The organism is Homoserinimonas sp. A520 (assembly GCF_054489245.1).
Window position 1 is genome coordinate 1 of the sequence record NZ_JBTMWX010000007.1, and the last position, 115343, is coordinate 115343.

General features: G+C 65.2%; 111 protein-coding genes and 1 tRNA gene (1 of these 112 running past the window's edge). 85 read left to right on the forward strand and 27 right to left on the reverse strand.

The window, feature by feature from the left end:
* Window positions 1–229: 229 nt before the first annotated feature.
* The 36 genes from ACX3PH_RS14195 to pyk all read left to right on the forward strand — a co-directional run bounded on the left by ACX3PH_RS14195 (window position 230) and on the right by pyk (window position 38991).
* Window positions 230–664 (forward strand): type II 3-dehydroquinate dehydratase, encoded by a 435-nt coding sequence (locus ACX3PH_RS14195; RefSeq protein WP_459093341.1) that lies wholly within the window; start codon window positions 230–232, stop codon window positions 662–664.
* A gap of 65 nt (window positions 665–729) precedes the next feature.
* On the forward strand, window positions 730–1293 hold the full coding sequence (gene efp / locus ACX3PH_RS14200) for an elongation factor P (RefSeq protein WP_459093342.1): 564 nt from the start codon (window positions 730–732) through the stop codon (window positions 1291–1293).
* Window positions 1293–1706: a transcription antitermination factor NusB gene (nusB, locus tag ACX3PH_RS14205; protein WP_459093343.1), complete on the forward strand. Its 414-nt coding sequence runs from the start codon at window positions 1293–1295 to the stop codon at window positions 1704–1706. Before efp ends, nusB begins: the two co-directional genes overlap by 1 nt.
* 88 nt (window positions 1707–1794) lie before the next feature.
* Complete coding sequence (locus ACX3PH_RS14210) at window positions 1795–2613, forward strand: ABC transporter ATP-binding protein (protein WP_459093344.1); 819 nt, start codon at window positions 1795–1797, stop codon at window positions 2611–2613.
* A gap of 11 nt (window positions 2614–2624) precedes the next feature.
* Complete coding sequence (locus ACX3PH_RS14215) at window positions 2625–3650, forward strand: aliphatic sulfonate ABC transporter substrate-binding protein (RefSeq protein ID WP_459093345.1); 1026 nt, start codon at window positions 2625–2627, stop codon at window positions 3648–3650.
* 3 nt (window positions 3651–3653) lie between these two features.
* Entirely contained in the window at window positions 3654–4541 is an 888-nt protein-coding gene (locus tag ACX3PH_RS14220) for an ABC transporter permease (RefSeq protein ID WP_459093346.1), read from the forward strand.
* A gap of 74 nt (window positions 4542–4615) precedes the next feature.
* Entirely contained in the window at window positions 4616–5161 is a 546-nt protein-coding gene (pyrR, locus tag ACX3PH_RS14225) for a bifunctional pyr operon transcriptional regulator/uracil phosphoribosyltransferase PyrR (RefSeq protein ID WP_459093347.1), read from the forward strand.
* Window positions 5158–6105 (forward strand): aspartate carbamoyltransferase catalytic subunit, encoded by a 948-nt coding sequence (locus ACX3PH_RS14230; protein ID WP_459093348.1) that lies wholly within the window; start codon window positions 5158–5160, stop codon window positions 6103–6105. The genes pyrR and ACX3PH_RS14230 overlap by 4 nt, the downstream gene beginning before the upstream one ends.
* Before the next feature lies 1 nt (window position 6106).
* Window positions 6107–7441 (forward strand): dihydroorotase, encoded by a 1335-nt coding sequence (locus ACX3PH_RS14235; protein ID WP_459093349.1) that lies wholly within the window; start codon window positions 6107–6109, stop codon window positions 7439–7441.
* Complete coding sequence (locus ACX3PH_RS14240) at window positions 7434–7982, forward strand: PH-like domain-containing protein (RefSeq protein WP_459093350.1); 549 nt, start codon at window positions 7434–7436, stop codon at window positions 7980–7982. Before ACX3PH_RS14235 ends, ACX3PH_RS14240 begins: the two co-directional genes overlap by 8 nt.
* On the forward strand, window positions 7979–9130 hold the full coding sequence (carA, locus tag ACX3PH_RS14245) for a glutamine-hydrolyzing carbamoyl-phosphate synthase small subunit (protein ID WP_459093351.1): 1152 nt from the start codon (window positions 7979–7981) through the stop codon (window positions 9128–9130). Before ACX3PH_RS14240 ends, carA begins: the two co-directional genes overlap by 4 nt.
* Window positions 9130–12435 (forward strand): carbamoyl-phosphate synthase large subunit, encoded by a 3306-nt coding sequence (gene carB / locus ACX3PH_RS14250; RefSeq protein WP_459093352.1) that lies wholly within the window; start codon window positions 9130–9132, stop codon window positions 12433–12435. The genes carA and carB overlap by 1 nt, the downstream gene beginning before the upstream one ends.
* Window positions 12428–13267 carry an orotidine-5'-phosphate decarboxylase gene (gene pyrF / locus ACX3PH_RS14255; protein WP_459093353.1) on the forward strand — a complete coding sequence of 280 codons (840 nt, stop codon included), beginning with the start codon at window positions 12428–12430 and terminating at the stop codon, window positions 13265–13267. The genes carB and pyrF overlap by 8 nt, the downstream gene beginning before the upstream one ends.
* Window positions 13255–14205, forward strand: a complete 951-nt coding sequence (gmk, locus tag ACX3PH_RS14260) for a guanylate kinase (RefSeq protein WP_459093354.1) — start codon at window positions 13255–13257, stop codon at window positions 14203–14205. The genes pyrF and gmk overlap by 13 nt, the downstream gene beginning before the upstream one ends.
* 19 nt (window positions 14206–14224) lie before the next feature.
* Window positions 14225–14482, forward strand: coding sequence for a DNA-directed RNA polymerase subunit omega (gene rpoZ / locus ACX3PH_RS14265; protein ID WP_459093355.1), 258 nt, complete (start codon window positions 14225–14227; stop codon window positions 14480–14482).
* A gap of 63 nt (window positions 14483–14545) precedes the next feature.
* Window positions 14546–15724, forward strand: a complete 1179-nt coding sequence (gene coaBC, locus ACX3PH_RS14270) for a bifunctional phosphopantothenoylcysteine decarboxylase/phosphopantothenate--cysteine ligase CoaBC (protein WP_459093483.1) — start codon at window positions 14546–14548, stop codon at window positions 15722–15724.
* A gap of 55 nt (window positions 15725–15779) precedes the next feature.
* Complete coding sequence (metK, locus tag ACX3PH_RS14275; RefSeq protein WP_459093356.1) at window positions 15780–16976, forward strand: methionine adenosyltransferase; 1197 nt, start codon at window positions 15780–15782, stop codon at window positions 16974–16976.
* An 82-nt stretch (window positions 16977–17058) separates the two neighbouring features.
* Window positions 17059–19029: a primosomal protein N' family DNA-binding protein gene (locus tag ACX3PH_RS14280; RefSeq protein ID WP_459093357.1), complete on the forward strand. Its 1971-nt coding sequence runs from the start codon at window positions 17059–17061 to the stop codon at window positions 19027–19029.
* Window positions 19030–19048: 19 nt separating this feature from the next.
* A complete protein-coding gene (fmt, locus tag ACX3PH_RS14285; RefSeq protein WP_459093484.1) occupies window positions 19049–19984 on the forward strand; it encodes a methionyl-tRNA formyltransferase in 936 nt (311 codons plus the stop codon).
* Window positions 19981–21396: an RsmB/NOP family class I SAM-dependent RNA methyltransferase gene (locus ACX3PH_RS14290; RefSeq protein ID WP_459093358.1), complete on the forward strand. Its 1416-nt coding sequence runs from the start codon at window positions 19981–19983 to the stop codon at window positions 21394–21396. Before fmt ends, ACX3PH_RS14290 begins: the two co-directional genes overlap by 4 nt.
* Window positions 21397–21428: 32 nt before the next feature.
* The gene (gene rpe, locus ACX3PH_RS14295) at window positions 21429–22094 is read left to right on the forward strand and encodes a ribulose-phosphate 3-epimerase (RefSeq protein ID WP_459093359.1); all 666 of its coding nucleotides are present in this window, start codon (window positions 21429–21431) and stop codon (window positions 22092–22094) included.
* Between the two features lie 88 nt (window positions 22095–22182).
* Window positions 22183–22557, forward strand: a complete 375-nt coding sequence (locus tag ACX3PH_RS14300) for an FKBP-type peptidyl-prolyl cis-trans isomerase (RefSeq protein WP_459093360.1) — start codon at window positions 22183–22185, stop codon at window positions 22555–22557.
* Window positions 22558–22594: 37 nt separating this feature from the next.
* Window positions 22595–22858 carry a phosphoribosyl-ATP diphosphatase gene (locus tag ACX3PH_RS14305; protein ID WP_459093361.1) on the forward strand — a complete coding sequence of 88 codons (264 nt, stop codon included), beginning with the start codon at window positions 22595–22597 and terminating at the stop codon, window positions 22856–22858.
* A 72-nt stretch (window positions 22859–22930) separates the two neighbouring features.
* Window positions 22931–23770 carry an ATP phosphoribosyltransferase gene (hisG, locus tag ACX3PH_RS14310; RefSeq protein ID WP_459093362.1) on the forward strand — a complete coding sequence of 280 codons (840 nt, stop codon included), beginning with the start codon at window positions 22931–22933 and terminating at the stop codon, window positions 23768–23770.
* Window positions 23770–24543, forward strand: coding sequence for an imidazole glycerol phosphate synthase subunit HisF (hisF, locus tag ACX3PH_RS14315; protein WP_459093363.1), 774 nt, complete (start codon window positions 23770–23772; stop codon window positions 24541–24543). The genes hisG and hisF overlap by 1 nt, the downstream gene beginning before the upstream one ends.
* Window positions 24540–24920 (forward strand): phosphoribosyl-AMP cyclohydrolase, encoded by a 381-nt coding sequence (gene hisI, locus ACX3PH_RS14320; RefSeq protein ID WP_459093364.1) that lies wholly within the window; start codon window positions 24540–24542, stop codon window positions 24918–24920. The genes hisF and hisI overlap by 4 nt, the downstream gene beginning before the upstream one ends.
* Window positions 24917–26434 carry an anthranilate synthase component I gene (locus ACX3PH_RS14325; protein ID WP_459093365.1) on the forward strand — a complete coding sequence of 506 codons (1518 nt, stop codon included), beginning with the start codon at window positions 24917–24919 and terminating at the stop codon, window positions 26432–26434. Before hisI ends, ACX3PH_RS14325 begins: the two co-directional genes overlap by 4 nt.
* 1 nt (window position 26435) lies before the next feature.
* A complete protein-coding gene (locus ACX3PH_RS14330) occupies window positions 26436–27020 on the forward strand; it encodes a Trp biosynthesis-associated membrane protein (RefSeq protein ID WP_459093366.1) in 585 nt (194 codons plus the stop codon).
* 34 nt (window positions 27021–27054) lie between these two features.
* Window positions 27055–27285: a DUF6704 family protein gene (locus ACX3PH_RS14335; protein WP_459093367.1), complete on the forward strand. Its 231-nt coding sequence runs from the start codon at window positions 27055–27057 to the stop codon at window positions 27283–27285.
* A 54-nt stretch (window positions 27286–27339) separates the two neighbouring features.
* Entirely contained in the window at window positions 27340–28113 is a 774-nt protein-coding gene (gene trpC / locus ACX3PH_RS14340; RefSeq protein ID WP_459093485.1) for an indole-3-glycerol phosphate synthase TrpC, read from the forward strand.
* Complete coding sequence (gene trpB, locus ACX3PH_RS14345; RefSeq protein WP_459093368.1) at window positions 28113–29324, forward strand: tryptophan synthase subunit beta; 1212 nt, start codon at window positions 28113–28115, stop codon at window positions 29322–29324. Before trpC ends, trpB begins: the two co-directional genes overlap by 1 nt.
* A complete protein-coding gene (gene trpA / locus ACX3PH_RS14350) occupies window positions 29321–30112 on the forward strand; it encodes a tryptophan synthase subunit alpha (RefSeq protein ID WP_459093369.1) in 792 nt (263 codons plus the stop codon). Before trpB ends, trpA begins: the two co-directional genes overlap by 4 nt.
* 120 nt (window positions 30113–30232) lie before the next feature.
* Window positions 30233–31315 carry a prolipoprotein diacylglyceryl transferase gene (gene lgt, locus ACX3PH_RS14355; protein WP_459093486.1) on the forward strand — a complete coding sequence of 361 codons (1083 nt, stop codon included), beginning with the start codon at window positions 30233–30235 and terminating at the stop codon, window positions 31313–31315.
* Between the two features lie 123 nt (window positions 31316–31438).
* Complete coding sequence (gene gltB / locus ACX3PH_RS14360) at window positions 31439–36064, forward strand: glutamate synthase large subunit (protein ID WP_459093370.1); 4626 nt, start codon at window positions 31439–31441, stop codon at window positions 36062–36064.
* Window positions 36057–37511 (forward strand): glutamate synthase subunit beta, encoded by a 1455-nt coding sequence (locus ACX3PH_RS14365; protein ID WP_459093371.1) that lies wholly within the window; start codon window positions 36057–36059, stop codon window positions 37509–37511. Before gltB ends, ACX3PH_RS14365 begins: the two co-directional genes overlap by 8 nt.
* 34 nt (window positions 37512–37545) lie before the next feature.
* Entirely contained in the window at window positions 37546–38991 is a 1446-nt protein-coding gene (gene pyk, locus ACX3PH_RS14370) for a pyruvate kinase (protein WP_459093372.1), read from the forward strand.
* Window positions 38992–39055: 64 nt separating this feature from the next.
* On the opposite strand, the gene ACX3PH_RS14375 is transcribed toward pyk, so the two are convergent.
* Entirely contained in the window at window positions 39056–39715 is a 660-nt protein-coding gene (locus ACX3PH_RS14375) for a phosphatase PAP2 family protein (protein ID WP_459093373.1), read from the reverse strand.
* 71 nt (window positions 39716–39786) lie between these two features.
* Here ACX3PH_RS14375 and ACX3PH_RS14380 point away from each other — a divergent pair, with 71 nt between their 5' ends.
* The 3 genes from ACX3PH_RS14380 to ACX3PH_RS14390 are packed head-to-tail and all read left to right on the forward strand — an operon-like array spanning window position 39787 to window position 41640.
* Window positions 39787–40392 carry a DinB family protein gene (locus ACX3PH_RS14380; RefSeq protein WP_459093374.1) on the forward strand — a complete coding sequence of 202 codons (606 nt, stop codon included), beginning with the start codon at window positions 39787–39789 and terminating at the stop codon, window positions 40390–40392.
* A 17-nt stretch (window positions 40393–40409) separates the two neighbouring features.
* Entirely contained in the window at window positions 40410–40682 is a 273-nt protein-coding gene (locus tag ACX3PH_RS14385) for a DUF2277 domain-containing protein (RefSeq protein WP_459093375.1), read from the forward strand.
* Between the two features lie 40 nt (window positions 40683–40722).
* The gene (locus ACX3PH_RS14390) at window positions 40723–41640 is read left to right on the forward strand and encodes an SMI1/KNR4 family protein (protein WP_459093376.1); all 918 of its coding nucleotides are present in this window, start codon (window positions 40723–40725) and stop codon (window positions 41638–41640) included.
* A gap of 44 nt (window positions 41641–41684) precedes the next feature.
* Here the strand turns inward: ACX3PH_RS14390 and ACX3PH_RS14395 are convergent, their stop codons facing one another.
* Entirely contained in the window at window positions 41685–42620 is a 936-nt protein-coding gene (locus ACX3PH_RS14395) for a DMT family transporter (protein WP_459093377.1), read from the reverse strand.
* Here ACX3PH_RS14395 and ACX3PH_RS14400 point away from each other — a divergent pair.
* Both ACX3PH_RS14400 and ACX3PH_RS14405 read left to right on the forward strand, forming a co-directional pair.
* Entirely contained in the window at window positions 42619–44034 is a 1416-nt protein-coding gene (locus tag ACX3PH_RS14400; protein ID WP_459093378.1) for an aminotransferase-like domain-containing protein, read from the forward strand. The genes ACX3PH_RS14395 and ACX3PH_RS14400 overlap by 2 nt on opposite strands.
* On the forward strand, window positions 44031–44702 hold the full coding sequence (locus ACX3PH_RS14405) for a DUF4190 domain-containing protein (protein ID WP_459093379.1): 672 nt from the start codon (window positions 44031–44033) through the stop codon (window positions 44700–44702). The genes ACX3PH_RS14400 and ACX3PH_RS14405 overlap by 4 nt, the downstream gene beginning before the upstream one ends.
* Here ACX3PH_RS14405 and ACX3PH_RS14410 read toward each other — a convergent pair.
* From ACX3PH_RS14410 to ACX3PH_RS14420, 3 genes are all read right to left on the reverse strand, one after another.
* Window positions 44650–44955 carry a hypothetical protein gene (locus tag ACX3PH_RS14410; RefSeq protein ID WP_459093380.1) on the reverse strand — a complete coding sequence of 102 codons (306 nt, stop codon included), beginning with the start codon at window positions 44953–44955 and terminating at the stop codon, window positions 44650–44652. The two genes, ACX3PH_RS14405 and ACX3PH_RS14410, sit on opposite strands and share 53 nt — an antisense overlap.
* Window positions 44956–45042: 87 nt before the next feature.
* A complete protein-coding gene (locus ACX3PH_RS14415; protein WP_459093381.1) occupies window positions 45043–45810 on the reverse strand; it encodes an SDR family NAD(P)-dependent oxidoreductase in 768 nt (255 codons plus the stop codon).
* Between the two features lie 165 nt (window positions 45811–45975).
* A complete protein-coding gene (locus ACX3PH_RS14420; protein WP_459093382.1) occupies window positions 45976–46662 on the reverse strand; it encodes an NADPH-dependent F420 reductase in 687 nt (228 codons plus the stop codon).
* Window positions 46663–46870: 208 nt separating this feature from the next.
* Here ACX3PH_RS14420 and ACX3PH_RS14425 point away from each other — a divergent pair, with 208 nt between their 5' ends.
* The 4 genes from ACX3PH_RS14425 to ACX3PH_RS14440 all read left to right on the forward strand — a co-directional run bounded on the left by ACX3PH_RS14425 (window position 46871) and on the right by ACX3PH_RS14440 (window position 49605).
* Entirely contained in the window at window positions 46871–47212 is a 342-nt protein-coding gene (locus ACX3PH_RS14425; RefSeq protein WP_459093383.1) for an ArsR/SmtB family transcription factor, read from the forward strand.
* A 376-nt stretch (window positions 47213–47588) separates the two neighbouring features.
* Window positions 47589–48104, forward strand: coding sequence for a winged helix-turn-helix transcriptional regulator (locus tag ACX3PH_RS14430; protein WP_459093384.1), 516 nt, complete (start codon window positions 47589–47591; stop codon window positions 48102–48104).
* Window positions 48101–49093: an NADP-dependent oxidoreductase gene (locus ACX3PH_RS14435; protein ID WP_459093385.1), complete on the forward strand. Its 993-nt coding sequence runs from the start codon at window positions 48101–48103 to the stop codon at window positions 49091–49093. Before ACX3PH_RS14430 ends, ACX3PH_RS14435 begins: the two co-directional genes overlap by 4 nt.
* Window positions 49090–49605 carry a PaaI family thioesterase gene (locus ACX3PH_RS14440; RefSeq protein ID WP_459093386.1) on the forward strand — a complete coding sequence of 172 codons (516 nt, stop codon included), beginning with the start codon at window positions 49090–49092 and terminating at the stop codon, window positions 49603–49605. Before ACX3PH_RS14435 ends, ACX3PH_RS14440 begins: the two co-directional genes overlap by 4 nt.
* A gap of 121 nt (window positions 49606–49726) precedes the next feature.
* On the opposite strand, the gene ACX3PH_RS14445 is transcribed toward ACX3PH_RS14440, so the two are convergent.
* A tRNA-Leu gene (locus ACX3PH_RS14445) sits at window positions 49727–49809 on the reverse strand.
* Between the two features lie 39 nt (window positions 49810–49848).
* Between ACX3PH_RS14445 and ACX3PH_RS14450 the strand changes: the two genes are divergently transcribed.
* Complete coding sequence (locus ACX3PH_RS14450) at window positions 49849–50448, forward strand: ANTAR domain-containing response regulator (protein WP_459093387.1); 600 nt, start codon at window positions 49849–49851, stop codon at window positions 50446–50448.
* A gap of 100 nt (window positions 50449–50548) precedes the next feature.
* On the opposite strand, the gene ACX3PH_RS14455 is transcribed toward ACX3PH_RS14450, so the two are convergent.
* On the reverse strand, window positions 50549–50986 hold the full coding sequence (locus ACX3PH_RS14455) for a PaaI family thioesterase (protein ID WP_459093388.1): 438 nt from the start codon (window positions 50984–50986) through the stop codon (window positions 50549–50551).
* A 58-nt stretch (window positions 50987–51044) separates the two neighbouring features.
* Here ACX3PH_RS14455 and polA point away from each other — a divergent pair, with 58 nt between their 5' ends.
* The 5 genes from polA to rpsA all read left to right on the forward strand — a co-directional run bounded on the left by polA (window position 51045) and on the right by rpsA (window position 58662).
* On the forward strand, window positions 51045–53723 hold the full coding sequence (gene polA / locus ACX3PH_RS14460; protein ID WP_459093389.1) for a DNA polymerase I: 2679 nt from the start codon (window positions 51045–51047) through the stop codon (window positions 53721–53723).
* A 33-nt stretch (window positions 53724–53756) separates the two neighbouring features.
* Complete coding sequence (locus ACX3PH_RS14465) at window positions 53757–55418, forward strand: DUF885 domain-containing protein (protein WP_459093390.1); 1662 nt, start codon at window positions 53757–53759, stop codon at window positions 55416–55418.
* Window positions 55418–56074 carry a DUF4166 domain-containing protein gene (locus tag ACX3PH_RS14470; RefSeq protein WP_459093391.1) on the forward strand — a complete coding sequence of 219 codons (657 nt, stop codon included), beginning with the start codon at window positions 55418–55420 and terminating at the stop codon, window positions 56072–56074. Before ACX3PH_RS14465 ends, ACX3PH_RS14470 begins: the two co-directional genes overlap by 1 nt.
* Window positions 56071–57027 carry an epimerase gene (locus ACX3PH_RS14475; protein WP_459093392.1) on the forward strand — a complete coding sequence of 319 codons (957 nt, stop codon included), beginning with the start codon at window positions 56071–56073 and terminating at the stop codon, window positions 57025–57027. The genes ACX3PH_RS14470 and ACX3PH_RS14475 overlap by 4 nt, the downstream gene beginning before the upstream one ends.
* Window positions 57028–57210: 183 nt before the next feature.
* Window positions 57211–58662: a 30S ribosomal protein S1 gene (rpsA, locus tag ACX3PH_RS14480; RefSeq protein ID WP_459093393.1), complete on the forward strand. Its 1452-nt coding sequence runs from the start codon at window positions 57211–57213 to the stop codon at window positions 58660–58662.
* A gap of 57 nt (window positions 58663–58719) precedes the next feature.
* Here rpsA and ACX3PH_RS14485 read toward each other — a convergent pair whose 3' ends face one another.
* Window positions 58720–59307: a DUF4126 domain-containing protein gene (locus tag ACX3PH_RS14485; RefSeq protein WP_459093394.1), complete on the reverse strand. Its 588-nt coding sequence runs from the start codon at window positions 59305–59307 to the stop codon at window positions 58720–58722.
* A gap of 42 nt (window positions 59308–59349) precedes the next feature.
* On the opposite strand from ACX3PH_RS14485, the gene coaE reads away from it, so the two are divergent.
* From coaE to ACX3PH_RS14545, 12 genes are all read left to right on the forward strand, one after another.
* Window positions 59350–59967: a dephospho-CoA kinase gene (gene coaE / locus ACX3PH_RS14490; RefSeq protein ID WP_459093395.1), complete on the forward strand. Its 618-nt coding sequence runs from the start codon at window positions 59350–59352 to the stop codon at window positions 59965–59967.
* 55 nt (window positions 59968–60022) lie between these two features.
* Complete coding sequence (gene uvrB, locus ACX3PH_RS14495; protein ID WP_459093396.1) at window positions 60023–62086, forward strand: excinuclease ABC subunit UvrB; 2064 nt, start codon at window positions 60023–60025, stop codon at window positions 62084–62086.
* A 105-nt stretch (window positions 62087–62191) separates the two neighbouring features.
* A complete protein-coding gene (gene uvrA, locus ACX3PH_RS14500; RefSeq protein WP_459093397.1) occupies window positions 62192–65059 on the forward strand; it encodes an excinuclease ABC subunit UvrA in 2868 nt (955 codons plus the stop codon).
* 6 nt (window positions 65060–65065) lie between these two features.
* The gene (uvrC, locus tag ACX3PH_RS14505) at window positions 65066–66973 is read left to right on the forward strand and encodes an excinuclease ABC subunit UvrC (RefSeq protein WP_459093398.1); all 1908 of its coding nucleotides are present in this window, start codon (window positions 65066–65068) and stop codon (window positions 66971–66973) included.
* Window positions 66974–67062: 89 nt separating this feature from the next.
* Window positions 67063–67938, forward strand: a complete 876-nt coding sequence (gene rapZ / locus ACX3PH_RS14510; RefSeq protein WP_459093399.1) for an RNase adapter RapZ — start codon at window positions 67063–67065, stop codon at window positions 67936–67938.
* A 70-nt stretch (window positions 67939–68008) separates the two neighbouring features.
* Entirely contained in the window at window positions 68009–68989 is a 981-nt protein-coding gene (gene whiA / locus ACX3PH_RS14515; protein ID WP_459093400.1) for a DNA-binding protein WhiA, read from the forward strand.
* A 65-nt stretch (window positions 68990–69054) separates the two neighbouring features.
* Window positions 69055–69681 (forward strand): superoxide dismutase, encoded by a 627-nt coding sequence (locus tag ACX3PH_RS14520; RefSeq protein WP_459093401.1) that lies wholly within the window; start codon window positions 69055–69057, stop codon window positions 69679–69681.
* 62 nt (window positions 69682–69743) lie between these two features.
* Window positions 69744–70748 (forward strand): type I glyceraldehyde-3-phosphate dehydrogenase, encoded by a 1005-nt coding sequence (gap, locus tag ACX3PH_RS14525; protein ID WP_459093402.1) that lies wholly within the window; start codon window positions 69744–69746, stop codon window positions 70746–70748.
* A 19-nt stretch (window positions 70749–70767) separates the two neighbouring features.
* Entirely contained in the window at window positions 70768–71985 is a 1218-nt protein-coding gene (locus tag ACX3PH_RS14530) for a phosphoglycerate kinase (RefSeq protein ID WP_459093403.1), read from the forward strand.
* On the forward strand, window positions 71982–72779 hold the full coding sequence (gene tpiA, locus ACX3PH_RS14535; RefSeq protein ID WP_459093404.1) for a triose-phosphate isomerase: 798 nt from the start codon (window positions 71982–71984) through the stop codon (window positions 72777–72779). The genes ACX3PH_RS14530 and tpiA overlap by 4 nt, the downstream gene beginning before the upstream one ends.
* A gap of 81 nt (window positions 72780–72860) precedes the next feature.
* Window positions 72861–73112, forward strand: coding sequence for a preprotein translocase subunit SecG (gene secG / locus ACX3PH_RS14540; RefSeq protein ID WP_459093405.1), 252 nt, complete (start codon window positions 72861–72863; stop codon window positions 73110–73112).
* Window positions 73113–73120: 8 nt separating this feature from the next.
* Complete coding sequence (locus ACX3PH_RS14545; RefSeq protein ID WP_459093406.1) at window positions 73121–73486, forward strand: RNA polymerase-binding protein RbpA; 366 nt, start codon at window positions 73121–73123, stop codon at window positions 73484–73486.
* 29 nt (window positions 73487–73515) lie between these two features.
* Here the strand turns inward: ACX3PH_RS14545 and pgl are convergent, their stop codons facing one another.
* The 6 genes from pgl to tkt form a co-directional block, all read right to left on the reverse strand.
* On the reverse strand, window positions 73516–74277 hold the full coding sequence (gene pgl / locus ACX3PH_RS14550) for a 6-phosphogluconolactonase (RefSeq protein WP_459093407.1): 762 nt from the start codon (window positions 74275–74277) through the stop codon (window positions 73516–73518).
* Window positions 74274–75278 (reverse strand): glucose-6-phosphate dehydrogenase assembly protein OpcA, encoded by a 1005-nt coding sequence (locus ACX3PH_RS14555; protein WP_459093408.1) that lies wholly within the window; start codon window positions 75276–75278, stop codon window positions 74274–74276. The genes pgl and ACX3PH_RS14555 overlap by 4 nt, the downstream gene beginning before the upstream one ends.
* Window positions 75275–76816 (reverse strand): glucose-6-phosphate dehydrogenase, encoded by a 1542-nt coding sequence (zwf, locus tag ACX3PH_RS14560; RefSeq protein WP_459093487.1) that lies wholly within the window; start codon window positions 76814–76816, stop codon window positions 75275–75277. The genes ACX3PH_RS14555 and zwf overlap by 4 nt, the downstream gene beginning before the upstream one ends.
* Before the next feature lie 74 nt (window positions 76817–76890).
* Window positions 76891–78507, reverse strand: coding sequence for a glucose-6-phosphate isomerase (locus ACX3PH_RS14565; RefSeq protein WP_459093409.1), 1617 nt, complete (start codon window positions 78505–78507; stop codon window positions 76891–76893).
* The gene (tal, locus tag ACX3PH_RS14570) at window positions 78504–79631 is read right to left on the reverse strand and encodes a transaldolase (protein WP_459093410.1); all 1128 of its coding nucleotides are present in this window, start codon (window positions 79629–79631) and stop codon (window positions 78504–78506) included. Before tal ends, ACX3PH_RS14565 begins: the two co-directional genes overlap by 4 nt.
* A gap of 55 nt (window positions 79632–79686) precedes the next feature.
* A complete protein-coding gene (tkt, locus tag ACX3PH_RS14575) occupies window positions 79687–81780 on the reverse strand; it encodes a transketolase (RefSeq protein ID WP_459093411.1) in 2094 nt (697 codons plus the stop codon).
* A 314-nt stretch (window positions 81781–82094) separates the two neighbouring features.
* Between tkt and ACX3PH_RS14580 the strand changes: the two genes are divergently transcribed.
* A complete protein-coding gene (locus tag ACX3PH_RS14580) occupies window positions 82095–83015 on the forward strand; it encodes a heme o synthase (RefSeq protein WP_459093412.1) in 921 nt (306 codons plus the stop codon).
* Window positions 83016–83051: 36 nt separating this feature from the next.
* On the opposite strand, the gene ACX3PH_RS14585 is transcribed toward ACX3PH_RS14580, so the two are convergent.
* Window positions 83052–83987 carry a COX15/CtaA family protein gene (locus ACX3PH_RS14585; protein ID WP_459093413.1) on the reverse strand — a complete coding sequence of 312 codons (936 nt, stop codon included), beginning with the start codon at window positions 83985–83987 and terminating at the stop codon, window positions 83052–83054.
* A 270-nt stretch (window positions 83988–84257) separates the two neighbouring features.
* On the opposite strand from ACX3PH_RS14585, the gene sufB reads away from it, so the two are divergent.
* The 5 genes from sufB to ACX3PH_RS14610 are packed head-to-tail and all read left to right on the forward strand — an operon-like array spanning window position 84258 to window position 88333.
* A complete protein-coding gene (sufB, locus tag ACX3PH_RS14590) occupies window positions 84258–85676 on the forward strand; it encodes a Fe-S cluster assembly protein SufB (RefSeq protein WP_459093414.1) in 1419 nt (472 codons plus the stop codon).
* Window positions 85677–86894 carry a Fe-S cluster assembly protein SufD gene (gene sufD / locus ACX3PH_RS14595; protein WP_459093415.1) on the forward strand — a complete coding sequence of 406 codons (1218 nt, stop codon included), beginning with the start codon at window positions 85677–85679 and terminating at the stop codon, window positions 86892–86894.
* Window positions 86894–87220 (forward strand): non-heme iron oxygenase ferredoxin subunit, encoded by a 327-nt coding sequence (locus ACX3PH_RS14600; RefSeq protein WP_459093416.1) that lies wholly within the window; start codon window positions 86894–86896, stop codon window positions 87218–87220. The genes sufD and ACX3PH_RS14600 overlap by 1 nt, the downstream gene beginning before the upstream one ends.
* Before the next feature lie 14 nt (window positions 87221–87234).
* Window positions 87235–87999 carry a Fe-S cluster assembly ATPase SufC gene (gene sufC, locus ACX3PH_RS14605; RefSeq protein ID WP_459093417.1) on the forward strand — a complete coding sequence of 255 codons (765 nt, stop codon included), beginning with the start codon at window positions 87235–87237 and terminating at the stop codon, window positions 87997–87999.
* Between the two features lie 4 nt (window positions 88000–88003).
* Window positions 88004–88333, forward strand: coding sequence for a metal-sulfur cluster assembly factor (locus tag ACX3PH_RS14610; protein ID WP_459093418.1), 330 nt, complete (start codon window positions 88004–88006; stop codon window positions 88331–88333).
* Window positions 88334–88360: 27 nt separating this feature from the next.
* Here the strand turns inward: ACX3PH_RS14610 and ACX3PH_RS14615 are convergent, their stop codons facing one another.
* Complete coding sequence (locus ACX3PH_RS14615) at window positions 88361–88987, reverse strand: biotin transporter BioY (protein WP_459093419.1); 627 nt, start codon at window positions 88985–88987, stop codon at window positions 88361–88363.
* Window positions 88988–89088: 101 nt separating this feature from the next.
* Between ACX3PH_RS14615 and ACX3PH_RS14620 the strand changes: the two genes are divergently transcribed.
* Window positions 89089–90687: an ABC-F family ATP-binding cassette domain-containing protein gene (locus ACX3PH_RS14620; RefSeq protein WP_459093420.1), complete on the forward strand. Its 1599-nt coding sequence runs from the start codon at window positions 89089–89091 to the stop codon at window positions 90685–90687.
* 33 nt (window positions 90688–90720) lie between these two features.
* Here ACX3PH_RS14620 and ACX3PH_RS14625 read toward each other — a convergent pair whose 3' ends face one another.
* From ACX3PH_RS14625 to ACX3PH_RS14635, 3 genes are read right to left on the reverse strand one after another with little or no spacing between them, the layout of a single operon-like run.
* Window positions 90721–91584 (reverse strand): SURF1 family cytochrome oxidase biogenesis protein, encoded by an 864-nt coding sequence (locus ACX3PH_RS14625; protein ID WP_459093421.1) that lies wholly within the window; start codon window positions 91582–91584, stop codon window positions 90721–90723.
* On the reverse strand, window positions 91581–91880 hold the full coding sequence (locus ACX3PH_RS14630; protein ID WP_459093422.1) for a hypothetical protein: 300 nt from the start codon (window positions 91878–91880) through the stop codon (window positions 91581–91583). Before ACX3PH_RS14630 ends, ACX3PH_RS14625 begins: the two co-directional genes overlap by 4 nt.
* The gene (locus ACX3PH_RS14635) at window positions 91877–92158 is read right to left on the reverse strand and encodes a DUF3099 domain-containing protein (RefSeq protein WP_459093423.1); all 282 of its coding nucleotides are present in this window, start codon (window positions 92156–92158) and stop codon (window positions 91877–91879) included. The genes ACX3PH_RS14630 and ACX3PH_RS14635 overlap by 4 nt, the downstream gene beginning before the upstream one ends.
* A 74-nt stretch (window positions 92159–92232) precedes the next feature.
* Between ACX3PH_RS14635 and fabG the strand changes: the two genes are divergently transcribed.
* Window positions 92233–92943: a 3-oxoacyl-ACP reductase FabG gene (gene fabG / locus ACX3PH_RS14640; RefSeq protein WP_459093424.1), complete on the forward strand. Its 711-nt coding sequence runs from the start codon at window positions 92233–92235 to the stop codon at window positions 92941–92943.
* A 26-nt stretch (window positions 92944–92969) separates the two neighbouring features.
* Here the strand turns inward: fabG and serB are convergent, their stop codons facing one another.
* Both serB and glgC read right to left on the reverse strand, forming a co-directional pair.
* Window positions 92970–93608, reverse strand: coding sequence for a phosphoserine phosphatase SerB (serB, locus tag ACX3PH_RS14645; RefSeq protein ID WP_459093425.1), 639 nt, complete (start codon window positions 93606–93608; stop codon window positions 92970–92972).
* A gap of 47 nt (window positions 93609–93655) precedes the next feature.
* Entirely contained in the window at window positions 93656–94894 is a 1239-nt protein-coding gene (glgC, locus tag ACX3PH_RS14650; protein WP_459093426.1) for a glucose-1-phosphate adenylyltransferase, read from the reverse strand.
* Window positions 94895–94940: 46 nt separating this feature from the next.
* Here glgC and glgA point away from each other — a divergent pair, with 46 nt between their 5' ends.
* From glgA to ACX3PH_RS14665, 3 genes are all read left to right on the forward strand, one after another.
* The gene (gene glgA / locus ACX3PH_RS14655) at window positions 94941–96122 is read left to right on the forward strand and encodes a glycogen synthase (RefSeq protein WP_459093427.1); all 1182 of its coding nucleotides are present in this window, start codon (window positions 94941–94943) and stop codon (window positions 96120–96122) included.
* Between the two features lie 57 nt (window positions 96123–96179).
* Entirely contained in the window at window positions 96180–96962 is a 783-nt protein-coding gene (locus tag ACX3PH_RS14660) for an ABC transporter ATP-binding protein (protein ID WP_459093428.1), read from the forward strand.
* Window positions 96963–97074: 112 nt separating this feature from the next.
* Entirely contained in the window at window positions 97075–97329 is a 255-nt protein-coding gene (locus tag ACX3PH_RS14665) for a type B 50S ribosomal protein L31 (protein WP_459093429.1), read from the forward strand.
* A 61-nt stretch (window positions 97330–97390) separates the two neighbouring features.
* Here the strand turns inward: ACX3PH_RS14665 and ACX3PH_RS14670 are convergent, their stop codons facing one another.
* Both ACX3PH_RS14670 and treS read right to left on the reverse strand, forming a co-directional pair.
* A complete protein-coding gene (locus tag ACX3PH_RS14670; protein ID WP_459093430.1) occupies window positions 97391–98080 on the reverse strand; it encodes an exonuclease domain-containing protein in 690 nt (229 codons plus the stop codon).
* 9 nt (window positions 98081–98089) lie between these two features.
* Window positions 98090–99814, reverse strand: a complete 1725-nt coding sequence (treS, locus tag ACX3PH_RS14675) for a maltose alpha-D-glucosyltransferase (protein WP_459093431.1) — start codon at window positions 99812–99814, stop codon at window positions 98090–98092.
* A gap of 106 nt (window positions 99815–99920) precedes the next feature.
* Here treS and ACX3PH_RS14680 point away from each other — a divergent pair, with 106 nt between their 5' ends.
* Together ACX3PH_RS14680 and ACX3PH_RS14685 are read left to right on the forward strand one after the other, a co-directional pair.
* On the forward strand, window positions 99921–100820 hold the full coding sequence (locus ACX3PH_RS14680; RefSeq protein WP_459093432.1) for an alpha/beta fold hydrolase: 900 nt from the start codon (window positions 99921–99923) through the stop codon (window positions 100818–100820).
* A gap of 12 nt (window positions 100821–100832) precedes the next feature.
* A complete protein-coding gene (locus ACX3PH_RS14685) occupies window positions 100833–101942 on the forward strand; it encodes a glycosyltransferase family 4 protein (RefSeq protein WP_459093433.1) in 1110 nt (369 codons plus the stop codon).
* Here ACX3PH_RS14685 and ACX3PH_RS14690 read toward each other — a convergent pair.
* Window positions 101884–102519, reverse strand: a complete 636-nt coding sequence (locus tag ACX3PH_RS14690) for a histidine phosphatase family protein (RefSeq protein ID WP_459093434.1) — start codon at window positions 102517–102519, stop codon at window positions 101884–101886. The genes ACX3PH_RS14685 and ACX3PH_RS14690 overlap by 59 nt on opposite strands.
* Window positions 102516–103364 carry a Sir2 family NAD-dependent protein deacetylase gene (locus ACX3PH_RS14695; RefSeq protein WP_459093435.1) on the reverse strand — a complete coding sequence of 283 codons (849 nt, stop codon included), beginning with the start codon at window positions 103362–103364 and terminating at the stop codon, window positions 102516–102518. Before ACX3PH_RS14695 ends, ACX3PH_RS14690 begins: the two co-directional genes overlap by 4 nt.
* Before the next feature lie 75 nt (window positions 103365–103439).
* Between ACX3PH_RS14695 and ACX3PH_RS14700 the strand changes: the two genes are divergently transcribed.
* From ACX3PH_RS14700 to ACX3PH_RS14710, 3 genes are all read left to right on the forward strand, one after another.
* Complete coding sequence (locus tag ACX3PH_RS14700) at window positions 103440–104237, forward strand: TrmH family RNA methyltransferase (RefSeq protein WP_459093436.1); 798 nt, start codon at window positions 103440–103442, stop codon at window positions 104235–104237.
* Window positions 104238–104253: 16 nt separating this feature from the next.
* Complete coding sequence (locus ACX3PH_RS14705) at window positions 104254–105483, forward strand: D-alanyl-D-alanine carboxypeptidase family protein (RefSeq protein ID WP_459093437.1); 1230 nt, start codon at window positions 104254–104256, stop codon at window positions 105481–105483.
* A gap of 162 nt (window positions 105484–105645) precedes the next feature.
* Window positions 105646–106758 (forward strand): fatty acid desaturase family protein, encoded by a 1113-nt coding sequence (locus tag ACX3PH_RS14710; protein ID WP_459093438.1) that lies wholly within the window; start codon window positions 105646–105648, stop codon window positions 106756–106758.
* A gap of 28 nt (window positions 106759–106786) precedes the next feature.
* On the opposite strand, the gene ACX3PH_RS14715 is transcribed toward ACX3PH_RS14710, so the two are convergent.
* Window positions 106787–107548, reverse strand: a complete 762-nt coding sequence (locus ACX3PH_RS14715; protein WP_459093439.1) for an SGNH/GDSL hydrolase family protein — start codon at window positions 107546–107548, stop codon at window positions 106787–106789.
* Window positions 107549–107701: 153 nt separating this feature from the next.
* Between ACX3PH_RS14715 and ACX3PH_RS14720 the strand changes: the two genes are divergently transcribed.
* Window positions 107702–107971, forward strand: coding sequence for a GlsB/YeaQ/YmgE family stress response membrane protein (locus tag ACX3PH_RS14720; protein ID WP_459093440.1), 270 nt, complete (start codon window positions 107702–107704; stop codon window positions 107969–107971).
* Window positions 107972–108091: 120 nt separating this feature from the next.
* Entirely contained in the window at window positions 108092–109885 is a 1794-nt protein-coding gene (locus ACX3PH_RS14725; protein WP_459093441.1) for a DEAD/DEAH box helicase, read from the forward strand.
* Between the two features lie 27 nt (window positions 109886–109912).
* On the opposite strand, the gene ACX3PH_RS14730 is transcribed toward ACX3PH_RS14725, so the two are convergent.
* Window positions 109913–111184: a glutamyl-tRNA reductase gene (locus ACX3PH_RS14730; protein ID WP_459093442.1), complete on the reverse strand. Its 1272-nt coding sequence runs from the start codon at window positions 111182–111184 to the stop codon at window positions 109913–109915.
* A 39-nt stretch (window positions 111185–111223) separates the two neighbouring features.
* Between ACX3PH_RS14730 and hemE the strand changes: the two genes are divergently transcribed.
* The 4 genes in view from hemE to ACX3PH_RS14750 are tightly spaced (at most 4 nt apart) and all read left to right on the forward strand, a layout consistent with a single transcriptional unit that may run on beyond the window.
* A complete protein-coding gene (hemE, locus tag ACX3PH_RS14735) occupies window positions 111224–112294 on the forward strand; it encodes a uroporphyrinogen decarboxylase (RefSeq protein ID WP_459093443.1) in 1071 nt (356 codons plus the stop codon).
* Window positions 112287–113642, forward strand: coding sequence for a protoporphyrinogen/coproporphyrinogen oxidase (locus tag ACX3PH_RS14740; protein WP_459093444.1), 1356 nt, complete (start codon window positions 112287–112289; stop codon window positions 113640–113642). The genes hemE and ACX3PH_RS14740 overlap by 8 nt, the downstream gene beginning before the upstream one ends.
* A 4-nt stretch (window positions 113643–113646) precedes the next feature.
* A complete protein-coding gene (hemQ, locus tag ACX3PH_RS14745; RefSeq protein WP_459093445.1) occupies window positions 113647–114414 on the forward strand; it encodes a hydrogen peroxide-dependent heme synthase in 768 nt (255 codons plus the stop codon).
* A protein-coding gene (locus ACX3PH_RS14750) for a ferrochelatase (protein ID WP_459093446.1) crosses the window boundary here: on the forward strand, window positions 114411–115343 show its 5' portion. 213 nt of this gene lie beyond the right edge of the window; the window shows 933 of its 1146 coding nt (coding positions 1–933); it begins with the start codon at window positions 114411–114413; the stop codon falls past the right edge of the window. Before hemQ ends, ACX3PH_RS14750 begins: the two co-directional genes overlap by 4 nt.

A 115343-nucleotide genomic window follows, 5' to 3' on the forward strand; every position in this document is an offset into this window, starting at 1 on the left:
CAAGACCGAGACGGGCGAGAACAAGAACGCATCCCGCTCACCGGGTAGAACTCTGCCCCACAACGCGCGGGCCTCGACGGGCTCAACAGGTTTCGACGAGCTCAACCAGCGGGGCGCAGGTTTCGACACTTCGACGAGCTCAGTACACCGCAAGCTAGACCAGCGGGGGCGGAGCGCACGCTCACCAAACCGGAGAACCCGCCCACAGCATGCTCGATAGGCTTGCCCCATGACTAGAGTGCTGGTGCTGAACGGCCCGAACCTCAACAGGTTGGGCACCAGGGAGCCGGATGTCTACGGCACAGCCAACCTGGACGACCTGCGTGCCAGCCTGGCCGAAGTTACCGGCACGGAGATCGACCTGCGGCAGACCAACGATGAGGCCGAACTCATCGGCTGGCTGCACGAAGCCGTCGACACCCGCGCCGCAGTGATCCTGAATCCGGCAGCATTCACGCACTACTCCTACGCCCTGCGGGACGCCGCTGCGATGGTGACCGGTGCTGGACTCCTGCTGGTGGAGGTGCACATATCCAACCCGCACGCCCGTGAAGAGTTCCGCCACACCAGTGTCATCTCAGGTGTTGCAACCGGCGTCATCGCCGGCCTCGGCTTCGACTCCTACCTCCTCGCCCTCGACTACATTCGGCGCACGGCCGCCTAACCGGTAAACTTTCCCTTCGGCGCACTCGCCGCAGCTCATCCCCAATCGAACGGATCAATTGACGCATGGCTTCTACCGCTGACATCAAGAACGGTGTGGTTCTCAACATGGACGGCGGACTGTGGACCGTTATCGAGTTCCAGCACGTCAAGCCGGGCAAAGGCGGTGCGTTCGTTCGCACCAAGGTGAAGAACGTGCGCACCGGCAAGACCGTCGACCGCACCTTCAACGCCGGTGCGAAGATCGAGACCGAGACAGTTGACCGGAGCGACTTCCAGTACCTGTACAAGGACGGGGACAGCTTCGTCTTCATGAACACCGACAACTACGACCAGATCACGCTGAGCGACGTGCAGGTCGGCGATGCGCCCAACTTCATGCTCGAAAACCAGAACGTGACGATCGCGCTGCACAATGGCGACCCGCTCTATGTGGAGCTTCCGGCATCCGTCGTCCTGGAGATCACCTACACCGAGCCCGGCCTGCAGGGCGACCGTTCGACCGGCGGTACCAAGCCGGCCACCGTCGAGACCGGCTACCAGATCCAGGTGCCGCTCTTCCTCGACCAGGGCACCAAGGTCAAGGTCGACACCCGCACCGGTGACTACCTGGGACGCGTAAACGACTAGTGAGCGCCCGCACTAAAGCGCGCAAGCGCGCCGTCGACCTGCTCTACGGGGCAGACCTCCGCGAAATCTCACTGAACGAGGCAATCGCCGTCGAATCGGCCAGAGCCGAAGGGCAGCCTGACCGTGAAGCCTCCTGGCGTTACGCCAGAGAGATCGTGGTCGGAATCACCGAACACGGCGATGAGATCGATGAACTCATCGAGACCTACGCCCAAGGCTGGACGATCGACCGGATGCCCACCCTCGACCGGGCGATCGTGCGAATCGGCATCTGGGAGATTATGTTCAACGATGAGGTGCCGGACTCAGTCGCGGTCTCCGAAGCCGTGAAACTGGCGTCAGAGCTCAGCACCGACGACTCAGCCGGCTTCGTGAACGGTCTCCTGGGACGCATCACCCAGCTTCGCTCGTAGGGCCAGTGTTTCGTCGCGTTACGCGCCTGCGTTTCGCACTGTTACAACCGGCGTAGGCGGCCGGCCAGGCGGCTCATAGTCTCCTGCTGTGACCTCAACTACAGCGACCCCGGCACGTACCGCGGCCCGCGCTTCCGCCATCACCGTCCAGCGCGTCGGCAGGGTTTTCGACGGCGACCGATCGGTGCTCAGCGGCATCGACCTGACCATCGACGCCGGCGAGATCGTGGCGCTCCTCGGTGCCTCCGGCTGCGGAAAATCCACACTTCTGCGGCTCATCTCTGGGCTGGACGCGCCAACCGTCGGCCACGTCGCGATCGATGGCACGCCGGTCGACGGGATCGACCTGCGCTGCGCAGTCGGTTTTCAGGAGCCGCGGCTGCTGCCGTGGCGAACCATCGCCCATAACGTCGAACTCGGCCTCCCCAACGGAACGCGCCGCGCCGGCGGTGCACGAAGGGTCGCCGGGCTGCTCGAGCTCGTCGGGCTGGGCGCGGCGAGCGGCCTCCGCCCACGCCATGTCTCCGGCGGCATGGCCCAGCGGGTCTCCCTCGCCAGGGCGCTCGCGCGGGAACCCGGCGTGCTGGTTCTCGATGAACCGTTCGGGGCGCTGGATGCGCTGACCCGGCTCCAGATGCAGGACCTCCTTCTCGACATCCACGCAGCGGAGCCCACCACGATCGTGCTCGTCACCCACGACGTCGAAGAAGCGCTTTACCTGGCCGACCGGGTCGTGCTGCTCGGGGAGGATCCCCGCACACCGGGGTCTGGTTCCGGCATCCGCTCGATTATCGACGTGCCTGGCGCGCGCCCGCGAGACCGCGGGGATGCGCACCTTGCTCACCTCCGCGCCGAGCTGCTTGGCGGCCTCGGCGTACCCACCCATCGCAGCACCACATCGAGTTAAGGAAACGCAGCATGAGAACCAAGACACCCCTGGCCACAGCGGCCATTGCCGCCGCAACCATTCTGGCGCTCAGCGGATGCGTCGCAGGCGAAGGCTCAGCGGCTCTGGGAGACGAAGAAACCAGCGGGAAGTGGTCATCCGACACTCTCAATATCGACTTCGCCACCTACAACCCGCTCAGCCTGGTCATCAAGGAGCGGGGCTGGCTGGAGGAAGAGCTGGACGGCGTCACCGTTACCTGGCTGCAATCGGCCGGCTCGAACAAGGCGAACGAGGCGTTGCGGGCAGGCGCGGTCGATGTTGGGTCCACCGCTGGTTCTGCCGCACTACTGGCGCGGTCGAACGGCTCGCCCATCCAGGTGATCGACATCTACTCTCAACCGGAGTGGGCAGCGATCGTGGTGCCGGAAGGGTCACCGATCGAGTCTGTCGACGACCTGCGAGGCAAGAACATCGCTGCCACCAAGGGCACGGACCCGTACTTCTTCCTGCTCCAGACACTCGAAGAGGCGGGCATCGGGCTGGATGAGGTCACCATCCAGAACCTTCAGCACGCCGACGGGGGAGCAGCACTCCTCTCCGGCGCCGTTGATGCCTGGTCCGGACTGGATCCGATCATGGCGACCGCAGAAGTCGACTCCGGTGCCAAGCTCATCTACCGGAACATCGACTTCAACACCTACGGCTTCCTGAACGCCACGGAGAGCTTCCTGACTGCGTCGCCGGATATCGCCCAGGTGGTTGTCAACGCTTACGAGAAGGCGCGGGAGTGGGCAGCGCAGAATCCGGAGGAGACGGCACAGGTCCTTGCCGACTACTCGGGAGTCACGATCGAGGTCGCCAGGAAAGTGCTCCTGGAGCGCACGAACCTCGACGTCGGAGCGCCGGGTGAGAAGCAGCGCGACGTGCTCGAGATCGTTGGGCCGATCTTCGTGGAGTCCGGTGACGTCGCGAACCAGGCGTTGATCGACGACGCCCTGGACGCGTTGTTCAACGACGGCTTCTTCGCGAAGGCCGACCCGGCCAGGATCGGTTAGCCCATGAGTACCACGACGGATGAACGGCCGGTCCGACTCGAGGATCGAACCCTGCACCACTATGCGTCGGGCTACGGGTATTCGGCCGCTGGCACCGCAGCGGACCCGCTCCCGGCCAAGCAACCGGCGACCCGCCGTGGCGGCAGGGGCTGGGTGATCGGAGGAGGGCTGCTGCTTCCGCTGGCGCTGCTCGGTATCTGGTTCCTCATTGCCCATTACGCCTGGGTGCCGGCCTTCCGCCTTCCAGCACCGACCACAGTCTGGCTGGCAGCGACCGACCTTCTCGATCGGGGCCAGCTGGGCATCCACATCGCCATCTCCACCCAGCGCGTGCTGATCGGCTTTGTCCTCGGCGCGGTCGCCGGGCTCGTTCTCGGGTCGGTGGTGGGGCTGTCACGACGGGGCCGCATCCTGCTCGCGCCGACCATTGGCGCGTTCAGGGCGGTGCCATCCCTGGCCTGGGTCCCGTTACTCGTGCTCTACATCGGCATCAATGAAGACTCGAAAGTGACGCTGATCGCGATCGGCGCTCTCTTCCCGGTCTACACGACGGTTGCCGGCGCGCTCAGGCACGTCGATCCGCACCTGGTGGAACTCGGTCAGGCTTACGGGCTGGGGCGGGTCGAGCTGCTCCGCCAGGTGCAGCTCCCCGCTGTGGTGCCGAGCATCGTCTCCGGGCTTCGGCTCGCACTCGCGCAGGCGTGGTTGTTCCTGGTGGCTGCTGAGCTGATTGCGTCCTCGATGGGCCTCGGCTTCCTGCTGGTGGACTCGCAGAACAATGGACGGGTCGATCGCCTGTTCCTGACGATCATCCTGCTCGGGATTCTCGGAAAGACGACGGATGCCCTCATCGGGCTTCTCGAGAAGTACCTGCTGAAGCGCTGGGGGTAGGTTCCGACAGCGGTATGCTTGTCGAAACAGACATCCTTTAAGTTCCGTCCTGTGAGGCGGGGAAGGAGGTCAGGTTGCCCACGCGTATAGTGCTGCAGCAAGCTGATATCTCTCGAGCGTTGACTCGGATCTCCCACGAGATCCTGGAGTCCAATCGGGGCCCCTCCGGGTTGGTGCTGCTGGGTATTCCCACTCGCGGAGTGCACCTGGCCAGGCGCCTGGCCGACCAGTTGGCGCAGTTCTCCGAAGACGACGTGCCCGCCGGTTCGCTGGATGTCACCATGTACCGCGACGACCTCTCGCGCGGCAGGACCCGCACCCCAGCTCCTACCCAGCTCCCGCCCGGCGGCATCGACGGTGCGACGGTTGTTCTGGTCGATGACGTGCTCTACTCGGGCCGCACGATCAGGGCGGCACTGGACGCCCTCGGTGATGTCGGTCGGCCGAAGGCGGTCAGGCTCGCGGTGCTCATCGATCGTGGGCACCGAGAGCTCCCTATCCGCCCGGACTTCGTCGGCAAGAACCTGCCGTCGTCCCACGAGGAGCGGGTGAACGTGCGCCTGGTGGAGGTGGACGGTGAAGACTCGATCACCATCGACAACTTCGAGGGACGCGCATGAGGCACCTGCTGAGCACCAGGGACCTGAGCCGCGACGAGGCGATCGCCATCCTCGATGTCGCAGAGGACATGGCGGATGTCTCGGGCCGGGAGATCAAGAAACTCCCGGCGCTGCGCGGCAAGACCGTGGTCAACCTCTTCTTCGAGGATTCCACCCGTACCCGCATCTCCTTCGAGGCTGCGGCGAAGCGGCTCAGCGCTGACGTCATCAACTTCAGCGCGAAGGGTTCGAGCGTCTCCAAGGGGGAGAGCCTGAAGGACACGGCGCAGACCCTTGCGGCAATGGGCGCGGATGCCGTCGTGGTGCGGCACAACGCGTCCGGAGCCCCCCGGGTGCTGGCCGATGGCGGCTGGATCGATGCGGGCATCGTCAATGCGGGCGACGGAACCCACGAGCACCCGACCCAGGCCCTGCTTGACGCGTTCACCATCCGCCGCCGATTGCACGGAAGTGCTTCGCGAGGCAAGGGGCTGGACGGCACGACGGTCACCATCGTCGGCGACATCCTCCACTCGAGGGTGGCGCGCTCCAACGTCTGGCTGCTGTCAACCATGGGCGCGTCCGTTCGGCTGGTCGCTCCTCCGACTCTCCTGCCGGTCGGCGCCACCAACTGGCCGGTCGAGGTGGGCTACGACCTCGACAGTGCCCTGTCCAGCGCCCCCGACGTCGTCATGATGCTCCGCATCCAGTCCGAGCGGATGCACGCGGCCTTCTTCCCGAACCCGCGGGAGTACGTCAGGCGGTGGGGACTTGACGATGCGCGATTGGCCAGGCTCGGCTCGGATACGATTGTCATGCACCCGGGCCCGATGAACCGAGGTCTCGAAATTTCCTCCGGAGCGGCCGATTCCAGCCTCTCGACAGTGCGGGAACAGGTAACGAACGGGGTAGCGGTGAGGATGGCAGTGCTCTACCTCCTGCTCTCCGGATCGCTGGAGGACTGACATGCGCATCTTGATCACCGGAGCGGCCCTGGCCGACGGAACAACGACAGACATCCTGGTGGCCGACGGGGTCATCGCCGAGCTCGGCTCCAGCCTCAGTACCACCGGCGTCACTCGGATCGACGCTGACGGCCTGATCGCGCTGCCCGGCCTGGTCGACCTCCACACGCACCTGCGGGAACCTGGAGCAGAGCAGAGCGAAACCGTTCTCACCGGCTCACGGGCTGCAGCCATCGGCGGCTTCACTGCGGTACACGCCATGGCCAACACGTTCCCGGTCGCCGACACCGCCGGTGTGGTGGAACAGGTCAAGTCACTGGGCGATTCGGCAGGCTACGTCACGGTTCGCCCGGTCGGCGCTGTCACCGTCGGCCTGATGGGGGAGAGGCTCGCCGAGCTGGGGGCGATGGCGAGTAGCCGCGCGGCGGTTCGCGTGTTCTCCGACGACGGCACGTGCGTCTCAGACGCACTCATGATGCGCCGGGCGCTGGAGTACGTGAAGGCATTCGATGGCGTGATCGCCCAGCACGCCCAGGAGCCGAGGCTTACCGAGGGCGCCCAGATGAACGAGGGAACGCTCTCCGGTGAGCTCGGCCTGGCCGGCTGGCCGGCGGTTGCTGAAGAGGCGATCATCGCCAGGGACGTGCTGCTCGCCCAGCATGTCGGTTCTCGAGTGCACATCTGCCATCTGTCGACCGCGGGGTCGGTCGACGTCATCCGGTGGGCGAAGTCACGCGGGATTGCCGTCACCGCGGAGGTGACGCCACACCATCTGCTGCTTGACGAACAGCTCGTCCAGGGTTACGACGCGACCTACAAGGTGAACCCGCCGCTTCGCCGAGCCGAAGACGTGCAGGCTCTCCGCGAAGGGCTCGCCGACGGCACCATCGACATCATTGCGACCGACCACGCACCGCATCCGCTCGAGGCGAAGGAATGCGAGTGGAGCGCCGCAGCCTTCGGCATGGTGGGGCTCGAGTCTGCGCTGTCCGTGGTGCAGGCGGCGGTCGTCGACACCGGGCACCTGGACTGGACCGGTATCGCCCGGGTGTTCTCGGAAAAGCCGGCGGAAATCGGACGGGTCGCCGGCTACGCGGACGGGTTCACCATCGGTGCGCCGGCCAACCTGACGCTTTACGACCCCACTGTCGGTCGCGAGTTCTCGGCGGCCCTGCTGCGCGGCCGAAGTGTCAACACGCCATTTGCCGGACGCACCCTCCCGGGACGCGTCATGGCGACGATTCACAACGGATACGCCACGGTCCTTGACGGGGAACTCGTTGACGAGGAAACGGTGGCCTCAGCGGCCGTCGCGAACGGAGCTCAGCATGGATAGACCGCTACTCATGGCCATCGTCATCGCCTTCCTTCTGATCCTCCTCGCCTTGATGGTGCTCGGCTGGCGAAAGCGCCAGCGAAGCCAGGCCGCCTTCCCGGCACCGCTTGCACTCCCGGAGAACCCGGGTGCCGAGACGCTGGCCGCTGACGCGTTATATGTCGCCACCACTGTCGCCGGAGAGCCGCTGAACCGGATTGCCGTCGGAGGTCTCGGCTATCGCGCTCGCGCCACCGTAGGTGTGCTGGAGCACGGCCTTCGGCTGTCCATTCCGGGGCAGCCGGCCATCTACATCCCCGCCGAGAGCATCCGCACCGTCGAGCGGGCCACCTGGGCCATCGACCGGGCTGTGGAACAGGACGGCTTGATCCTGATCCGCTGGGCCCTCGGTGAGACGGCGGATGCTCGGCGCGAGGTCGACAGCTATCTGCGCATCATCGACCCGGCGAACGCCGCACAGTTCTTCAGTTCCGTGCAGCAGCTGCACTCCGGCACCGCCCAGACAGCCAGGACCGACCAGACAGGAGGTCGCGCCCAGTGACCACGCTCCACCCAGCAGTTCTCGTCCTCGAAGACGGCACCAGTTACCGCGGCCAGGCGTACGGGGCGATCGGCCAGACCTTCGGCGAGGCGGTATTCGCGACCGGCATGACCGGCTATCAGGAAACCCTCACCGACCCTTCCTACGCCGGCCAGATCGTCGTGATGACGGCTCCGCACATCGGCAACACCGGCGTGAACCAGGAAGACAACGAGTCCGACCGGGTCTGGGTGTCCGGTTTCGTGGTGCGTGACCCGGCGCGGATGGTCTCCAACTATCGGGCAACCGGCAGCCTCGATGACCGCCTGGTGGACGAATCGATCGTGGGCATCAGCGGCATCGACACGCGCGCCGTGGTTCGCAGGCTTCGCGATGCCGGCGTCATGCGCGCCGGCATCTTTTCCGGTGCTGATGCTGACGTGTCACTGGAGTCCCAACTCGAGGCCGTGCGGTCATCAGCCCAGATGACCGGGGCGAACCTGTCGTCGACCGTGTCCACTCGCGAACCGTACGTCGTACCGGCGGAGGGTGAGCGCATCGGAACCGTCGCCGTCCTCGACCTCGGGGTCAAGGCATCCACTCTTCGCTACCTGGCGGTGCGCGGTTTCGACGTGCACGTGGTGCCGCAGACCACGACGGTTGCCGAGTTGCTGGCGCTGAAGCCCACCGCGGTGTTCTACTCCAACGGCCCTGGCGACCCCGGGGCGTCGGACAACCACGTCGAGCTCCTGCAATCCGTGCTGCGCGAGGGGATTCCGTTCTTCGGCATCTGCTTCGGCAACCAGTTGCTCGGCCGTGCGCTCGGATTCGGAACCTACAAGCTCCCGTTCGGCCACCGCGGCATCAACCAGCCGGTGGTCGACCGGTCTACCGGTCGGGTCGAAGTGACCTCGCACAATCACGGCTTCGCGGTCGATGCGCCGATCGGCGAACCGGTCGACTCACCGGCCGGCTTCGGGCGAGTCGAGGTCAGCCACGTGAACCTCAACGACAACGTCGTCGAGGGCCTTCGCGCCCTCGACATACCGGCCTTCTCCGTGCAGTACCACCCGGAGGCGGCTGCAGGGCCGCACGATGCCAACTACCTATTCGATCGATTCAGGGAGATGGTCGTTTCGCACCAGCTCCGGGCCAGCGAGGAAAACTAATGCCGAAGCGCGATGACATTAAATCGGTGCTCGTCATCGGCTCAGGGCCGATCGTCATCGGCCAGGCCTGCGAGTTCGACTACTCCGGAACGCAGGCCTGCCGCGTGCTCCGCGAGGAGGGCGTGCGCGTCATCCTGATCAACTCGAATCCGGCCACCATCATGACCGACCCGGATTTTGCGGACGCCACCTACATCGAACCCATCACCTGGCAGGTGATCGAGTCGATCATCGCCAAGGAGCGGCCGGATGCGATCCTCCCCACCCTGGGCGGCCAGACCGCCCTGAACGCGGCGATCGAGCTTCACGAGAACGGCATCCTGGAGAAGTACGACGTCGAATTGATCGGCGCCAACTTCGAGGCGATCAACAAGGGTGAGGACCGCCAGATCTTCAAGGACCTGGTGCTGGCGTGCGGAGCGGATGTCGCCCGCTCCCACATCGCCCATACTGTCGAGGAGGCGATCGACTTCGCCGAGGACCTCGGCTATCCGTTGGTGATCCGGCCGTCGTTCACCATGGGCGGGCTGGGATCCGGCTTCGCGTACACCCGCGAAGAGCTCGTGCGGATGGTCACCGACGGCCTTCACCAGAGCCCGACCACCGAGGTGCTCCTGGAGGAGTCGATCCTCGGCTGGAAGGAGTACGAACTCGAGCTCATGCGCGACACTTCCGACAACACGGTCGTGGTCTGCTCGATCGAGAACGTCGACCCTGTCGGCGTGCACACCGGTGACTCGATCACCGTCGCGCCTGCCCTCACCCTGACCGACGTCGAATTCCAGAACCTGCGGAACATCGGCATCGACATCATCCGTGCCGTCGGGGTCGATACCGGCGGATGTAACATCCAGTTCGCCATCGACCCGGCGAACGGCCGGGTCATCGTGATTGAGATGAACCCGCGAGTCTCCCGCTCCAGCGCCCTGGCGTCCAAGGCGACCGGCTTCCCGATCGCGAAGATCGCCGCGAAGCTGGCCATCGGCTACCGGCTCGATGAGATCCCGAACGACATCACGCAGGTCACCCCCGCGAGCTTCGAGCCGACACTCGACTACGTGGTGGTGAAGGTGCCGCGCTTCGCCTTCGAAAAGTTCCCGGCGGCAGACCAGCGGCTGACCACCACCATGAAGTCGGTTGGTGAGGCGATGGCGATCGGCCGCAACTACGCATCCGCCCTCCAGAAGGCGCTGCGCTCTCTGGAGAAGCGGGGTTCGTCATTCCACTGGAACGGTGACTCCCGCACCAAGGCTGAGCTGCTGGAGGTCGCGTCGGTGCCGACCGACGGCCGGATCGTCACCGTGCAGCAGGCGTTGCTGGCCGGCGCGACTTCCCAGGAGGTTTTCGACGTCACCGGTATCGACCCCTGGTTCATCGACCAGGTCATCCTCATCAACGAGATCGCTGCGACGGTGGCGGATGCTGTCGAGCTCGACTTCGCGACTATGCGGCTTGCCAAGGACCACGGTTTCAGCGACCACCAGCTCGGCGAACTTCGCGGGCTCAGCGAGGCGGACATCCGCAGCATCCGTCACGGTCTGGGGCTTCGACCGGTGTTCAAGACGGTGGACACCTGCGCGGGGGAGTTCCCGGCGCTCACCCCGTACCACTACTCCAGCTACGACCAGGAGACCGAGGTCGTGCCGAGTGAGCGACGCAAGGTGGTCATTCTCGGCTCGGGTCCTAACCGCATCGGCCAGGGTGTCGAATTCGACTACTCCTGTGTGCACGCATCCTTTGCGCTCTCGGATGCCGGCTTCGAGACGGTCATGATCAACTGCAACCCGGAGACGGTCTCAACCGACTACGACACCTCCGATCGGCTCTACTTCGAACCGTTGACCCTGGAAGACGTTCTCGAGGTCATCCATGCCGAAAGCCAGAGCGGCGAATTGGTCGGTGTCGTCGTGCAGCTTGGCGGGCAGACGGCACTCGGCCTGGCCAAAGGGCTGAAGGCTGCCGGGGTGCCCATCCTGGGCACATCGCCTGAGGCCATCGACCTCGCCGAGGAGCGTGGGCTGTTCCAGGGACTCCTCGACGATGCCGGGCTGCTCTCGCCGCGCAACGGCACAGCCATCGACTATGCGGGCGCCGTCGCGGTCGCAGAAGAGATCGGCTACCCGGTGCTGGTGCGTCCGTCATACGTGTTGGGCGGGCGCGGGATGGAGATCGTCTACGACAGCCCGTCACTGGCCGGCTACTTCGAGCGGATGGCCGGACAGGGCATTATCGGGCCGACACATCCGCTGCTGGTCGACCGCTTCCTCGACGATGCGGTGGAGATCGACATCGACGCCCTCTACGACGGCGAGCAGCTGTACGTCGGAGGCGTGATGGAGCACATCGAGGAGGCCGGCATCCATTCCGGCGACTCGAGCTGCACCCTGCCACCGGTCACTCTCGGCCGCGAGGTCATCGACCGCGTCCGTGAGGCCACGCTGGCGATCGCCCAGGGGATCGGCGTGCGAGGCCTGCTGAACGTGCAGTTCGCGATCGGCGCAGGCGTGCTCTACGTGCTCGAGGCCAACCCACGGGCATCGCGCACCGTGCCATTCGTCGCCAAGGCCCTCGGCCTCCCCATTGCGAAGGCTGCTGCCCTGATCATGACGGGGACCAGCATCCGCGAACTGATCGACAGTGGGATGCTGCCGCTGCAGGACGGCTCGGTGGTCCCAATGGACTCACCCGTTGCCGTGAAGGAGGCGGTGTTGCCGTTCAAGCGGTTCCGCACCAAGGAAGGTCGCATCGTCGATTCGGTACTTGGCCCGGAGATGCGGTCGACGGGTGAGGTCATGGGCATTGATTCCGACTTCCCGCGGGCATTCGCGAAGAGCCAGGAGGCGGCGTACGTTCGGCTCCCGCAGTCGGGTGCCGTGTTCGTCTCTGTCGCCGATCGCGACAAGCGGGCGATCATCCTTCCGGTGCTTCGTCTTCAGCAACTCGGATTCCGCATCCTGGCGACGCTCGGAACGGCAGAGATCCTGAGCCGCAACGGCATCTCCGCCCAGGTGGTGCGCAAGTACGACCAGGGGGAGTCCGCGGTCGAGGGCGAACTGTCGATCGTCGAGTTGATCAACAGCGAACAGGTCGACATCGTGATCAACACGCCGAGCGGCCGGAGTGCGCGTGCCGACGGTTACGAGATCCGGGCGGCCGCAGTCGCTGCGGACCTGCCGTTGTACACGACGATCGCCCAGCTTGGCGCAGCCGTACACTCGATCGAGATCATGCGCGAGGGTTTCGATGTGCGATCGTTGCAGGATTACGCGATCGACCGGGCAGAGAGGCTGGCACTGATTGGCTAGCTTCGGTGACCGTCTGGCGGACAGCTTCGAAAGCTACGGCCAGTTGTGCGTCGGGATCGACCCGCATTCCTGGTTGCTTGAGGAGTGGCGCCTTCCCGATACCGCGATCGGCGCACGGGAGTTCGGGCTGCGCGTCGTAGAAGCAGCGGCCGGGCAGGTCGGTACAGTCAAGCCGCAGGTCGCGTTCTACGAGCGTTTCGGATCGGCCGGCTACAAAGCTCTCGAGGAAGTACTGGCCGCCGCCCGTTCAGCGGGACTGCTGGTCATCGCCGACGTCAAGCGCGGGGACGTCGGAACGAGTGTCGAGGCGTACGGCCAGGCCTGGCTCACTCCCGGCAGTCCGCTGGAGGCCGACGCCATCACGGTGAGCGCGTTCCAGGGAGTGGGTTCCCTCCGCGCTCCGCTGGAACTGGCTGCGCAGCACGGCAAGGGGCTCTTCGTGCTGAGCGCAACCTCGAATCCCGAGGCCGCAGCGCTGCAGCTCGCCAGAACCGCGTCCGGTGAGACTGTTGCCCAGGCGATCGTTCAGGAGGTCGCCGATTGGAACACGACCCATTCACTGGGCCGGCTCGGGTCGGTGGGCGTTGTCATCGGCGCCACCGTCCAGACATCCGATTACGGCATCGATTTCGACTCCGTCGATCCGCTGCCGATCCTCGCCCCCGGATTCGGTCACCAGGGTGCACGCATCGAACAACTGCCCGACCTGTTCGGCGCAGCCGCAGGCTCCGTGCTCGTCACGGTGTCCCGCAGCATCCTCAGCACCGGACCGCAGGGGATCCGTGCCGCCATCTCCCGTGAGGCAGCCGAGGTGGTCGCATGCCGCGGATAACGCCTCCAGATGTGGACCGTGCAGCGGCATCACGCGCCGCCGTTGCGGCGCGGCGCGCACGGGCAGCGGTCAAGCGGGACATTGCAACCCACCGTCGCACTCCGTTGGAGGTTGCCGAGACCGCCTGGCTGGGGGAGTCGTCGCAGCCCGAAGCGTCACTCCGGGTGCGCGAACTGCTGGGGAGTATTCCGGGGCTGGGTCCGATCCGGGTAGCGCGAGTCATGGAGCAGCTGGGCATCGCCGAGTCCAAGCGGGTCGGCGGGCTCGGCTCCAGGCAGCGCAAGTCCCTTCGCGACTGGCTTACCACCCGGGAGGCCCAGGAGGAGCGTCGTAAGCCATCGCGGCTGGTGGTGCTGGCCGGCCCGACAGCGGTCGGCAAGGGTTCCGTTTCCGGTTACATCCGCGAGAATTTCCCCGGCGTGCACCTGTCTGTCTCCGCGACCACCAGGCGACCGCGTCCCGGCGAGGTGGACGGGGTGAACTACTACTTCGTCTCCGACGAAGAGTTCGACAACCTGGAAACGACCGGGCGGATGCTCGAAACGGCGACGGTGCACAACGCCTACCGCTACGGCACTCCGCGTGCACCCATCGAGGAAGCACTCGCCGAGGGCCGGAGCGTGCTCCTGGAGATCGACATCCAGGGTGCACGCTCGGTCAAGCGGGCCATGCCGGAGGCGGTACTGGTCTTCCTGCTTCCGCCGACCTGGGAGGAACTCGTCCGCAGGCTCATCGGTCGAGGCACCGAAGAGGCCGCGGAGCAGGCCCGCCGGCTGGAGACAGCGAAGATCGAGCTCGCGGCGCAGGACGAGTTCGATTACAAGGTCATCAATCACACTGTCAGCGAAGCCGCCCAGGAAGTCGTAGACTTGATGTCCGTGCCCGCACCGGCAGCGTCCGCGCGCCCGGCAACACTCCGCGGCACCGAATCCCACTAGTTTTCAAGGAGCATCCACCATGGTCGAACGTTCACAGGGCATCATCGACCCGCCCATCGACGAACTGCTTTCGAAGGTCGACTCCAAGTACGCGCTGGTCATCTTCGCCTCGAAGCGTGCCCGCCAGATCAACGACTACTACGCCGACCTGCATGAGGGAAGCCTGTTCGACAACGTCGGCCCGCTGGTCGACTCGACCATCGACGACAAGCCCCTGTCGGTCGCGATGCACGAGATCAATGAAGACAAGCTGGTTCTCAAGCCCCTCGCTGAGTAGCGAGCCCAAGTTTCACTCCCATTGTCCGCGATCAGGGACAATGGCTCTGTGAGCACACCAGTCTTGAATATCGTCGTCGGCGTGACCGGCGGGATCGCCGCCTATAAGGCGATCGGCGTCGTCCGTTCGCTGGTGCTCGCCGGGCATGATGTCCACGTCGTTGCCACGGATGCCGCGCTTCGCTTCGTGGGGCGGCCCACCCTTGAGGCCATCAGCCGGAATCCGGTGCACAGCGACCTCTACGAAGGGGTCGCAGAAGTGCGCCACGTGGCCATCGGCCAGGCTGCTGACCTGATCGTCGTTGCGCCGGCGACCGCCAACACGATCGCCAGGATTGCGCACGGACTGGCCGACGACCTTCTCGGGAACACGATCCTCGCCAGCACTGCACCGCTCGTGATCGCGCCGGCGATGCACACCGAGATGTGGGCCAACCCGGCCACAGTGGCGAACATGGCAACGCTTCGCAGCCGGGGAGTCGTGGTGGTCGGGCCGGCCATCGGGCAGCTCACCGGGCGGGACTCCGGCCCTGGTCGGATGTCGGAGCCGGACGACGTGGTGTCCGCAGCCCTCGCCGCGGTCCGGGCACAGGACCTGGCCGGCACGCACATCCTGGTCACCGCAGGGGGCACCCGAGAGCCATTGGACCCGGTGCGCTTCATCGGCAACCGCTCCAGCGGCAGGCAAGGCGTTGCGATTGCCGTCGCTGCGGCCGCCAGGGGAGCCGAGGTGACGCTGATCGGAGCGAACCTCGAAGTAGCCGTGCCGGCATCCGTACGCCTGCTACCGGTCAGCTCCACCCGCGAACTCGAGACGGCGGTGGACGGCGTCGCGCCGAGCGCCGACGTGGTGATCATGGCTGCAGCAGTGGCCGACTATCGGCCGGAGGCCGTTGCCGAGGGCAAGATCAGGAAAGAAGTGACCGGCGACCGCCTGTCGATCAATCTGGTGAAGAACCCGGACATTCTCGCCGGGCTGGTCGCCTCGCGGCAGCCCGGTCAGACCATCATCGGCTTCGGTGCGGAAACCGAGACGGATCCGGAGCGGCTGCTGGAGCTCGGCCGCCAGAAGATCGCCAGGAAGGGCTGTGACTACCTCGTCCTCAACACCGTGGGATGGTCGCAGGGGTTTGCCACAGAAGGCAACACGGTCGTCGTGCTCGATGCGGCCGGCGTTATAGTGAGCGAGGCCACCGGGAGCAAGGCGTCGGTGGCTGATCGTATTCTCGACCTGCTCGCGTGAGCGTGCTCCCTCGAACCGCACGACGACCAGGCTCGAACTGACTGAAGGGCCCCCGATGACCTCCCCGCTTCGCCTGTTCACCTCGGAATCCGTGACCGAGGGGCACCCGGACAAGATCTGCGACCAGATCTCGGACCACATCCTGGATGCCCTGCTCGAACAGGACCCGCGGAGCCGGGTTGCGGTCGAGACCCTGGTGACGACCGGACTGGTGCACGTGGCCGGCGAGGTCACCACCGACGGGTACGTCGAGATTCCCCGCATCGTGCGCGAAGTCATCACGGGCATCGGCTACAACTCGTCCGAGGTGGGCTTCGATGGGAGTAATTGCGGTGTGACGGTTTCCATCGGCGCCCAGTCGCCCGACATCGCGCAGGGCGTCGACAGCGCGTTGGAAGAACGCGAAGGGCACGGAGCAGACCCGCTCGACCACCAGGGCGCCGGCGACCAGGGCATCATGTACGGCTTCGCAACCACGGAGACTCCGTCGTACATGCCGCTTCCGATCTGGCTGGCGCACCGACTTTCCGAGCGGCTTGCGGAGGCTCGCAAGAGCCAGGTACTCGACTACCTGAGGCCGGATGGCAAGACCCAGGTGACCATCGGTTACGAGGGCCTGGTTCCGCGCACAATCGACACCGTGGTGCTGTCCACCCAGCACGCGCCGGGTATAGCGATGTCGGCCCTTGCCGCCGACATGGCGGAGTTCGTGATCAATCCGGTGCTCGAGGCCTCCGGCCTGGACGCCTCAGGGGCCACCTTGCTGATCAACCCGACGGGCAAGTTCGAGATCGGCGGCCCGAAGGGCGACGCCGGTCTCACCGGGCGGAAGATCATCGTCGACACCTACGGCGGTGCTGCCAGGCACGGCGGTGGCGCGTTCAGTGGGAAAGACCCCTCGAAGGTCGACCGGTCCGCCGCCTACGCGTTGCGCTGGGTTGCCAAGAATGCGGTAGCCGCCGGGCTCGCGGAGCGGCTCGAAGTGCAGGTTGCCTACGCGATCGGCAAGTCGGCACCGGTCGGCCTGTACGTGGAGAGCTTCGGAACCGGCGTTGTCGACGACGACGTGATCATCCGCGCCATCAATGACGTGTTCGACCTCCGCCCGGCTGCGATCATCCGTGACCTCGACCTGCTGCGTCCGATCTACGCCCAGACGGCCACCTATGGTCATTTCGGCCGGGAGCTTCCCGACTTCACCTGGGAGCGGCTGGATCGGGTCGACGACCTGCGCAGCAGTGCCGGTCTCTAGCAGTGCCGTCTCCAGCAGTGCCGTCTCTAACAGTGCCGGGCCGTAGCGATGATGGGGCCGTAGCAATGGCAGGGCTGTAGTAGTGGCACGCTCGGCGCCGATAGCCAGGGTCCTGATCGATTCGTCGTTGCCCCAGCTGGACCGGCTTTTCGATTATTCGATCCCCGATTACCTGGCGGATGCCGCGGTGCCGGGCGTGCGCGTGAAAGTACCCCTGCGATCGGCCGGCCGGATCGCCGAAGGGTTCATTGTCGAGCTCGTTGACTCGGTCGACTACACCGGTGTGCTGAGCGAACTGGACTCCGTCGCGTCGCCTGTCCGGGTGCTGGCGCCGGAGGTGTACACGCTGGCTCGGCGCCTGGCCGACCGTGCAGCCGGCAGCGCGAACGACGTGGTGAGGCTCGCGGTGCCGAAACGCCAGGTGCGTGTCGAGAAGGCCTGGTTGTCCGCTCAGACACCGGTGTTGTCGCCCGTGGAGGCCAATTCGGTTCAGGACTACCCGTCGGATGCGTTCGAGGCAGTCCTCGAGCACGGCGGCAGACTCGCTGTCGACGCGATCCCGCGCCTGGTGCAATTGCCTGATGGCTCCTGGGTAGGGCACTGGGCGGTGACACTTGCCGCTCTGGCCACCCAGGTGGTCGCATCCGGCAAGTCGGCGATCCTCGCTGTTCCCGACTACCGCGATCAGGAGCAATTGCAATTGGCCCTGGCCGCGATGCTCCCGGCGGACAGGCTGGTTCGGCTGGATGCCCGACAAGCGAACCCTGAACGCTACCGCGACCTGTTGGCCTGCCTCGATGGGCAGGCGCGCGTGATTGTCGGCAACCGCTCCGTCGTCTATGCGCCCGCCCGGAACCTGGGCTTGATCGGCTTGTGGGACGACTCCGATCCGCTGCACGCCGAGCCGCTCAGCCCCTACGTGCACACTCGGGACGCCGCATTGGTGCGCCAGGAGCAACAGGGCGGTGCGCTGGTCTTCCTGGGACACACCCGCAGCACGGAGGTGCAGCGGCTCGTTGAGCACGGGTGGGCGACCGAGGTGCGCCCCCAGCGCGCATATCTCCCGAAGGTCATTCCGACTGCAGGCCAGGGCGCTGACAATCCCCACGCGGCATTCGCCCGTATCCCGTCCAGTGCCTGGCAGCTTGCCCGCGACGCTGTGCGCGACGGTCCGGTGTTGGTGCAGGTGGCCAGGCCCGGCTACGCGCCGCGGCTGGCCTGTGACAGCTGTGGGCAATCGGCCCGCTGCACCGTCTGTGAAGGTCCGCTGGGGATGAAGTCTGCCCGCGGGGCGCCGTCCTGCCACTGGTGTGGGGCCATCGCCGCCAACTGGTCCTGCAACCATTGCGGCGGGCAGCGCTACCGGCTGGTCGGCCAGGGTTCGACGCGAACGGCCGAAGACCTGGGGCGCGCCTTTCCCGGCGTGAAGGTCGTGGTGGCCGACGGCGACCGCCCGCTGCTGACCGTTCCAGGCAAGCCGGCATTGGTGATCTCCACCCGGGGCGCAGAACCCGTCGCCGACGGAGGCTACCGCGCTGTACTGCTGCTGGACGGGGAGCGGATGCTCGCACGCGAAGCGCTGAGGGTGGGGGAGGACTGCCTGCGCTGGTGGTCCAATGCCGCAGCTCTCGCGGCCCCGGGAGGTCCGGTGATCCTGGTCGGTGTCGGCGGTGCGCTGGCCACGGCGATGGCGACCTGGCGCCTCTCCGACTATGTCAGTTCCGAGTTGGCCGATCGTCGCCGGCTGCGCTTTCCGCCAGCGGTGCGTGTTGCGACGGTCACCGGCAGTGCGGACGCCGTGGACACGGCCGTCGCCGCCGCAGCAGAGGTGGCCGGCGTTGACGTGCTCGGACCGACGGCTGTCGAGGACGGTGTGCGGGCGATCGTCCGGTTCGAGTACGGTGCGGGAAGCCAGGTCGCGTCCATTCTTCGCTCCGCCATCATCCGCAACGCCACCACCAGGCGTAAGCGGGTGCCGCCCGGTGATGGGCGTCCTCCTGCGCTGCCTACACTGAAAGTGCGGTTCGATGATTCCGAACCGTTCGCCAATTGATGGGATGTCCGTGAGCGGAATGAGACTGGTTTTCGCCGGAAGCCCGGATGCCGCGGTGCCGAGCCTGCGCCTGATCGCCGGTTCACGCCACGAGGTTGCCGCCGTCATCACCAGGGAAGACTCCCCACAGGGACGCAAGCGGATCATGACCGAGACAGCCGTCGCCCTGGAAGCGGCGGCGCACGGGCTCCCGCTGATCAAGGCGAATCGCCTGGACTCCGCGGTCACCTCGGAGGTCGACGCCCTGGCTCCAGACCTCGGGGTGATCGTGGCTTACGGCGGCCTGGTGCGCGAGCCGCTGCTTTCCGTTCCCAGGCTCGGGTGGATCAACCTTCACTTCTCCCTCCTGCCCCGCTGGCGGGGGGCTGCGCCGGTGCAGCGCGCCATCATGGCCGGCGACGACGTGACCGGCGCATCCGTCTTCCAGCTGGTCCCCGAACTGGATGCTGGCGAGCTGTACGGCCAGTTCACCCAGGCGATCGGCGCTCACGAGACGGCCGGTCACCTCCTGGAGTCGCTGGCGGATGGCGGTGCCGGGCTGCTGCTTCGCGTCATCGACGCCCTCGCGGACGGCACAGCCAGGGCTGAGGCGCAACAGGGCGACGTGACGTTGGCACCCAAACTGTCGCTGGCGGATGGCCGGATCGACTTCACCGCTTCCGCGACCATGGTGGGTGGCCAGATCCGCGGGGTGACCCCGGAGCCTGGGGCCTTCACCCAGCTTGACGGCGTTCGAGTGAAGGTGCTCGAAGCGGCGATCGCGCACGGCACGCCACGGTTGCCTCCCGGGCGGCTCGGCGAGGTGGATGGCCGCCCGGTCATCGGTACGGCGACGGACCCGATTGAACTGGTGCGCGTGCATCCGGCCGGCAAGAAGGCGATGGCCGCTGCGGACTGGTGGCGGGGTCGCCAGCCCGATGCCACGTCCAGCGTTGATCAGGCGGCGAACCGATGAGCGGTCCACGGATCCAGCCGGCACGACGCGTGGCTTACGAGGTCATCAGTGCGGTTCGGGAGTCGGACGCCTACGCAAACCTGTTGCTGCCGGTCAAGCTCGAGCGGGCTGGGCTCTACGGCCCGGATGCCGGCCTGGCAACCGAGCTCACCTACGGCACGCTCCGCAGGCAGGGCTACTACGACGCCGTCATCGCTCTCGCCGCCGCGCGATCGACCGACAAGATCGACCCGGCCGTGCTGGACGTTCTCCGGCTCGCCTGTCACCAATTGCTGTCGATGAGGGTCGCCCAGCATGCCGCTGTCGATGAAGCGGTGAATCAGGCGCGGGAGGTCGCGTCGCGGTCGGCAACCGGCTTCGTCAACGGGGTTCTCCGAACCGTCACCCGCACGACTCCGGACGAGTGGCGCGCCCGGGTGCTCAGCAACCCGCGGAACGATGACGAACGGCTGTCACTGGAGCACTCGCATCCGGTGTGGATCGTCCGCGCCTTTCGGCAGGCGCTCAGTGCCGAGGGGAGGGCGGATGAGTTGGAGAGCCTGCTGGAGGCCGACAATCGGGCGCCCAAGGTCAGCCTGGTCGCCCTCCCCGGCCTCGCCTCGGTGCGCGAGGTGGCCGGCGAGAGGAAAGCGGAGTACTCCCCGGTGGCAGCGGTGAGCGACGGCGGCGACCCGGCGAACCTGGCCGGTGTGCGGGAGGGGCGGGTTCGGGTCCAGGACGAAGGCTCACAGCTGGCGGCGCTGGCACTCAGCCGTGCACGACCGATCGAGCCGGGCGAACGCTGGCTCGACCTCTGTGCAGGTCCGGGCGGGAAGGCGGCACTGCTCGCAGCGGAGGCGCTGACTGGCGGCGCAACACTGGTCGCCAACGAGGTGGTTCCCGCGCGCGCCCAGCTGGTGCGGAACGCGTTGGCCGTTTTCGCGGAACCACCGCAGGTACTGGTACAGGACGGCACCACATTCGGCCAGAACCTTCCTGAGCAATTCGACCGAATACTCATCGACGCACCGTGCACCGGCCTGGGCGCGCTCCGTCGTCGTCCGGAGGCACGCTGGCGCAAGCAGCCCCGCGATGTGCCGGAGCTCGCCGCCCTGCAGGCTGATCTCCTCAGTTCCGGGCTGGCGGCCCTCAAGCCAGGTGGGCTCCTCGCCTACGTCACCTGCTCACCTCACCTGGGCGAAACCCGGCTCATTGTGGAGAACGCGGTGAGGGCCGCGGATGGCACGGTTGTGCAACTCAACACGGCTGAGGTGCTTCAGGGAGTGGCCAGCTCCCCGCTGGACCTCGGACCCTCCGACACCAGCGTCCAGTTGTGGCCACACCGGCACGGCACCGATGCGATGTTCATCTGCCTGCTGCAGAAGGTGCCAGCTGATGGCGCGGTGCCAGCCGACGGCGGAGTGCCCGCCTGATTCGGCTGGGCGTTCATCGTTAGGCTCGGCACATGACCGTGCGCATCAACCCCAGCATCCTCTCGGCAGACTTCGTCAACCTGGAGCCCGACCTGCACGCCATCGCGTCGGCCGACCTGGTTCACGTCGACGTCATGGACAACCACTTCGTCCCCAACCTGACGTTCGGCCCGCAGATGGTCGGCCGTATCCAGGAGGTGTCCCCGATCCCGCTGGATGTGCACCTGATGATCGAGGATCCGGACCGGTGGGCACCCGGTTACGCGGAACTCGGCGCTTACTCGGTGACCTTCCACGCCGAGGCCGCCGCTGACTCAGTGGCACTGGCGCGCCGCTTGCGGCAGATCGGCACCCGGGCGGGCATCGCCGTCAAACCGGGCACACCGATCGAACCACTTCTCGACCTGTTGCCCGAATTCGACCAGGTGCTCGTCATGACGGTCGAACCCGGTTTCGGCGGGCAGTCCTTCATGGAGCAGACCATGCCGAAACTGAGGTCACTGGCGGAGGCCGTCTCGAAGTCAGGGCTGGACGTCTGGCTGCAGGTCGACGGCGGCATCAACCAGGACACGATCGCCATAGCATCCGCTGCCGGAGCCAACACCTTCGTCGCCGGTTCCAGCGTGTTCGGCTCGCCAGACCGCGCCGCGCAAATCGGCCTGTTGCGGCAGGCAGCATCCGCTCACGCCCACCAATAGTTCCCGTTCCGGTCGCTTGCGTCCGTTCCGCCGGGCACTATCGTCCGGAACGGGCACTTTTGCAGGGCTGGAGTGATTGAATTGGCGGATGAGCGAAACCAACAAGACCAAGCCGGAAATCGACTTCTACGACGGCGAAACTCCCACCGAACTCGTCATCACCGACATTGAGACAGGCGAGGGAGCCGAAGCAACCCCCGGCGCGACCGTCGATGTGCACTACCTCGGCGTCGACCTCGAGACCGGCGAAGAGTTCGACTCCTCCTGGAGCCGCGGGCAGTCCATCAACTTCCCCCTGGGAAGCCTCATCGCCGGCTGGCAGCAGGGCATCCCCGGAATGAAGGTCGGTGGGCGCCGCCAGCTGATCTGCCCGCCGAGCCTCGCCTACGGACCGGCAGGCGGAGGGCACCAGCTCTCCGGGCGCACACTGATCTTCGTGATCGACCTCCTTGGCGTCAGCTGAGGCGTCACACGGTGCCGGGGCTAGTAGCCTTGACCGTGTGAAAACCTTCGACGACCTCTTCGAGGAACTGGAGCTGAAAGCCCAGACCCGGCCAGCCGATTCCGGCACCGTGGCAGAGCTCGACGCCGGTGTGCATGCGATCGGCAAGAAGATCGTCGAAGAGGCCGCTGAGGTGTGGATGGCGGCCGAGTACCAGTCGAACGACGAGACGGCGCAGGAGATCTCCCAGCTGCTGTACCACCTGCAGGTGCTGATGCTTGCCAAGGGCCTGTCGACGGCGGACGTGTACCGACATCTGTGACCCTCAGCGCGCTGCGGTCTGTAGCGCGCATGTGTGTCATCGACCGCCCCAACGCTGAACAGAAAGACCACCATGCTTCGCATTGCAGTGCCCAACAAGGGTTCGCTCGCCGAGACCGCAGCCGAGATGCTCCATGAGGCCGGATATGCGGGTCGCCGGGATCCGCGCGCCCTCACGGTCAGCGACCAGGCGAACGATGCCGAGTTCTTCTACCTCCGCCCGCGTGACATCGCCACGTACGTTGGCTCCGGGGCGCTCGATGTCGGCATCACCGGGCGAGACCTGCTGCTTGACTCCGGTTCGGAGGCGGTCGAGGTCGCCCAACTGGACTTCGCAGCCTCGACATTCCGGTTTGCCGGCCCCAGCGACAGCTACCGCGAGCTCGGCGACCTCGCCGGCAAAAGGGTGGCGACCAGCTACCCGGGACTGGTGGGTGACTTCCTGACCCGGCACGGCGTGACCTCCGACCTGATCCGCCTGGATGGCGCCGTCGAGTCTGCAGTGAAGCTGGGGGTGGCGGATGCCGTCGCCGACGTGGTCTCGACCGGTTCGACCCTGCGGGCGCAGGGGCTGGAGATCTTCGGACCGGTCATCCTCGAGTCATCCGCTGTGTTGATCAGCGCCCCCACCCCGCCTTCGGGTCTCCAGACGCTGCAGCGTCGCCTCCAGGGAGTTTTGGTGGCGCGTCAATACGTGATGATGGATTACGACCTCCCGGCTGCACTCATCGAGGCAGCTTCGGCGATCACGCCAGGACTCGAATCGCCGACGATCTCGCCGCTGCGCGACAAGAACTGGGTCGCTGTGCGTTCGATGGTGAAGCGCGCCGGCATGAACCACGTCATGGACCAGCTGTACGCCCTGGGCGCGCGCGCCATCCTGGTCAGTCCGATCCACGCAGCCAGGCTCTGATGGGCGTCTCCGTGCGCGTGATCCCGTGCCTGGATGTTGCGGCCGGCCGCGTGGTCAAGGGCGTGAACTTCCTGAACCTTCGCGATGCCGGCGATCCGGTCGAGCTGGCCCGCAAGTACTACGAGCAGGGGGCGGATGAAATCACCTTCCTCGACGTGACGGCGACGGTCGACAACCGGGCGACCACCTACGATGTGGTCAGCGCCACGGCGGAGCAGGTCTTCATACCGCTCACCGTCGGTGGCGGAGTGCGCTCCGTCGACGACGTCGCCCGCCTTCAGGGAGCGGGGGCGGACAAGGTCGGCGTGAACAGCGCCGCAATCGCCCGGCCAGAGTTGTTGTCCGAGATCGCCGACCGTTTCGGTTCCCAGGCGCTGGTGCTCTCGCTCGACCTGAAGCGCTCGAACCGCGTGCCATCCGGCTTCGTGGTGACGACCCACGGTGGCCGAACCGAGACCGACCTCGACGGCCTCGCCTGGGCGCGCGAGGCGATCGAACGTGGCGCAGGGGAGTTGCTGGTCAACTCGATCGACGCCGACGGCACCAAGCAGGGCTTCGACCTCGAGCTGGTGCGTGCCATGCGCGAGGTCAGCACGGTGCCACTGATCGCCAGCGGGGGAGCGGGGGCGCTCGAGCACTTCCCGCCCGCGATCGCGGCCGGCGCTGATGCCGTACTGGCGGCATCCGTGTTCCACAATGCCGAATTCACCGTTGGCGATGTCAAGCGGGAGCTGGCAGCGGCCGGCGTCGACGTGAGGGAGGTTCCGGCATGACCCCGGACGAGCTGGAAGCGGCAATTGAGCGAACCAGGTTCAATGCCGACGGGTTGTTTCCCGCCATCATCCAGGAAGCAGGCACACGGCAGGTGCTCATGCTGGGCTGGATGGATGCGGAGGCGATGCGGCGCACCTTCACCGAGGGCCTCGTGACGTTCTGGTCCCGGTCCAGGCAGGAGTACTGGCGCAAGGGCGACACCTCCGGAAACCACCTCCACGTTCGCGGTGCCGCTCTCGACTGCGACGCCGATACCATCCTGGTCACCGTCGAAGCCGTTGCCGCCGCCTGCCACACCGGCGCGCACTCCTGCTTCGACGTCGACCCGCTCGACGTCGCCTCGAACCGTTTCGCACCCGAGGTGGAGCAGCCGTGAGTTCGACGACCCGCCAGCAATTCAACGACCTCCTGGACGATCACCGCGTGGTCCCGGTGATCCGTCAGCTCTTCGCCGACGGCGAAACCCCGGTCGGCATCTACCGCAAGCTGGCGGCCGGCCGGCCGGGCACGTTCCTGCTCGAATCGGCCGAGCAGGGCGGCATCTGGTCCCGCTACTCGTTCATCGGCGTCTCCTCATTCGGTGTCCTCACCCAGAGGGCGGATGCCGTGACCTGGCTGGACTATGGAATCTCCGCCGAGCGCGCACTCGGCCCCGAGCATCCGCTCACCCCCCTGCACGCGGTCGCGCACCTCCATGCCCGCTGGGCAACCCCAGCCGTCGAAGGACATCCGCCGCTGACCGGGGGCCTGGTCGGCTTCATCGGCTGGGAGGCGGTGCGCCAGATCGAGCGGCTTCCCGATGTTCCGCCGGCCGACTACGACATCCCGGGTCAGGCCTTCAGCTTCGTCTCCGAACTGGTGGTGCTCGACCACCGAACCGGTTCTGTGCTCCTGGTGGCGACCGCGTTGAACGACGGGGTGGACGATCCGGACCAGTTGTGGCTCGACGCGCAGGCCAGGCTGGGCTCCATGCAGGAGCGGCTTGCCGAACCGGCAGAAGCGTGGCTGGCAGAAGTCGACCTTGCTCGTGAGCCGACCGCGGTCGCACGAACCACCGAGGCGGAGTTTGCGGCAGCCGTCGAGCGGTCGAAGCAGTACATCCACGATGGGGATGTCTTCCAGGTGGTCATCTCGCAACGCTTCGACCACGAGGTGTCCGCCGAACCGATCGACGTCTACCGGGTGCTCAGAACGCTCAATCCGAGCCCGTACATGTACCTGCTGGCGCTGGACACCCCCGACGGCGAACCGTACTGGGTGGTCGGCTCGTCTCCTGAGGCGCTGGTGAAGGTGGAGTCCGGTCGGGTCTACAGTCACCCGATCGCCGGATCCCGCCCACGTGGGGCGTCGCCCGATGAGGACGGCACCTTCGCCGAAGACCTGATCGGTGACCCGAAGGAGCGTGCTGAACACCTGATGCTGGTCGACCTCGCCCGGAACGACCTGCAGAAAGTCTGTCTTCCAGGTTCTGTTGAGGTCACCGAGTTCATGCAGGTGGAGCGATTCAGCCACATCATGCACCTGGTCTCCAGCGTCGAGGGCGACCTGGCACCAGGACATTCACCGCTGGACGTCTTCACAGCGACGTTCCCGGCAGGCACGCTCTCCGGTGCACCGAAACCCCGGGCGCTGGAGATCATCGACGAGCTGGAGGTCGCCCAGCGCGGCCTCTACGGCGGCGTGGTCGGCTACTTCGACTTCGCCGGAAACCTCGACCTGGCCATCGCCATCCGGACCACGACGATCTCGGGGGGTGTCGCCCGCGTTCAGGCCGGCGCCGGCCTGGTCGCCGACTCTGACGCGCGCACGGAGTTCGTCGAATCGCAGAACAAGGCTGCCGCTCCGCTCCGCGCGGTTGCCGTGGCGAACGCTATGCGGCGGGTGCGTTGAGATGATTCGCCGTCTGAAGCCGATCAGCCTCCTCCTGAGCCTCCTGTTCAGCGCCCTGACCTTGCTGTCGTGGACGATGACCTGGTTCGTGGTGAACCTCGGCGGCGAGGGTGCGGGCCAGGCCATCCCGGTGACCGGCGAAGTCGCTGCACCGGCACTCGCGGCCCTCGGCCTTGCCGGCCTTGCCCTGGTGGCGGCGCTGGCCATCGCCGGCCCTGCCTTCCGAATCGTCCTGGGCCTGCTTCAGGTGGCAATCGGGGCGAGCATCGGGATCTCCGCCTGGGGCGCGATCGTGGATCCCGTTGCCGCCTCGACGCCACTCGTCACCCAGACAACCGGAATCTCCGGTGGTGAGTCGATCGAGGCGCTGGTGACGGCAGCTTCCACCACTCCCTGGCCGGCAATCACGATGGTCATCAGCGTCCTCATGGCACTGACCGGCGTCCTCATCGTCGTCACCGCTCGCACCTGGCCCACGGCGACGAGCCGGTACCAGAGCGTCCGGCTGGAGGAGGCGGATGCCCCGCGCTCCGCGGTTTCGGATTGGGACTCCTTGAGCGATGGCTCAGATCCCACGTCACGATAGACTTTTCGAGAATTCACCCGCGTTAAGGAGCACCATGAACGAAGACATCTCAGACCCCGGACACGGCCACTCACCCGCAGCATGGACCTCGGTCATCATCATGCTGATCGCGTTCGCTATCGGCACGGTGGGGTTCTGGCTCGACGTTCCGCTGATCGTCTGGGGTGCGGGCGCGCTCATCGTCGTCGGCGCGATTGTCGGCTGGACGATGACGAGGGCCGGCTACGGGGTAGGCGGCTCCCGCTACACTCCGGGCGATAACTGACGCCTGGCTGTGAATACCGACCAGACATCCATCGGTCACCTGCAGACCGGCTCCCTGCTCGCCGACCTCGTCGGTGGTGCGCGGGAGGACGCCGCCAGCCGGAGATTGCGCCGCAGCCTCGCTGAGGTGGAGTCGGCGGCGCTGAGCCGAGCGCCGGCCATCGACGCCATGCAGGCGCTTGCGCCGGCCGAACGGGTGAAGATCATCGCCGAGGTCAAGCGCGCCAGTCCCTCCCGTGGTCTGCTCTCGCAGATCCCGGATCCGGCAGCATTGGCCGTCTCCTACGAGCTCGGCGGCGCGAGCGCGATCAGCGTACTCACCGAGCGGCGGCGGTTCGGCGGGTCACTCGCCGACCTTGAAGCGGTGAAGGATGCGGTGAGCCTGCCCGTCCTGCGCAAGGACTTCATCGCCGAGCCGTACCAGGTGTTCGAAGCACGTGCGGCGGGTGCAGACATCGTGCTGCTCATTGTGGCCGCGCTCGACCAGCCGACCCTGCAGGAACTGTACGCGTTGGTCACCCAGCTCGGGATGACCGCGCTGGTGGAGGCGCACGACGCCGAAGAGGTGAGCCGGGCGCTGGAGGTCGGAGCCGGGCTGGTCGGTGTGAACGCACGCGACCTGAATACCTTCGAAATGGACCAGGACCTCTTCGGGAGGCTGGCCGACCGGATTCCCTCCGGCGTCATCCGCGTCGCAGAATCTGCAGTGAAGTCCGTGGCTGACGTGGCGCATTACCGGCAGGCCGGCGCCGATGTCGTGTTGGTCGGTGAGGCCCTCGTCATCGGCGGGGATCCGGTGAAGGCTCTCGAAGAATTCCGGGCCGTCTGATGGCACTACGAGACCAGACAGGACCATTCTTCGGCGAGTACGGTGGACGTTTCATGCCCGAATCGCTGATCAAGGCAATCGACGAACTGGCGGCAGCCTACGACGTGGCCAAGGACGACCCGGAGTTCCAGGCGGAACTGGCTGAGCTGCACCGAAGTTACACCAGCCGCCCGTCCATCATCACCGAGGTCGCCCGATTCGCCGAGCATGCTGGGGGAGCGCGCATCATCCTCAAGCGCGAAGACCTCAACCACACCGGATCGCACAAGATCAACAACGTCCTCGGTCAGGCATTGCTGACCAAGCGGCTCGGCAAGACGCGCGTGATCGCCGAGACCGGTGCAGGACAGCACGGCGTGGCCACTGCGACCGCGGCCGCGTTGTTCGGGCTTGATTGCACGGTCTACATGGGCGAGGTCGATACCGAGCGACAGGCCCTCAACGTGGCCAGAATGCGGTTGCTCGGCGCCAATGTCGTCCCGGTGACGACCGGGTCCCGCACGCTGAAAGACGCCATCAACGAGGCGTACCGCGAATGGGTCACCTCGGTGGAGACCACCAATTACATCTTCGGAACTGCGGCCGGTCCGCATCCGTTCCCCACCATGGTGCGTGACTTCCAGAAAATCATCGGCGAAGAGGCCAGGCAGCAGGTGCTCGACCTCACCGGCCGGCTGCCCGACGCCGTCATGGCCTGTGTCGGCGGCGGATCGAACGCCATCGGCATCTTCCACGCCTTCCTCGACGACGCGGATGTCGCGCTGTACGGGATTGAGGCAGCCGGAGACGGCGTCGACACCGACAGGCACGCCGCCTCCATCGAACGAGGACGCCCCGGCGTTCTGCACGGCGCACGCAGCTACCTACTGCAGGACGACGACGGCCAGACCATCGAATCGCACTCGATTTCCGCCGGCCTCGACTATCCCGGCGTCGGACCGGAGCACGCCTGGCTCGCCGACATCGGCCGTGCGAGCTACCTGCCGGCCACTGATACTGAAGCAATGGATGCCTTGCAGTTGCTCAGCCGCACCGAGGGAATCATCCCCGCCATCGAGTCCGCGCACGCCCTGGCCGGAGCCATCCGGCTCGGCAAGGAACTCGGGAAAGACGCAGTGATCCTGGTGAACCTCAGTGGACGCGGCGACAAGGACGTCGCAACCGCCGGACGCTGGTTCGGGCTGATGGACGAAGGAGCACGACAGGAATGACCACGACCGTGCATTCCGTTGAGGAGAGAATCCGCGCGAGGAAGACCGAAGGCAATGGGAGCCTCGTCGGCTACTTGCCCGTCGGTTTCCCCGACCTGAAGACGAGCATTGATGCCGCCGTCGCCTTGGCCGAGAACGGCGCCGACGTTCTCGAACTCGGTGTGCCATACTCCGACCCCGTCATGGACGGCCTCGTCATCCAGCAGGCGACCCAGTCCGCGCTCAGCAACGGCTTCCGGCTGCGCGACGTCTTCACCGCGGTCGAGGCGATCCGTGCCCGCGTGGATGTGCCAGTGCTGGTGATGACCTACTGGAACCCGGTCCTGCAGTTCGGCGTCGATCGGTTCGCCGACGCGTTGGTCGCCGCGGGCGGGGCAGGACTCATCACCCCGGACATCACCCCGGACTCCGCCGCCGACTGGATTGCGACCAGCGACCGCACCGGACTCGACCGGGTCTTCCTCGCCGCACCCACCTCAACGGACGAACGCCTGAAGAGCACAGTGCACGCCACCCGTGGTTTCGTCTACGCCGTTTCGACCATGGGCATCACCGGTGCCCGGTCGGATGTCGACAGCGCGGCACGCTCCCTGGTTGCACGATTGCGCGAAGCCGGGTCAACCAGTACCTGTGTCGGAATCGGCATCTCCACCGCCGACCAGGTTCGCGAGGTGCTCGAATACGCGGATGGCGCCATCGTGGGTTCCGTCCTGGTGAAGGCGTTGTCCGATGGAGGAGTTCCGGCGTTGGCCCGGGTGGCCGCCGAGCTTTCGGCCGGTACCCGGTAATCACCTGTCATACGCAACCAACTAGGCTGTTCACGCAGTTCTCAGTGAGCCGGCCGAGGCATAGTCGGCCAGAGCCACCCGATCGACAGACAACGAAAGGCGACCAGTTCCTTGTTGCCCCTGAGCATTCCCAGCCCGAGCTACGACTGGCAGTCCTTCAACGTCGGCCAGTGGCTGCGCGACCTCGGCCTGGAGTGGGCCACCTTCAACCTGGAGATCCGCGCCTACGCCGTCTGCATCCTGATCGGCATCTTCGTCGCTGCCTTCATGACCAATCGCCGCCTGGTCCGCCGCGGCGGTGAGCCGTGGGTCATCCTGGACATCTGCCTCTTCGCCGTGCCGCTGGGAATCATCGGCGCACGGATCTTCCACGTGGTCACGCACCCGGACGACTACTTCTTCCCCGGCGCCGACCTGATGCGAACGTTGTACATCTGGGAGGGCGGCATCGCGATCTTCGGTGCGCTCCTCGGCGGCGCCGTCGGCGCCTACATCGGCTGCCGGGTCACCGGGGTGCGGTTTTGGAGCTTCGCGGATGCGCTCGCGCCGGCCATCCTGCTGGCACAGGCCTTCGGACGCTTCGGAAACTGGTTCAACCACGAATTGTTCGGCCTTCCGACCGACCTGCCCTGGGGCCTGGAGATCGAATCGACCAACCCGGCGTTCCCTGCCGGGCTGCCGGAAGGCACACTCTTCCACCCGACGTTCCTGTACGAGGTCATCTGGAATGTGCTCGGTGTGCTGGTGCTGCTCTACCTCGAGCGCAAGTACCGCCTCGGCCGCAGGGACATTGCCGGCTACTCCGTTCCGACCCTGATCCCGGGCGCGTATCGCTTGCAGTGGGGTCGTCTCTTCGCCGTCTACCTCATCTGGTACGGCGTGGGACGCACCGTGTGGGAGTCGATCCGCATCGACCCGAGTGAGATCTTCCTCGGCGTCCGCACGAACGTGTGGGCGGCGCTTGCTGCGATCCTGATCGGCGTGGTCATCCTCGTGGTGCAGGCACGCCGCCATCCTGGACTGGAACCGAGTGTCTATGTTCCGGGACGCGAATGGGAGCCGGATGCTGTTGTACACTCTGACGACACCTATACAGACAGCGAAGATGACGACGATGACGACGCCAGGCATTCCGAACTCGCTTCCCCTGTAGCCAACGGCGCAGCACCGTCCGCCACAAGCGGGTCCAGCGCCAAGTCTTAGCCTCAGTCCAGGTCTTAGCCTCAAGGATTGATGTCGGGCCGAACCCTCGCCCTGCCGTGTGACTGCTCTTTGGGCCGCCGACGTCCCACACGCAAGGTTCTTCTGACGCGAGGACGGTTCTGCATGTTCACCGATTCCGAAATCCCCGTACGCCCCAGGCAGAGCTCAGCGCCCGCCGTACGATCGCTCGCCCTCCAGCGCTTCAGCGCAACTCCCAGCGCCACCGGACTGTACGACCCCGCACTCGAACACGACGCGTGCGGGTTAGCCATGGTCGCGACGCTTCGCGGCACAGCCGGTCATGACATCATCGCCACAGCCCTCCAGGCGCTCCGCAACCTCGAACATCGTGGAGCCATCGGCTCCGATGCCGGCACCGGAGATGGCGCGGGCATCATCACCCAGATTCCGGATGCCTTCCTGAGGGCCGTGGTGGACTTCGTCCTCCCGGCGCAGGGCAGCTACGCCGTCGGCATCGCCTACCTGCCGGAAGACGAGGCCGAACGGGCCGGCATCAAGGACACGATTGCCCGCCTCGCCGACGGGGAGGGCCTGGCTGTCCTGGGCTGGCGGACCGTCCCGGTTCGCCCCGCTGAACTGGGAACCCTGGCCCGATCGGCCATGCCCGCGTTCGAACAGCTCTTCCTGAGCAGCATCCGCACGGATGCGGCGGGCGCCGGGTTGTCCGGGATCGCCCTCGACCGGCAGGCGTTCCGTCTTCGCAAGCGCGCCGAGCGCGAACTCACCGTCTACTTCCCTTCGCTGAGCTGCCGTACCCTGGTCTACAAGGGCATGGTGACGACTCTGCAGCTGGAGCCGTTCTACCCGGACCTCAGCGACGAGCGGTTCGCCTCCAAGCTGGCACTGGTGCACTCGCGCTATTCGACGAACACCTTCCCGTCGTGGCCGCTCGCCCAGCCGTTCAGGATGATCGCCCACAACGGCGAGATCAACACCGTTCAGGGAAACCGCAACTGGATGCGGGCGCGCCAATCGCAGCTCGAGTCCGAACTCCTCGGTGACCTCGACCCGATCCTGCCGATCCTCACGCCCGGTGCCAGCGATTCGGCGTCGTTCGATGAGGTCGTCGAACTCCTCAGCCTGACCGGACGATCGCTGCCGCACGCCGTGATGATGATGATCCCCGAGGCGTACGAGAACCGGGCGGACATCAACCAGGCCAGACGCGATTTCTACGAGTACCACTCCATGCTGATGGAGCCGTGGGATGGCCCAGCCGCTCTCGTGTTCACCGATGGCACGCTGGTCGGGGCAACCCTGGACCGCAACGGCTTGCGCCCGGGCCGGTACCTCATCACCGACGATGGACTGGTTGTGCTGGCCAGCGAGACCGGTGTGCTCGACATCGAGCCGAGTCGAATCGTTCGAAAAGGTCGCCTGCGTCCGGGGCGGATGTTCCTGGTCGACACGGAGGCCGGGCGGCTGGTCGAAGACGACGAGGTCAAGGCGGAGCTTGCGGCGTCCGAACCATGGGGCGAGTGGCTCCAGAACGGGCGGATCAATCTCAAGGACCTCCCGGAACGCGAACATATCGTGCACACGCCGGCTTCCGTCACCAGGCGCCAACGCACCTTCGGCTATACCGAGGAGGAAGTGCGCATCCTGGTGGCGCCGATGGCCCAGCACGGGGTGGAGCCCCTGGGCGCCATGGGGTCGGACACTCCCATCGCTGTTCTCGCCGACCGGCCGCGGCTGCTGTTCGACTACTTCACCCAGCAATTCGCGCAGGTCACCAACCCGCCGCTCGACTCGATCCGGGAAGAGGTCGTGACGTCGATGACACAGAACCTCGGACCGGAACGCAATCTCCTCGCGGCAACCCCCGCCCACGCGTACCAGATCGTGCTCGATTTCCCGGTCATCGACAACGACGAGTTGGCAAAGATCCAGCACATCGACGCGTCGCCCGGCAACCGCACCACCACCACGGTGAAGGGCCTCTACCGGGTGGATGACGGGCCACAGGCGATGGAGTCCAGGCTGGATGCCATGTGCGCGGAAGTAGACGACGCGATTCGGGGTGGCGCACGCTACATCGTGCTGTCCGACCGCGACTCCACCAGGGACCTCGCCCCGATTCCCTCGCTGCTCATGCTCGCAGCCGTGCACCACCACCTGATCCGAAACGAGAACCGCCTCAAGGTCGGCATCATCGTCGAGGCCGGCGACGTGCGCGAAGTGCACCATGTCGCCCTGCTGATCGGCTTCGGCGCTGCCGCGATCAACCCATACCTGGCCATGGAAACGGCGGAAGACCTGGTGCGCCGGGGAATGATCACCGGGGTCACGCCGGAAGAGGCAGTGCACAACCTGATCAAGGCGCTCGGGAAGGGCGTGCTCAAGATCATGTCGAAGATGGGCATCTCCGTCGTCGGATCGTACTCGAGCGCCCAGGCGTTCGAAGCCGTCGGGCTGTCTCGCTCGTTCGTGGACCGCTACTTCACTGGAACCATCAGCCGACTCGATGGCGTCGGGCTCGATGTGATCGCCGCCGAGAACCTGGCCAGGCACGAGGGCGCCTACCCGCATGACGGTCAGCGCCCGCACGAGCGGCTGGCTGTCGGCGGAGAATACCAATGGCGCCGGGACGGGCCACCACACCTGTTCAACCCAGACACCGTCTTCCGGCTGCAACACGCCACCAGGAGCCGGCGCTACGACATTTTCCGGGACTACACCAAGCTCGTGGACGACCAGGCCGGGAACCTGATGACCCTGCGCGGTCTGTTCAAGCTGAGAACAAACATCCGCAAGCCGGTCCCCATCGATGAGGTGGAATCGGTCGCATCAATCGTGAAGCGTTTCAGCACTGGAGCGATGAGCTACGGCTCCATCAGCGAGGAAGCGCATGAAACCCTCGCCATCGCCATGAACCAGCTCGGCGCCCGCAGCAACACGGGTGAGGGCGGAGAAGACGTCGATCGCCTTCTCGACCCGGCCAGGCGTAGCGCCATCAAGCAGGTGGCCTCCGGCCGTTTCGGCGTCACCAGCCTGTACCTCACCCATGCCACTGACCTCCAGATCAAGATGGCGCAGGGAGCCAAGCCGGGAGAGGGCGGCCAGCTGCCCGCGGCCAAGGTCTACCCGTGGATCGCCAGGACCAGGCACGGCACCGCGGGCGTGGGGCTCATCTCCCCGCCTCCGCATCACGACATCTACTCGATCGAAGACCTGAAGCAGCTGATCTTCGACCTGAAGCGGGCCAACCCGACCGCCCGCGTGCACGTCAAGCTGGTCAGCCAGAGCGGCATCGGCGCGGTGGCTGCCGGCGTGGCGAAGGCGCTGGCGGACGTCGTGCTGGTGTCCGGACACGATGGGGGAACCGGCGCCAGCCCGGTGAACTCGCTGAAGCACGCCGGAACCCCCTGGGAACTGGGGCTCGCGGAGACCCAGCAGACCCTCATGCTCAACGGCATGCGGGACCGCGTCGTCGTGCAGGTGGACGGCCAGCTCAAAACCGGTCGCGATGTGATCGTTGCCGCACTCCTCGGCGCGGAGGAGTTCGGGTTTGCCACCGCACCGCTGATCGTCTCCGGATGCATCATGATGCGGGTGTGCCACCTGGACACCTGCCCCGTTGGCGTTGCCACCCAGAACCCCGAACTGCGGGCGCGTTTCTCCGGTAAGCCGGAGTTCGTCGTCAACTTCTTCGAATTCCTCGCCCAGGAGGTGCGCGAATATCTCTCCGAACTGGGCTTCCGGTCCATCGAGGATGCGATCGGGCACAAAGAAGTACTCGAGGTAGACCAGGCGATCGAGCACTGGAAGGCCGGCGGACTCGACCTGAGCCCGATCCTCGAAGGGCCGTCGTTCCCGGACGATGCACCGAGGGCGAATCGCGTCCCCCAGGACCACGACCTGGAAAACCACTTCGACATGGAGCTGATTCAGCGGGCATCCGACGCCCTGCTCACCGGCAACCCGGTAGCGATCTCGCTGCCGGTGCGCAACACGGACCGCGCAGTGGGAACGATGCTCGGCCATGAAGTCACGCTCCGCCACGGCGAGCACGGGCTTCCCACCGGCACCATCGAGGTGAAGCTCACCGGTTCCGCCGGGCAGTCGCTGGGGGCCTTCCTGCCGCCAGGAATCACCATCCGGCTCGAAGGGGAGAGCAACGACTACGTCGGCAAGGGCCTCTCCGGTGGCCAGATCATCGTTCGCCCTGACGATCGAAGCGTGTTCCCGGCCGAGCGCAACGTCATCGCTGGAAACGTCATCGGGTACGGCGCGACCCAGGGCAGCATGTTCCTCCGTGGACTGGTCGGCGAGCGGTTCCTGGTGCGCAATTCCGGCGCCACTGCCGTGGTCGAAGGCGTCGGAGACCACGCGCTGGAGTACATGACCGGCGGACTGGCCGTGATCCTCGGCACGACCGGCCGCAACTTGGGTGCCGGCATGTCCGGCGGCACAGCGTACGTGTACGACCTCCACCGGGAGAGCGTCAACCGCGAAGCCCTCAGCAGTGGAGAGCTCGCCCTCCTCCCTCTCGGCAGCGCGGACCTGGCCATCGTCACGGACCTCCTGACGCGGCACCTGGCGGAAACGGGGTCGACACTTGCCGAGCGGATGCTCGCAGCCGGGGAAACAGCATTGGCCAGGTTCGTCAAGGTGCTGCCCCGCGACTTCGCTGCCGTTGTGGCGACCAGGCAGGCGGCGATCGAAGAAGGGCTCGACCCCGACGGGGACGTTGTCTGGGGACGAATCATGGAGGTGACCGGTGGCTGATCCACGCGGATTCCTGAAGACGCGCGAGCGTGAGCTTCCCCCCAGGCGGCCGGTATCCATTCGCCTGATGGACTGGAAGGAGGTGTACGAGCAAGGCGATGCCGCAACACTGCGCCGCCAGGCCGGGCGCTGCATGGATTGCGGTATCCCGTTCTGCCACCAGGGCTGCCCGCTCGGCAACCTCATCCCGGAGTGGAACGACCTCATGCGCCGGGGGGAGGGACGACAGGCGATCGAAAGGCTGCACGCCACCAACAACTTCCCGGAGCTCACCGGGCGCCTCTGCCCGGCACCCTGCGAATCTTCCTGCGTGCTCGGGATCAACCAGCCGCCGGTGACCATCAAGCAGGTGGAGGTGTCGATCATCGACCAGGCGTTCGCCAACGAGTGGGTGGAACCGCATCCGCCAGGTCGCCTCACCGGCAAGACCGTGGCCGTGGTGGGCTCCGGACCCGCCGGGCTGGCTGCCGCGCAGCAGCTGACCAGGGCCGGCCACACGGTTGCGGTGTTCGAACGCGACGACCGTATCGGCGGCTTGCTCCGTTACGGCATTCCGGACTTCAAGCTCGAGAAGAAACACCTCGAAATGCGCCTGCGGCAGATGCAGGCCGAAGGAACCCGGTTCCGGGCCGGGGTGAACGTCGGCGTCGACGTGACCTGGGCTGATCTCCGATCGCGCTATGACGCCGTGATCGTGGCCACCGGCGCTTTGGTGCCGCGCGACCTCCCCATCCCCGGGCGCGACCTGCCAGGCGTCCACTTCGCCATGGAGTACCTGGTGCAGCAGAACCGGGTCGGTGCAGGAGACCGCGTCGACAACCAGATCACCGCGGCGGGCAAGCACGTCGTCGTGCTGGGCGGCGGCGACACCGGGGCGGACTGCATCGGGACGGCACACCGCCAGCAGGCGCTATCGGTGACAAACCTCGCCATCGGGACCAGGCCGCCGGCGGAGCGAGCCGAACATCAGCCCTGGCCCATGTCGCCGACCCTGTTCGAGGTGTCGAGCGCACATGAGGAGGGCGGCGAGCGGGTCTACCTGGCCTCCACCGTGGAGTTCCTCCCCAACGAGGTCGGGGAGGTACGGGGGATCCGGGTCGCCGAAACTGAGTACCTCGACGGGCGTCGGGTGCCGAAAGCCGGAACCGAGCGGGAAATCCCGGCAGACCTGGTGCTGCTCGCGCTCGGCTTCAGCGGAACGGAGTCCGATTCCCTGCGCACGCAGTTGCGGGTGCCGCTCGACGCGGGCAATGTCGAGCGCGACGACGACTATCAGACCAGTGAATCCGGCGTGTTCGTCGCCGGTGATGCCGGCCGTGGGCAGTCGCTCATCGTCTGGGCGATCGCGGAAGGGCGGTCGGTTGCGGCATCCGTCGACCGTTTCCTGCAGGGCGAGACAGAGCTGCCGGCACCCGTGAAGCCAACAGACAGGGCAATCGCCCTCTAATCTGGTCTGTGACCTGAAGAAAAGAAAGATATCTATGAGACGCGCCAAAATCGTTGCCACGCTGGGCCCGGCAACATCAAGCTACGAGAACATCCGAGCGATCATCGACGCCGGAGTGAACGTGGCCCGCATGAACCTCAGCCATGGCACCTACGCCGTGCACGAGGAGGTTTTTCGCAATGTGCGGAAGGCGAGCGATGACCTGGGGAAGGCCGTCGCTATCCTGGTCGACCTGCAGGGCCCGAAGATCCGCCTCGGCAAGTTCGCCGACGGACCGCACCACCTGGCTGTCGGCGACGTTTTCAAGATCACCACTGAAGACATCCTGGGGACCAAGGAGCTCAGCAGCACTACCTATTCCGGCTTGCCGACCGACGTGAAGCCGGGCGACCCGCTGCTGATCGATGACGGCCGGGTCAAGCTGGAAGTCGTCTCGACCGACGGCATCGTCGTCACCACGAAGGTCGTGGTGGCCGGCGCCGTCTCCAACAACAAGGGGATCAACCTGCCGGGTGTCGCCGTGAACGTCCCCGCGCTGTCGGACAAGGACGAGGACGACCTCCGCTGGGCCCTGAAACTCGGGGCTGACCTGATCGCCTTGTCCTTCGTGCGCAACGCCGCAGACATCGACCGCGTGCACGAGATCATGGCCGAAGAGAACGTCAAGGTTCCGGTCATCGCCAAGATCGAGAAGCCGCAGGCCGTCGACAACCTCGAAGCCATCATCGACGCGTTCGACGGCATCATGGTCGCCCGCGGCGACCTCGGCGTCGAGCTTCCGCTTGAGGCGGTGCCGATCGTGCAGAAGCACGCTGTCGAGCTGAGCCGCCGAATGGCCAAACCGGTCATCGTCGCAACCCAGATGCTGGAGTCGATGATCGACAACCCGATTCCGACTCGCGCCGAGACCTCTGACGTCGCCAACGCTGTGCTGGATGGGGCGGATGCCGTCATGCTCAGTGGTGAGACCAGCGTCGGCAAGTACCCGGTGGTCACGGTGCAGACCATGGCGCGCATTATCGAGTCGACCGAAGTGCACGGCATGGAGCGTATCCCACCACTCGGCACGACCCCCCGGACGCAGGGCGGCGCCGTCACGGCAGCCGCTGCCGAGGTCGCGGAGTTCGTCGGCGCAAAGTTCCTCTGCGTGTTCAGCGAGTCAGGCGACTCCGTGCGCCGGATGACCCGGCTACGCAACGGCATCCCGATCCTCGGGTTCACCCCGCAGATGGGTACGCTGCGGCGCATGTCTCTGAGCTGGGGGGTACAGGGCTACCTGGTGGACCGGGTGAAGCACACCGACGCCATGTACGAACAGGTGGAAGACGTGCTGCTGCGTGATGGGCTTGCCGAGATCGGCGACAAGGTCGTGGTGATCTCTGGTTCCCCTCCCGGTATCTCCGGCTCAACCAACGACCTGCGGGTGCACCACGTCGGCGACGCCCGCAAGGGAGCGGCGCCAGTATGGGCGAAGGGCTGACCCCGAACCTGTGGGTTGAGTAGGTCGCGAAGCGACCGTATCGAAACCGCGTACCGATCTGGTTTCACCCTGCTCGTCCCCACGGAGGCGGATGCGCCCGCTCACCTTCGCGTTGCAGCTGTCTGGAAAGCATCGCGAAGCACAGCAAAGCAACCGCCGCCCCGGTGAGCGCACCCCCGATCGTGTCGCTGAGCCAATGCGCCCCGAGTTGCGTGCGACTGAACATCATCGCGAGCATGTAGGCGAAGCCGAGCATCCATACCCAGAGTCGCGGGATCAGGATGCCGAGGGTCACGGCCAGCATGGCCGCCCGGGCGCTGTGTCCTGAAGGGTAGCTTCCGAATCCGACCTCGATGATCGCATCCGCCGGTCGCGGTCGCCCGATGGTGTTCTTCAGCAGTTCCACCAGCGCAGTGCTCGCGATCGCGGCTGTGAGGAAGTACCCGGCACCCCAGGCGCGCCCCCACAGCAGCAGCGTGCCGGCAATGATGGACGCCAGCACGAAGGCGGGGAGCCCCGCACCGACCTCATGAAGCACCACGGATGGAGGTACCCAGGCTGGCTGACCGGGACCGACGGTGTCCATCCAGGCGGAATCCAGGGGCAGTGGCTCGCCCCGGTAGGCCCCGCTGTTGACGGCTCCGAAGCCGACGGCGATGGCCAACGCCACGAGACCACCGGTGGCTGGCAGCAGCATCCGGTTTCGAAGGGGGGTAGGAGCCATGCCACGACGCTACTGCGGGCCGCCGCGTGCCGCTTCTGTCGAATGTCGCGGGTGTCTGAAAGGCTGGCGGGATGGCAGACACCAGCGAAAAGGCAATCCTCCACCGTTACCTCAGGTCGGGCCGGGAGGCCATGCTGTGGAAGCTCGATGGGCTGTCGCACTATGACCTCCGTCGTCCGCTGGTGCCGACCGGCACCAACCTGCTCGGGCTGGTGAAGCACCTTGCCGGCGTTGAGGCCGGCTACTTCGGCTCCACATTCGGTCGGCCGTTCCCGGAGTCACTGCCCTGGATGGACGAGGATGCCGAGGCGAATGCCGACATGTGGGCGACCGCGGACGAGACGCCCGAGTCGATCGTCGACCTGTACCACCGGGTGGCAGCGCATTCCGATGCGACGATCGAGGAACTCGCGCTGGATGCCCCCGGCCGTGTCGCGTGGTGGCCGGACGATCGCAGCACGGTCACGCTTCAGCAGATCCTGGTGCACCTGATCGCGGAAACCCACCGCCATGCTGGCCATGCCGATATCGTGCGGGAGCTGATCGACGGTGCCGCCGGCCTGCGCAAGGACAACGACAACCTCCCGCCGGGAGATCGCGATTGGTGGGTGGCCTACCGGGCCCGCCTGGACCAGGTCGCGCGCGAAGCCGGCGAGGGTTCACAGGGAGGCGCCTGAGCGTTACCCTCGTTGGCATGTGCAGGAACATCCATACGCTTCACAATTTCGAGCCCGCAGCAACCGACGATGAGGTGCACGCGGCGGCCTTGCAGTTCGTCCGTAAGATCAGCGGCTCCACCAAGCCGTCGAAGGCCAATGAGGCGGTGTTCAACCGCGCGGTGGAGGAGATCGCCCACGTTTCGCGGCATCTCCTCGAGGACCTGGTGAGCTCCGCGCCGCCGAAGAACCGCGAGGTCGAGGCCGAGAAGGCGAAGGCGCGTTCCGCCAAGAGGTTCGCTGCAGCCTGAGTCCTTGCCGGTGCGCCGGGTTTGAGTCAGAGTGATGCTCATGTCACTGCTGAGGGAACTGAAACGCTTCGATATCGTGCTGGAGGAGCTCTTCCCTGAGCTTCCCGCGCCGCGGCCGGGCCTGGATGAGCTGGGAATCGATGAATTTCGTCTGGCGGTGGCGCCTCTTGATCTCAGCGCCGACCTGGAAACCCTGTACCGCTGGCACGACGGGCTCGAGCACCGCGTGTTGGGAGGGAAGCGGATGTTGTCGGCCGCGGAAGTTTCGGGAAGCCGGGATTTCAACATCAGCTCACTGGAGCATCCGCCGGCGTGGCTTCCGTTCACGGATGGCCCCGATTTTCACTTCGTCTCCCTCGGCGTCCCCGGTTGCAGCGCGGACCCTTCGGTGTGGGCCGGCCACACCCACGATGTCTGGCTGAACCTGATGCACGAGTCGTTGGAGGCGATGATCGCAACGTTCAACGACATGGCAACGGATGCCAGTGAATCGTTCGATCGGAGAAGGGAACTGCTGCTCGGCGCCTTGCGCTATGACGGCGATTACCGGCTGGGGCGCAGTCCTCATGCTTTCCGGTACCCCGACCCACCGGCTGGAACCTCCATCGTGAAGTACGAGACCGGCACGCCGGAGCCATGGCTGCGATCCATGGGCACGTCGACGAAGTCGCTGTTGCCGCGGGGAGCAACGACGACGATCGCGGACCTGCTCGACGCCTCGACCCACGGAACGGTGTCCGGCACGGTGCAGGGACGGACGATCAACGTCGGCGGTCCGATTGCCGCACTCGCGTTCACCATCGATGACGGCACCGGGACGATCAGGCTTGTCGCCGACGACGCGGTGACAGTCATCGGTCCGGTCTCCGGGACGTGGGTGGAGGCGGATGTCACGGTCTCGCAGGAAAGGAACGCTCGGCTCACGGCGCTTCGGCGCGACCCCGAGTGGCTGGTGTGAGATCGATCGCCGGTGGCCCCTGACGTCGAATACCCGCATTCCCGTTAACGGAGGACCGGAGTCCGTCCGGAACGGACGCGAACTGCCGCTCCGGCGCAAAGGATCACCACAAGTCCGCCAGCGATGGTGGTCCAGGTCATGGATTCGTGCAAGAGGAGTCCGGCCCAGACGAGCGTGAGTACCGGTTGCGCGAGTTGCACTTGGCTCACCCGCGTCATCGGGCCAATCGCCAGGCCGCGGTACCACGCGAAGAACCCGAGGAACATGCTCACTACGCCCAGGTATGCGAATGCTGCCCACTGCACCGGTGTACCTGAAGGCGGCTGCTGAACAACAGAGAACACGGTCAGGGCAAGCATGAGCGGCGACGACAGGGCGAGCGCCCAGGACACCGTCTGCCACGCGCCGAGTTCGCGGGCGAGCAAGCCTCCTTCGGCGTAACCGATGGCGGCCGCCACGACACCGCCAAGGAGAAGTAGATCGGCCCAATGCAGTGCGCCGAAGCCCCCGGACTGGAAGAACCCGAAGGCGATTGCTGCGACGGTGCCCAGTCCGGTCCAGATCCAGAATGCCCGCGGCGGACGCTCGCGACCCCGGATGACCGCCATCACAGCCGTCGCGGCCGGCAGTAGCGCGATCACCACTGCACCGTGGCTGGCCGGAGCCGTGGTGAGCGCGAAAGAAGTGAAGATCGGAAACCCGACGACTACGCCGCCGGCGACAATCGCGAGGCGAACCCAGAGCATCCGGTCGGGAAAGCGCTGTCTGGTCAGTGCCAGGGCGAGAACGGCCAGGGCGGCAGCAACGACGGCGCGGCCGGACCCGATGAACAGGGGGGAAAGCCCCTCAACAGCCACGCGGGTGAACGGCACCGTGAACGAGAATGCGGCAACGCCGAGCAGTCCCCACCACAGGCCGGCCGATGACTTCGACGATAACGGGATGGCCAACTCACCAGTAGCGCTACTATTGTGTGTCATGAATCAGGATAACAGTTCCCGTATCGCCGAGCGACTCCACGCGTGGATCGCGCAAGCGGCACCGGGTTCTCGGCTGCCTTCGACGCGCGCCCTGGTGGCCGAGTATCGGGCCAGCCCGGTGACTGTGCAGAAAGTGGTCAATGCGCTGGCCCGGCAGGGCCTGGTCGAGAGCCGACCGGGTGTTGGCACATTCGTGCGCGCGAGCAGCACCGTGCAGCCACCGGACTACGGCTGGCAGAGCGCGGCACTGCGATCGCCCCTTGCTCCACTTCGAAGCACCTCCACTGCGCTCCGAAGCACCGGGAACGACGTGATTGCGTTCCACGACGGCTATCCGGACCGAGAGTTGCTGCCGGAGCGCCTGGTGCGGGCAGCCCTCACGCGGGCCTCGCGGGGTGAAGCGGCGTTATCCCGCCCACCCGCCGGCGGTCTCCCTGACCTCCAGGCCTGGTTCGCGCAGGAAATGCGTGCCGGTACACCGGTCAGCGTCGCCCCTCCGACCGCCAGCGACGTGATCGTGCTGCCGGGAAGTCAAAGCGGGCTGAGCTCAATCTTTCGTGCCCTGGTCAAGACCGGCCAACCCCTGTTGATGGAGTCGCCGACCTATTGGGGTGCGATCCTCGCCGCGGCCCAGGTCGGTGTTCAGGTCATCCCGGTGCCAAGCGGGCCGGATGGACCTGACCCGGAGGACCTGGCACGAGCCTTCGACGAAACGGGCGCGCGTCTCTTCTACGCCCAGCCCAACTATGCCAATCCGACCGGGGCGCAGTGGTCCGCCGATCGCGTTGAGCAAATAATGGCGGTAGTGCGCGCATCCGGGGCTTTCCTCGTCGAAGACGACTGGGCGCATGATTTCGGAATAACCACCAGCGTCCAGCCTGTTGCCGCACGCGACGACTCCGGTCATGTCGTCTATCTGCGGTCGCTGACCAAGAGTGTGTCGCCGGCCGTGCGCGTGGCCGCAGTGATTGCCCGCGGACCGGCGCATGCGCGGATACTGGCCGATCGGAGTGCTGAATCCATGTACGTCAGCGGGTTTCTGCAGGCGGCGGCTTTGGATGTCGTCACCCAGCCGGCCTGGCAGACGCACCTTCGCGGGCTCCGGCACCAACTTCGGGCCCGGCGGGATCTGCTCATCTCCAGCGTTCAGGAGCACGCCCCGCTGGCCCGCATCGATCACGTGCCCGCCGGTGGCCTGAACCTCTGGGCCCGTCTACCCGATGGCACGGATCTCGACCAACTCGCCCGCGACTGCGAAGCCGGCGGAGTGGTGATCGCTCCGGGTCACGAATGGTTTCCCGCCGAACCGGCAGGACCGTTCGTGCGACTCAACTATTCGGGGCCGAACCCGAGCGCCTTCCCACACGGCGCGTGCGTTCTCGGGCAGGCGCTCGAACACAGCAGCCGCGCATGAACCCGGTGGCGAAGAGTCTGCTTCACGTGGTGATCCTGATTTCCTGGGCAGCAGTCGTGGTATTCGGGATGTTGCTGCTCCAATGGGGTACGCAGAAGACTTTCTACTTCTTCGCAACCGAGGACGTACTTGCCGAGGCAAGTGAAGGTCGCCGCCTCATCCTCTTAGGCTCAGGCGTTCTGTTCCTGGCGGCTCTTCTCGCCCGCTTGATGAGGTCCCCGGCCTGGGCCTGCGTCCTTGTCGCTGCCCCCGCAATTGTGGTCGGTGGGCTGACATTCTTCGCTGAAGGAACGTTGTTAGGTCCCCTGAGCATCTACTTCATGCTTCCGGTGGCGCTGAGCGCGATACTTTCTGTGTTTGTCTTTGCCCGCCCAATGCGAGCGGATCACGGCGGCATCGTAGAGATAGCACCGGAGGCAGCCAATGACCCGGTGACGCCCACGACTCAAACCGGCCGCACCAATCGACTCGCCATCGCCTCCGTCATCGTCGTGTTCCTCTTCTCGCCCATGGGGTTGATTCTCGGCCATGTGGCGCTGTCGCAGATAGGTCGCACGGGCGAGCGTGGTCGCGGCCTGGCGCTGGCCGCTGTCGTCCTCGGCTGGACGTTGACCGTCATCGCAGCCGGGGTGCTGGTGTACCGACTCTGGGCACCCGCGCAAGCATGAACAAGCTGTCACCGCGCGAACGCCGAACAGCTGAGGCAATTTCTACAGTGCCGGTGGTGCGGGTTGTACAGGTGTCCCACCAACGGATACGGGAGCCTGGGGACATCGCATAGACGACGTTGGACCCGACCATGTCATACACGTCCATCATGCCAATGGGCAGGCCCAGAAGACCTCGGAGATTTCCCCGGAGCTCGTGTTTGATCTCCATGTTCTCCGGAACAGCCTCAATGACCATGTCCGCGTTCGCCATGGCCTACTTGACGCTGGTGGTCCTGGACATGCGCGAGATCGCCTCGTTGAACTTCTCGTCCGTGAATGATGCTTTCCGTGGTACTCGCTAGTGGGCTGCGTACCCCCCGTCGATGATGAGTTCTTCACCGGTAACATATTTCGCTTCGTCAGAAGCGAGGTAAAGGATGCCGTACGCGATATCAGATGATTCACCGATGTGAGGCGGAAGCGGCACGTTGTCCGACACAGCGGCCTCCTCCTTCGTCAGGCCGTAGCCCTCAATCATGCTCGTGTAAATCGGGCCGGGGTGCACGGAGTTCACCCGGATGCTGTCTTTAGCGAACCAGAACGAACCATGCTTCGTGAGTGAGCGGACGGCACCCTTGGACGCCGAGTATGCCGCCGCCCCACCGTCGGCGTTCCCTGAGATGATTGCCCCGAGGGACGAGACGTTGACGATTGACCCTCGGCCGGCCTTCTGCATGACGGGGATGACGTTTTTCATACCTAGCCATGTGCCGGTGGCGTTGATAGCCATCACTTTGTTCCAGTCATCGAGTTCGGCTTCGAGAATTCCCTTGGGTATCGCGATACCGGCGTTATTGACCAGGATGTCGATGGTTCCCCACTCCGCAACGACGTCCTCCACGACACCGCGCCAGGCATCCGGCGAGCTAACGTCCAGAACGCGCCCGATGGCCGTCCGGCCCTTGGCTGTAACCGTGTCGACCACGCTGTTCAGCGCCTCTTCGGAGATGTCGGTGGCCACAACCTTCGCGCCTTCTGCAGCAAAAATTTCTAGGGTCGTCAGGCCGATCCCGCTCGCGGCGCCCGTGATGATGGCGACTTTTCCACTCAATCGTGACATGTTCATTCTCCATTCCTGTTCGGAGGGAGTGCGCTACTGCGCGACGAGTCTCGTCCTCCGTGTCCGCGACTGTACCCACGCGCACTGGAAGGGTAGGGATTGCGTCGCCGAGACGGCGGCGCTAGATAGCCGAGTGGCTGCCGATGGAGCCGTGATCAATTGCTCAGTGCCTCAGAAATCGCGGTAGCGCTTGGCTTCGCTCAGCCTGTCGGCCAGCTCGTCGCGTTGGACAGGGCGCCCGACGTTCGGGTCGTCGGTTTCGCTGAAATACGGGCGCGTGTACGCGGGAGTATCTCGCTGGAACCGCCACCCCTCGGAAAGCGCACCCGTGTCCAAGGTGTCGTATCCGATGGCGTCGAGGAACTCCGTCACCGTTGCTTTCGCGGCTGAATCGTCCCCGGCAATCGGGAGGACGGAGCGTTCAGGATCCCCCGATGGTCGGGCCAGGCCCGTGAGATGGGGATAGTAGATGTTGTTAAAGGCCTTGACCACCTGCGATTCTGGCAGATGTGCCTGGAGCATCTCGGCCGTGGTCGTCGACTCGTCATCGAGCTCCGGGTAGTGACCGTCGCGCTCGGGATAGTAGTTGTTCGTGTCGATCACCGTTTTGCCATGAAGCTCGGCGACCGGCACGTTCGGATAGGCGCTCAGGGGGATAGACACGATCACGATGTCGCCCGCTGCGGCAGCATCCGATGGCGTCGCTGCTTGAGAGTGCGGTCCGAGGTCGGCAACAAGGTCCGCGAGTGTCTCGGGGCCTCGGCTATTGCTTAGCACCACGTCGTAGTCCGCGGCGATTGCCAAACGAGCCACACCACTTCCGATGTTTCCGCTTCCGATCAAGCCAATGGTCGTCATAATTTCTCGTCCTTCTTTCGTCGGGCACCATCAGCGCCGTGGTCCTGGGGCCTGAACGGCGGGCGTCAGTACAGAGGTAGCTACAGGTCATGGTGATCGTGCCTTTTGTGTCGTGCAATGATGTACACGTCGGCGTGTACATTTACTGTAGCTGATGTACACGCATATGCGTACATAGGGTACGGCTCCGAACGTGAGGACAAGAATCGTGGCAAGTCGTTTAACGCATCCACTGGCGATTCCGGCCGAAAGCGAGTTCGATCTGTTCGAAGCGATGTTCGCACTCAACGATCCCATCCGTCGTGCGATTGTTCTCCACATCGCCCAGGAACCAGGAACAGCGTGCAGCGGTTCGGACTTCGGGGTGTCGAAGTCGGCTCTGACAAGGCACTGGCGGGTGCTCCGCGAGTCCGGGATCATCAAGCAGGAGGTGGACGGCACCCGTCACCGAAACTGGCTTCGCCGCGAGGAGCTCAACCGCAGGTTCCCTGGCCTGATCGAACTGGTTCTGCGTGAGCATGAGGCGGCACTCACTCACGGGGAGTGGTAGACCCGGGCGTCCGAGAAGCTCTCATTTGTCGTGGTTCGAGTCGTGGGGATGCCCAACACTTACCCATTGAAATCAGCCCCGAACGACCGGGTTTGACTGCGCACAATCGGAGGCAGGGAACCGCTCGGTTCCCCGCCAATGCAAAGGAAATCCGCGAATTCAGCCGCGAAATCCACATTCAGAGTCTTAACTGAACGGTATTTGAGGCTAAGAGATTGTGCAGTGGGGGGAGGGTCGCTGATTCCACCGTGGGAAATACTCAGTCGCAACAGAGCCGCAGGCGGGTACGTCCACGCCGTGGGCGCAATGGGAGCGGGATGCCGCGTGGAATTGAACCGATTCAGTTGGAAAATCAAACTCAGGTAGGTTGATTGGTATGGGGAAGCTGATTCGGGAGTGCTCGGTGGCGCACACGCTGGAGCTTGTGGGTGCGAAATGGTCGTTACTCATTGTGCGCGAGTTGCTTCTCGGCATCCATCGCTTCGACGAGATCGTTCACTACACCGGAGCCCCGAGAGACGTCCTCACGGTTCGGCTGCGTCATCTGGAAGAGGGGGGTTTCGTCACCCGAGTTCAGTATCAGGAGCGCCCGCCACGATTCGAATACCACCTCACCGACCTCGGCAATGCGCTTGGTCCTATCATCAGCATGTTGCGCGAATTCGGCAATCGGCACCTCACTGCGGAAGCGGAGTCTCCGCTGACCTTCACGCACACCTGTGGTGAGGTTTACCACCCCGTTGTCGCATGCCAGAGCTGCGGCCACGTGGTGCGACGCGGCGAGATCACAGAACGTGATGCTCCTCAGCGGTCAAGCGCCAAACAGCAGCCAATCCGCGCGACAACAGGCGACCACATCGAAGGCTCACGTGTAGAAAGCAGGCTGATATGAAAGCGTTCGTAGTCGACTCGTATGGTGAGAACGGGCTGAAGTCCGCGCAAGTACCTATACCCGCGCCAGGTGCTCACGAAGTTCTGGTTGAGGTCCGAGCGGCAGGTATCAACCCGCTGGACGGGATGATCCGCGACGGCACTTTCAAACAGTTGCTGAAGTACAAACCCCCATTCGTGCTCGGCCACGATGTTGCTGGCGTTGTGACAGAGGTTGGCGCGGACGTGCGTGCGTTCAAGGTTGGAGATGCGGTCTATTCCAGGCCGCGTGACCTTCGAATCGGTACGTTCGCCGAATACATCGCCATCAATGAAGCCGACGCGGCTTTCAAACCGGAATCCCTCTCGTTCGAGGAGGCAGCCGCGGTGCCGCTTGTCGCCTTGGCGGCCTGGCAGTCGCTGGTCGAGCTCGCGCGCGTCGAGCCACGTCAACGCATTCTCGTTCATGGGGGCGCCGGCGGATTTGGCTCGACTGTAATTCAGCTCGCACGGCATTTGGGAGTCCATGTCACCACCACAGTGCGCGGCAACGACGCGGATAGGGTTCGCGCATTAGGGGCTGATGAGGTCATCGATTTCACCACCACGGACTTCGCAGAGGTCGGCCCTAATTACGATGTCGTTCTTGACTCTCTCGGAGGCACGAACCTGGAGAAGTCGTTGACTGTACTTAAGCCGGATGGGCTCGCGATCAGCCTTGTCGGGCCGCCCGACCCCGCATTCGCGGCACAAATCGGTCGACCGCTACTCAAGCCGGTACTGGCGGCGCTGAGCCGAAACATTCGGAAGCAAGCGAAAGACATTGGGGTGCGGTATTCGTTCTTCTTCATGCGCGCTAACGGTGGGCAACTGAAGGAGTCGGCTCGCCTCTACGACAGCGGGGCTCTTCGGCCGGTCCTTGATCGTACCTTCGCGTTTGATCAGACGCTGGAGGCCATGGCTTACGTCGGACAAGGTCACGCGAACGGCAAGGTAGTGGTTGTCCTGTGAGCGAAGACGCCGGTGGGCTCCGATCAAGAACGCTGCACTACACCGTTGCCGAACAGAACAAGGCAAAGGTCTTCGAGAGCTCAGGATTAGAGCAGCTTCGTGCGATGGTCGAACTGCGCGTTCCCGCGCCGCCGATCAGCAGCCATATTGGACTGCAAATCGTGTCAGTCGACGAAGGTGATGTCCTGATGACCGCGGAACCCGACGAATCTCATTACAACCCGATCGGATCCGTTCATGGAGGCTTCTTCGCCACGGTTCTCGATTCAGCCTGCGGATGCGCCGTGCACAGCACCCTTCCCGTTGGCGTCGGCTACACAAGCCTGGAGATCAAGGTTTCATTCCAGCGCCCCATCACCGCCGATACGGGAACCGTGACCGCTCATGGTTGGGTGACGAAAGTCGGCCGGAACGTGGCATTCGCCGAAGCCGATGTGCGGGACACCGATGGCCGCATCCTCGCCACAGCATCCAGCACGTGCCTCATAATCCGTCCAGATTCACAGCGGTGACGGAATCCGTCGGTTGTCCACTAGAGCGCGACGGACGGGATGTTAAGTGCAGTCCACTGCCAAGGGGGCAATCGGCCGGAAAGGTGCTCATGCTTCTTTGTCGTGAATATTTATCAATTTGTGCCGGTGGTGGGACTTGAACCCACACGCCCTTTCGAGCAAAGCATTTTGAGTGCTCCGCGTCTGCCATTCCGCCACACCGGCGCACAGTAACGCAGATCAGAATACCGTAGGCTTTAGGGCGTGACCGACCAAGAATCTCCCCAAGCCCCTCGCCGTGTTGTTGTTGCCGAGGATGAGTCGCTCATTCGTCTCGACATCGTCGAGACCCTTCGCGACAACGGGTTCGAGGTCGTCGGGGAGGCCGGTGACGGCGAGGCGGCCGTCGCCTTGGCCACCGAGTTGCGACCTGACCTGGTCATCATGGACGTCAAGATGCCACTCCTCGACGGGATCTCCGCCGCAGAGAAGCTCAGCAAGAACCACATCGCGCCGGTCGTGCTCTTGACCGCGTTCAGCCAGAAGGAACTGGTGGAGCGCGCAACCGAGGCCGGGGCCCTCGCCTACGTCGTCAAGCCGTTCACACCCAGCGACCTGCTCCCCGCGATCGAGATCGCACTGGCGCGTTACGCCCAGATCATCGCGCTCGAGTCCGAAGTGAGCGACCTGGCCGAACGGTTCGAGACCCGCAAGCTGGTCGACCGGGCCAAGGGCCTGCTCAACGACAAGATGGGCCTGACCGAGCCCGAGGCGTTCCGCTGGATCCAGAAGGCGTCCATGGACCGCCGCCTGACCATGCAGGACGTCGCGAAGACGATCATCGAGCAGTTCGCGAACAAGTAACAACGGATGCTGCGCGGCCTTTTCAGTGCGGCGCGGCGACGGATGCCGCAGCGTTGCACTGAAAGGGCGCGCAGCTGGAATCACGAGCCTGGTCGCCAGCTCAAGAGGCGGGGCCGGCGTCCTTCAGGAAGTTCGTCATCCGCACTGTCGACAGCCGATTGCCGGCCTCATCGCGCACGACAATCTCGTGGGTCGCAAGCGTGCGCCCCAGGCTGATCGCATGGCACGTGGCAATCACGTAACCCTCGGTGATCGCCCGACTGTGGCTCGCGCTGATCTCGATCCCCAGGGCGACCCGTCCCGCGCCCGCGTGAATCGCCGACGAGATCGACCCCAGCGACTCGCCCAGCACCAGGTGCGCTCCACCGTGCAACAGGCCCACCACCTGGCGGTTCCCGTCAACGGGCATCCGCGCGACAGAGTGTTCGGCTGACAGTTCCAGGAACTCGATGCCCATCTTGACGCTCAGCTCGCCGCCCCCGGTGGTGCGAAGGATCTCGGCCAGTTCCGGTGGAAGGTGGTCGGGCAACTTCGTCATCTGGCCTCTACATTCTGGGGGCATTCTGGCTGTCACCGGCCGCCACTAGGCTGGCTGGGTGTCGGACAACGAAAAGCCTACCCTCCTGATTATTGACGGTCATTCGCTGGCGTTCCGGGCGTTCTACGCCCTCCCGGTGGACAGTTTCGTCAACCGAGAAGGCCAGCACACCAACGCCATCCACGGCTTCATCTCGATGCTGATCCTGCTGCTGCAGAAAGAGAAGCCGACCCACCTCGCCGTGGCTTTCGACATCTCCCGTTACTCGTTCCGCACCAGGGAGTACCCGGAGTACAAGGGCACCCGCGGCGACACCCCGCCGGAGTTCATCGGCCAGGTTCCGCTGCTCGAGGAGGCGTTGGCCGCGATGAACATCGCCACCATCACCAAGGAGGACTACGAAGCGGATGACATCCTGGCAACGCTCGCCATGCGCGGCGCCCAGGAGGGCTACCGGGTGCTCGTTGTCAGTGGTGACCGAGACAGCATCCAGCTCGTGAACGACGATGTGACGCTGCTCTACCCGAACGCCCGCGGCGTCTCCGAGCTGAAACGCTACGACACCGCTGCGGTCATCGAACGCTATGGCATCCGCCCTGAGCAGTATCCGGATGTCGCCGCGCTCGTCGGTGAGACCAGTGACAATCTGATCGGCATCGACAAGGTGGGGGAGAAGACCGCCGTCAAGTGGATCAATCAGTTCGGCAGCCTCGATGAGATCCTCGCCCATGCTGATCAGATCAAGGGCGTTGTCGGCGAGAAACTGCGGGAGCAGAAGGACAACGCGATCCGCAACCGAAAGCTCAACCGCCTGGTCACCGACGTGGAACTGCCGGTCGGACCTTCAGACCTGGAGCGGCAACCCATCAACCCGACAGCGGTGCGGGCGATCTTCGACCGGCTGCAGTTCAAGACACTCCTCGAACGCGTGATGAAGATTGCCGCCGAAGAAGGGGTGACGGATGCCGTGGGCACGCCAGCGCCGATCGTCGAGTCGACCGCGGAAACGACCCCGCCGGTGATTCGAACACTCATCGACGAGGAACTGGGCCAATGGCTGGCGCGAGCGTCCAGGGATGGCACCCAGCCGCTAGGGCTGCAGCTGGAGGTGGGCCCGGAGGGCGCGACCGGTTTTGGGGTCGCTTCCCTCGATGATTCCGCCTACGTTCCGTGGGCGGCCGGACGCCACGACTACGTCGCGCTGGAGGAATGGCTTGCGGGGGAGTCCCCGAAGTACCTGCTCGATTCGAAGAAGCAGCTGAAGGTGCTGCTGACCGCAGGACTGGCCGTGGGCGGCATCCGCTTCGACACCAGCCTTGCCTCCTGGTTGCTGAAACCCGGTGGCAGGTCCGAAGACCTCGCGGGCCAGGTTTACAGCCACCTGGGCGAAACCATCGCCATCGCCGACCCCAACCAGCTGGTCCCGGAGGTCGAGTCCCTCAGCCCGGCGACGGAAGCCTGGTACGTGCTCCGTCTTGCGAACCAGCTCGCCGAACAGCTTGACGCCGGATCACGCAAGGTACTCGATGACATCGAGCTTCCGATCGTGCGGGTTCTGGCCGATATGGAGCTGACCGGGGTCACCGCCAACGCCGGTGTGCTCTCCGAGCTGGGCGGTCGGCTGACGGAAACTGCCGCAGACCTCGCCTCTCGCGCCTTCGCCGAAATCGGGCGTGAGGTGAACCTCGGCTCGCCGAAACAATTGCAGCAGGTGCTGTTCGAAGAACTCGGAATGCCGAAGACCCGGGCCAACAAGACGGGGTACTCGACCGACGCCGCCTCGCTGGCCGACTTGCAGGAGAAGTCGCCGCATCCGTTCCTCGGTCTGCTGCTGCAACACCGTGACGCCACCAAGCTCAAGCAGATCATTGAGACCCTGGAGAAGAGCATCGGGGCGGATGCGCGCATCCACACCACCTACGACCAGACCGGGACCAGCACCGGCCGAATCTCCTCGAACGACCCGAACCTGCAGAACCTCCCAGTGAAGACTGAGGTGGGCCGGGAGATCCGCACCGCCTTCGAACACGGTGCCCGGTTCGACACGCTGCTGACCGCCGACTACTCGCAGATCGAGATGCGGATCATGGCGCACCTCTCCGGCGATGCCGGGCTGATCGAGGCATTCAACTCCGGTGAGGACCTGCACCGCTTCGTCGGCTCACGCATTTTCCACGTCGATCCGGCCGACGTCACTCCGATCATGCGCACCAAAGTGAAGGCCATGTCGTACGGCCTCGCCTACGGCCTCAGCGCATTCGGCCTCTCCAAGCAACTTCGCATCGATACCGCGGAGGCGAAGCAACTCATGGCTGACTACTTCGAACGTTTCGGGGCGGTGCGCGACTACCTGCGCGGGGTCGTCGTCCAGGCGCGGGAAGACGGCTACACCGAGACGATCTTCGGCCGGCGCCGCCCATTCGGCGACCTGAGCTCCTCGAACCGGGTACTCCGCGAGAACGCGGAGCGGGCCGCGCTGAACGCCCCGATTCAGGGCTCGGCGGCCGACATCATGAAGCTGGCCATGCTCGGCGTTGCCGAGAAGCTGCGCGGTCAGGGGATGAGCAGTCGCATGCTGTTGCAAGTTCACGACGAACTGGTCTTCGAAGTAGCACCAGGAGAGCTGGACTCGCTCGCCGAGATCGTCACGACCCAGATGGGCTCTGCGGCGCAACTGAAGGTGCCGCTCGACGTGCAGATCGGCACCGGCGCAAATTGGGACGCCGCAGCGCATTAGGCCTCTCAACACCCAGAACAATAGGCTGGCGGCATGACAGATCCGAGGACGCCGAGCAAGATCGATGCCATCGCCGAGGGCTGGGTGCGCACCATGACCGAGCTTGATCCGACGATCGCCACCTACATCGGAGTGCCGGGAAAGCTCGGCGAGTACGGCGACTACTCGCCGGCAGGCCACCAGGCCTTCGCGGATGCCCGTAAGAAGGTCCAGCGCAAGCTGAAAGCCGCAGACGCGATCGACAGTGTCGATGAGGTCACCAAGACCGACCTATTGGCCGAGTTGGGGCTTGCCGACGAGTTCCACGCAGCGAAGCTGCACCTGCGGGACCTCAACGTGCTCGCTTCCCCCGCGCAGGAGATTCGCGAAGTCTTCGACCTCATGCCGAACGAGACTGTCGAGGACTGGACCGACATCTCGGGTCGCCTGAACACCCTTCCCACTGCCATCGAGCAGTACATCGAGACGCTTCGGCAGGGCATCGCCGACGGCGTGGTGCCGGCACGCCGCCAAGTCCTCGCGGTGATCGAGCAGACCACCCGGCACGCATCGCCCGAAGGGTTCTTCCCCAAGTTCATTGACTCCGCACCTGAAAGCGTTCCGGATTCGCTGCGCTCCGACCTGGGGCGTGGTGCCACAGCGTCGTCGTCGGCGTACCAGCGGTTGACCGACTTCCTCGCCGGTGAGCTGGACGCGGCGGCCACCGAGACGGACGCCGTCGGACGGGACATCTACGCCCTGCACTCCCGTGCGTTCCTGGGCACCGCCATCGACCTCGACGAGACGTACGAGTGGGGGATAGACGAACTCGCGCGGATGACCGCCGAACAGATTTCAATCGCTCACGAGATCCGCCAGGGCGCCTCAGTCGAGGAGGCGATCAGCATCCTCGACGCCGACCCGTCGAACAAGCTTCACGGCACCGACGCGCTCCAACGCTGGATGCAACAGCTCAGCGACACCGCGGTGGAGGAGCTCTCCCGTACCCACTTCGAGATTCCGGAGGAGATCAAGCGCCTCGAGTGCATGATCGCACCCACCCAGGACGGCGGCATTTACTACACCGGGCCGTCCGATGACTTCTCCCGGCCGGGCCGGATGTGGTGGTCGGTTCCCGTTGGTGAGACCGAGTTCTCCACCTGGCGCGAGACGACAACCGTCTACCACGAGGGTGTCCCAGGCCACCATCTGCAGATCGGACAGGCCGTGGTCAACCGCGGTCAGCTGAACACCTGGCGCCGCCAGCTCGCCGGCACGTCTGGTCACGCCGAGGGCTGGGCGCTCTACGCCGAGCGCCTCATGCAGGAGCTCGGCTACCTCGACGACCCGGGAACCCGCCTCGGCATGCTGGACGCCCAGCGGATGCGCGCCGCGCGCGTCGTCCTCGATCTCGGCGTGCACCTCGGCAAGCGCAGCCTCGACGGCACAGGGGAGTGGGACTTCGATTACGCGCTCGCCTTCTTCCGCTCCAACTATCACGAGACGGATGCGACCACCCGGTTCGAGGTGAACCGGTACTTCGGCTGGCCGGGCCAGGCCCCGTCGTACAAGGTGGGGCAGCGAATCTGGGAGCAATTGCGCGACGAGCGGAAAGCGCGCGACAAGAAGTCCTTCGACATCAAGGAGTTCCACCGCGAGGCACTGGCCCTCGGCGGTGTCGGGCTGGACACGCTCCGCTCCGCATTGCTCACATAGTGCTCGGCGCCGAATCGCCGTACGAAGCCGAATCGCCTTATGAACTGGCACTCGGCGAACGGATTTCGCTCTTGCATCCGCGATTGCAGGCGTATTTCCGCGGCATCCCCGGCGGTCACCACGGAGCCGGGGAAGGAACCTTCGCGACAGTGGGAACCCCGCGCCGGTGGCTGTGGCCGGTCCTTAGGGTACTCGCGCGCCAGGGCGTGCTCTTCCCGGTCTGGGAACGGGGCGTGCCGTTCACTGTGGTCAATGTCCCCACCCTGGAGGCCAACGGGAACGCCGCAGTCGTCGCAACGCGCACCTTCAAGCTTCGCGGTGGGGACCGGCACATGGTCGACGCCATCACAACGGAAGGCACCGACCTGGTCGACTACCTCGGCAATAATCGCCGGTATCGCGGACGCTTCGCCGCGTCAGTCAGCGCCGGTACCCTCCAACTGTCCATGACCAGTCTGGCGGTGCGCATCCGCACCACCTGGGTCACGGTGCCGCGCTGGATCAGCCCGACAGTGACACTGACCGAACGTTTCGATGATGAGTCCGGCCGGCAGCAGGTCGAGGTCGTCACGGCTGCGCCGTTTCTCGGCCGAATCTACGAGTATGCCGGCTCGTTCGACTACGAGCTCAGGCCGAGCGAAGGGGGCACAGCATGACCAAGCGAATCGTGATCGCCGGTGGATCCGGATTCATCGGACAGTACCTGGCGGAGGCATTCCGCGCGGACGGCGACAACGTCGCCTTCATCGGCAGGAATGGGCCGGATGCCCGCTGGGGGAGCACCGCGGCCATCACCGACCTGCTCGACGGCTCAGACCTGCTGATCAACCTTGCCGGCAAGAGCGTCAACTGCCGGTACAACTCCGCCAACCGTGCCGAGATCCTGCGATCACGGGTGGAGACCACTCGGGAGCTGGCGCGCGCTGTCGCCGACTGCGAGCATCCGCCCGCGCTGTGGGTGAACTCGTCGACCGCCACCATCTACCGCCATGCGGATGACCGGCCGATGACCGAAGCGCGCGGAGACATCGGTCGCGGCTTCTCGGTGAACGTCGCCACCGCCTGGGAGAAGGAGTTCTTCGACGCTGAACTCTCGGAAACCCGCCGCGTTGCCCTGCGTATGGCGATCGTGCTCGGTGATGGAAGCGCACTGCTCCCGCTGGCCGGGCTTGCCAGGTTCGGGCTCGGCGGTCCGCAGCTCGACGGCCATTGGTTCTCGACCGCGGAGGGACGTCGAGAGGGCACGTTCCATGAGTTCCGCACGCCAGGAGGGCGCCAGAAGTTCAGCTGGGTGCACCTCGATGACGTGCTGGGCAGCATCCGATTCCTGATGGAGCGAGACGACCTCAGCGGGGTGGTCAACGTCGCTGCCCCGAACCCCTCAGACAACCGCACCCTGATGGCGACGCTGCGCAGGGTACTGCGAGTACCGGCCGGACTTCCGGCGTTCCGCTGGATGCTCGAACTCGGGTCGATCGCCATTCGCACCGAGACCGAGCTGATCCTGAAGAGCCGGTGGGTCTTGCCGCAGCGCCTTCAGGAAGCCGGGTACGAGTTCCGGTTCCCCGAGTTGGAACCGGCGCTGGCCGACATCCTGCGACGGCATTAGCCCCACAACGCGTCATTTGCCCTTGTTAATGGGGGTGAGCTAAGCTTGAGAGTCGCATTCTGCGAAGATTCATCCGCCTGCCATGGCGAGACCTCCCCGCAACTCATCGAAGTCGGGGACACAAAACCAAGAGCACGACCTCGTCCGTGGCCCAATTTATGTCCATCCTGGAGCAACAACTACATGACAACCGTAACGACCAAGGCACCCAAGCAGGTCGCCATCAATGACATTGGATCTGCTGAAGATTTTCTGGCCGCGGTCGAAAAGACGCTGAAGTTTTTCAACGACGGAGACCTCATCGAGGGCATCGTCGTCAAGATCGACCGGGACGAGGTCCTCCTCGACGTCGGCTACAAGACCGAGGGTGTCATCCCCTCCCGCGAGCTCTCCATCAAGCACGACGTCGACCCCACCGAAGTGGTGCAGGTCGGAGATTCCGTCGAAGCCCTCGTCCTCCAGAAGGAAGACAAAGAAGGCCGCCTGATCCTGTCCAAGAAGCGCGCACAGTACGAGCGTGCCTGGGGCGACGTCGAGAAGATCAAGACCGACGATGGTGTTGTCACCGGAACGGTCATCGAGGTCGTCAAGGGCGGCCTCATCGTCGACATCGGCCTCCGTGGCTTCCTGCCGGCATCGCTCATCGAGCTTCGCCGCGTTCGCGACCTGACCCCGTACCTCGGCCAGGAGATCGAGGCGAAGATCCTCGAGCTCGACAAGAACCGCAACAACGTCGTGTTGTCGCGCCGTGCGCTGCTCGAGCAGACCCAGTCCGAGAGCCGTACGACCTTCCTCAACAACCTCGCCAAGGGCCAGGTTCGCAAGGGTGTCGTTTCGTCGATCGTCAACTTCGGTGCGTTCGTCGACCTCGGTGGAGTGGACGGCCTCGTTCACGTCTCCGAGCTCAGCTGGAAGCACATCGAGCACGCGTCGGAGGTTGTCGAGGTTGGCCAGGAGGTCACCGTCGAGATCCTCGAAGTGGACCTCGAGCGCGAGCGTGTCTCCCTGTCGCTCAAGGCGACGCAGGAAGACCCGTGGCAGGTCTTCGCCCGCACCCACGCCATCGGCCAGGTTGCACCCGGCAAGGTCACCAAGCTGGTCCCCTTCGGCGCGTTCGTTCGCGTCGCAGAGGGCATCGAGGGCCTGGTTCACATCTCCGAGCTGTCGGGCAAGCACGTCGAACTGGCGGAGCAGGTTGTCTCGGTCGGCGACGAGGTGTTCGTCAAGGTCATCGACATCGACCTGGAGCGTCGCCGCATCTCGCTGAGCCTCAAGCAGGCCAACGAGGGTGTCGACCCCGAGGGCACCGAGTTCGACCCGGCGCTGTACGGCATGCTCACCGAGTACGACGAGCAGGGTAACTACAAGTACCCGGACGGCTTCGACCCGGAGACCAACGAGTGGAAAGAGGGCTTCGAGACCCAGCGCGAGAAGTGGGAGCAGGACTACGCTGCAGCCCAGGGCCGCTGGGAAGCCCACAAGAAGCAGGTCGCCGCAGCAGCGACGCAGGTCATCGAGGACGTTCCGGCCGCATCCGGCTCATCGTTCTCCAGTGACTCTGCCGGCGTCGGCACCCTCGCAGACGACGAGGCGCTTGCCGCACTCCGCGAGAAGCTCTCCGGTGGCAACGAGTAGCAGCTAGCAACAGTTCATCAGGAAGCGGTCGGACCCCCGGGTCCGGCCGCTTCTTCGTTAACTCCTGTATGCGCGCTTTCGGGCGCGCGACACTGCCGTCCATGCCCACCAGGCGAGCAGCGGAACAGAAACGATGACCAGGATAGGCAGCAGGATGGCCAGGGCTGAGACGAACAGGCTGCCGATGTCCTCCGCGACACTCACGACTGGTGCCGCTGCGCCGGCCGTCACCGCGTTCAACACCGGGCGCGAAATCATCTTCACCACGTGGACCGCGAGCGCGAGCAGCGCCCCGACGGCGATCGGAACCCACTGGTTCGATTCGAAGAATGCGGCAGGATCCTGAACCGTCAGCGTCTCAGTGGTGGAGCCGGATCCGAAGGCGAGACCTCCCGCAGCGGGGCGAATCACCGTCTGCACCCAGTCGTTCACGCTGTCGACTATGGGTATCTTGTCGGCAAAGAACTCGATCACCAGCAGCGCGACGAGGATACCGAGAACCCATTCGTTCTCCAGCCATTGCCAGGCATCCGGCAGTTGGACGAACTCCAGGAACCGGCTCGCCAGCCCGATGGCGAGCAGCGGAATGTACGCGTTGACGCCGGCAGCAAGTGCCAGACCCGCTCCGGTCAGGAACTCAAGCATGCCAGTCGACCTCCTGCTCAGCGTGACAGTAGCATGGGCGGCGTGTATCTGATTGGTTTGACCGGCGGTATCGCCTCAGGCAAGACCGTTGTCGCCAAGAGGATGGCCGTGCATGGCGCCATTCACATCGATGCGGATGTGCTGGCCAGGCAGGTTGTCGAACCAGGGAGGCCGGCGCTGGCCCGGATTGCTGCGGAGTTCGGCTCCGAGGTCATCGCATCCGACGGCTCGCTGGATCGCGCAGCGCTCGGCTCGCTCGTGTTCGGCGACCCGGAGCGTCTCGCGAAACTCAACGCCATCACCCACCCCGCCGTCAGGGAACTCGCCGGCAAGCTGATCGCAGAAGCGGGCGAAGCCGATTCGGAAGCGATCGTCGTCTACGACGTTCCACTCCTGGTCGAGGCCTCCGTCGACAAGGCGCACCCCTTCGACCTCATCGTCGTGGTCCATGCCGACATCGATACCCGACTCGAACGACTGGAGACGCTTCGCGGACTGAGCCGCGATGAGGCAAAGCACCGGCTGAACTCCCAGGCAACCGACACAGACCGTCTCGCCATCGCCGATGTCGTCATCGACAGCAACGGCACCCTGGACGAGACGCTGGCACAGGCGGATGCCCTGTTCGAACGTGCCCGCCGAACCGCCCTTGCGCGCTGAGCGGCCGTCCACCCTGGTCGACGGCTTTGTCAGCGGTGCTGCCTAAACTGAAGTAATGCAACCGACCAGAGCCGTGCGCCCGTTCGAGGTCATCAGCGAGTACATTCCGTCCGGCGACCAGCCGGCCGCTATCGCCGAACTCGCCGCCAGGATCAACGCCGGGGAGACGGATGTCGTACTGCTCGGCGCAACCGGAACGGGCAAGTCGGCGACCACCGCCTGGCTCATCGAACAGGTGCAACGCCCCACCCTGGTGATGGCCCACAACAAGACCCTCGCCGCACAACTCGCGAACGAGTTCCGCGAACTTATGCCGAATAACGCCGTCGAGTACTTCGTCTCCTACTACGACTACTACCAGCCCGAGGCCTACGTACCCCAGACGGACACCTTCATCGAGAAGGACAGCTCGATCAACGCCGAGGTGGAGCGCCTGCGACACTCGACCACGAACTCCCTCCTCAGCCGGCGTGACGTCATCGTGGTGTCCACGGTGTCGTGCATCTACGGCCTCGGTAGCTCTGAACAATACCTGGACGCCATGATGGCGCTTCAGGTCGGCATGCGCATCAATCGCGAGGCGCTCATCCGCAAGTTCGTCTCCATGCAGTACCAACGCAACGATGTCGACTTCTCCCGCGGGAATTTCCGGGTGCGAGGCGACACCATCGAGATCATCCCGATGTACGAGGAACTCGCCATCCGCATCGAAATGTTCGGCGACGAGGTCGAGGCGCTGTACAGCCTGCATCCGCTCACCGGCGATGTCGTGAGGAAGCTGGATGCCGTCTCCGTGTTCCCCGGCTCGCACTACGTCGCCAGCCCGGACTCGATGCACCGCGCGATCGGCACCATCAAGGAGGAGCTGGCGGAGCGCCTCGGCGAGCTGGAGCGCGACGGCAAGCTCCTCGAGGCCCAGCGGCTCAGGATGCGCACCACCTTCGATCTCGAGATGATGGAGCAGATCGGTTTCTGCAGCGGCATCGAGAACTATTCGCGGCACATCGATGGGCGAGCGCCGGGGGAGGCCCCGCACTGCCTCATCGATTACTTCCCCGAGGACTTCCTGGTGGTGATCGACGAGTCGCACGTCACGGTGCCGCAGATCGGCGCCATGTACGAGGGCGACGCCTCCCGGAAGCGCACGTTGGTCGAGCACGGGTTCCGCCTGCCCAGTGCCCTCGACAACCGGCCGCTCAAGTTCTCGGAGTTCCTCGACCGGGTGGGGCAGAAGGTCTACCTGTCCGCTACACCCGGCCGCTACGAAATGGGCATCACTGACAGTGTGGTCGAGCAGATCATCCGCCCAACCGGCCTGGTCGACCCACAGATCGTCGTCAAGCCCAGCAAGGGCCAGATCGACGACCTGCTCGAGGAGATCCGCACGCGCACCGAACGCGACGAGCGCGTGCTGGTGACGACCCTGACCAAGAAGATGGCGGAGGAACTCACCGAGTTCCTGGGAGAGGCCGGCATTCGGGTTCGCTACCTCCACTCGGATGTCGACACCCTGCGCCGGGTTGAGCTGCTCACCGAGCTCCGGCAGGGCGTCTACGACGTCCTGGTCGGCATCAACCTGCTTCGGGAGGGCCTCGACCTTCCCGAAGTGTCGCTGGTGGCCATCCTCGACGCCGACAAGGAGGGTTTCCTCCGCTCATCGACGTCTCTCATCCAGACGATCGGCCGCGCCGCACGCAACGTCTCCGGAGCCGTCCACATGTACGCGGACGTGCTGACCGACTCGATGAAGATCGCCATCGAAGAGACAACCCGCCGACGGGAGAAGCAGGTCGCATACAACCTGGCCAACGGGATCGACCCGACACCGCTGCGCAAGAAAATCGCCGACATCACGGATGTTCTCGCGCGCGAGGGTGCGGACACCCAGGAACTCCTGTCCAACCGTGACGGGCGGAGGCGCTCACCCACTCCGAACCTGAGACGCGAGGGCCTCGCCGCCAGCGGGGCCAACGATCTGGAGACGATCATCCGAGACCTCAACGAGCAGATGCTGTCGGCAGCGGCCGAACTCAAGTTCGAGTTGGCCGCCCGCCTGCGCGACGAGGTTTCCGATCTCAAGAAGGAACTCCGCCAGATGGAGGCGGCTGGCCACATCTGACCCAGCCGTGCGGCGGTTTCGCTGCGTTGAGCGGATAGTATAGAACATGTGTTCGAAGCCGCCGCACCCGAAGTTGTCAGCCGAAGAGAACGTAGACTGAATCCAGTGACCATTTCCCCCGTTGACTCCGACGCGCGCCTCAGCGTTCGCGGTGCGAGAGTCCACAACCTCCGCAACGTCGACCTTGAAATACCCCGCGACTCGCTGGTCGTCTTCACCGGCCTGTCCGGCTCTGGCAAGTCGTCCCTCGCCTTCGACACCATTTTCGCGGAAGGGCAACGACGCTATGTCGAATCACTTTCCGCGTACGCCAGGCAGTTCCTGGGCCAGGTGGACCGGCCGGACGTCGACTTCATCGAGGGCCTGAGCCCCGCCGTCTCGATCGACCAGAAGTCCACCAACCGCAACCCACGCTCCACGGTGGGGACGATCACCGAGATCTACGACTACATGCGCCTGCTCTGGGCGCGCATCGGGGTGCCGCACTGCGCAGAATGCGGCGAGAGGATCTCGCGCCAGACCGTGCAACAGATCGCCGACCAGCTGATGACCCTCGAGGCCGGAACGCGGTACCAGATCGCCAGCCCGATGATCTCGCAGAAGAAAGGCGAGTTCGTCGACCTCTTCAAGGAGTTGGCGGCCAGTGGGTACTCCCGCGCCATCGTCGACGGCAAGCCGATCCAGCTGAGCGACCCGCCGATCCTCAAGAAGCAGCTCAAGCACGACATCTCGGTCATCGTCGACCGCCTGGTGGCAGCGGATGACGTACTCACCCGCCTCACCGACTCGCTCGAGACGGCATTACGCCTTACGGATGGCCTGGTTACCATCAACTTCATCGATGAGGAGGGCGACGCCGCGTGGCGCAGCTACTCCGAGAAGCTGTCGTGCCCGAACGGTCACCCCGTCCAGCTGACCGAGATCGAACCCAGGACGTTTTCGTTCAACGCACCGTTCGGCGCATGTCCGGAGTGCTCCGGGCTCGGCACCCGGATGTCGGTCGACTCTGACCTGCTGCTGGGCGACCCGGAGTTGTCGCTCGCAGAGGGTGTCATCCTGCCGTGGGCGCAATCCGGCAAGGGCCTGTACAACTACTTCCAGCGCCTCCTCGAGGGCCTGTCACGCGATCTCGGCTTCACGCTCTCCACGCCGTGGGGCAACCTGCCCGAGGATGTCCAGGAAGCGATCCTGAAGGGCAACAACTTCCAGGTCACCGTCAAGTGGAAGAACCGTTACGGGCGGGAGATGAAATACTCGACCGGTTTCGAAGGCGTCATCCCCTACATCGAGCGCAAGTACCTTGAAGCCGAGAGTGATTCCGCCCGGCAGCGGTACGCCAGCTACCTGCGAGAGATCCCGTGCCAGGTCTGCGATGGCAAGCGGCTGAAGCCAGAAGTGCTTGCGGTCACGGTCAACGACAAGAGCATTGCGGATGCCTGTGAGCTCAGTCTCACCGATGCCTTCACCTTCATGGAAGAACTGACCCTGACCGCCCGCGAGGAGCAGATCGCTGCGGCGGTACTTCGCGAGATCAGGGCGAGGCTGGAGTTCCTGCTCGAGGTCGGACTGAACTACCTGAACCTGGCGAGATCGGCCGGAACGCTGTCCGGTGGTGAGGCGCAGCGCATCCGCCTGGCCACCCAGATCGGCTCCGGCCTCACCGGCGTGCTGTACGTGCTCGATGAGCCGAGCATCGGCCTCCACCAGCGGGACAACCGCCGGCTGATCGAGACGCTGGTCAAGCTCAAGGGCCTCGGCAATACCCTCATCGTCGTCGAACATGACGAAGACACCATTCGAACCGCCGACTGGGTGGTGGACATCGGACCGGGCGCCGGTGAGCACGGCGGCATGGTCGTGCACTCGGGTTCCTACGACGAACTGCTGGCCAACACGGCATCCATCACCGGCGACTACCTCTCCGGCCGGCTGTCGATCGCAACCCCGGGGTCGCGGCGACCAGTGGACAAGGGCCGCCAGGTCACCGTGCAGGGTGCACGCGCCAACAACCTGAAGAACGTGACAGCCAGCTTCCCGCTCGGTACCCTGACCGCGGTGACCGGGGTCAGCGGTTCAGGCAAGTCCTCACTGATCAACGACGTCCTCTACAAGGTCCTCGCCAACCAGCTCAACGGTGCCAGGCAGGTCCCGGGCAAGCACAGCAGGGTCACCGGGCTCGACCAGCTCGACAAGGTCGTCCACGTCGACCAGGCGCCCATCGGCCGCACCCCGCGCTCGAACCCGGCGACCTATACGGGCGTCTTCGATCGCATCCGCAACCTGTTCGCCGAGACCATGGAGGCCAAGTCCCGCGGCTACCTCCCTGGTCGGTTCAGCTTCAACGTCAAGGGCGGCCGCTGCGAGAACTGTTCCGGCGACGGAACCATCAAGATCGAGATGAACTTCCTGCCGGACGTCTACGTCACCTGTGAAGTCTGCGGGGGAGCGCGCTACAACCGCGAAACGCTGGCGGTGCATTACAAGGGTAAGAACATCGCCGAGGTGCTCGACATGTCGATCACTGAGGCAGCGGAGTTCTTCCAGGCCATCAGCGCCATCCATCGCTACCTGCAAACCCTGGTCGACGTCGGACTCGGTTACGTGCGCCTCGGCCAGAGCGCCACGACGCTCTCCGGTGGTGAGGCCCAGCGGGTGAAGCTCGCGACCGAACTGCAGAAGCGGTCGAACGGCCGCAGCATCTACGTGCTCGACGAGCCGACCACCGGCCTCCATTTCGAGGATGTCCGGAAGCTCCTTCTGGTGCTGAACGGGCTGGTCGACAAGGGCAACACCGTGATCGTCATCGAGCACAACCTCGACGTGATCAAGTCGGCAGACTGGGTCATCGACCTGGGGCCGGAGGGTGGAGCAGGCGGTGGTGAGGTTGTGGCCATTGGAACGCCGGAGCAGGTTGCGCGCAACAAGAAGAGCCACACCGGCACCTTCCTCAAAGAAGTGCTGGCGGCCAAGTAGGCACCGATGGCCGACACCGTCAGTTATCGCCCGAAGGCGAGTGAAATTCCCACCAAACCGGGCGTGTACCGATTTCGGGACTCCAACCGTCGCGTGCTGTACGTGGGCAAGGCCAAGAACCTCCGGGCGCGCCTGAGCAACTACTTCGCCCCTCTGCAGAATCTTCACGAACGCACCAGGCGGATGGTGACAACGGCCAGTTCGGTCGAATGGACGGTGGTCGGCACCGAGTTCGAGGCCCTCCAGCTGGAGTTCACCTGGATCAAGGAGTTCAACCCGCCGTTCAACGTGCAGTTCAAGGACGACAAGTCCTACCCGTACCTGGCGATCACACTGGCGGATGACGTTCCGCGCGTCTTGGTGACCCGCAACAAGAAATTGCCGGGCGCCAGGTACTTCGGCCCGTACACCAAGGTGTGGGCGATCCGCGAAACCGTGGACCTCATGCTCAAGGCCTTCCCGATGCGCAGCTGCTCGGATGCGACCTACAAACGGGCGGAGCAGACCGGCCGCCCCTGCCTGCTGGGTGACATCGGCAAGTGTGCTGCACCGTGCGTCGGCCGCATCTCCAAAGAGGACCACAAGTCGATCGCCCTGGACTTCGCATCGTTCATGGCCGGCCAGGACACCCGTTATGTCGCAGAATTGGGCAGGCGGATGAAACAAGCGGCTGAGACCCAGGAATACGAGAATGCGGCGCGCTACCGCGACCAGCTGGCGGCACTCGAGACCGTGTTGTCGAAGAACACGATCGTGCTGGCCGACAACGTCGATGCCGACCTCTTCGGGATTGCCCACGATGAGCTGGCGGCCGCCGTCCAGTTGTTCAAGGTACGCGGCGGGCGCATCCGCGGTGTTCGCAGCTGGGTGGTCGACAAGGAACTCGACGTCGACCTGGACGAACTGGTCGAATCCGTGCTGAGGAATGCCTATGAGGGCGATGAGGTGCCCGCACGGCAGGTCGTCGTTCCCGTGATGCCCTCGGACGCAGCTGAGCTGGAACATTGGCTCGCATCGCTCAAGTGGGAACGAACAGGCAACTCCGGGCGGATCTCACTGCGGGTCGCCCAGCGCGGAGACGTCGCAGCGCTGGCCGAGACGGTGGCAACCAATGCCCGGAACGCGCTCATGCTCTACAAGACCAGGCGTACCAGCGACTTCACGGCACGCTCCCAGGCGCTGGCCGACATTCAGGAAGCACTCGGGATGGAGGAGGCACCCCTGCGGATGGAGTGCTTCGACGTCTCGCACCTGTCTGGCACCAACATCGTGGCGTCGATGGTGGTGTTCGAAGACGGGCTGGCCCGCAAAGACCAGTACCGCCGGTTCAGCATCCCCGCCTCCACTGATGACACCGACTCGATCTACCAGACGTTGTCGCGGCGACTCGCGCGGATGAACGATCCCACGGCGGAAACCGTCCAGGAACAGGGCGAAGAACCAGGCGAAGACGAAGAATCCGCCCCGGCAAAGAAGAAGTTCGCCTATCGGCCCAACCTGCTCATCGTCGACGGAGGCCAGCCGCAGGTGCAGGCCGCCGCCCGCGCCCTGCGAGATTCCGGTGTCACCGGCATCCAGCTGTGCGGCATTGCCAAGCGACTGGAAGAGGTGTGGCTGCCCGACTCCGATTACCCGGTCATCCTTCCGCGAAACAGCGATGCCATGTTCCTGATCCAGCGCATCCGCGATGAGGCTCATCGCTTCGCCATCTCCTATCAACGCCAACGCCGCAAGAAAGATGTCACCAGCGTGCTCTCCGAAGTGCCGGGTGTCGGACCGAGCCGTGTTCGAGAGTTGCTGCGCCATTTCGGCTCCGTCACCAGGCTGCGCGCGGCGACAGCCGTCGAAATCTCCCAGGTCAAGGGCATCGGGGTGGTCACCGCGGAGACGATCCATCGCTCGCTTCGCGAGTGAAACAGACCACACAGCCCCCGGACAGAGTCGCGCCGCGAAATCGGTAGGCTGGAGGAACGTCGATCAACAACGATTTGAGGCTACAGACGATGACCGATGGCACCGTCCAGCAGGAAGTGCTGATCGTCACGGGTATGTCCGGAGCAGGCAGGTCGACCGTAGGCAACGCCCTCGAAGACCTGGGCTGGTACGTCGTCGACAACCTGCCCCCGCAAATGCTGCGACCGCTGGTGGAGCTCGCCGGCCGTGCGGGAAGCAACCTGCCGAAACTCGCGGCCATCGTCGATGTGCGTGGCGGAAAGCTCTTCGCCGACCTCCACGAGATCATCGACTCGCTTCGCGGGGGAACCTCGGTTCGGGTGATCTTCCTGGAAGCCACGGATGCAGCACTCGTCCGCCGCTTTGAGCAGGTGCGCAGGCCTCATCCGCTGCAGGGCGATGGGACACTGCTCGACGGCATCTCTGCCGAACGGGCGATGACACTGGAGCTGCGGGAGTCCAGCGACATCATCATCGACACCTCCGATCTCAACATCCACCAATTGGCGACCAGCATCGCCGACACCTTCGCAGACGACGACACTCCAGGTGTCCAGGTCACTGTGCTCAGCTTCGGGTTCAAGTACGGGCTACCGGCGGATGCCGACCTGGTCGCCGACATGAGGTTCCTGCCGAACCCGTTCTGGAACCCCGACCTCCGCCCGTTCAACGGCCAGGACGAGGTCGTCAGCGAGTATGTGCTCGCCCAGGAGGGTGCCGAGGAGTTCATCGACGGCTACACCAAGGCGCTGGAGCCGGTACTGGCCGGCTACCAGCGCGAGAACAAGCGCCACGTGACCCTCGCTGTCGGATGCACCGGAGGCAAGCACCGCTCCATCGCCGTCGCCGAGGAGATGGCGAAAAGACTAAGATCGCTGCCCGGGGTAGCTGTGAACGTTCGGCACCGGGATCTGGGGCGCGAGTAACGGCTCCACCCCGCCGCTGCCACCCACTCCTCCCAGAACGACGACACGACCACACAGAAAGGGGCCCCGATTGGCTCTCACCACCGACGTCAAAGACGAACTCGCCCGCGTCGAAGTGAGCAAGACAACCGTCAGGGCTGCCGAACTGGCCACCATCCTGCGGTTCTCCGGAGGGCTGCACCTCATCTCCGGCCGCATCGCGGTCGAGTCCGAACTGGACAGCGTGCATCTCGCCCGGCGCGTGCGCAAAGACCTGGCCGAGATTTACGGCGTGCGCAGTGATGTGTCCGTCATCTCGGCCTCCGGCATCCGCAAAGCGAATCACTACCTCGTTCGCGTCGTGGAAGGCGGGGAGACGCTGGCCAGGCAGACCGGCCTGCTGGATGCGCGTCGCCGCCCCATCCGCGGGCTCCCGAACCGCCTGACCACCGGGACCAGGGAAGAACTGGCCGCCGTCTGGCGCGGGGCCTTCCTGGCCCAGGGGACACTCACCGATCCCGGCCGGTCAGCGGCCCTGGAGATCGCCTGCCCCGGCAACGAGGCCGCCATGGCGCTGGTGGGTGCTGCCGGGCGGCTGAAGGTGCCGGCCAAGGCCAGGGAGGTGCGCGGCGTTCACCGCGTGGTGATCCGCGATGGTGAAGCGATCAGCGCCATGCTCGTGCACATGGGGGCGAACGCCACCGTGCTCAGTTGGGAAGAGCTCCGACAGCGCCGCGAGGTGCGGGCGACAGCCAATCGACTGGTCAACTTCGACGACGCGAACCTTCGCCGGTCGGCCCAGGCGGCCGTCGCCGCCTGTGCGCGGGTCGAGCGGGCGCTGGAGATCCTTGACGGCGAGATGCCCGACCATCTTCGCTACGCGGGGGAGCTCCGACTGCGATTCCGTGACGCCAGCCTGGATGAGCTCGGACACCACTCCGAGCCGCCGATGACCAAGGATGCGGTCGCCGGTCGCATCCGCCGCCTGCTGGCGATGGCCGACAAGCGCGCGGAGGACCTCGGAATCCCGGGAACCGACGCGAACCTGCCACCCGAGTTTGAGGATGCATAGACTGGGGTTACCCCCGTTATCCGCGCGTTAAGTCGCGCCGGGGCCACTCAAGCAAGGAGATCTCAATGACTGATTACACGCTTCCCGAACTGCCGTACGACTACTCGGCTCTGGAACCCAGCATCAGCGGCACCATCATGGAGCTGCACCACAGCAAGCACCACCAGGCCTACGTCACCGGTGCCAACACTGCACTCGCCCAGCTGGCTGAAGCACGCGACAGCGGCAACCTGGCGAACGTCAACAAGCTGGAGAAGGACCTCGCCTTCAACCTCGGCGGCCACGTGAACCACTCCGTCTTCTGGACCAACATGTCACCGGATGGCGGCGACAAGCCAACCGGCGACCTCTCCTCGGCGATCGACGACCACTTTGGAACGTTCGACAAGTTCCAGGCACACTTCACCGCCGCCGCCATGGGCGTTCAGGGCTCCGGCTGGGCGGTACTCGCCTGGGACTCGATCGGCCAGCGCCTCATCATCCAGCAGTTCTTCGACCAGCAGGGCAACTTCGCCGCGGGGACGATTCCGCTGCTGATGCTCGACGTCTGGGAGCACGCCTATTACCTCGACTACCGCAACGTTCGTGCCGATTACGTCAAGGCATTCTGGAACATCGCCAACTGGGCAAATGTGCAGGATCGCTTCACTGCGGCACGTGAGAAGACCTCTGGGCTGCTGTTATTGTCATAGGGGTCAACGTCGCCCAGTCCCTTTAGAGTCGCGCCGAGGCGCTAAGAATTCAAGGAGTACCCATGAGCGTCAAGATCGGCATCAACGGGTTCGGCCGCATCGGTCGCAACTATTTCCGGGCAGCGCTGGCCAAGGGCAGCGACCTGGAGATTGTCGCGGTCAACGACCTGACCGATAACAAGACTCTCGCGCACTTGCTGAAATACGACTCCGTGACTGGGCGGCTCGCCGCCGACGTTGAGCTTGAGGGCGACCAGATCATCGTCAACGGCAAGCCGATCAAGGTCCTGGAAGACCGAGACCCTGCCAACCTGCCGTGGGGCGACCTGGGTGTCGACATCGTCATCGAGTCCACCGGCTTCTTCACCAAGGCGGATGATGCACGCAAGCACATCGCCGCCGGCGCCAGGAAGGTGCTCATCTCCGCACCGGCGTCGGGTGAGGACGCCACGTTCGTCATGGGCGTCAATCATGAGTCGTATGACCCTGAGAACCACCACATCATCTCCAACGCGTCGTGCACCACGAACTGCCTGGCCCCGCTGGCCAAGGTGTTCAACGACAATTTCGGGATCGAGCGTGGGCTGATGACCACGATCCACGCATACACGGCAGACCAGAACCTGCAGGATGGTCCCCACAAGGACCTCCGCCGCGCCAGGGCGGCCGCGATCAACATCGTGCCGACCTCGACGGGTGCCGCGAAGGCCATCGGCCTGGTCATGCCTGAACTCGTCGGAAAGCTCGACGGCTTCGCGTTGCGGGTGCCGGTTCCGACCGGGTCCATCACCGACCTCACCGTGACCGCGAGCCGCGCAGCGTCGGCCGATGAGATCAAGGCGGTCTACCGCGATGCGGCGAACGGCTACCTCAAGGGCATTCTGAAGTACACCGAGGACGAGCTCGTCTCCAGCGACATCGTGGGCGACCCGCACTCTTCCATCTTCGATGCCGGGCTGCTCCGCGTGATCGGCGACCAGGTCAAGCTGTCGGCTTGGTACGACAACGAGTGGGGTTACTCGACCCGACTGGTCGACCTGACCGAGTATGTCGCCGAGCGTCTCTAACGCCGAACGCCTCCAGCAGATGTCCCTTCGCACGATCAGTTCATTGGGCCCGTTGACCGGAAAGACGGTCATCGTCCGCTGCGACCTCAACGTTCCGCTGAGTGACGGCGAGATCACGGACGATGGCCGGATCCGGGCATCCGTGCCCACTCTGCGCGAGCTGATCGACGCCGGCGCCCGGGTGGTGGTGATTTCGCACCTCGGCCGTCCAGAGGGCAAGCCGGATGCGAAGTACAGCCTCTCCGGCGTCGCAACCCGTCTCGGCGAGCTGTTGGGCACGAATGTGCGCTTCGCCAGCGATACCGTGGGCGACTCGGCGCGGGACACCGTCTCCCAGCTCGAGGATGGCCAGGTGGCTGTGCTTGAGAACCTCCGGTTCAACCCGGGGGAGACCGCGAAGGATGACACCGCGCGCGGAGCATTCGCAGAGGAACTCGCCTCCTTCGGCGACCTCTTCGTCTCTGACGGCTTCGGCGTCGTCCACCGCAAGCAGGCCAGCGTGTATGACCTGGCCGAGTTGCTGCCGAGTGCCGCAGGCCTGCTGATCGCGACCGAACTGGATGTCCTGGACCGCCTGACGGAACGGCCGGCCAAGCCGTACACGGTGGTGCTGGGCGGTTCGAAGGTCTCTGACAAGCTCGGCGTCATCGGCCACCTCCTGCCGAAGGTCGACACGCTGCTGATCGGTGGCGGCATGATGTTCACCTTCCTGGCTGCCCTCGGCCACCAGGTCGGGGCCAGCCTGCTGGAGAAGGACCAGATCGAGACAGTTCGCGGCTACCTCGCTGAGGCCGACCGCCTCGGTGTGACGATCGAAGTGCCGACGGATGTTGTCGTCGCCTCGAAGTTCGGAGCTGACGCTGAGCATGCGGTCACCGCTGCGGACTCGTTCGAGTCGACGCCATGGCGTGAGTCCGGCATGGGTCTCGACATCGGCCCGGAAACCTCCGCCCGCTTCGCAGAAGCCATCCGCTCCTCTGCCACGGTCTTCTGGAACGGTCCGATGGGCGTCTTCGAGTTCGATGCGTTCGCTGCCGGGACGAAAGCCATCTCGGCCGCACTCACCGAGGTGGACGGTTTGTCAGTCGTCGGCGGGGGAGACTCGGCTGCGGCGGTACGTGCGCTCGGATTCACCGACGGCCAGTTCGGCCACATTTCGACGGGCGGAGGTGCCAGCCTCGAGTTTCTCGAGGGTAAGCGCCTCCCTGGACTGGAGGTTCTCGGTTGGCAAGCATGACCACGACAGGCGGTGGGCGCGTTCCGCTCATCGCCGGCAACTGGAAGATGAACCTCGACCACCTGCAGTCCATCGCATTCGTGCAGAAGCTCGCCTGGAGCCTGAAGGATGCCAGGCACGACTTCAGCCAGGTCGAGGTGGCGGTCTTCCCGCCGTTCACCGACCTGAGGTCTGTGCAGACCCTGGTCTCGGCCGATCGCCTGCCGATCACGTTCGGTGGCCAGGATGTCTCCGCACACGCCTCCGGGGCGTACACCGGTGAGATCTCCGCCGCGTTCCTGAAAGCGCTGGAATGCGAGTACGTGATCATCGGGCACTCCGAGCGTCGGACGCTGCACGACGAGTCCAACGAGCAGGTCGCTGCCAAAGCAAAGGCCGCCGTCGGCGTCGGGCTCACCCCGGTCATCTGTGTCGGTGAGTCGGCAGAAGACCTTGAGGAGCATGGGCCGAGTGCGGTGCCGGTTGCCCAGTTGACGGTCGCCCTGTCCGAACTGGAAGCGGGCACCGATATCGTCGTCGCCTACGAACCGGTCTGGGCCATCGGCTCCGGGCAGGCCGCAACACCCGAGCAGGCCGAACAGGTTGCTGGTGCTCTTCGTGCGGTGATCTCCGAATCCCTGGGCGCCGACACTGCAGCAGCAACCCGCATCCTGTACGGTGGCTCGGTGAAAGCAGCCAACATTGCCGGGTTCATGCGCCAGCCGAACCTCGACGGCGCGCTGGTCGGTGGTGCAAGCCTCGACATCGCCGAGTTCTCCAGCATTGCGCGCTTCCGTCACCACGTCGGAACATAGGATCCAGCGCCCGGGGAGGCGAGCATCCGCAGCCCGGTTATACTGATCAACGGCCGGTAACGGCTCGTAGAAAGGTTTTTTGTGGAAATTCTCCAGGTCGTCCTGCAGGTGGTGCTCGGCATCACGAGTCTCCTGCTGACCCTCCTCATCCTTCTGCACCGTGGTCGCGGTGGTGGGCTCTCCGACATGTTCGGCGGCGGAGTCACCTCGAATCTCGGTTCCTCCGGCGTCGCCGAACGGAACCTCAATCGTTTCACCGTGATCCTGGGACTGGTGTGGGTCGCCTGCATTGTCGTGCTGGGGCTCATCACCAAGTTCGATTCGGTCGGTTAGGAGTACTCATGGCTTCTGGTGGTAGTGCTATTCGCGGTTCCCGCGTTGGGGCAGGCCCGATGGGCGAACAGGATCGCGGCTTTCACGCCGAACGGATCCAGGTTCACTATTGGTGCGGCAACGGCCACGAGCTGAGCCCGTTCTTCCTGGCGACGATCGATCCCGACGAGATCCCGGTCACGATCGACTGCCCGAACTGCGGCACACCAGCCGGGCGCGACAAGGCCAACCCGCCGCTCATCGCCAAGCTCGAGCCGTACAAGACTCATCTGGCGTACGTCAAGGAGCGCCGGAGCGAAGAAGAGGCTGTCGCCCTTCTCGACGAAGCGCTTCAGCAGCTTCGCACCCGCCGCGGCCAGACCGCTACGTCCTGACCGCTACCGCCTGACCGCTACCGCCTGGTTCAGTACTGGCTGGCGATCAGGTCGGCCGGAACTTCGGCCGCAGCCGCCTCGTCGACGAAGAACACCGTCTTGCGGCGGCCTTCTGCTGCGCCGACGGGAAGCTGGTAACGGCCGGCCCCGGCAAGGGCCAACCCCAGGGCAGAAGCTTTATCGGCGCCGGCCAGGGCGATCCATACACGCTCGGCGCTGTTGATCGCCGTGAGGGTCAGGCTCAGCCGCTCGGGCGGCGGTTTGGGGGAATTCCGCACGGCCACCACTGTGCCCGGCGCGTCCACCAGGTCGCGCCGCTCGGGAAACAGTGAGGCGATATGGCCGTCCGGGCCGACCCCGAGCAGGAGGATATCGAAGTGCGGTTGCGGGGAATCGCCGCCGGCCGCGGCAAGCTCATCGGAGTATCGTTCGGCGGCAGTATCCAGGTCGTATCCCTGGTCTGAAGCCGGGAACGGGTGCAGGTTCTCAGCAGGAAGGTCGAGGCCGTCGAGGAGCGCATCCTTCGCCTGCTGGTCGTTGCGGTCGGCGTGCCCGGCAGGCACCCAACGCTCGTCCCCCCACCAGAAGTGCACGCGGCCCCAATCGACACTGCCCCGGTCCTCCGCGGCGCTGATCGCACTGAGGATGCCGATTCCGACCGAACCCCCGGTCAGCACGACGTTCATCGACGGCTTGTTCTCGAGCGTACGCCTCGCGGTGCGGATGACGCGCCCGGCAACAACCGTCATCAGCTCGCTCGAGTCAAGGTGGATCAATACGCGCTTGTTCATTGCCTGTCCTTCGTCTGGTTCGCTTGTCCCTGGTCCTCGTGTCCTTGGCCGGGCGGGATGATGGTCGGCTCTCCCAGTTGCCGCAAACCTATGGTCACCACTTCGCCGAACAGGTCGTCAGGGTCCAGCCGACGCAGTTCCTCGGCGAGGCAGTCCCGGAGGCTCCGCCTGGGCAGCGAGATGTCATGGACCGGCTGGTTCGGCTGGGTGAGGGTTGCGATGGTCAGTTGCGGTCGCTCCAACCGGATGGCGCCGGACTGGCGCGTCAGCGTCACCCCGTGGATGCCGGTCGGCGCTGCGCCCGGCAAGGTCAGCTCGTACTCGACCGGTACCTGCAATTGCAGTTGAAGCCAGGCCGCAAGCAGCAGGGTGGACGGGGAATCGGATGAGCCGTGCACCTGCACGCCGATGATGGGCTCGTACGGTGGCTGGTCGAGCACCGCGGCCAGTTGTGCACGCCACAGCGTCAGGCGGGTCCAGGCGAAGTCGACGTCGCCTGGGGCGTAGTTGACCGAGATTCCCTGGAGGAACGCGCCGGGGTCCACCTGCGCGGCCGAGTCGGTGATGCGGCACTGGGCGATGCGGCCGAGTGTCGACTCTGACACCTTCTCCGGGGCGATGCCGGGCCACCAGGCGACCACAGGGGCGTCCGGGAGCAGTAGCCCCATCACCAGCCCCTCGTCATCGATTCCGGTTGCGTCGTGCACCTTGAGAACGATCACCTCGCTGGCTCCGGCGTCTCCACCGACCCGGATCTGGGCGTCCAGGCGCAGCTCCGTGGCCGCATCCGTTATCGGCGATTTGGAGATGACGATCACGCGCATCGGATGCTCGCGGGAGGCGTCGTTCGCAGCCTCGATGGCCGCCTCCTCCTGGCCCAGGGTGGTGGAGATCACCAGTGTCAGCACCCGGCCGAGCGCGACGGCGCCGCCTTCCTCCCGGATGGTGACGAGGGCTTTCGAGATCTTGCTGGCCGTGGTGTTCGGCAGGTCTACGATCATGGTCGCCTCCAGGCTCGTCCATCCCTGGCCAGCAGGTCCTCGGCGGATGCCGGACCCCAGGTGCCGGGACGGTACTGTTCCGGCGGGCCCTGGGTCGCCCAGAACTGCTCGATCGGGTCCAGGATCTTCCAGCTGAGCTCCACCTCCCGGTGGCGTGGGAACAGTGGGGGATCACCCAGCAGCACATCGAGGATCAGCCGTTCGTAGGCCTCAGGGCTGGCCTCGGTGAAAGCGTGCCCGTAGCCGAAGTCCATCGTCACGTCCCGCACCTGCATGCCGGCCCCCGGAACCTTCGAACCGAAGCGGATGGTCACGCCCTCGTCGGGCTGCACCCTGATGACCAGGGCGTTCTGCCCGAGCGCCGACATCTGACTGTCGGCGAACAGGTATTGGGGCGCCCGCTTGAAGACGACGGCGATCTCGGTCACCCGGCGGCCCAGTCGTTTGCCTGCCCGCAGGTAGAACGGGACTCCCGCCCAGCGCCTGGTACCGATGTTCAACCGGATGGCCGCGTAGGTCTCAGTGGTGGACTGCGGGTTCATGCCGTCCTCTTCGAGGAAGCCGACCACCTTCTCCGCACCCTGCCAGCCACCGGTGTACTGACCGCGCGCGGTGGCCGCCCCCAGGTCTTTCGGCAGGATCACCGCGGAGAGCACCTTCTCCTTCTCCGCCCGCAGGTCGCTCGCCTCGAACGACACAGGCTCCTCCATCGCCGTCAATGCCAGAAGCTGGAGAAGGTGGTTCTGGATCACGTCACGCGCGGCGCCGATTCCGTCGTAGTAGCCGGCGCGACCACCGACCCCGATGTCCTCCGCCATGGTGATCTGCACGTGGTCGACGTAGTTCGCATTCCAGATCGGCTCGTAGAGCTGGTTGGCGAATCGCAGGGCCAGGATGTTCTGAACGGTCTCCTTGCCCAGGTAGTGGTCGATGCGGAACACGGAGTCCGGCGGAAAGACCGACTCGACGACCGCGTTCAGCTCGCGTGCAGACTGCAGGTCGCTGCCGAACGGCTTCTCGATGACGACTCGACGCCACTGGCCTTCCTTCTGCTCGGCAAGCCCCGAGCGGCGGAGCTGTTCGGTGACCACCGGGAACGACTTGGGCGGGATCGACAGGTAGAACGCGTGGTTGCCCATGGTGCCGCGATGGGCATCCAGTTCCTCGATCGTCCTGCCCAGGTTCTCGAACGCCTCGTCATCATCGAATTCGCCGGAGACGAAGCGGATGCCCTGGGCCAGCTGATTCCAGACGTCCTCGTCGAACGGGGTTCTCGAGTACTGCTTGACGGCGTCGTGGACCACTCGTTCGAAGTCCTGGTCCTCCCAGTCACGGCGGGCGAAGCCGACCAGCGCGAACCCGGGCGGGAGCAGCCCGCGATTGGCCAGGTCGTACACCGCCGGCATCAGCTTCTTGCGGGACAGGTCCCCGGTGACGCCGAAGATGATCAGGCCGCTGGGCCCGGCGATCCGATTCAGGCGCCGATCGGAGGGCAACCGGAGGGGGTTGAACTCTGGTGTGATCTCAACCGGCGACATCTGTCTCCTCTGGGTCTGCATGGGACGAGTCTGCGTGGGACGAGTATGGGAGGGACGAACTCATCTGGGTGAGCTCAGCCAAGCACGGAGCGGATGGCAGCGGCGCCGGCCGCCGGATCGGTCAGGGTGAGGCTGAGGACCGGGCGACCGAGCTCCTCGAGCACGCTGGCATCCCCGGCGGCCTGCGCCTGGATCAGCTGCCCGAAAGTGAACGGCCGGTCGGGGATGGCGAGGTCGGCATCCGTTGCCGTGGCCGTATCAACAGCGGCGCGAAGCTGCAGGAATGCCCCCACCCTCGGGCCGCCCTTGTGGAACTGGCCGGTGGAGTGGAGGAACCGTGGCCCCCAGCCGAAAGTGACCGGACGACCAAGGCGAGCGGCAAACGCATCACGCAACCCGGATACCGCATGGTCCGCGTGCCGGTCCAGGTAGGCCTGGATGGCGAGATAGCCGTCCTCGCCGATCTCTGCGGTCAGGTTGTCGATCACCTGCGCCAGCGTGGAGGCACCGGAGACGACGGATGCTGAACCGCGCACTTCGATGCCGTCGACCTCGAACGCAGGGGCTTCGGGCTCCGGGCGATCGTCGAGCAGCCCACGGGTCGCCGTCTTCGCGGATTCGACATCCGGCTGGTCGAACGGGTTGATTCCGAGCAGCCGACCGGCAACAACGGTGGCGTACTCCCAGACCAGTAGTTGGGCGCCCAGCGTTCCGCTGATCTCGATTTCGCCCTCGAGAACTTCATGGGTTTCCCGTGCACTCTCCACCAGCCTGACGACCTGGAGGTCCGGGAGCCCGAGCCGCAGTTCGGGGGAGCTCGGCTCGAGAACCACCGGCAGCAGTCCGGTGCCGTTCTTGCCGGTGGACTCGGCGATCAATTGCTCCGCCCAGTCGGCGAACCCGACGATGTAGGTGCCATCGGCGACAATGCCGAGCTTGTCCTTGAGCGGGCGTGTCCCGGCGATGGCCGCGCCCAGGACGAGAGCAGGATTGTCCGGGTGGTCGACGGCCAGGCGGCCGCTGACGGAGGACGCCTCATCGAGCAGGCCGGCAATGTCCACTCCCGCGAGTCCGGATGGCACCAGCCCGAAAGCGGTCAGCGCTGAATAGCGCCCGCCGACGTTCGGATCCGCGTTGAAGACGCGGTATCCGTCAGCACGAGCAGCAACGTCGAGTGGTGATCCCGGGTCGGTGACGACGACGATGCGGGTGATCGGGTCGATTCCGGCATCCAGGAAGGCGCGTTCGTAAATGCGCTTCTGGCTGTCGGTCTCGACCGTCGATCCGGACTTCGACGAGACGACCAGCACGGTGCGCTCGAGTCGGTCGGCGACGGCGGCCCTCACCTGGCCCGGATGTGTGGAGTCGAGCACGGTCAGCGGCACGCCTGCGGTGCGAGTGATCACTTCTGGAGCGAGCGATGATCCTCCCATTCCGGCGAGGACGACGTGATCGACCCCTGCCGACCGGAGCTCGTCGCGGAGCGCCAGGATGTCATCGACCATTCCGTCCGAGACGACGACGGCCTCTGTCCAGCCCAGGCGCTTGGCCGCCTCATCCTCGGCCGCGGCGCCCCACAGGCTGGCATCCTGCCCGGTGATGCGGGATGCGACGAGGTCGGACACCAGTTGCGGCACCACCCGGGAGACGGCTTCGGCAGCCGCCCCGCTCACCGCCACGTCGAAGCTCATTGTGCTGTTCCGGACCGGGCCGCCTCCAGGGCAGCGCTCACCGTGTCGAGCAACTCGTTCCAGGAGACGACGAACTTCTCGACGCCTTCCTTCTCGAGCACCGCGGTCACGTCTTCATAGGAGATTCCGACGGCCGCGAGGGAGTCGAGCGCCTGGTTCGCTTCCGCATAGGCGCCGGTCACCGTGTCTCCGCGCACCTCACCGTGGTCGAACGTGGCTTCCATGGTCTTTTCCGGCATGGTGTTCACGACGCCGGGGGCGACCAGCTCGACCACGTAGGTGGTGTCTGGCACGTTCGGGTCCTTCACGCCGGTGGAGGCCCAGAGCGGCCGCTGGAGGTTCGCTCCGGATGCCAGCAGCAGCTTGGCACGTTCGGTGGCGAACGACTGCTCGAACACCTGGTAGGCCAGGCGCGCATTGGCGACTCCGGCCTGCGACTTCAGCGCAAGTGCCTCCTCCGTTCCGATCTCGGCCAGGCGCTTGTCGACTTCGGTGTCCACCCGGGACACGAAGAACGAGGCGACCGACTGGATGGTGCTGAGGTCCTTGCCGGCCGCTTTCGCGCGCTCCAGGCCGGTCAGGTACGCGTTGATGACCTCGCGGTATCGCTCCAGGCTGAAGATGAGGGTGACGTTGACGCTCACGCCCTCGGCCGTCAGCGCGCTGATCGCCTCGAGCCCCTCGAAAGTGGCCGGAACCTTGATCATGACGTTCGGGCGGTCGACCTTGTTCCACAGTTCGAGACCCTCAGCGATGGTTCCCTCTGCGTCGTGGGCGACACCGGGTTCGACCTCGATGGAAACACGCCCGTCAAGGCGGTTCGTCGCATCGTAGACGGGCCGCAGGATGTCACATCCGGTGGCCACGTCGTGCGTGGTGATCTCGAAGACCGCCTCGGTGACGGTCTTGCCTGCCGCAGCCAGCTCTGCCACCTGGGCATCGTAGGCGTCGCCCTTCGCCAGTGCACCGGCGAAGATGGTGGGGTTGGTGGTGACACCGACCACGTTGCGCGTGTCGATGAGCTCCTTGAGCCCTCCCGAGACGATGCGGTCGCGTGAGAGGTCGTCGAGCCAGATGCTTACGCCCGCTGTTGAGAGGGCTGCGAGTGGACTGGTGGTGTTCATTGCGGGTTCCTTTGTCCTGTTGGGTTCTGTGTTCTCGGTCCTGCGGATGCCACGGTTAGAGCGCCGCCAACGACTCTCTGGCCGCACTGACAGCATGCTCCGCGGTGATTCCGAACTCACGGAACAGGGTCTTGTAGTCGGCGGATGCGCCGAAGTGCTCGATCGAGACGGAGCGACCGGCGTCGCCCACGTACCGCCGCCAGCTGAGATCGACGCCGGCCTCGATGGACACCCGCGCCTTGACGGCTGCCGGGAGCACGGATTCGCGGTAGTCAGCGCTCTGTTCCTCGAACCACTCCAGGCTCGGGGCCGACACCACGCGGGCGTTGATGCCGTCCGCCTTGAGCAGTTCGCGCGCCTCGATGGCCACCTGCACCTCGGAGCCGGTCGCGATGAAGATCACGTCGGGGCTGCCGCCCGGAGCCTCGGCCAGCACATACGCACCCTTGACGACGTGCTTGGCCGAGGCCAGGGTGTCGCCGCTGGCGACGTCGTCGCCACGCTCGAAGACGGGGATGTTCTGCCTGGTCAGCGCGAGCCCGGCCGGGCCGCCGCGACGTTCGAGGATGGTCTTCCAGGCCAACGACACCTCGTTGGCGTCACCGGGGCGCACGATGGTCATTCCCGGAATGGCGCGGAGGCTGGCAAGCTGCTCGATCGGTTGGTGGGTCGGTCCGTCTTCGCCGAGCGCAACGGAGTCGTGGGTCCAGACGAAGATCGACGGCACCTGCATGAGGGCGGCAAGGCGAACCGCCGGACGCATGTAGTCGCTGAAGATCAGGAAGGTTCCGCCGAATGGGCGGGTGTTCCCGTGGAGCACGATCCCGTTGATGATCGCCGCCATGGCGTGCTCGCGAATGCCGAAGTGCAGCACGCGCCCGTACTTGTTGCCCTTCCAGGCATCGGTGGAGTGTTCTGCGGGAACGAATGATTCGGCTCCGGCGATGGTGGTCAGGTTGGATTCGGCCAGGTCGGCCGAGCCGCCCCAGAGCTCCGGGATCACAGCGCCGAGCGCCCCGAGCACCTTGCCGGACGCGGCGCGGGTCGAGACATCCTTGCCCGCCTCGAACACGGGAAGTGCGTCTTCCACGCCCGCCGGCAGTTCGCCGCTGAGGATCCGGTCGTGCAGCTGCTTCCGCTCCGGGTTGGCCGTGGCCCAGGCCTCGAAACGGGTGTCCCACTCCGCATGGGCGTCGGCGCCGCGGTCGATGGCCTTCCTGGTGTGCTCGAGCACCTCGTCGGCGACGTCGAAGGTCTTCTCCGGATCGAAACCGAGCACGCGCTTGACGGCGGCGAGCTCGTCGCCGCCGAGTGCGGAACCGTGGATCTTGCCGGTGTTCATCTTGCCGGGGGACGGCCATCCGATGATGGTGCGCAGGATGATCATGGACGGACGCGTGACCTCGGCCTGCGCCGCCTCGATCGCAGCGTGCAGTTCGTGGATGTCCTCCTCGTACTGGCCGGTCTTCTTCCAGTCGACGACCTGCACATGCCAGTGGTACGCCTCGTAGCGTGCCTTCACGTCCTCCGTGAACGCGATGTCGGTGTCATCCTCGATCGAGATCTGGTTGCTGTCATAGATCGCGATCAGGTTTCCGAGCTGCTGGTGCCCGGCCAGGGACGACGCTTCGCTGGTCACGCCCTCCTGCAGGTCACCGTCGCTGCAGATGCTGTAGATGTAATGGTCGAACGGGCTCTGGCCTGGGGCGGCATCCGGGTCGAACAGCCCACGCTCGAAGCGGGAGGAGTAGGCGAAGCCCACGGCGGACGACAGCCCCTGGCCGAGCGGGCCGGTGGTCATCTCCACACCATCGGTGTGACCGTACTCCGGGTGCCCCGGGGTTTTCGAACCCCAGGTGCGCAGTGCCTTCAGGTCATCCAGTTCCAGCCCGTACCCGCCGAGGTAGAGCTGCACGTACTGGGTCAGCGAGGTGTGCCCGGCCGACAGGATGAAGCGGTCGCGACCGATCCACTCGTTGTCGCGCGGGTCGCGGCGCATCACCTTCTGGAAGAGGAGGTAGGCGGCCGGAGCCAGCGACATGGCAGTGCCCGGATGCCCGTTGCCCACCTTCTCAACGGCATCCGCAGCCAGGATTCGGGCGGTGTCTACCGCTTGATTGTCAATGGAATCCCACTGGAGAGCTGCCACGTGATGATGACCCTTCTGCTTCGGTCGGAGCGAATCTGAGCCGCTACGCCGCTGTGTTGACAGTTGCTGTTCGAGACTCGATGCCCCGACTGGACGCGGAATAGACACTCGCCGTGGACGTCATCGGCACTGCCGCAATTGCGTCGACCGAGTCTGGAACCCGGCCTGTGTGACGCGCTGGCTGCGACTGGCAAGCTCCTTACAGTATAGAGAACCACCCTCCGGAGCGCTTCCGGCCCGTGTGCCGTCCGGCCCGGGGCTCCCGGCCGGTGTCCTAGACTTGATGAGAGCAAAATCCCCGTGTTAGAGGAGCAATGAACGTAGCCGTAGACAACCAGCTCCACACTGGCCGGGCGCATGGGCTGGATAGGGTCAAGGCATTCTTCGCACTCACCAAGCCCCGGGTGATCGAGCTGTTGCTCGTGACGACAGCTCCGGTGATGATCCTCGCCCAACGGGGCATTCCCGACCTCTGGCTCGTATTCTGGACCCTGGTCGGCGGTTCGATGAGTGCCGGCGCGGCCGGCGCATTCAACTGCTACATCGACCGCGACATCGACCGCGTGATGAAACGCACCAGCAAGCGACCGCTCGTCACCGGTGCCATCACCCCTCGTGAGGCACTGGTGTTCTCCTGGGTGCTGGCCGTGGCATCCGTCGCTGTGCTGTGGGTGGCAGCCAATTGGCTGGCTGCCGTGCTCTCCGCCGTCGCCATCTTCTTCTACGTCGTCATCTACTCCCTGATCCTGAAGCGCCGCACCTCGCAGAACATCATCTGGGGCGGGATCGCCGGATGCTTCCCGGTGCTCATCGGGTGGACGGCCGTCACCGAGTCGATCACCTGGGCGCCGCTCATCCTGTTCGCCGTCGTCTTCCTGTGGACGCCACCGCACTACTGGCCGCTGTCGATGAAATACCGCGACGACTATGCCTCGGTCAACGTGCCGATGCTCGCGGTCGTGCGCGGACGCACCCAGGTGGGGCTGCAGGTCATCCTCTACGCCTGGGCGACGGTCGCCTGCTCGCTGCTGCTGATCCCGGTCGGCGACATGGGCCTGGTCTACAGCCTGGTGGCGATCAGCACCGGTGGCTGGTTCATCTACGAGTCACATGTGCTCTACGCCAAGGCGATCCGTCACGGGGAGGTCAAGCCGATGCGGGTGTTCCAGGCGTCGATCACGTACCTGACCCTGCTGTTCGTCGCGGTCGGCGTGGACCCGCTGCTGCCCTTCTAGACTTCTCCAGCGCAGAGCGTTCGGAATCCTCGTCGACTAACGGCCCTCGGCGACCGGAGTCTTCAGCCGCAGGATGACGACGGTCATCGCCGCGGCCAGCAGTGCGGCGAGCACCATGTGGGCGCCCACAGCCAGCTCGGGGAGGCCATTGCGTGCCTGGTAGAGGCCGAGAAGGACCTGCACCAGCTCGATCGCGAGCAACGCGACCGCCCATGGCGCGATGGCGAGACGCAGACGGATGCCTGCAATCACCAGCACGATCGTCAACGCGAAGGTGAGATAGGCGGGCCAGGCGTGGAGGTGCTCGAGCAATTCGACATCGAAACCGGTTCGGCCGGCGGTCACGTCTCCAGAGTGCGGCCCGGACGCGGTGGTCAGCACGCCGACAGCAATGGTCACGGCGACCACACCGCTGGTGCCGTGCGTGAGCGCGGCGAACCACACCGGCACTGCCCGGACTCGCAGCCCGGCGCCCTGATTCATCCGCACCAGGAAGGCCGCCATGACGCAAACCAGTGCGAGCGACGCGACATAGTGGAACCCGACGATGAAGGGGTTCAATCCGGTCCACACCGTGACTCCGCCGACGACGGCCTGGGCGAAAACTCCTCCGATGACGACCGCGGCAAGCGTGAACAGGTCCCGCCGTTCCGTCCGGAGCCGCCACAGCAGCAGGAGCAGCACGAGTGCCGCGATTCCGACGACGCCGGTCATCATCCGGTTCCCGAACTCGATCAGGCTGTGGAAGCCGAGTTCAGCAGTCGGGATGAGGGACTCCGCCGTACAGGTCGGCCAGGTCGGACAACCCAGGCCGGACCCGGTGAGCCTCACCGCACCGCCGGTGCCGATGATCGCCACTTCGCAGACGAACGAAACCCATGCCGCTATCCGTATACGTGCGTCCCTGATGCCTGGAAGGCCGACTCCCGATTCCGCGGATTCTTGACGAACCGATAACGACTGGCCGCTCACTGCCATCCTTTCAAGCAATTCCCACCGGCAACGCTGTAGAATCGAATTGTTCGCAGAACACAGCCGATACCGGGGCGTCATCGCAGATGCCGGAGTTCTCTCCCGGTTCCTCGATCATTCTAGGCAGGTGGCGAAGTTGAAAACGCCGAACCGCTTCGAACAATCGATACCCAGCCCCCGTATACAGGCACGCGAACGACAATGCTGGTCGCAGGCGGGAATGATCTCCGTTCCGCGTTAGTTGCGGCCAGTAGAGGAGTGATGAAACCCATGACAGAAGTATTGATCAGTCGACCGGAGCTTTCGAGCCTGGGCATCTACGAATTCGGCTGGTCCGATTCGGATGTTGCCGGAGCCACGGCCAAACGGGGAATCTCACCCGAGGTCGTCGCGGAAATCTCCGCGCTCAAGGACGAACCGGAATGGATGTTGAAGAATCGCCTTAAAGGCCTCTCAATGTTCTACAAGAAACCGATGCCGGCCTGGGGTGCAGACCTCTCCGGAATCGACTTCGACAACATCAAGTACTTCGTGCGCTCGACCGAGCGCCAGGCACAGACCTGGGAAGACCTCCCGGAAGACATCAAGAACACCTACGAGAAGCTCGGCATCCCGGAAGCGGAACGCTCCCGCCTGGTGGCAGGTGTCACCGCACAGTACGAGTCCGAAGTGGTCTACCACCAGATTCGTGAAGACCTCGAGGCGCAGGGCGTCATCTTCACCGACACGGACACCGCGTTGCGCGAGCACCCGGAGTTCTTCGACGAGTACTTCGGAACCGTCATCCCGGCCGGCGACAACAAGTTCGCCGCGCTGAACACGGCAGCCTGGTCCGGTGGCTCCTTCGTCTACGTTCCGCCCGGTGTCCACGTGGAGATTCCGCTGCAGGCATACTTCCGCATCAACACGGAGAACATGGGGCAGTTCGAGCGCACGCTCATCATCGCCGACGAGGGAAGCTACGTTCACTACATCGAAGGCTGTACGGCGCCGATCTACACCTCGGACTCGCTGCACTCCGCCGTGGTCGAGATCATTGTGAAGAAGGATGCCCGCGTCCGCTACACGACGATCCAGAACTGGTCGAACAACGTCTACAACCTGGTGACCAAGCGTGCCATCGCGCACGAGGGCGCCACCATGGAATGGGTCGATGGCAACATCGGATCCAAGGTGACCATGAAGTACCCGTCGATCTACCTGGTGGGAGAGCATGCGAAGGGTGAAACCCTCTCCGTCGCTTTCGCCGGCCCCGGTCAGCATCAGGATGCCGGCGCCAAGATGGTGCACATGGCCCCGTACACCCAATCGTCGATCCTCTCGAAGTCGATCGCCAGGGGCGGCGGCCGCAGCGGCTACCGCGGCGAGGTGAGGATCGCGGCAGGCGCGCACCACTCCGCCAACAGCGTGGTCTGCGATGCGCTACTCGTCGACACGATTTCGCGTTCCGACACGTACCCGACCACGGACATCCGCGAAGACAACGTGCAGATGGGCCACGAGGCCAGCGTCTCGCGCGTCAGCGAAGAGCAGCTCTTCTACCTGATGTCGCGCGGGATGGCGGAAGAAGAGGCCATGGCCATGATCGTGCGCGGCTTCATCGAGCCGATCGCGCGGGAACTTCCCATGGAGTACGCGCTCGAATTGAACAAGCTCATTGAAATGAGCATGGAAGGATCCGTCGGTTAAATGTCTGTTTCCATCACACCGACGCAGCATCACGGACCGAAGTCACACCAGGATCCGAAACTGAACCACTCGCGACTGAGCTCGAAGCAGAACAGCGCGGGCGGCGAGGGGTTGATCCCGGTACAGAGTCGGGCCGAACGCTTCCACTCTTACGATGTCGCCGAATTCGAGCCGGTCACCGGTGGCGAGATCCAGTGGAAGTACACCCCGCTGAAGGCGGTGCGTCCGCTTCTGGACGACGCCCTCGACGGGTCGCCGACCGAGCTGGACTTCCAGTTGACTGCAGGGGCCACCATCGAATGGGTGGACCGGGCGGATGCGCGGATCGGCCGAGGCGGCGCCCCAGAGGAGCGCGCGTCGGCCAACGCCTGGAGCAACTTCGACCAGGCCCTCGCGATCACCATCTCCGGCGATGAGCCTGCCCAGGCGACCGTGAAGCGCAGTGCGCTCGGATCGACGGCGCGTGCCGCTCACACGGTGATTGTCGCGAAACCGAACAGCCACGGGCTGGTCGTCCTCGAGAACTCCGGGGGAGCGCTGCTCAGCGAGAACCTCGAGATCGTCGTGGAGAACGATGCCAACCTCACGGTGGTCAGTGTGCAGCAATGGGACCAGGATGCCGTGCACGTGGCCAGCCACTTCGCGACCCTCGGGAACGGCGCACGTCTCAAGCACGTGGTGGTTTCCCTCGGCGGTGCAGTGGTCAGGGTCAACCCGTCAACGCAATTGGTGGGGGCTGGTGCCGACGCCGAGCTCTACGGCCTCTACTTCGCCGACGCCGGACAGTTCATCGAGCACCAGGTGTTCGTGAACCACGACGCACCGCAGACCCGCTCCCGCGTCAGCTACAAGGGTGCCCTGCACGGTGACGGTGCTCACACCGTCTGGATCGGCGACGTGCTGATCACGCCGAAGGGCACCGGCACCGACAGCTACGAGCAGAACCGGAACCTGTTGCTGAGCGACGGCGCCCGCGCCGACTCCGTCCCGAACCTCGAGATCGAAACCGGTGACATTGCCGGTGCCGGCCACGCCACGACCAGTGGTCGCTTCGACGACGAACAGTTGTTCTACCTGCAGGCCAGGGGCATTCCCGAACTGGAGGCCCGTCGGCTCGTTGTCCGCGGCTTCCTCTCGGAAATCGTGCAGAAGGTCGGCGTTCCCGAGCTGGAACAGCGCCTGGAGGAAGCGATCGAAGCAGAGTTGGCGGCCTCCTGATGGCCGGAGTCAAGATCTGCCCAGCAGCAGACCTCGAGGTTGGGGCAGCTGTGCGAGTCGTCATCGATGACAAGCCGATCGCCCTCGTCAAGGATTCGGCAGGCGATATCTACGCCATCGGCGACACCTGCACGCACGGCGACATCTCACTGTCCGAAGGGTTCGTCGAAGACGACACCCTCGAGTGCTGGGCTCACGGCTCGAAGTTCTCATTGAAGTCGGGCAAGGCACTCACGCTGCCGGCCTACGAACCCGTGCCGGTGTACACCGTCTCCATCGTGGACGGCGATGTTTACATCGACCCCACCGACATTTTTACTCCGTAGAAAGCGAACACACCATGTCAGTACTGACCATCAAGGACCTCCACGTCAGCGTCGAGACCGACCAGGGCACCAAGCAGATCCTGAACGGCGTCGACCTGACCGTCAACGAGGGCGAAACCCATGCCATCATGGGGCCGAACGGCTCGGGCAAGTCCACCCTCGCGTACACGATCGCCGGGCATCCGAAGTATCACGTCGAATCCGGATCGGTGCACCTGGATGACGTCGACCTCCTGGCGATGAGCGTCGACGCCCGCGCCCGCGCTGGCCTCTTCCTCGCCATGCAGTACCCGGTGGAGGTTCCCGGCGTCACCGTCACCAACTTCCTGCGCACCGCGAAGACGGCGATCGACGGAGAGGCTCCGGCCATCCGCCACTGGGTCAAGGACATCCGCCAGGCGATGAACAACCTGCGGATCGACTCCAGCTTCTCCGAGCGCAACGTCAACGAAGGTTTCTCCGGTGGCGAGAAGAAGCGCCATGAGATCCTCCAGCTCGAGCTCCTCAAGCCGAAGTTCGCGGTGCTCGACGAGACAGATTCCGGGCTCGACGTGGATGCCCTGAAGATCGTGGCGGATGGCGTCAACCGGGCCAAGGAGAACACCGGTCTCGGCCTGCTGCTGATCACCCACTACACCCGCATCCTGCGCTACATCAAGCCGGACTTCGTGCACGTGTTCGTTGACGGCAAGGTGGCAGAAGAGGGTGGCGCCGAGCTGGCGGACCGTCTCGAAGATGAGGGCTACGATCGCTTTCTGGCGAAGACGAACGTAGGCTGAAGTCATGCCAGTCGCACTTGAACCAGCCCTTTTCGACAAGGTTGAAGAGGCGCTGAAAGATGTCATGGACCCGGAGCTCGGCGTCAACATCGTCGACCTCGGGCTGATCTACGACCTCACCTGGGATGAAGAGAACAACGCCCTGATCATCAGCATGACGCTGACGTCAGCAGGATGCCCCCTGACGGACGTGATCGAAGAGGAGATCTCCCAGAACCTGGACGGGATCGTCGAGCAGTTCCGCATCAACTGGGTGTGGATGCCGCCGTGGGGCCCGGACAAGATCACGGATGATGGCCGCGACATGATGAGGGCGCTCGGCTTCGCCATGTGACGCGGGAGCTGCTACCGGCGGTTCTGCTCACGCGGCGCTGCTCGACCGGTCAGCGTCGCGAACCTCCATCCGGTTCAGGGCCGCCCAGGCGGCGGTAGTGATGGTGGCTGCGAGAAGGAGCTTCACAACTCCGCCAACCGCCAGCGGGAGAAAACCCTGTGCAATGGCGTCGCCTAACGCCAGGTCGTTCACCACGGCCAGCCTCGGAACGCCGACGATGAAGATGATGGCCGTTCCACCGGTCGCCGAGGCGACTGCACGCAGGAAGGTACGATCGAGTCCGCGCTCTGCCACCCAGCCGACGAACGCGGCGGCGATGATGAACCCGATGATGTATCCGCCCGGGGGACCGGTGATCGTCTCGAACCCGGAAGTGCTGTTACTGAAGATCGGCAGTCCCAGCGCACCACCGACAACATACAAGGTGATCGCAATCGCACCACGAAGGGAGCCGAGCGCCATTCCCACCAGCAGCACCGCCATGCTCTGGCCGGTCAGCTGGATCGGCCACGCCGGCGTCGCAACCTGCGCGGCGATCGACGTGAATGCGACTCCGGTGACGATCAGCACGACGTCGATGGCCAGCCCACGACCGATCAGGCGATCAGCCAGGGTTGGTTTGCCCAGTGACAGGGACAGGTGCGACAGACCCATGAAACCCCTCCTCGACGCCGAGCCGTACTACTTCGAAATATACTGGAGAATTCCCCCCAACCCCGCTGTCGGCTCGACAGCAATAGAAATGGACTATTCCTGTGCTCAGCGTGCATGACCTCGAGATCCGGGTAGGGGCCCGCACCCTGATGGAAGGCGTGTCGTTCCGTGTCGACCGCGGGGACAAGATCGGCCTGGTGGGCCGCAACGGCGCAGGCAAGACCACCCTGACCAAGACGCTGTCCGGGGAGACAGCGCCCACCGGCGGCACGATCGACCGTTCGGGCGAGATCGGCTACCTCCCTCAGGATCCCCGGTCCGGGAACCCATCCGACCTGGCTCGCACCCGGATCCTCGACGCCCGTGGCCTGGGCCAGATCATGCTGGGGATGCAGACCGCCACCGAGCAGATGGGCAGTTCGGACTCTGCTGTCAGCGCAGCCGCAATGAAGAAGTACAGCAACCTGTCCGACCGCTTCCTGGCTTTGGGAGGTTACGCCGCCGAGGCCGAGGCTGCCTCCATTGCCAGCAACCTGAGCCTTCCCGACCGGATCCTCGACCAGCAACTGTCGACGCTCTCGGGTGGGCAGCGCCGCCGTATCGAGCTCGCGCGGATCCTGTTCTCCGGCGCGGACACCATGCTGCTCGATGAGCCGACCAACCACCTCGACGCCGACTCAGTGGTGTGGCTGCGGGACTACCTGAAGAACTTCGCCGGCGGCCTCATCGTGATCAGTCACGACATCGAGCTGGTCGAGGAGACCGTCAACCGCGTCTTCTACCTCGATGCCAACCGCCAGATGATCGACATCTACAACATGGGCTGGAAACACTACCTGCGTCAGCGCGAGGCGGATGAGGAACGCCGCAAGAAGGAACGCGCCAACGTCGAGAAGAAGGCCTCTGTGCTGCAGCTCCAGGCGGCGAAGTTCGGTGCGAAGGCGTCCAAGGCTGCCGCAGCACACCAGATGGTGCGTCGCGCCGAGAAGATGTTGTCCGGGCTGGACGATGTGAGAACTTCCGACCGAGTGGCGAAACTGCGGTTCCCGGAGCCCGCTCCGTGCGGCAAGACCCCGTTGATGGCGTCGAACCTGAGCAAGAGCTACGGCTCCCTGGAGATCTTCACAGCCGTCGACCTGGCGATAGACCGCGGGTCGAAAGTCGTAGTGCTCGGCTTCAACGGGGCGGGAAAGACCACCCTGCTGCGAATCCTGGCCGGCGTCGACCAACCGGATACCGGACAGTTGGAGCCGGGACACGGCCTGCGGGTCGGATACTACGCGCAGGAGCACGAGACCATCGACGTGAAGCGCACGGTGCTCCAGAACATGGTCTCGTCGTCCCCCAGCATCACCGAGACCGAGGCCAGGCGGGTGCTCGGCTCCTTCCTGTTCACCGGAGACGACTCGCACAAGCTTGCCGGAGTGCTCTCCGGTGGGGAGAAGACCAGGCTCGCGCTGGCCATGATCGTCGTCTCCGGTGCGAATGTGCTGCTCCTCGACGAACCGACCAACAACCTCGACCCGGCCAGCCGGATCGAGATCCTGGATGCGCTTGCCAACTACTCGGGCGCAGTCGTTCTGGTCAGCCACGACGAGGGCGCCGTTGAGGCGCTCAACCCTGAGCGGGTGCTCATCCTGCCCGACGGGGTGGAAGACTTCTGGAGCAAGGACTACGCCGAGTTGGTGACTCTGGCCTGAGCAGAGTGGTCTGAGCTGCGTATTTCTCCGCGATCAGGTGCGGTCGAGGATTGCATCCTCGGTTTCGGCATCCGTCGGCTTCTTCAGCGACTTGCGCCTGGCCCGGTCTGCAGCACGCTCCTGCTCGAGGGGATCGGCGACGTTGACGACCCGGTATTCCTCCCTCAGCGCCCACCCCAGGCCGATGAAACCGATCAGGGCGAAGACGAACCACTGCAGCGCGTATGAGAGATGCGGGCCTTCATCCGGTTCCGGCTTGACCGTGGCGATGGGGGTCTCGGCTGGCGCCGGGTTCTCGGAGGACACGAGCCCGTAGGCGGCCGTGTAGGTGGGAAGTTGCAGGCGGTCAGCAACCTCGTCGAGGTGGATTGTGGCGATCTGGTTGGATCCGGCGGGGGCCGTTCGACCGGGCAGGGTGGGTTCACCGGCCTTCAGCCTGGCTACGACGGTCACCTCGCCGGCAGGGGGCGCCGGCACAGTGTCCGGCGCATCCTGACGAGAACCGACGGAAACCCAGCCGCGGTCGACGATGAAGACGGTGCCGTCCTCCAGCTGCAGCGGAGTGAGCACCTCGAAGCCAGGATGACCGTTGAACGGGCGGTTTCTCGCCAGGAGTTGCTCGTCCACGAGATATTCCCCGCGCAGCACCACCGGGGTCCATTGCTGGCTGGGCTCATAGGCGTCGAGGGACGGCAACACGTCGTGGACCGGCCGCGGACTCTCGTCATAGTTCGCCTCGACAACGTCGATCGCCGCACGAGCCTCGGCGCGACGCTGGAACTGCCACATGCCGAGCATGGAGCAGACGATGGCGAACACGACGGCGATCGCCAGGTAACCGAGCCACCGCGGCGTCAGCGCAAATCCCCAGCCGCTCGGGTCGCGCTGTCCGCTCACGTCGTGCTTCCGGGCGTCGGCACTGCGCTGTCGGGGAGCGGGCTGCCGGGGGTAGGGCTGCTGGGGAGCCGTTCGAGGTGCTCGGTCAACGCGGTCACCACGACAGGGAAATCACGCGCCGCGAGGAACTCGCTCAGGTAATGCCGATGCTCATCACAGGCAAGCCAGACTTTCACCCGCTCCGTGCCGTGGATTTTCGGATTGCGCCAATTCACGTTCCAGGCAGCGTCCTGGGTGCAGCCGGCGCGCGAGCAGATGGGCTCCAGCGGTGCTTCACCCGGCAGGCGGAGGCTCATGGTTCCCTCCGGTCATTGTCGGCCGGTGGGAGGCTCAACTGATCAGGGCGGAGCACGACCCGCTTGCGGGAATCGCTGACGTTCGCGAGTACGACGGCCACGTACGGCAGCACTATCGCGCCGATGGCAGGGATGATGATCCAATATCCCGGGACCAGGAAGCAGACGAAGATGCACACCAGGCGGATGCCCATGGTCACGCTGTATTTCAGCATCCGGGCGCGTCGATCCTCCTCGGGTGACCGGGGGAGTGATGTGATCGATTGCTGCTTGGCCATGGGACTCTGCACCAAGCCTAAGTCCATTCGGCTGCCCCGGCTGAAGCTGCCTCCCAGACTAGGATTGGACCATTATGACGACGGCCAGGACAGTGCTTGTGACAGGCGGGAACCGGGGAATCGGTTACGCGATTGCCGAAGAATTCATCGCCCAGGGCCACCGCGTTGCGGTAACTGCCCGCTCCGGCGCCGGCCCGGAGGGAAGCCTCACCGTCACGGCCGACGTGACCGATGCCGACTCCATCGACGCGGCGTTCACCGCTGTCGAGGCCGAGCTCGGCCCAGTCGAAGTGGTGGTCGCCAACGCCGGCGTGACCCGCGACATGCTGCTCATGCGGATGAGCGACGACGACTTCACCTCGGTGATCGACACCAACCTCAGCGGAGCGTTCCGCGTGGTGAAGAGGGCGTCGAAGGGGATGATCAAGGCCAGGCACGGCCGCATCATCCTGGTGTCCAGCGTTGTCGGTCTCCTGGGTGGCGCCGGTCAGGTGAACTACGCCGCGTCCAAGAGCGGTCTGGTCGGGCTGGCCCGTTCGGTGACGCGGGAGCTTGGATCGCGCGGGATCACCGCGAACGTCGTCGCTCCCGGCTTCATCGAGACCGACATGACCGCCGAGCTGCCCCAAGCGACGCAGGCCGAATACAAGAAGCAGATCCCGGCTGGCCGCTACGCCACCCCTGCCGAGGTCGCCAAAGTCATCACCTGGCTCGCCGGCGACGACGCTGCATACATCAGCGGAGCGGTGATCCCGGTCGACGGCGGCCTCGGAATGGGTCACTGAAGCCCTGAAGTCCGGGGGCTCGCTTCTCAGCCCCTCAGGCCCAGCAACCCCAGGAGCTGGCTCAGGTCGCGAACGTCGAGGATGACATCCGCTTCGTCGCGCACCGGCGCCTTCGCGTCGAACCCGACGGACAGCCCGGTGATCTCCATCATCTTCAGGTCGTTCGCTCCATCGCCGACCGCCACCGTCTGACGCAACGGGATGTCGTGCTGCTTCGCCCATTCGATCAGGGTGGAGGCCTTGGCATCCGCGTCGATGATCGCGCCGTGAAGGCCCCCGGTGAGTGCTCCTTCGTGCACTTCGAGACGGTTCGCCCGCCAGAGGTCGAGCCCCAACTCAGCAGCCACCGGGTCGACAACCTCGTGGAAGCCGCCGGAGACGACGCCGACAAAGCCGCCAGAGCCCTGTACCGCACGGATCAGCTCTGGCACCCCCTCCGTGACGACTACCCGTTGCTGCACGGCCGCCAGCGCCGAGATGGGGAGGCCGCGCAGTGTTGCCACCCGTTCTCGCAGGCTCTGCTCGAAGTCGAGTTCACCGTTCATGGCGCGGAAGGTGATCTCGGCTACCAGGTCGTGCGAGCCGGCCTCTTCCGCCAGCAACTCGATCACTTCATTCTCGATCAGGGTCGAATCGACGTCGAGCACGACAAGGAAGCGGGCCATCGGGCAATACCATCCAAGCTCCGGGCCATCAGCCCGGGGAGAGGGGACTAGCGGACGCGAACGCCCTTGCCCACGATGGTGATCCCGGTATCGGTGACCGTGAAGCCGCGTTCGCGGTCTGCGGCCGGATCGACTCCGACGGTCGCACCATCATCGACAACGACTTCCTTATCGAGGATAGCCCGGCGGATGGTCGCCTTCTTGCCGATCTGCACGCCGTCGAACACGATCGAGTCGACCACTTTCGCAGCTGACCCCACGCTCACCCATGGCCCCAGGACGCTGCGCTCGAGGTGCGCACCGGAGAGCAGGCAGCCGAGTGAGACGATCGAGTCGATCGTGGTGCCCAGGTTGCCGTCCGCGTCGCGTACGAACTTCGCCGGCGGCAGGTTCAGTTGCTGGTTGTAGATCGGCCAGTCCCGGTTGTAGAGGTTGAAGACCGGGAGCGCGGAGATGAGGTCCTGGTGGGCATCGAAATACGATTCGATCGTCCCGACGTCCCGCCAGTAGTAGCGATCACGGTCGGTCGCCCCCGGAACCTCATTGCGGTTCAGGTCGTAGACGGCTGCGTCCTGACGCGACACGAATTCCGGCACGATGTCGCCGCCCATGTCGTGGTTCGACGACGCCAGCTCCCCGTCGCGGAGAACGGCGTCCATCAGCACGTCCGCGTCGAACACGTAGTTGCCCATCGATGCGAGCACCTGGTCCGGAGCATCCGCCAGACCGGTCGGGTTCTCCGGCTTTTCCAGGAAGTCGCGGATGCGGGTCGGGTCATCCGGATGCACGTCGATGACGCCGAATTGGTTGGCCAGGGAGATCGGCTGGCGGATCGCTGCCACCGTGACCCCTGCGCCGGATTCGATGTGCGCATCGATCATCTGGCTGAAGTCCATGCGGTAGACGTGGTCGGCGCCCACCACGACCACGATGTCAGGCTTCTCGTCGCGCAGCAGGTTGAGGCTCTGCAGGATGGCGTCGGCAGAGCCGGCGAACCAGCGCTTACCCAGTCGCTGTTGGGCGGGCACGGATGCGATGTATGAGTTCAATATCCCGGAGAGCCGCCAGGTCTGGGACACATGGCGGTCAAGGCTGTGCGACTTGTATTGCGTCAGCACGACGATCTGGCGCATGCCGGAATTGATCAGGTTGGACAGCGCGAAGTCGACCAGTCGGTAGTTGCCGGCGAACGGGACTGCGGGCTTGGCCCGGTCCGCGGTGAGCGGCATCAGCCGCTTTCCCTCGCCGCCGGCGAGCACGATACCGAAGATCTTCTGGGAAGCCATGGCTCCACAGTAGGCTCCCGATATCGTCTGTACTAGCGTCACTAGCGTGAGAGTCGACATATTAACAAGGGAATACCCGCCTGAGGTGTACGGCGGAGCCGGCGTCCATGTCACCGAGTTGGTGCGTGCGCTGCGATCGGAGATCGACGTTCGGGTGCGGTGCTTCGGCAGCGATCGGGAGGGTGACCTCGTTGACGCCTACCGGGTGCCCGGCCAGCTGGCGGAGGCGAATCCGTCGATCGCCACGATGGGCGTCGACCTCCAGATGGCGGCAGACACCGAGGGCGCAGACCTGGTGCACTCGCATACCTGGTACGCAAATCTGGCCGGCCACCTCTCCGCGATGCTCCACGGGATTCCCCACGTGGTCACTGCCCACAGCCTGGAACCGCTTCGCCCCTGGAAGGCGGAGCAACTCGGCGGTGGTTACCGCATTTCCAGCTGGATCGAGCAGACGGCGTTCTCCGGGGCGCACGCCATCATCGCGGTCAGCGAAGGCATGTCCCGCGACATCCTCCGCTCCTATCCCTTTCTGGACCCGGCCAAGGTGCACGTCGTTCACAACGGCATCGACCTCACTCGGTGGAAGCCGGTGCACGATGAGCAACTGGTCAGGAGCCTCGGCGTGGACCCGAACCGCCCGTCCGTGGTGTTCGTCGGGCGGATCACCCGCCAGAAGGGCCTGCCCTACCTGCTTCGGGCTGCTGCATTGCTTCCGCCGGAGGTTCAGCTCGTCTTGTGCGCCGGCGCGCCGGACACCCCGGAGATCCTGCAGGAGGTGCAACGTGGCGTTGCGGAGCTGCAGGCAACCAGGGATGGCGTCGTCTGGATAGAACGCCTGCTGTCCCAACCGGAACTGGGAGCATTGCTCACCGCCGCGACGACGTTCGTCTGCCCATCGATCTATGAGCCGCTCGGGATCGTCAACCTGGAGGCCATGGCCTGCGGTGCTGCTGTCGTCGGCACAGCCACCGGTGGCATCCCGGAAGTGATCGACGACGGTGTCACAGGACGCCTCGTCCCGATCATGCAGGCCCAGGACGGCACCGGGCTTCCCATCGATCCGGACGGGTTTGTTCGCGACCTGGCCGCTGCGTTGACCGAAGTGGTCTCCGACCCGGTCCGGGCCAAGGTAATGGGGGAGGAGGGGCGAGCCCGTGCCGAACGGGAGTTCGGCTGGGACCGGATAGCCGCGGCAACGCAGGAGATCTACCGCTCCCTCCTCTGAGCGCTGCACTCCGGGCCGCTGCGCTCGCCCGGTGGTGCCACAGGTTAGGGTAAAAGCATGGCCAGCGTTCTCCAGCTTTCCGACGTTTCCGTCGTCCGCAACAACAACCACATCCTTTCCTCCGTCAATTGGACGGTCGAACCGGAAGAGCGTTGGGTCATCCTCGGGCCGAATGGGGCAGGCAAGACCACCCTGTTGCAGGTTGCCGCGGCGATGACGCACCCCACCTCCGGACAGGCGCGCCTGCTCGACGGTTCGCTCGGCTCGGTGGATGTCTTCGAATTGCGTCCACGGATCGGTTTCGCCTCGACGGCGATGGCCAAGCGGATCCCGCGTGCTGAGACGGTGCTCGACGTCGTCCTGACGGCGGCGTACTCGGTCACCGGGCGGTGGCGTGAGGAGTACGAAGACGTCGATATCCGACGCGCCAAGCGAGTTCTGGCCGAATGGAAGCTCGACACCTTCGCGGATCGCCGCTTCGGGGACCTGAGCGACGGTGAGCAGAAGCGCGTGCAGATCGCTCGCTCGGTCATGACCGATCCTGAGCTGCTCCTGCTCGACGAGCCGGCAGGCAGTCTCGACCTCGGTGCACGCGAGGAACTGCTGATGCTCCTCGGCGGCTATGCCACGGCCAGCGAGGCACCGGCGATGGTCATGGTCACCCACCACGTCGAGGAGATTCCTCTCGGGTTCGGCCACGCCATGCTGCTGGCGGATGGCGAGATCCAGGCGGCCGGCCCGATCGAGAGCGTGCTCACCTCCCAGAACGTGAGCGACACGTTCGGGCTCGGAGTGGAAATCGAGCAGCACGACGGCCGCTTCACCGCGAGGGCCGTCTAACTCTGATATCGTGGATAGTCGGCTTAACACCCGTCCTATCGTTTCGACCCGGGCACACTGGCCGGTCGACATCCCACAATCATTCAAGCAACACCCAATTCAAGGAACAACCATGAAGTCTGGCATTCACCCCGAGTACGCACCCGTAGTCTTCCGTGACCTCGCGTCCGGCGAGACGTTCCTCACCCGGTCCACCGTGGGCAGCGCCAAGACCATCGAGTGGGAAGACGGCAACTCGTACCCGGTCATCGACGTCGAGATCTCGTCTGCTTCGCACCCGTTCTACACCGGCAAGCAGCGCATCATGGACTCGGCCGGTCGCGTCGAGAAGTTCAACACGCGTTACAAGGGCTTCGGCAGCAAGTAACAAGGCTTTCAGGAGAGGGCGACCAGCACCGGCTGGTCGCCCTTTTTCGCGCCCGCCCTCCCTACAGCTCGGGCCAAAGGTGCGACTTGGAGAAGTTCGGGTCCTTGGTGCGCCTCATGTAGTCCTCGAAGCTCGCGGACTGTTCGGCGCACCATGCGACCTGCATGCGGTGGAGGTCCTGCGCATCCGACTCGAGGGACGCCCCATACCGTCGGGCGATGGCCTGCGCGACCCTGCCGGCGGCCACGGCATCCGCTGCCGCATCGTGGGCGTCTTCGAGGATGACCCCGTAGACCAGGGCCGCCGCTTCGAGAGTGCGCTTGCCCTTGCGCCAGCGGTCCATCGCCTTGTCGAGCACCAGCGGGTCGACAATGGCCAGGGGCGTCGGCAGGGGAGCGATCCCGTAGCGAACCGCTTCGCGGTTGAGCAGTGTCAGGTCGTATGGTGCGTTGAAAATGGTGATCGGAATGCCCCGAGCCACCAGCAGTTTCAACTCGATGATGATCTCGGCGATCACCTCCGCCGCTGGACGACCATCCGCACGGGCGCGTTCGGTGGAGATGCCATGCACCGCGGTGGCCTGCTCCGGAATCTCGATCCCCGGGTCGGCCAGCCAGCTGCGGGTCTCGATCGGGTCACCGTCGACATCGATGACGCCGACGTGGGCAGAGACGATCCTGCTGGTTTCCAGGTCGATGCCGGTTGTTTCGAGGTCGAAGACGCCAAGAGTTTCATGCCAAGGGTTGCTCACGCCCTAACCCTATTGCCGACCACCGGCATACCCTGGCGTGCCGACGTGCAGCCAGTAGAAGCTCTGTGTCGCGAGGGTCAGGGTGAGGGTGCCGTCCTCGGTGAAGTCGGGGAACCGGCCTCCGCCGAAGAGGTCGAAAAGTTCTGACCCGCCGAACGTGTCCGACTTGATCGTGACGGAGGTGGGGTTGTGGGCGAAGCTGAAGACGCACAGCACGTCTTCTGCGGAGTCGCCGAACCGCTGCTGATCGCCGCCGTAGGAGCGGACGAAAGCAAGAACGGACGGGTTATCGGTCTCCAGCACGGTGATCGAGCCCAGCCCGAACACCGGATGCGCCTTCCGCACGTGAATGACGTTGCGCACCCAGTGCAGCAGCGAGCGCGACTGGGCGAGCTGCGACTCAACGTTGGCCAGGGCGTAGTTGTAGACCAGCGACTGGACGACCGGGAGGTAGAGCTTGCCCGGGTCGGCCGAGGAGAACCCGGCGTTGCGGTCAGGGGTCCACTGCATCGGCGTCCTGGAGGCATCACGGTCGGGGAGCCAGATGTTGTCGCCCATCCCGATCTCGTCCCCGTAGTAGAGGAACGGTGAGCCGGGCAGCGAGAACAGCAGGGCGTGCGCGAGTTCCAGCTCGGCCCGCGAATTGTCGAGGAGAGGGGCCAGGCGGCGGCGGATGCCAACATTGACGCGCATCCGCGGGTCGTAGGCGTACCAGCCGTACATCGCCTGCCGGTATTCCTCGGAGACCATTTCCAGCGTCAACTCGTCGTGGTTGCGCAGGAAGATGCCCCACCCGGCCCCTTCGGGAACATCCGTGGTCTCCGACAGCACCTTGACCAGTTCGTCCGCCTGCTGGGAGCGCAGCGAGTAGAAGATTCGCGGCATGACCGGGAAGTCGAACGCCATGTGGCACTCCGGCTCCTCCTCGGTGCCGAAGAACGCCGCAACCTCCCGGGGCCACTGGTTGGCCTCGGCGATCATCACCCGACCGGGATAGTCCTGGTCGACCATTGCCCGCAACGTCTTGATGAACTCGTGCGTCGGCGGTTCGCCCTCACCATTGCCCTCATCGGATTCGTACAGGTAGGGGATGGCATCCAGCCGGAATCCGTCAACACCGAGGTCGAGCCAGAACCTGACCACCTCGAAGATGGCCTCGTGAACGGCCGGGTTCTCATAGTTGAGGTCGGGTTGGTGTGAGAAGAATCGGTGGAAGTAGAACTGGCGGCGCTCGGAGTCGAAAGCCCAGTTGGAGTCCTCGTAGTCGGTGAAGATGATGCGAACGTTCGGGAACTTCTCGTCGCTGTCGCTCCACACATAGAAATCGCCGTACGGGCCATCCGGGTCCTGGCGGGACTGCTGGAACCAGTCGTGAGCATCCGAGGTGTGGTTCAGCGGCAGGTCGATGATGACCCGCATGTTTCGTTCATGCGCCTTGGTGACCAGCTCCTGGAACTCGTCGAGCGTTCCGAACTCAGGCAGGATCGCCCGGTAGTCGGCCACGTCGTAGCCGCCGTCGCGCAGGGGCGAGACGAAGAACGGGGGAAGCCACAATGCGTCCACGCCGAGCCACTGCAGGTAGTCGAGCCGCGAGATGAGCCCCTGAAGGTCGCCCGAGCCGTCGCCGTTGCTGTCCACGAACGAACGGACCATCACCTGGTAGAAGACGGATCGTCGATACCACTGGGGATCCAGGGTCAACCCGGGCAATTGGATCGGTGCGGTGAAGCTCACAGGGCTCCTCTCCGAGCAGGGAGGTCGTTGCAAATGTGGGAACGGTTCGAGTCTAGGTCGCCGTGCAAGCGTTTGCCTGAAGCTGCATTGCCTAGACTGACACCTGATGAACCTAGAATCGCCCTTCGCCGGCCAACTGAGCACCCTCCCCATCGAAAAGCACGAGGTAGAGGTGCTGGGCTCCACCACTCGCTACTGGATCTATGGGGCTCCGGATGCCACGACCACCGTCGTCATCTCCCACGGCTACCGAGGCGAACACCACGGCCTGGAGCCGGTCATCGCACAATTGCCCGAAGTCCGCTTCATCGGGCCGGACCTTCCCGGCTTCGGCGAGTCCACGCCGATGACCGAGGCACCGCACAGCATCGACGGGTATGCCACCTGGCTGACCGCCTTCGTCGATGCTCTCGGCCTCACCGGCACTGCCGTCATCCTGGGTCACTCGTTCGGCACGATCACGTCCACGGCCGCCTTGGCGAAGGGGCTGCAGACGCCCGCCCTCATCCTGATCAACCCGATCTCCGTCTCCGGCCTGAACGGCCCGCGGCCGCTCGCCACGCGCGCGACAGTCTGGTACTACAAGGTGGCCGGCTGGCTGCCGGAACGCCTGGGTCTGGCCCTGCTGAAGAGCTGGCTGATCGTGCAGTTCATGAGCATGTCCCTGGTGAAGACCAGGGACAAGGCGCTGCGCAAGTGGATTCACCGCGAGCACCACACCTACTTCAGCGATTTCGCCGATCGCGACGTCGTGGTCGAGGCGTTCGACGCATCCATCAGCCACCACGTCGGTGACTTCGCCTCGGGGATCTCGGTGCCCACCCTGATGGTCGCCGCCGAACTGGACGATATCACGCCGGTGGCCGCGCATACCCCGGTCGTGAACGCCATCGGCGACGCCAGGCTGGTCGTGCTGCCGGATGTCGGCCACCTGATCCACTACGAGAAGCCGAAAGAGGCGGCAGCCGCGATCCAGGAGTTCCTTGCCGACCTGGGCAGGGCCTGAGGCTTCCACTCGATGAAGATCGTCTTCGACTGCCGTTACACCAGGACTGACCGTCACGACGGAATCAGCCGGTACACGGCCGGATTGGTCACCGCGCTCTCCGAACTGCATCCGGTGACCATGCTGATCAGCGACGAGCGGCAACTCGAACTCCTGCCCGACCTGCCGTGGATCATGGGCTGCGATCCGACCAGCCTGCGTGAACCGTGGGTGTCGCGGGCGGTCAACCGGGCGGGGGCCGACGTGGTGTTCAGCCCGATGCAGATGATGGGTTCAGCCGGTCGACGTTACCGGTTGATCCTCACCCTCCATGACCTCATCTACTACACGAACCGCACGCCACCGCGGTATTTCTCCTGGCCGGTTCGGCTCGGGTGGCGCGTCTATCACCTTTCGTGGTTGCCGGTGAAGCTGCTCCTGCGGCGGGCGGACGCGGTTGTCACCGGGTCATACACGACCAGGCAGGAGCTCCTGGACGCGCGTGTCTACGACCGAGAGATCACCGTGGTGCGCAGTGCCGTCGACCGCGCTGGGGTGGCGGCGCGACCGGCGCCCACCGGCAAGAACCTGGTATATATGGGCTCGTTCATGCCGTACAAGAACGTGGAGACGATTGCGACGGCGCTGCACCGGCTTCCCGGCTACACCCTGCACCTGCTGAGCGGCATCTCGCCGGCGGACCGGGATCGGTTGAGCGCCCTGGCGCCGGTCGGCTCCCTCGAGTTCCATGACGGGGTGAGCGAGGACGAATACTTCGATGCGCTATCCACTGCGACGGCCCTCATCACGGCATCCCGGCAGGAGGGTTTCGGCATCCCGCTGGTCGAGGCGATGAGGGTCGGCACACCGGTCGTGGTCAGTGACATCCCCGTCTTCCACGAGATCGGTGGCGAAGCGGCCGGCTACTTTCCACCGGACGACCCGAGCGCGTTGGCTGCAGCTGTGACGGCCCTGGAGAGTCCGGGGGAGTGGGAGGCGCGTTCGCGGGCATCCGTCGCCCAGGCCAAACAGTTCACCTGGCAGGAGTCGGCCGGGGTGCTGTTCGAGCTGATCAGGAAAACGGTCAGCGTTCCCGCCCCTCGATCGGATTCTGTTCCGGGAAGTCGTCCAACCCGGGCATGACCGACGCGGTCTCGATCGGGTCGTCGAAGGCGACCAGTTCCAGCACCTCATCGACGTAACGGAGGCTGTGCACCGACCCGTTCGGGATGGCATCGGTGTGGTGCGGGCCGTGGTCGGGCCCGACTGCCTTCAGGACCGTGCGGATGACGCCACCGTGGCTGACAACGACGAAGGAGCGGCCAGGCCCTTGCTCAGCCAGCTCGATGAGGGCTGGTATCGCACGGTCGGCCACGGCGGAGCGGGGTTCCCGGCCGGCGACCGGGGTGTCCCCTGGGAACCGCTCAAGCAGTTGCTCTCCGGTCAATCCTTCCGCCTCGCCGTAGTTGCGCTCGACCAGGGCGTCGAGCATTGCCGGCTCGGGAAGGCCCAGCTCCGCCGCAATGATGCTTGCGGTCTCCGCGGCTCGGGACAGCGGGCTGGTGACCACGCCATCCCACCGGCGGCGACCGAGAAGCCGTCCGGTCGCCCTGGCCTGCTCCCGGCCGGTGTCGTTGAGCTCGATGTCCGTTGATCCCTGGATCCTCCTGGCCTGGTTCCAGTCGGTCTCCCCATGGCGAACGAGGTACAGGTAGGTCATCGGACCCCAGCCTCTCGGTGCCCGGGCATCAAGCGGCCGGCCAATGCGGTCAGCGTTGACGACGCATCCGCATCGATCTTCACAGTGGCCCGTGGGTCACCCCTGGTCTCACCGCGGTTGACGATGATCACCGGCAGTTCCCGTCGCACCGCCTGGTCGAGAAGGCGGATGCCCGAGTTGACGACCAGGGACGAGCCGACGATGAGCAGGGCATCCGACGACGCGATCATGCCGCGTGCCTGCACGCTCTTCGCCGGGGGGATGAACTCGCCGAAGTAGACGATGTCCGGGCGGAGGACGCCTCCGCACACTTCACACTGCGGGACGACCAGGCGGTCAAGCTCCGACACCTCGACGTCGCCGTCCGGCCCGAGAACGCCCTCATCGAGTTCGAGCAGCCACGGGTTGCGCCGGGCGATGGTCTCGGCCACCGCCTCCCGGGAGTACAACTGCCCGCAGGTCAGGCAGCGCACCCGGTCGGTGCTGCCGTGGAGTTCGATGACCTTGGCCGAACCAGCCCGTTGGTGCAGGCTGTCCACGTTCTGCGTCATCACGCCGGTGACGATGCCCGCCCGCTCGAGGTCGGCCAGCACCCGGTGTCCGACGTTCGGCTCGATGGACCCGAACCTGGCCCAGCCGAGCTGGCTGCCGGCCCAATAACGCTTGCGATACCGTTCGTCGGTCAGGAAGTCGGAGATCGTCATCGGAGTCCGTGGGGTGGAGCCTTCACCGCGATATCCGGGAATGCCGGAGTCGGTGCTGATGCCCGCCCCGGTGAGAACGGCAATCGTTCGACCGCCGAGCGCTGTGACGGCGGCAGCCAGCGCGCCAGGATGTGACACCATGAATCTCCTCGTCCGTCTCGGTCTCAGGGTAAACCCGCCGAGCTGCGGAAATGTTTCAGCGGTCAGGGAGGCCACGTGCAGATCATCCGGATAACCGACCTGGATCATGCCGGGCTTGCCGACTATGCGAGGTTGACAGATGTCGCGCTGCGCCGGGTGTCCGAGCCTGCTGGCGGGCTCTATATCGCCGAGTCGCCGAAGGTGATCGACCGTGCCATCCGCGCCGGGCATCGCCCCCGATCGTTCCTGGTGCTCGAGAAATGGCTGGACACCGTCGTGCCGTTCGCCGAAGCCACAGATGCGATCGTCTACGTCGGAGAGGATGACCTGCTCCACTCGTTGACCGGGTTCAGCCTGCACCGGGGCGCCCTGGCATCCATGCACCGCCCGGAACTTCCGCCGGTGGGGGAGTTGCTTCTGGGCTCGAGGCGAGTGGTGGTGCTGGAGGACATCGTCGACCACACGAACGTCGGTGCCATCTTCCGTGCCGCCGCGGGACTCGGCGCGGATGCCGTGCTGATCTCGCCGCGCTGCGCCGATCCGTTGTACCGCCGAAGCGTCAGGGTGAGTATGGGCACGGTGCTTCAGGTGCCGTGGACGAGGCTGCCGGAGTGGAGCGAAGCCCGGGGAATGCTGACGGAGGCCGGGTTCCACATCGCGGCCCTCGCGCTGTCCGATAGCGCCGTGGACCTCGATCAATTCGCTGCGGATCCGCCGGAACGCATTGCCATTGTCATGGGTGCGGAGGGTGACGGCCTCAGCCGTGAAGCGATGGTCGCCGCCGACACGGTGGTGACCATCCCGATGCTGGCCGGAGTTGACTCCCTCAACGTCGCAGCGGCCAGCGCGGTGGCGCTCTGGGCACTTCGGTGAAAACTATGCTGTTCGAGTGCGAGTAAACCCGGCCCAGAAGTATCGGCGCCGCCGATTGACCGTGTTCGGCGGCCTCGCTGTGGTGCTCTCCGCACTCTCCTACCTGCCGCTCACGCTGCTGGCCCCGGTTGGGCAGGTCACCGCCGAAGTCCTGCCGTACGAGGCGCCCGAGGTCACGGAGCACGCTCTTGCCTGGCCGTCCAACGCTGCAACTGCGGTCGGTGCTGTCGGGTTCCCCGGCGTATTGGCATCCACCGGAACTGATGAGCCGCGCTCGATCGCCAGCATCTCGAAGATCATCACCGCTCTGGTGGTGCTGCAGGAACATCCGCTGGCCGAAGGTGAGTCCGGTCCGACGGTGACCTTCGACAGGGTGGATGTGAGTTATTACCACGACTACCAATCCGTCGGTGGCATGGTCAAGCCGGTGCGTGCCGGCCTGACACTCACCCAGCGCGAGTTGCTGGAGGTGGTGCTGATCTCCTCGGCGAACAACTACGCGAAGTCGCTGGCGGTCTGGGGGTTCGGTTCCGAATCCGCCTTCCTGGATGCCGCACGCAGCTGGCTTGACGAGCACGGGCTGACGACGACGGCGATCTATGAGCCGACCGGCATGGACCCACGGAACACGAGCACGGTGACCGAGTTGCTCGAACTGGCCAAGCTGGCGATCGCCGACCCGACCGTCTCCGCGGTCGTTGCCATGCCCTCGGCAACACTGCCGCACATCGGGACCTTCGAGAACTCGAACCGGTTGCTCGGCAGCCTCGGCATTGACGGGATCAAGACGGGAACGCTCGATGAGTCAGGCGCCTGCCTGCTTTTCTCCGCCGACTTCCCGGTGGGTGAGAAGACGGTGACGGTGGTCGGCGTTGCACTCGGCGGTGTCGATCACGACACGCAGTTTCCCCAGGTGAACGCCCTCATGAACACGGTCGCTGCTGGGTTCCATGACCTCGAGCTGGTCCGCAAGGGGCAAGTGCTCGCGGACTACAGCTCGGTGTGGGACGGGCGAGCAGAGGCAATCGCCGGAGGTGGGTACTCGCAATTGGTCTGGGGAGCACCGAGCATCGAGTCCGAAATCGTCGTGAATCGCATTGGCGTCGCCGTTGACGGAACACCGGTCGGGACCCTGCGTTTGACGGTCAACGGAACGGTCACAGAGGTGCCCCTGGAGCTCGAAGGCGACCTCGCGGATCCCGGTCCGCTGTGGCGTCTCAGCAACCCATTCGCCCTCGCCGGTTGATGCTTCATATGCCTCAAACAGCATATAGATGCTGGGAATCTTCGCAAAACGCAGCGGAATCCGAGCGCTGGGCGCGGCGCGTGCCGTAGTGTCGTAGACATCCGTTTGAGCGTTTGCTTACATCACCAAACCCGACTGGGAAGTCACCAGAATCGAGGTCCCGTGACTGATTCGTCCGCAACCGCAACGCAGGCTCCCGTGGTCACGTTCACCAAGACGAAACCGGGTGGACGCCGAGGCAATCCGACCACCGAGTATTCGTCCCTGCTGAACACCGTCCGGGACGCCGGCCTGCTGCGCAGGCGCACCGGGTTCTACTACCTGATCTTCTCGCTCATCACCCTCGCGCTCGGCGGGGTGGTCACCGGATTCATCCTGCTCGGCGACAGCTGGTTCCAGCTGCTGATGGCGGCAGCACTCGGCGTGATCCTCACCCAGTACGCCTTCCTCGCCCACGAGGCGGCACACCGCCAGATCTTCACCTCGGGCAAGGTCAACGACCTCGCCGGCCGGACACTGGCCAACCTCTTCGTCGGCATCAGCTACTCCTGGTGGATGACCAAGCACAGCCGCCACCACGCCAACCCGAATATCGTCGGCAAGGACCCGGACATCGAGCCGGACTTCGTCATGTTCCGCGAGGAAGACACGGCGAAGACGAAGGGCATCTACGCCTGGGCGCTCAAACGCCAGGGCTACCTGTTCTTCCCGGTACTCATGCTCGAGGGACTGAACCTCCACATGCACGGCCTGAAGACCGTTTTCGGGCGCGGCAAGGTCGACAAGCGCTGGCTGGAGATCTCGATGATCCTCACCAGGCTGAGCGCGTACGTCGCCGTCATCTTCCTCATGCTCCCGGTCGGAATGGGCTTCGCCTTCATCGGAGTCCAGCTCGCCGTCTTCGGCGTCTACATGGGCGCATCCTTCGCGCCGAACCACAAGGGCATGCCGATCCTGCCCCACGACAGCAAAGTCGACTTCCTGCGTCGCCAGGTGCTGACCTCCCGCAACATCAAGGGCAACTGGGTCATGGACACCTTCATGGGCGGCCTCAACTACCAGATCGAGCACCACCTGTTCCCGAACATGCCGAGGCCGCACCTGCGCAAGGCGAACGAGATTGCCAAGGAATATTGCCAGACGCACAACATCCCGTTCACGGAGACCACTCTGACCCAGTCGTACGGGATCGTCATCCAGTACCTGAACCGGGTCGGCCTTGCCGCCGGCAGCGATCCATTCGATTGTCCGGCTGCAGCCCAGTTCGGGCGTTAGCCACCTTCTTCGTCTGCGCGCGGCCGGGTTAGTAGCCCGGCCGTTTCGCCGTCACATTGTCGCCCGATGACTGGTGGCGGATGCGCCGGACGACCCATGGCACCAGGTACTCGCGAGCCCAGCCGATGTCTTCCACCCGCGCTTTCCGCCAGTTGATGGGTGGCAGCGGTTCGGGGGCGAATGGCTCCAGGTCATTCTCGACTCCGAGCGCGTCCAGCACCATCCTCGCAACAGTGTGGTGCCCGGTGGGGGAGAAGTGGAGGCGGTCCGGCGCCCACATCCGCGGGTCGCGCAGGTCGGTAAGGGCCCACATATCCGCCACGATCGCATCCTGGCGCACGGCGACAGCACGCAGGTTCTCGTTGTAGATGGCGACCTTCCCGCGCAGCCGCCCGAGCACGGGCGTCATGCCGATATCAGGCCCGTTGAAGAGCACCACGGTCGCGCCGTCCGAGCGCAGCCGTTTGACGGTCTCCTCCAGCCGGCTGGCGACATCGTCCGGATCCGTATTGGGGCGGATGATGTCGTTGCCGCCGGCAGAGATGGTGATCAGGTCGGGGCGCAGCTCCAGTGCCGGTTCGACCTGTTCGTCGATGATCTGCTGGAGCAGCCGGCCCCTGACGGCGAGGTTGGCGTAGGAGAACTCCTCGGTCTGGGAGCTGAGCACCTCGGCGACGCGGTCGGCCCAGCCCCGATGTCCGCCCGGACTTTTCGGTTCGGGGTCGCCGATGCCCTCGGTGAACGAGTCGCCAATGGCGACGTATCTGGTCCAGGGGTGTTGCCGACTCATAGTCCAACACTGCCCGATGCACGGCGGACGCGCCAAACCCACATAGCGCGCGATTCACCAAGAGACAAGGGTTGCCCCCCAAACGGGGGAGTGCGACGATTGTTCAAGCGTTTCAAAGCGGAACGCGAAATATGACCGTATGGAGTTGACACCATGGGTATCATCGGTTGGATTGTTCTGGGACTGATTGCCGGAGCCATTGCGAAGGCCATTCTCCCTGGTCGTCAGGGCGGCGGGTGGCTGATGACGCTGCTGCTCGGAGTTGTCGGTGCATTGATCGGTGGCTGGATCGGTTCCGCCATCTTCGGCATCGGACTCGAAGAGTTCTGGTCATTCCAGACCTGGATCGTGGCCATCCTCGGAGCCATCCTGGTTCTGGCCATTTATGGCTTCGCCACCAAGGGAAGCCGCAATAGGGCATAACGCGTAGACGCAGGTGGGCCCCGCGGCGATGCCGCGGGGCCCATTGTCGTTGGCACCCATGGCCGCGGACTCCGCTGTCGCGGAGTCCGTTGTCACCCGGTGCCGGTAGAGTCTTGTCAGGTGAGCGCTCCCCTTTCTTTCGGCCATCAGGTCGGCACTTCGGCAGCGGAACACCTCTCTCCGGCCTTCCCCGAACGTGCCGCCCGCGGCACCGCCGACAAGCTGCGGGCCTGGCAGCAGGAGGCCCTGGAGCTCTACCTCGACACCAGCCCGAAGGACTTTCTCGCCGCCGCGACGCCGGGAGCAGGCAAGACCACCTTCGCCCTGAGGATTGCGACCGAGCTTCTGGCCAACGGGACCATCAACCGGGTGACGGTCGTCGCGCCGACTGAGCACCTCAAGCGGCAGTGGGCGGATGCAGCCCATCGCGTGGGCATCCGCCTCGACCCCGCGTTCAAGAACGCCCACGGCTGGCATGGGCGCCATTTCCACGGCGTTGCCGTCACCTATGCCCAGGTGGCGACCCGCGCGAGCCTCCATCGCACCATGACCGAGGGTGCCCGCACCCTGGTGATCCTCGACGAGGTGCACCACGGCGGTGACGCGCTGAGCTGGGGCGACGCCATCCGCGAGGCGTTCGAGCCTGCAGCGCGACGATTGTCGCTCACCGGTACGCCATTCCGGTCGGACACCTCGCCCATCCCGTTCGTGTCCTACCACCCTGACGAGCACGGCATCCGCACTTCGCGGGCCGACTACTCCTACGGGTACGGGCGCGCGCTGGCCGATGGTGTGGTTCGCCCGGTGATCTTCCTCTCCTACGCCGGGAAGATGCGCTGGCGCACCCGCACCGGCGACGAGATGGAGGCACGCCTCGGGCAGGGCGATACCAAGGACGTCACTGCGCAGGCGTGGCGAACGGCCCTCGACCCCGAGGGGGACTGGATCCCGTCGGTGCTCCGGGCGGCCAACCGACGCCTGACCGAGGTGCGTCACAGCATTCCGGATGCCGGCGGCCTGGTCATCGCCACCGACCACTATGCGGCGCGCTCCTACGCGAAGATCCTGCAATCGATCACCGGGGAGAAGCCGACCGTTGTGCTCTCCGATGAGAAGGCGGCGAGCGATCGGATCGCGAAGTTCGCGGCGGCCGAAAGCCGGTGGATTGTGGCGGTACGCATGGTGTCCGAGGGCGTGGACATCCCGCGCCTGGGCGTGGGGGTCTACGCGACCTCCGCCTCAACGCCGCTCTACTTCGCGCAGGCGATCGGGCGGTTCGTGCGTACCCGCCGCCGCGGTGAAACGGCGTCGATCTTCCTCCCCAGCGTTCCCGCGCTCACCGCACTCGCACAGGCGCTGGAACTGGAGCGCGACCACGCGCTCGATCGCGACACCGGTGACGGGCTCGAGGAGATCCTGCTCGACGACGATTCGCTGGATGAGGCGAACCGCTCGGAGTCGGCCTCCGCCGATGCGGATCTCTTCGACTTCAAGCCACTGGCATCCGATGCCAACTTCGACCGGGTGCTGTATGACGGCGGCGAGTTCGGTTTCGCCGCAGACGTCGGCAGCCTGGAGGAGCTCGACTTCATCGGCATTCCGGGGCTGCTCGAGCCCGACCAGGTGCGAGACCTCCTGCGCGCCCGACAGGCGCGGCAATCCAGGCGGGTCGGCGATCGCAAGCGGCAGGCGGAGGAGCGCGGAGTCGTGTCGGACGAGCCGCCACCGCTCTACCGCAACCTGAAGGAGCAGCGCAGCCTGCTGAACTCCCTGGTTGGCTCACGAGCGAAGCGCACCGGCGAACCTCACGCCATCATCCACGCCGAGTTGCGGCGGCGGGTGGGTGGCCCAGCCGTTCCGCAGGCCAGCGTCGCCCAGTTGCAGGCCAGGATCGACCTGCTGCGGCGCGGTTAGACAAGCAGGGAGTTAGGCAAGCGGGGATTAGGCGAGCAGCTCGCCTTCACCCGATTCGGATGCGACGACGGATGCCGCAGACTCCTTCGGCTCGATTCCGAACACGGCGGCCAGACCGCCGACGAATTCGTCGCCGCGACCGGACCGTGCAAGTTCCCGGGCACGCATCGATGGTCCGTGGAGCAGCACCCCGGCGAAGTGGCGAAGGTCGGCTTCGCTTTGTGCACTCCAGGTGCCGCGGTTCCTCGACCGCTCGATTTCAGTCTCGAGCGTCGCCAGCACCTGCTTGCGCAGGGCGACGACCGCCATTGCCGTGCTGCGTTCGGCTTCCTTCGTGCTGAATGACTGGACGGCATCGTCGACTACCGCGTGGGCGTCCTCGGTGGCGCTGAGCTCCTCAAGCGGAGCGTGCAGGCGGATGGTCTCGAGGTCGAGAAGTTCGATGCCGGGAAGGGACGCCACCTCGGGGGAGACATTGCGGGGCAGGCCCAGGTCGATGATGAGGCGGTGCCGGCCCGATGACAACTCGGCGCCGGTGAGCACCGGTAGTTCTCGGCTGGTGCAGGCGATGACCAGGTCGACTTGTGCCACGGCCGCCTCGAGGGACTCGGCTGCCGTGAGGGAGAGCCGAGCGGCGAACTGGGCGGCCCGACCGGAGGGGGAGTAGACGATGATGTCTTCAGCACCACGGTCGCGGAGGGCTGCGACGGTGGTGGCGGCGTACTGCCCCGTTCCGATCAACAGCACCCGGGTTTCCACCCAGTCGGCGATTCGGCTGGATGCCAGCTCCAGCCCGAGGCGCACCAATGACCGATCTGCCCGACCCACCGCCGTGGTCGACTTCACCGTCTTCGAGGTTCGGGACGCCGCCTGGAACAACCGCTCCAGGCCCGAGGAGGCACCACCGACCGCCCGCGCCTGCTCCAGGGCCCGGCGCACCTGGCCGGCGATCTCGTCCTCACCGATGACCACGGATTTCAGGCCGGCCGATACGCCGAAAAGGTGAGGCGCGACATCCGCCTCCTGAAGCGTGCCGATCGAGTTCTCCAGCGCACTGGTCGGGATGCCTGTGGAGTTGCTGAGAGTTTGGAGGACGGATGCCCTCAGGTCGGCTGCCGGTACGGTGTCTGCCACCTCGAGATAGGCCTCGAAACGGTTGCAGGTGGACAGCACCACGGCGCCGTTCACCCCGGCGATCCCACGCAGGACGGACTCGGTACTACCGGAATCGTGGGCCGCCAACGACTCCAGGATGTCGAAACTGGAGAGATGGTGGTTGGCGGTGAAACAAACGAGCACCCATCTAGGGTACGTCCACCAAGATGACAGACTTGACAGGTGATTGATTCTGCGCGCCTGCCTGCCACCCATCCACTCCTCGACGGCCGCACCGCCGACTCCGCACTGATCCGGAGCTACCGGGGCGAGCGGCCCGATCGGCTTCCGGTCTGGTTCATGCGCCAGGCCGGCCGTTCCCTTCCGGAATACCGCGACCTGCGGGTGGGAACAGCCATGCTCGACGCCTGCCTGAACCCGGAACTGGCCAGCGAGATCACGCTGCAGCCGGTGCGGCGTCATGGCGTTGACGCGGGGATCTTCTTCAGCGACATCGTGGTTCCGATCAAACTCGCCGGGGTGGAGGTCGACATCGTGCCTGGGAAGGGACCGGTGCTGGCTTCCCCCATCCGCAGCGCGGCTGACGTTGCAGCGTTGCGGCCGATCGATGAGGCTTCACTGGCGCCGATTTCGGATGCCGTAGCGCTCACCGTGGCAGAACTGGGCAATACACCCCTGATCGGCTTCGCCGGCGCACCGTTCACCCTCGCGGCCTACCTCGTCGAAGGCGGGCCGTCGAAGGACCACCTGCGGGCGCGAGCGCTCATGCACTCCGACCCGGAGACCTGGGACGCGCTGCTGGGCTGGGCGGCGGATGTCACCGGGCAGTTCCTCAAGGCTCAGATGCTTGCCGGTGCGAGTGCGGCGCAATTGTTCGACTCCTGGGTCGGTTCTCTCAGCGTCGCGGACTACCGCGAGCGTGTTGCCCCATTCTCGGCACAGGCTCTCAGCCATGTGCGTGACCTCGGGGTGCCGATCGTGCACTTCGGCGTCGGAGCAGGCGAGCTGTTGAACGCCATGCACGAGGTGGGGGCGGATGTGATGGGCGTCGACTATCGCACACCCCTGGATGAGGCCAGCCATCGGCTCGGCGACCGCGTTCCGCTTCAGGGGAACATCAACCCGGCGATGCTCTCTGCGCCGTGGGCAGCGCTGGAGAGCCACGTCATCGACGTGATCGAGCGCGGTCGTGCAGCTCCATCTCACGTGGTCAACCTCGGCCACGGCGTTCCGCCCGACACCGACCCGGCGGTGCTGACCAGGATCGTCGAGCTCGTCCACTCCCGTGGCTGACCATGACGTCATCGTCGTCGGGGCGGGGATCGCCGGGCTGACGGCCGCGCGCGACCTGGCCATGGGCGGACTGTCCGTGCTGCTGCTGGAGGCGTCCGAGAATGTCGGCGGGAAGGTGACCAGCCATACCGTTGCCGGCGTGGAACTCGACGCCGGAGCCGAGAGCTACGCGACCCGTGGGGACACGGTCGCTGCGCTGATCCGGGAGCTGGGCCTCGCCGACCAGTTGGAGTCACCGGATCCGGCCGGGGCGTGGCTGTACCGCGAAGACGGCTCAGCACATCCGCTTCCCCGGACAAGCCTGCTGGGAATCCCCGCCACACCGATGGCAACGGATGTGATCGACGTCATCGGCCTCGCCGGCGCATTCCGTGCCCAGCTCGACTCCCTCATCCCGGGCGTGTTCGGAGGGCGCGAGACACACCTCGGGCCCCTCGTCCGCAAGCGCATGGGACGACGCGTGCTCGACCGACTCGTCGCCCCAGTGGTCAGCGGCGTGCACTCACGGCATCCGGACGATGTGGAGGTAGACCGGGTGGCACCCGGCCTCAGGAGGGGCCTGCGCAGGTACGATTCGCTGGCCAAAGCCGTGCTCGTTCTGCGGGAAGCCGCGCCAGCAGGAACCAGCGTCGGCGGCATCCGCGGCGGCATCCATCGCCTGGCAGCGGAGTTGCACCATGATGTTGTGTCGTTCGGCGGGGAGACCCGGTTCGGCTGCACGGTGCAATCGGTCGATACCGACGGCGTGACGACCGCAGCGGGGGAGCGGATCAAGGCGCGGCACGCGGTGTTCACCTCGGCGGCCGGGACGGACGGTTCGCCGATCGTCCTGGCGACCCTGGTTGTCAGGCTTCCGGCCCTCGACGACGCGCCGCGCGGCACAGGTTTGCTCGTCGAGTCCGGTTCGGCGACCGTTTCGGCGAAGGCGCTGACTCACGCAACAGCGAAGTGGGGCTGGCTCGCCGAGTCGGTGGGGGAGCATCGTCACGTTCTGCGGCTCTCCTACGACCCTGCACGCCTGGGCTCTTCCGACTTGGGCTCATCCGATCTGAAATCCTCGTCCGACCTGAACGCGACGAATCTCGATTCGACAGGCCTCGCTGAGCTCGCCAGGACGGATGCCCAACACCTGCTGGGGGTGGCGATTCCGCCGGAGGCGGTGGAGGGATTCGCCCGGGTCGCGTGGTCGTCGAGTCCGAGCGCAGTTCCGGTGCCTGATGGGGTGATCGCCATCGGGGAGTCGGTGGCCGGAACGGGTCTGGCCGCGGTCATCAGCCACGCACGGCGGGAGGCTGGCGGCCTTCTCAGTGAACTGGCAGGAACACCAGCGGGTCTGGAGGATGATTGAAGGCATGACAACCAGCCACAGCGGCACCGCATCAGCCAGCACCGCATCATCCAGCACCGCACCCTCCAGTTCACCAGCACCGCTCGCCAACGCGGTCACGACACCGCCGGCGGGGGAGACCGAATACACCCTGTGGACGGTCTTCCGGCGAACCCCCGGCCAGGCGATGCCCACCGAGGCGGATGCTGCCGAACTCGCTGCCGTCATTCCCGAGCTGGAGGCCACCGGGGTCACCCTCCGCGGCATCTACGACGTGTCCGGACTGAAAGCCGACTCCGACGTGATGCTGTGGCTGCACGGGGTCTCGCCCCAGAGCATCCAGTCGGCGCTGCGGCGCCTGCGTCGCACCGCCATCCTGGCGCCGCTCACGCCGACCTGGAACACCATGGGCGTTCACCGTGACGCCGAGTTCTCCCACAACCATGTGCCGGCCTTCATGCGAGGCAAGGAACCGGCCGAATGGCTGACCGTCTACCCCTTCGTGCGGTCCTACGAGTGGTACCTGCTGGAGGCTGACGACCGCAAGGCGATGCTGGCCCGCCACGGGCGCATGGGCGGCGCCTTCCCCGGCGTGCTGGCCAACACGGTCGCTGCCTTCGCGCTCGGCGATTACGAGTGGGTGCTGGCACTGGAAGCCGACGACCTGCTCGAACTGGTCGACCTGATGAGGCACCTGCGCCAGGCGGATGCCCGGCTGCACGTGCGCGAAGAGATCCCGTTCTACACCGGCCGGCGTGTCACCCCGCAGGAGTTGGTCGAGGTCTTGAGTTGAGTCTCGTTGCCGGCGCGACCGAGGCTGCAGCCAGCGGCCCCGAGCACGTGACAGAGCCGACGGCGTACGACGCCATCTTGCTGGCGTCGTTCGGCGGCCCGGAAGGCCAGGACGATGTCATCCCGTTCCTCCGCAACGTCACCCGCGGCCGCGGCATCCCGGAGGAACGCCTGGAAGAGGTGGCCACCCACTACCGCGCATTCGGCGGGGTGAGCCCGATCAACGACCAGAACCGGGCGCTGAAGGCTGCCATCGAGGCCGAACTGGGGCGCCGCGGCATCCGCCTGCCGGTCTTCTGGGGCAACCGCAACTGGATGCCGTACCTGCGCGATGCCGTCACCGAAGCCCATGACGCCGGCCACCGCAGGCTGATCGCGATCGGGACGAGTGCCTACAGCTCGTACTCCAGTTGCCGCCAGTACCGTGAGGACTTCGCGCTGGCACTGGATGAGACCGGGCTGAACGACGTGATGCGGATCGACAAGGTGCGGCAGTTCTTCGACCATCCTGGATTCGTGACCCCATTCGTCGAAGGCACCCACTCGGCGCTGGCAGCCTTCGAAGCCGACGGCTTCACGGCAGACCAGGTGCACGTCCTCTTCAGCACCCACAGCATTCCCACCACCGACGCAGAGCGCAGCGGCCCGGCCGAGCGCGAGTTCGGCACAGGAGGCGCCTATGCCGCTCAGCATCAAGCGGTCGCCGAGGTTGTCATGGCCGATCGCGCGGAGGGCTGGACGCTCGTCTACCAGTCACGCTCCGGTCCGCCGGCGATGCCCTGGCTGGAGCCGGACGTGAACGACAAGCTTGCGGAGCTGGCATCCGCCGGCATCAAGGCTGTCGTGATCGTGCCTCTCGGCTTCGTGAGCGACCACCTCGAAGTGAAGTGGGACCTCGACACGGAAGCCCTGCAGACGGCGGAGGGTCTC

Coding starts and splice junctions, on each gene's coding strand:
- ACX3PH_RS14690 (WP_459093434.1), bottom strand. CDS start 102,519: ATGACCTACCTGTACCTCGTTCGCCATGGGGAGACCGACTGGAACCAG.
- ACX3PH_RS14485 (WP_459093394.1), bottom strand. CDS start 59,307: ATGCTTGAGTTCCTGACCGGAGCGGGTCTGGCACTTGCTGCCGGCGTC.
- ACX3PH_RS14455 (WP_459093388.1), bottom strand. CDS start 50,986: ATGACGAAGTTGCCCGACCACCTTCCACCGGAACTGGCCGAGATCCTT.
- ACX3PH_RS14635 (WP_459093423.1), bottom strand. CDS start 92,158: ATGGCCAAGCAGCAATCGATCACATCACTCCCCCGGTCACCCGAGGAG.
- sufB (WP_459093414.1), top strand. CDS start 84,258: ATGACAGAAGTATTGATCAGTCGACCGGAGCTTTCGAGCCTGGGCATC.
- ACX3PH_RS14465 (WP_459093390.1), top strand. CDS start 53,757: ATGACAGATCCGAGGACGCCGAGCAAGATCGATGCCATCGCCGAGGGC.
- ACX3PH_RS14580 (WP_459093412.1), top strand. CDS start 82,095: ATGAACGTAGCCGTAGACAACCAGCTCCACACTGGCCGGGCGCATGGG.
- sufC (WP_459093417.1), top strand. CDS start 87,235: ATGTCAGTACTGACCATCAAGGACCTCCACGTCAGCGTCGAGACCGAC.
- ACX3PH_RS14220 (WP_459093346.1), top strand. CDS start 3,654: ATGAGTACCACGACGGATGAACGGCCGGTCCGACTCGAGGATCGAACC.
- ACX3PH_RS14685 (WP_459093433.1), top strand. CDS start 100,833: ATGAAGATCGTCTTCGACTGCCGTTACACCAGGACTGACCGTCACGAC.
- ACX3PH_RS14405 (WP_459093379.1), top strand. CDS start 44,031: ATGAACCCGGTGGCGAAGAGTCTGCTTCACGTGGTGATCCTGATTTCC.
- ACX3PH_RS14660 (WP_459093428.1), top strand. CDS start 96,180: ATGGCCAGCGTTCTCCAGCTTTCCGACGTTTCCGTCGTCCGCAACAAC.
- ACX3PH_RS14435 (WP_459093385.1), top strand. CDS start 48,101: ATGAAAGCGTTCGTAGTCGACTCGTATGGTGAGAACGGGCTGAAGTCC.
- gltB (WP_459093370.1), top strand. CDS start 31,439: ATGTTCACCGATTCCGAAATCCCCGTACGCCCCAGGCAGAGCTCAGCG.
- ACX3PH_RS14545 (WP_459093406.1), top strand. CDS start 73,121: ATGGCTTCTGGTGGTAGTGCTATTCGCGGTTCCCGCGTTGGGGCAGGC.
- ACX3PH_RS14665 (WP_459093429.1), top strand. CDS start 97,075: ATGAAGTCTGGCATTCACCCCGAGTACGCACCCGTAGTCTTCCGTGAC.
- serB (WP_459093425.1), bottom strand. CDS start 93,608: ATGGCCCGCTTCCTTGTCGTGCTCGACGTCGATTCGACCCTGATCGAG.
- ACX3PH_RS14600 (WP_459093416.1), top strand. CDS start 86,894: ATGGCCGGAGTCAAGATCTGCCCAGCAGCAGACCTCGAGGTTGGGGCA.
- hemQ (WP_459093445.1), top strand. CDS start 113,647: ATGACAACCAGCCACAGCGGCACCGCATCAGCCAGCACCGCATCATCC.
- fmt (WP_459093484.1), top strand. CDS start 19,049: ATGAGACTGGTTTTCGCCGGAAGCCCGGATGCCGCGGTGCCGAGCCTG.
- metK (WP_459093356.1), top strand. CDS start 15,780: ATGACCTCCCCGCTTCGCCTGTTCACCTCGGAATCCGTGACCGAGGGG.
- ACX3PH_RS14720 (WP_459093440.1), top strand. CDS start 107,702: ATGGGTATCATCGGTTGGATTGTTCTGGGACTGATTGCCGGAGCCATT.
- ACX3PH_RS14395 (WP_459093377.1), bottom strand. CDS start 42,620: ATGACACACAATAGTAGCGCTACTGGTGAGTTGGCCATCCCGTTATCG.
- tal (WP_459093410.1), bottom strand. CDS start 79,631: ATGAACACCACCAGTCCACTCGCAGCCCTCTCAACAGCGGGCGTAAGC.
- ACX3PH_RS14215 (WP_459093345.1), top strand. CDS start 2,625: ATGAGAACCAAGACACCCCTGGCCACAGCGGCCATTGCCGCCGCAACC.
- rpe (WP_459093359.1), top strand. CDS start 21,429: ATGACCGTGCGCATCAACCCCAGCATCCTCTCGGCAGACTTCGTCAAC.
- ACX3PH_RS14695 (WP_459093435.1), bottom strand. CDS start 103,364: ATGGTGTCACATCCTGGCGCGCTGGCTGCCGCCGTCACAGCGCTCGGC.
- hisI (WP_459093364.1), top strand. CDS start 24,540: ATGACCCCGGACGAGCTGGAAGCGGCAATTGAGCGAACCAGGTTCAAT.
- ACX3PH_RS14530 (WP_459093403.1), top strand. CDS start 70,768: ATGTCCCTTCGCACGATCAGTTCATTGGGCCCGTTGACCGGAAAGACG.
- ACX3PH_RS14420 (WP_459093382.1), bottom strand. CDS start 46,662: ATGACGACCATTGGCTTGATCGGAAGCGGAAACATCGGAAGTGGTGTG.
- pgl (WP_459093407.1), bottom strand. CDS start 74,277: ATGAACAAGCGCGTATTGATCCACCTTGACTCGAGCGAGCTGATGACG.
- tpiA (WP_459093404.1), top strand. CDS start 71,982: ATGACCACGACAGGCGGTGGGCGCGTTCCGCTCATCGCCGGCAACTGG.
- ACX3PH_RS14385 (WP_459093375.1), top strand. CDS start 40,410: ATGTGCAGGAACATCCATACGCTTCACAATTTCGAGCCCGCAGCAACC.
- gap (WP_459093402.1), top strand. CDS start 69,744: ATGAGCGTCAAGATCGGCATCAACGGGTTCGGCCGCATCGGTCGCAAC.
- ACX3PH_RS14330 (WP_459093366.1), top strand. CDS start 26,436: ATGATTCGCCGTCTGAAGCCGATCAGCCTCCTCCTGAGCCTCCTGTTC.
- ACX3PH_RS14520 (WP_459093401.1), top strand. CDS start 69,055: ATGACTGATTACACGCTTCCCGAACTGCCGTACGACTACTCGGCTCTG.
- uvrC (WP_459093398.1), top strand. CDS start 65,066: ATGGCCGACACCGTCAGTTATCGCCCGAAGGCGAGTGAAATTCCCACC.
- ACX3PH_RS14230 (WP_459093348.1), top strand. CDS start 5,158: ATGAGGCACCTGCTGAGCACCAGGGACCTGAGCCGCGACGAGGCGATC.
- ACX3PH_RS14390 (WP_459093376.1), top strand. CDS start 40,723: ATGTCACTGCTGAGGGAACTGAAACGCTTCGATATCGTGCTGGAGGAG.
- ACX3PH_RS14475 (WP_459093392.1), top strand. CDS start 56,071: ATGACCAAGCGAATCGTGATCGCCGGTGGATCCGGATTCATCGGACAG.
- trpB (WP_459093368.1), top strand. CDS start 28,113: ATGGCACTACGAGACCAGACAGGACCATTCTTCGGCGAGTACGGTGGA.
- ACX3PH_RS14290 (WP_459093358.1), top strand. CDS start 19,981: ATGAGCGGTCCACGGATCCAGCCGGCACGACGCGTGGCTTACGAGGTC.
- rapZ (WP_459093399.1), top strand. CDS start 67,063: ATGACCGATGGCACCGTCCAGCAGGAAGTGCTGATCGTCACGGGTATG.
- ACX3PH_RS14380 (WP_459093374.1), top strand. CDS start 39,787: ATGGCAGACACCAGCGAAAAGGCAATCCTCCACCGTTACCTCAGGTCG.
- ACX3PH_RS14410 (WP_459093380.1), bottom strand. CDS start 44,955: ATGGCGAACGCGGACATGGTCATTGAGGCTGTTCCGGAGAACATGGAG.
- zwf (WP_459093487.1), bottom strand. CDS start 76,816: ATGTCGCCGGTTGAGATCACACCAGAGTTCAACCCCCTCCGGTTGCCC.
- ACX3PH_RS14615 (WP_459093419.1), bottom strand. CDS start 88,987: ATGGGTCTGTCGCACCTGTCCCTGTCACTGGGCAAACCAACCCTGGCT.
- rpoZ (WP_459093355.1), top strand. CDS start 14,225: ATGGTCGAACGTTCACAGGGCATCATCGACCCGCCCATCGACGAACTG.
- hisF (WP_459093363.1), top strand. CDS start 23,770: ATGGGCGTCTCCGTGCGCGTGATCCCGTGCCTGGATGTTGCGGCCGGC.
- pyk (WP_459093372.1), top strand. CDS start 37,546: ATGAGACGCGCCAAAATCGTTGCCACGCTGGGCCCGGCAACATCAAGC.
- ACX3PH_RS14235 (WP_459093349.1), top strand. CDS start 6,107: ATGCGCATCTTGATCACCGGAGCGGCCCTGGCCGACGGAACAACGACA.
- ACX3PH_RS14430 (WP_459093384.1), top strand. CDS start 47,589: ATGGGGAAGCTGATTCGGGAGTGCTCGGTGGCGCACACGCTGGAGCTT.
- trpA (WP_459093369.1), top strand. CDS start 29,321: ATGACCACGACCGTGCATTCCGTTGAGGAGAGAATCCGCGCGAGGAAG.
- uvrB (WP_459093396.1), top strand. CDS start 60,023: ATGCAACCGACCAGAGCCGTGCGCCCGTTCGAGGTCATCAGCGAGTAC.
- glgC (WP_459093426.1), bottom strand. CDS start 94,894: ATGGCTTCCCAGAAGATCTTCGGTATCGTGCTCGCCGGCGGCGAGGGA.
- efp (WP_459093342.1), top strand. CDS start 730: ATGGCTTCTACCGCTGACATCAAGAACGGTGTGGTTCTCAACATGGAC.
- hisG (WP_459093362.1), top strand. CDS start 22,931: ATGCTTCGCATTGCAGTGCCCAACAAGGGTTCGCTCGCCGAGACCGCA.
- ACX3PH_RS14680 (WP_459093432.1), top strand. CDS start 99,921: ATGAACCTAGAATCGCCCTTCGCCGGCCAACTGAGCACCCTCCCCATC.
- ACX3PH_RS14300 (WP_459093360.1), top strand. CDS start 22,183: ATGAGCGAAACCAACAAGACCAAGCCGGAAATCGACTTCTACGACGGC.
- sufD (WP_459093415.1), top strand. CDS start 85,677: ATGTCTGTTTCCATCACACCGACGCAGCATCACGGACCGAAGTCACAC.
- ACX3PH_RS14630 (WP_459093422.1), bottom strand. CDS start 91,880: ATGAGCCTCCGCCTGCCGGGTGAAGCACCGCTGGAGCCCATCTGCTCG.
- ACX3PH_RS14415 (WP_459093381.1), bottom strand. CDS start 45,810: ATGAACATGTCACGATTGAGTGGAAAAGTCGCCATCATCACGGGCGCC.
- rpsA (WP_459093393.1), top strand. CDS start 57,211: ATGACAACCGTAACGACCAAGGCACCCAAGCAGGTCGCCATCAATGAC.
- ACX3PH_RS14400 (WP_459093378.1), top strand. CDS start 42,619: ATGAATCAGGATAACAGTTCCCGTATCGCCGAGCGACTCCACGCGTGG.
- gmk (WP_459093354.1), top strand. CDS start 13,255: ATGCCGCGGATAACGCCTCCAGATGTGGACCGTGCAGCGGCATCACGC.
- ACX3PH_RS14335 (WP_459093367.1), top strand. CDS start 27,055: ATGAACGAAGACATCTCAGACCCCGGACACGGCCACTCACCCGCAGCA.
- carB (WP_459093352.1), top strand. CDS start 9,130: ATGCCGAAGCGCGATGACATTAAATCGGTGCTCGTCATCGGCTCAGGG.
- fabG (WP_459093424.1), top strand. CDS start 92,233: ATGACGACGGCCAGGACAGTGCTTGTGACAGGCGGGAACCGGGGAATC.
- ACX3PH_RS14240 (WP_459093350.1), top strand. CDS start 7,434: ATGGATAGACCGCTACTCATGGCCATCGTCATCGCCTTCCTTCTGATC.
- ACX3PH_RS14195 (WP_459093341.1), top strand. CDS start 230: ATGACTAGAGTGCTGGTGCTGAACGGCCCGAACCTCAACAGGTTGGGC.
- ACX3PH_RS14610 (WP_459093418.1), top strand. CDS start 88,004: ATGCCAGTCGCACTTGAACCAGCCCTTTTCGACAAGGTTGAAGAGGCG.
- ACX3PH_RS14555 (WP_459093408.1), bottom strand. CDS start 75,278: ATGATCGTAGACCTGCCGAACACCACGGCCAGCAAGATCTCGAAAGCC.
- ACX3PH_RS14565 (WP_459093409.1), bottom strand. CDS start 78,507: ATGAGCTTCGACGTGGCGGTGAGCGGGGCGGCTGCCGAAGCCGTCTCC.
- ACX3PH_RS14715 (WP_459093439.1), bottom strand. CDS start 107,548: ATGAGTCGGCAACACCCCTGGACCAGATACGTCGCCATTGGCGACTCG.
- ACX3PH_RS14375 (WP_459093373.1), bottom strand. CDS start 39,715: ATGGCTCCTACCCCCCTTCGAAACCGGATGCTGCTGCCAGCCACCGGT.